Origin of the sequence: Stieleria marina (genome assembly GCA_007741555.1) — a bacterium.
In the GTDB taxonomy this organism is placed as follows: Bacteria; Planctomycetota; Planctomycetia; order Pirellulales; family Pirellulaceae; genus K23-9.
The window spans coordinates 3402617-3517959 of record CP036526.1; the positions used below are offsets into that span (position 1 = coordinate 3402617).

At 55.0% G+C, this 115343-nt stretch carries 71 protein-coding genes and 1 pseudogene (2 of these 72 running past the window's edge); 41 read left to right on the forward strand and 31 right to left on the reverse strand.

From position 1 onward, the window contains the following. Nucleotides 1-138, forward strand: the 3' portion of a protein-coding gene (locus K239x_RS28500) for a hypothetical protein (RefSeq protein ID WP_419190084.1). Its footprint begins 39 nt before the window's first position; 138 of the gene's 177 nt are visible here — the last part of the coding sequence; its start codon lies off the left edge, out of view; the stop codon is at nt 136-138. A gap of 643 nt (nt 139-781) precedes the next feature. On the opposite strand, the gene K239x_RS11895 is transcribed toward K239x_RS28500, so the two are convergent. Continuing rightward, entirely contained in the window at nt 782-2230 is a 1449-nt protein-coding gene (locus K239x_RS11895; RefSeq protein WP_145418187.1) for an FAD/NAD(P)-binding protein, read from the reverse strand. A gap of 516 nt (nt 2231-2746) precedes the next feature. On the opposite strand from K239x_RS11895, the gene K239x_RS11900 reads away from it, so the two are divergent. The 3 genes from K239x_RS11900 to K239x_RS11910 all read left to right on the forward strand — a co-directional run bounded on the left by K239x_RS11900 (nt 2747) and on the right by K239x_RS11910 (nt 8051). Then, the gene (locus tag K239x_RS11900; protein ID WP_145418189.1) at nt 2747-4435 is read left to right on the forward strand and encodes an alpha/beta hydrolase; all 1689 of its coding nucleotides are present in this window, start codon (nt 2747-2749) and stop codon (nt 4433-4435) included. Nucleotides 4436-4596: 161 nt separating this feature from the next. After that, nucleotides 4597-6039 carry a DUF1552 domain-containing protein gene (locus K239x_RS11905; RefSeq protein WP_419189958.1) on the forward strand — a complete coding sequence of 481 codons (1443 nt, stop codon included), beginning with the start codon at nt 4597-4599 and terminating at the stop codon, nt 6037-6039. 143 nt (nt 6040-6182) lie between these two features. Continuing rightward, nucleotides 6183-8051, forward strand: coding sequence for a DUF1592 domain-containing protein (locus K239x_RS11910; protein WP_419189959.1), 1869 nt, complete (start codon nt 6183-6185; stop codon nt 8049-8051). Between the two features lie 13 nt (nt 8052-8064). On the opposite strand, the gene K239x_RS11915 is transcribed toward K239x_RS11910, so the two are convergent. The 3 genes from K239x_RS11915 to K239x_RS11925 all read right to left on the reverse strand — a co-directional run bounded on the left by K239x_RS11915 (nt 8065) and on the right by K239x_RS11925 (nt 13114). Then, a complete protein-coding gene (locus tag K239x_RS11915) occupies nt 8065-10401 on the reverse strand; it encodes a cytochrome c3 family protein (RefSeq protein WP_145418194.1) in 2337 nt (778 codons plus the stop codon). Nucleotides 10402-10485: 84 nt separating this feature from the next. Continuing rightward, nucleotides 10486-11307, reverse strand: a complete 822-nt coding sequence (locus K239x_RS11920; RefSeq protein ID WP_145418196.1) for a hypothetical protein — start codon at nt 11305-11307, stop codon at nt 10486-10488. Between the two features lie 4 nt (nt 11308-11311). Beyond that, entirely contained in the window at nt 11312-13114 is a 1803-nt protein-coding gene (locus tag K239x_RS11925; RefSeq protein WP_145418198.1) for a cyclic nucleotide-binding domain-containing protein, read from the reverse strand. A 212-nt stretch (nt 13115-13326) separates the two neighbouring features. On the opposite strand from K239x_RS11925, the gene K239x_RS11930 reads away from it, so the two are divergent. Together K239x_RS11930 and K239x_RS11935 are read left to right on the forward strand one after the other, a co-directional pair. Further along, a complete protein-coding gene (locus K239x_RS11930; protein WP_145418200.1) occupies nt 13327-14100 on the forward strand; it encodes a class I SAM-dependent methyltransferase in 774 nt (257 codons plus the stop codon). Between the two features lie 22 nt (nt 14101-14122). Beyond that, nucleotides 14123-14527, forward strand: coding sequence for a PaaI family thioesterase (locus K239x_RS11935; protein WP_145418202.1), 405 nt, complete (start codon nt 14123-14125; stop codon nt 14525-14527). Between the two features lie 6 nt (nt 14528-14533). Here K239x_RS11935 and K239x_RS11940 read toward each other — a convergent pair whose 3' ends face one another. Both K239x_RS11940 and K239x_RS11945 read right to left on the reverse strand, forming a co-directional pair. Continuing rightward, a complete protein-coding gene (locus tag K239x_RS11940) occupies nt 14534-15307 on the reverse strand; it encodes an SDR family NAD(P)-dependent oxidoreductase (protein WP_145418204.1) in 774 nt (257 codons plus the stop codon). 230 nt (nt 15308-15537) lie between these two features. After that, nucleotides 15538-16737, reverse strand: a complete 1200-nt coding sequence (locus K239x_RS11945; protein WP_145418206.1) for a winged helix-turn-helix domain-containing protein — start codon at nt 16735-16737, stop codon at nt 15538-15540. Between the two features lie 254 nt (nt 16738-16991). On the opposite strand from K239x_RS11945, the gene K239x_RS11950 reads away from it, so the two are divergent. From K239x_RS11950 to K239x_RS11965, 4 genes are all read left to right on the forward strand, one after another. Continuing rightward, a complete protein-coding gene (locus K239x_RS11950; protein ID WP_419189960.1) occupies nt 16992-17897 on the forward strand; it encodes an alpha/beta hydrolase fold domain-containing protein in 906 nt (301 codons plus the stop codon). 211 nt (nt 17898-18108) lie between these two features. Further along, nucleotides 18109-18858 carry a (Fe-S)-binding protein gene (locus K239x_RS11955; RefSeq protein WP_145418210.1) on the forward strand — a complete coding sequence of 250 codons (750 nt, stop codon included), beginning with the start codon at nt 18109-18111 and terminating at the stop codon, nt 18856-18858. 95 nt (nt 18859-18953) lie between these two features. Further along, nucleotides 18954-20339: a LutB/LldF family L-lactate oxidation iron-sulfur protein gene (locus K239x_RS11960; protein ID WP_145418212.1), complete on the forward strand. Its 1386-nt coding sequence runs from the start codon at nt 18954-18956 to the stop codon at nt 20337-20339. A 10-nt stretch (nt 20340-20349) separates the two neighbouring features. Beyond that, entirely contained in the window at nt 20350-20955 is a 606-nt protein-coding gene (locus tag K239x_RS11965; protein WP_145418214.1) for a LutC/YkgG family protein, read from the forward strand. Nucleotides 20956-21056: 101 nt separating this feature from the next. On the opposite strand, the gene K239x_RS11970 is transcribed toward K239x_RS11965, so the two are convergent. Next, nucleotides 21057-21800 carry a hypothetical protein gene (locus K239x_RS11970; RefSeq protein ID WP_145418216.1) on the reverse strand — a complete coding sequence of 248 codons (744 nt, stop codon included), beginning with the start codon at nt 21798-21800 and terminating at the stop codon, nt 21057-21059. A 591-nt stretch (nt 21801-22391) separates the two neighbouring features. Here K239x_RS11970 and K239x_RS11975 point away from each other — a divergent pair. Then, the gene (locus K239x_RS11975; protein WP_145418218.1) at nt 22392-23942 is read left to right on the forward strand and encodes a sulfatase family protein; all 1551 of its coding nucleotides are present in this window, start codon (nt 22392-22394) and stop codon (nt 23940-23942) included. Between the two features lie 166 nt (nt 23943-24108). On the opposite strand, the gene K239x_RS11980 is transcribed toward K239x_RS11975, so the two are convergent. From K239x_RS11980 to K239x_RS11990, 3 genes are all read right to left on the reverse strand, one after another. Further along, entirely contained in the window at nt 24109-24873 is a 765-nt protein-coding gene (locus K239x_RS11980; protein ID WP_419189961.1) for a polysaccharide lyase, read from the reverse strand. Between the two features lie 11 nt (nt 24874-24884). Next, nucleotides 24885-26399 (reverse strand): glycosyltransferase, encoded by a 1515-nt coding sequence (locus K239x_RS11985; protein ID WP_419189962.1) that lies wholly within the window; start codon nt 26397-26399, stop codon nt 24885-24887. A gap of 64 nt (nt 26400-26463) precedes the next feature. Further along, complete coding sequence (locus K239x_RS11990; RefSeq protein WP_145418224.1) at nt 26464-28083, reverse strand: HlyD family secretion protein; 1620 nt, start codon at nt 28081-28083, stop codon at nt 26464-26466. A gap of 456 nt (nt 28084-28539) precedes the next feature. Between K239x_RS11990 and K239x_RS11995 the strand changes: the two genes are divergently transcribed. Further along, nucleotides 28540-30690: an efflux transporter outer membrane subunit gene (locus K239x_RS11995; RefSeq protein ID WP_145418226.1), complete on the forward strand. Its 2151-nt coding sequence runs from the start codon at nt 28540-28542 to the stop codon at nt 30688-30690. 36 nt (nt 30691-30726) lie between these two features. Here the strand turns inward: K239x_RS11995 and K239x_RS12000 are convergent, their stop codons facing one another. From K239x_RS12000 to K239x_RS12010, 3 genes are all read right to left on the reverse strand, one after another. Continuing rightward, a complete protein-coding gene (locus K239x_RS12000) occupies nt 30727-32928 on the reverse strand; it encodes an efflux RND transporter permease subunit (RefSeq protein ID WP_419189963.1) in 2202 nt (733 codons plus the stop codon). A gap of 72 nt (nt 32929-33000) precedes the next feature. Next, nucleotides 33001-44562: a non-ribosomal peptide synthetase/type I polyketide synthase gene (locus tag K239x_RS12005; protein ID WP_145418230.1), complete on the reverse strand. Its 11562-nt coding sequence runs from the start codon at nt 44560-44562 to the stop codon at nt 33001-33003. A 197-nt stretch (nt 44563-44759) separates the two neighbouring features. Continuing rightward, nucleotides 44760-47030: an AMP-binding protein gene (locus K239x_RS12010; protein WP_145418232.1), complete on the reverse strand. Its 2271-nt coding sequence runs from the start codon at nt 47028-47030 to the stop codon at nt 44760-44762. A 350-nt stretch (nt 47031-47380) separates the two neighbouring features. Here K239x_RS12010 and K239x_RS12015 point away from each other — a divergent pair, with 350 nt between their 5' ends. Then, complete coding sequence (locus tag K239x_RS12015) at nt 47381-48337, forward strand: SPFH domain-containing protein (RefSeq protein WP_145418234.1); 957 nt, start codon at nt 47381-47383, stop codon at nt 48335-48337. A gap of 35 nt (nt 48338-48372) precedes the next feature. Here the strand turns inward: K239x_RS12015 and K239x_RS12020 are convergent, their stop codons facing one another. Further along, on the reverse strand, nt 48373-49092 hold the full coding sequence (locus tag K239x_RS12020) for a pyridoxine 5'-phosphate synthase (protein WP_145418236.1): 720 nt from the start codon (nt 49090-49092) through the stop codon (nt 48373-48375). Nucleotides 49093-49102: 10 nt separating this feature from the next. Then, nucleotides 49103-50374: a metabolite traffic protein EboE gene (gene eboE, locus K239x_RS12025; RefSeq protein WP_419189964.1), complete on the reverse strand. Its 1272-nt coding sequence runs from the start codon at nt 50372-50374 to the stop codon at nt 49103-49105. Between the two features lie 137 nt (nt 50375-50511). Between eboE and K239x_RS12030 the strand changes: the two genes are divergently transcribed. Genes K239x_RS12030 through K239x_RS12045 form a run of 4 tightly spaced genes read left to right on the forward strand, consistent with a single transcriptional unit; the run spans nt 50512 to nt 55385 of the window. Beyond that, nucleotides 50512-52941, forward strand: coding sequence for a M1 family metallopeptidase (locus tag K239x_RS12030; protein WP_419189965.1), 2430 nt, complete (start codon nt 50512-50514; stop codon nt 52939-52941). Then, complete coding sequence (locus K239x_RS12035) at nt 52941-53531, forward strand: DUF6702 family protein (protein WP_145418238.1); 591 nt, start codon at nt 52941-52943, stop codon at nt 53529-53531. Before K239x_RS12030 ends, K239x_RS12035 begins: the two co-directional genes overlap by 1 nt. Then, complete coding sequence (locus tag K239x_RS12040) at nt 53503-54786, forward strand: competence/damage-inducible protein A (RefSeq protein WP_145418240.1); 1284 nt, start codon at nt 53503-53505, stop codon at nt 54784-54786. The genes K239x_RS12035 and K239x_RS12040 overlap by 29 nt, the downstream gene beginning before the upstream one ends. A 59-nt stretch (nt 54787-54845) precedes the next feature. Beyond that, nucleotides 54846-55385 (forward strand): hypothetical protein, encoded by a 540-nt coding sequence (locus tag K239x_RS12045; RefSeq protein WP_419189966.1) that lies wholly within the window; start codon nt 54846-54848, stop codon nt 55383-55385. A gap of 5 nt (nt 55386-55390) precedes the next feature. Here the strand turns inward: K239x_RS12045 and K239x_RS12050 are convergent, their stop codons facing one another. Together K239x_RS12050 and K239x_RS12055 are read right to left on the reverse strand one after the other, a co-directional pair. Continuing rightward, on the reverse strand, nt 55391-56359 hold the full coding sequence (locus K239x_RS12050; protein ID WP_145418242.1) for a glycosyltransferase family 2 protein: 969 nt from the start codon (nt 56357-56359) through the stop codon (nt 55391-55393). A gap of 1115 nt (nt 56360-57474) precedes the next feature. Continuing rightward, complete coding sequence (locus K239x_RS12055) at nt 57475-59226, reverse strand: SMP-30/gluconolactonase/LRE family protein (RefSeq protein ID WP_145418244.1); 1752 nt, start codon at nt 59224-59226, stop codon at nt 57475-57477. Nucleotides 59227-59380: 154 nt separating this feature from the next. Here K239x_RS12055 and K239x_RS12060 point away from each other — a divergent pair, with 154 nt between their 5' ends. After that, on the forward strand, nt 59381-60142 hold the full coding sequence (locus tag K239x_RS12060) for a rhomboid family intramembrane serine protease (RefSeq protein ID WP_145418246.1): 762 nt from the start codon (nt 59381-59383) through the stop codon (nt 60140-60142). A gap of 115 nt (nt 60143-60257) precedes the next feature. Here the strand turns inward: K239x_RS12060 and K239x_RS12065 are convergent, their stop codons facing one another. Together K239x_RS12065 and K239x_RS12070 are read right to left on the reverse strand one after the other, a co-directional pair. After that, a complete protein-coding gene (locus tag K239x_RS12065; protein ID WP_419189967.1) occupies nt 60258-61304 on the reverse strand; it encodes an Lnb N-terminal periplasmic domain-containing protein in 1047 nt (348 codons plus the stop codon). Nucleotides 61305-61327: 23 nt separating this feature from the next. Beyond that, complete coding sequence (locus K239x_RS12070; RefSeq protein ID WP_145418250.1) at nt 61328-62434, reverse strand: pyridoxal phosphate-dependent aminotransferase; 1107 nt, start codon at nt 62432-62434, stop codon at nt 61328-61330. A gap of 127 nt (nt 62435-62561) precedes the next feature. Here K239x_RS12070 and K239x_RS12075 point away from each other — a divergent pair, with 127 nt between their 5' ends. Next, nucleotides 62562-63146 (forward strand): DUF4416 family protein, encoded by a 585-nt coding sequence (locus tag K239x_RS12075; protein ID WP_145418252.1) that lies wholly within the window; start codon nt 62562-62564, stop codon nt 63144-63146. 45 nt (nt 63147-63191) lie between these two features. Here the strand turns inward: K239x_RS12075 and K239x_RS12080 are convergent, their stop codons facing one another. The 3 genes from K239x_RS12080 to K239x_RS12090 form a co-directional block, all read right to left on the reverse strand. Further along, complete coding sequence (locus tag K239x_RS12080; protein ID WP_145418254.1) at nt 63192-63875, reverse strand: Fe-S oxidoreductase; 684 nt, start codon at nt 63873-63875, stop codon at nt 63192-63194. Nucleotides 63876-64261: 386 nt separating this feature from the next. After that, nucleotides 64262-64594 carry an acyl carrier protein gene (locus K239x_RS12085; protein WP_145418256.1) on the reverse strand — a complete coding sequence of 111 codons (333 nt, stop codon included), beginning with the start codon at nt 64592-64594 and terminating at the stop codon, nt 64262-64264. Between the two features lie 74 nt (nt 64595-64668). Continuing rightward, nucleotides 64669-65961, reverse strand: coding sequence for an asparagine synthase-related protein (locus tag K239x_RS12090; protein WP_419190085.1), 1293 nt, complete (start codon nt 65959-65961; stop codon nt 64669-64671). A 544-nt stretch (nt 65962-66505) separates the two neighbouring features. Here K239x_RS12090 and K239x_RS12095 point away from each other — a divergent pair. The 4 genes from K239x_RS12095 (at nt 66506) to K239x_RS12110 (ending at nt 76178) form a co-directional block, all read left to right on the forward strand. Beyond that, entirely contained in the window at nt 66506-69949 is a 3444-nt protein-coding gene (locus K239x_RS12095; protein ID WP_419190086.1) for an aminotransferase class I/II-fold pyridoxal phosphate-dependent enzyme, read from the forward strand. Nucleotides 69950-69993: 44 nt separating this feature from the next. Next, a complete protein-coding gene (gene yidD, locus K239x_RS12100; protein ID WP_419189968.1) occupies nt 69994-70179 on the forward strand; it encodes a membrane protein insertion efficiency factor YidD in 186 nt (61 codons plus the stop codon). Between the two features lie 500 nt (nt 70180-70679). Next, complete coding sequence (locus K239x_RS12105; RefSeq protein ID WP_419189969.1) at nt 70680-75494, forward strand: Ig-like domain-containing protein; 4815 nt, start codon at nt 70680-70682, stop codon at nt 75492-75494. Between the two features lie 366 nt (nt 75495-75860). After that, complete coding sequence (locus tag K239x_RS12110; RefSeq protein WP_145418266.1) at nt 75861-76178, forward strand: HU family DNA-binding protein; 318 nt, start codon at nt 75861-75863, stop codon at nt 76176-76178. A gap of 424 nt (nt 76179-76602) precedes the next feature. Here K239x_RS12110 and K239x_RS12115 read toward each other — a convergent pair whose 3' ends face one another. Both K239x_RS12115 and K239x_RS12120 read right to left on the reverse strand, forming a co-directional pair. Next, nucleotides 76603-77691: a flagellar motor switch protein FliM gene (locus K239x_RS12115; RefSeq protein WP_145418268.1), complete on the reverse strand. Its 1089-nt coding sequence runs from the start codon at nt 77689-77691 to the stop codon at nt 76603-76605. A gap of 33 nt (nt 77692-77724) precedes the next feature. Beyond that, nucleotides 77725-79014: a glutamate-5-semialdehyde dehydrogenase gene (locus K239x_RS12120; RefSeq protein ID WP_145418270.1), complete on the reverse strand. Its 1290-nt coding sequence runs from the start codon at nt 79012-79014 to the stop codon at nt 77725-77727. A 335-nt stretch (nt 79015-79349) separates the two neighbouring features. On the opposite strand from K239x_RS12120, the gene K239x_RS12125 reads away from it, so the two are divergent. The 8 genes from K239x_RS12125 to K239x_RS12160 all read left to right on the forward strand — a co-directional run bounded on the left by K239x_RS12125 (nt 79350) and on the right by K239x_RS12160 (nt 92570). Continuing rightward, nucleotides 79350-80885 carry a sulfatase gene (locus K239x_RS12125; protein WP_419189970.1) on the forward strand — a complete coding sequence of 512 codons (1536 nt, stop codon included), beginning with the start codon at nt 79350-79352 and terminating at the stop codon, nt 80883-80885. A gap of 591 nt (nt 80886-81476) precedes the next feature. Further along, nucleotides 81477-84293, forward strand: a complete 2817-nt coding sequence (locus K239x_RS12130; protein WP_145418272.1) for a TolC family protein — start codon at nt 81477-81479, stop codon at nt 84291-84293. A gap of 264 nt (nt 84294-84557) precedes the next feature. Continuing rightward, nucleotides 84558-85955, forward strand: coding sequence for an efflux RND transporter periplasmic adaptor subunit (locus K239x_RS12135; RefSeq protein ID WP_145418274.1), 1398 nt, complete (start codon nt 84558-84560; stop codon nt 85953-85955). Then, nucleotides 85952-87319, forward strand: a complete 1368-nt coding sequence (locus K239x_RS12140; protein ID WP_145418276.1) for an efflux RND transporter periplasmic adaptor subunit — start codon at nt 85952-85954, stop codon at nt 87317-87319. Before K239x_RS12135 ends, K239x_RS12140 begins: the two co-directional genes overlap by 4 nt. Nucleotides 87320-87457: 138 nt before the next feature. Then, a complete protein-coding gene (locus K239x_RS12145; protein ID WP_145418277.1) occupies nt 87458-88837 on the forward strand; it encodes an efflux RND transporter periplasmic adaptor subunit in 1380 nt (459 codons plus the stop codon). After that, on the forward strand, nt 88834-90159 hold the full coding sequence (locus tag K239x_RS12150; protein ID WP_145418279.1) for an ABC transporter permease: 1326 nt from the start codon (nt 88834-88836) through the stop codon (nt 90157-90159). Before K239x_RS12145 ends, K239x_RS12150 begins: the two co-directional genes overlap by 4 nt. 170 nt (nt 90160-90329) lie before the next feature. Then, nucleotides 90330-91073, forward strand: coding sequence for an ABC transporter ATP-binding protein (locus K239x_RS12155; protein WP_145418281.1), 744 nt, complete (start codon nt 90330-90332; stop codon nt 91071-91073). A 144-nt stretch (nt 91074-91217) separates the two neighbouring features. Next, nucleotides 91218-92570, forward strand: a complete 1353-nt coding sequence (locus K239x_RS12160) for a PQQ-binding-like beta-propeller repeat protein (protein WP_145418283.1) — start codon at nt 91218-91220, stop codon at nt 92568-92570. 196 nt (nt 92571-92766) lie between these two features. Here the strand turns inward: K239x_RS12160 and K239x_RS28505 are convergent, their stop codons facing one another. Further along, a complete protein-coding gene (locus K239x_RS28505) occupies nt 92767-92901 on the reverse strand; it encodes a hypothetical protein (protein WP_419189971.1) in 135 nt (44 codons plus the stop codon). Nucleotides 92902-92982: 81 nt separating this feature from the next. On the opposite strand from K239x_RS28505, the pseudogene K239x_RS28510 reads away from it, so the two are divergent. Together K239x_RS28510 and K239x_RS12170 are read left to right on the forward strand one after the other, a co-directional pair. Further along, nucleotides 92983-93150 (forward strand): annotated as a pseudogene (locus K239x_RS28510) (transposase); the annotation flags it as partial. Between the two features lie 177 nt (nt 93151-93327). Beyond that, nucleotides 93328-93717 (forward strand): VOC family protein, encoded by a 390-nt coding sequence (locus K239x_RS12170; RefSeq protein ID WP_145418284.1) that lies wholly within the window; start codon nt 93328-93330, stop codon nt 93715-93717. Here the strand turns inward: K239x_RS12170 and K239x_RS12175 are convergent. After that, the gene (locus tag K239x_RS12175; protein ID WP_145418286.1) at nt 93708-94346 is read right to left on the reverse strand and encodes a helix-turn-helix domain-containing protein; all 639 of its coding nucleotides are present in this window, start codon (nt 94344-94346) and stop codon (nt 93708-93710) included. The genes K239x_RS12170 and K239x_RS12175 overlap by 10 nt on opposite strands. 213 nt (nt 94347-94559) lie before the next feature. On the opposite strand from K239x_RS12175, the gene K239x_RS12180 reads away from it, so the two are divergent. Further along, a complete protein-coding gene (locus tag K239x_RS12180; RefSeq protein WP_145418289.1) occupies nt 94560-94880 on the forward strand; it encodes a hypothetical protein in 321 nt (106 codons plus the stop codon). Nucleotides 94881-95237: 357 nt separating this feature from the next. Here K239x_RS12180 and K239x_RS12185 read toward each other — a convergent pair whose 3' ends face one another. The 3 genes from K239x_RS12185 to K239x_RS12205 form a co-directional block, all read right to left on the reverse strand. Next, entirely contained in the window at nt 95238-95801 is a 564-nt protein-coding gene (locus K239x_RS12185) for a hypothetical protein (RefSeq protein WP_145418291.1), read from the reverse strand. 223 nt (nt 95802-96024) lie between these two features. Beyond that, a complete protein-coding gene (locus K239x_RS12190; RefSeq protein ID WP_419189972.1) occupies nt 96025-97575 on the reverse strand; it encodes a sulfatase-like hydrolase/transferase in 1551 nt (516 codons plus the stop codon). A gap of 1160 nt (nt 97576-98735) precedes the next feature. Then, nucleotides 98736-99071, reverse strand: coding sequence for a hypothetical protein (locus tag K239x_RS12205; RefSeq protein ID WP_145418299.1), 336 nt, complete (start codon nt 99069-99071; stop codon nt 98736-98738). A gap of 421 nt (nt 99072-99492) precedes the next feature. Here K239x_RS12205 and K239x_RS12210 point away from each other — a divergent pair, with 421 nt between their 5' ends. From K239x_RS12210 to K239x_RS12220, 3 genes are all read left to right on the forward strand, one after another. After that, nucleotides 99493-103197 carry a mechanosensitive ion channel domain-containing protein gene (locus tag K239x_RS12210; RefSeq protein WP_145418301.1) on the forward strand — a complete coding sequence of 1235 codons (3705 nt, stop codon included), beginning with the start codon at nt 99493-99495 and terminating at the stop codon, nt 103195-103197. Nucleotides 103198-103328: 131 nt separating this feature from the next. Continuing rightward, on the forward strand, nt 103329-103775 hold the full coding sequence (locus K239x_RS12215; protein ID WP_145418303.1) for a hypothetical protein: 447 nt from the start codon (nt 103329-103331) through the stop codon (nt 103773-103775). Between the two features lie 187 nt (nt 103776-103962). Beyond that, on the forward strand, nt 103963-104451 hold the full coding sequence (locus tag K239x_RS12220) for a hypothetical protein (protein WP_419189973.1): 489 nt from the start codon (nt 103963-103965) through the stop codon (nt 104449-104451). Nucleotides 104452-104489: 38 nt separating this feature from the next. On the opposite strand, the gene K239x_RS12225 is transcribed toward K239x_RS12220, so the two are convergent. Then, entirely contained in the window at nt 104490-105929 is a 1440-nt protein-coding gene (locus K239x_RS12225) for an FAD-dependent oxidoreductase (RefSeq protein ID WP_145418305.1), read from the reverse strand. A gap of 100 nt (nt 105930-106029) precedes the next feature. Next, complete coding sequence (locus tag K239x_RS12230; RefSeq protein ID WP_145418307.1) at nt 106030-108057, reverse strand: tetratricopeptide repeat protein; 2028 nt, start codon at nt 108055-108057, stop codon at nt 106030-106032. A 98-nt stretch (nt 108058-108155) separates the two neighbouring features. Between K239x_RS12230 and K239x_RS12235 the strand changes: the two genes are divergently transcribed. The 4 genes from K239x_RS12235 to K239x_RS12250 all read left to right on the forward strand — a co-directional run. Further along, nucleotides 108156-108893 (forward strand): class I SAM-dependent methyltransferase, encoded by a 738-nt coding sequence (locus K239x_RS12235; RefSeq protein ID WP_145418309.1) that lies wholly within the window; start codon nt 108156-108158, stop codon nt 108891-108893. A gap of 15 nt (nt 108894-108908) precedes the next feature. Beyond that, the gene (locus tag K239x_RS12240; protein ID WP_145418311.1) at nt 108909-110408 is read left to right on the forward strand and encodes a sulfatase family protein; all 1500 of its coding nucleotides are present in this window, start codon (nt 108909-108911) and stop codon (nt 110406-110408) included. 413 nt (nt 110409-110821) lie between these two features. Beyond that, nucleotides 110822-114694, forward strand: a complete 3873-nt coding sequence (locus K239x_RS12245) for a PQQ-like beta-propeller repeat protein (RefSeq protein ID WP_145418313.1) — start codon at nt 110822-110824, stop codon at nt 114692-114694. Nucleotides 114695-114825: 131 nt separating this feature from the next. Then, nucleotides 114826-115343: the beginning of an outer membrane protein assembly factor BamB family protein gene (locus K239x_RS12250; RefSeq protein ID WP_419189974.1), read on the forward strand. It continues 3799 nt past the right edge of the window; 518 of the gene's 4317 nt are visible here — the first part of the coding sequence; it begins with the start codon at nt 114826-114828; the stop codon falls past the right edge of the window.

Below are 115343 nucleotides of genomic sequence, written 5' to 3' on the forward strand. Positions count from 1 at the left end.
TGGCGAAGCAGCTCCGCGGGGGCGATTGAGCATCTGATTTCAGGCGGCACTAAGCTTGGTGAGACCAAGCCAGGGTTTGGCTACCGGCTTGCTGCGCACTATTGTCATTCGTGCCGTCTGTTGAAAGTGCAGGCGTGATCAGCAGAAAATAGAAAACAAGCAGTAGTTTGTTCGTTGCGGCGAAACTCTGAGGCTCATACGTATCAAGATTGAAAACTACCATGGTCCATCGCTCCCTGTTGTTGTCCATCATTACGATCTGCCTGTTGTTGCCGGGGTGCGGAAATCCGCGCGATCAGGATGAAACAGATGGAAATCCTCCGGTTTTGCAGAGGAGCTTGGTGAGCTGAATGGGAACTTGAGAACGCTGAGCCAGCAGGCGTCTGATTTGATCGCGAGTATGCCGGAGGCACACTTCTACCAGTAATGAGAATTACTCGCTTTGGGAGAAGAAGCTGACTGACACGCGAAGCTTGGTTCGCTGCGAGCGGTTCAATGCCAATGTGACCGTCCGGGTTGGCAACATGGTGGACGACGTTGCCGAGCTTGCGCAGGAGCGCGGGTTTGCGCACTTTCAACTGAAAACATTTAACAGCGATGACGACTGGGTAATGACGTTCTTGCAATCAACGGAAGGTAGAAGAGGCGCGGTTTTTGATGTAAAGAAAGTTTTGCAAACGCAGTAGACCCCGTAGCACTACTTCGTTGCAGTTTTGCGCCGTTGGAATCTGAGATGGGCGGCAACGAAATGCTCTGACGTTATCGACTGTCGCGGCAACAGCTAGATGCAGTACTCGACTGTTTCGCGTGGTGCGACGGGCATTGGTTCGAGTTCTAGCATGGCCTGCGCGACTTGCATGGCTTGGCCGCGAAGTTCAGGTACGGCGACGGTTTCCCAGAGCGTTCCCTTTAGGATGGGGCCGATTGCATACAGGAACGATGACCGATTGCCGGTTCCGTCGAGAACGACGAAGTCATCGTCGATTGCGATGCCCATGTCCATTTCATCGACTTGGGCCAATCCTCGCTGGAATAGGTTGTGGTAGAGCGGCAAACCACTGTCGGAAAAACGAGATTTGGGGCCGGTGCAATTGATGACGTAATCACCGCCGATGATTCGCGATTCGCCGTCGGTCGTCGTCAGCAGCGCGTCGATGGTGGTCGCTCCGGAGGTGAGCGATTCAATCATGGCGGGAACGATTTTGAGTTGTCCGCAGTCGAGCGAGTCGGTGACGGCGTCGTGGATCGGCCCTGCAATCCGGTGCCGAATGACGTTCCACTGCGGAGCGTATTGTTTCAGGAAGGTTTGTTTTTCTTTGACGGACAAGCGTTTCCATAGTTGCTGTGTGCGGCCGCGCAGTTTGTCGACGGCGATGGCGGGATTTTGACTGACGCCTCGGAGACGTTCGCAGTCGGCACGCACCAGTTTGGAGAGTTCATTTAAGCTAAGAGACTGGTCGTTTTCGGGGATCACGGAAGGCCATTCGATTCCGCGAAAATGTCGTTGCGGCAACATGCCGTTTCGCGAGATTGCGGTGATGCGTCCGTTCCAGCCTTTTTCGCGCAGCGTCACGATGACATCAACTGCCGTCAAACCCGTGCCGAGCAGAACGATGTGTCCGTCATTGTCAGGCAAGTGCTGATGCCAGTCTTGCCAAGGGTTTCCACAGTAGCGGCGATCATTTGCCAGCCGGTCCGCGCCGGGGAGTCCGGCGGGAGGTTGGTTGCCGGTGGCCAGCAAGATGGAGTCGGCCTGCAACGCCTTTCCGCTGCTGAGATGGACGATGCCGCCCGTTTGGGAGCTGCCAGTTTCCGAGCCATTGTTAGTCGCTTCAATATCGATGGCCGAATCGTCGATGACGTTGCATTGCACTTGCGAGCGAGGATCAGCTGGTCCCATGAAGTGCGTGGCGAGACTGCGAACATAGTCGCCATAGATCTGGCGCGGGATAAAGGTCTCGTTGAGCTCATTGTCCGTCATTGCATCGAATTCGCACCGTGACCGAAGCCAGTCGAAAAAGTGGCTGGGATGGTCCGGAAACGCAGACATGTTGCGTGCAGCAACGTTGAGCAGATGTTCGCGGCGTGTTGTTCCGTAGGCTGTTCCGCGACCGAAGGGGCGGCCGGAATTGATGACGACGACCCGTTGAGGAGTTTGCGCCAAGCGGATCAAGTTAACGGCTGCCAGAGTACCACTGAATCCTCCACCGATGATGGCTGTTGTCTTCATAGAGTTCGTTCGAAGGTGAAGGAGAGGGAGGGCGAGTTGTAAGTCGGCGATCACAGATGAAAACTTTTGAGCAGAAGGACGACAGAAAACGGCGTGACGCATCCTGACACGTTTATCTGTCCCGCATTGAACTCAAGCAAGCCCACGTTCGGCGGTCGAAACAGAAACTACGTGGGTTCGCCCGTAGAGCAATGCTTTGTGTTTTGCCCGGCCCTTGCCATGGATTTTGCCGACAGTTGGCACTGGGGATTTTCCTGCCCGTTTGCCTTGGCGTCGTGGCGAGTCGTTTGATGTGTCAGCGCTGTTTCTGCCGATCGGTTGCGGCGATTGTGCTTGAGCGGGCACGCCTGATTGAGATGCGTTATGACTTAGGGCCGCTGTTCGACATCCAAGAGTAGAATGCGATGCTGTTGTGGTTGCCAATGAAGAACTGCTGGCATGATCAAATCAGCGGTCGGGCCGGTCACAGACCTGATGATCTGATGCATAAGACAACTGAAGGACCTTATTGAGAGTATGAAATCTAGCAAGATCCGATCTGCTCTGACTCGTTGGGCTTCAAGGTTAGTCGCTTCGTTTTCGGTGGTATCCAGCGCGCTGGGGCTGCAGTTTTTTTCCGCTTCGTTGACCCCGTCGCTTTTGCCGCGCCCTCCCGTTTTGCAGGGCATCCTTGGCGGCGTATCGTTAATCGTGGGCTATGCGATTGCGAAGACATTGATCGCGTTATGGCGATTTATGCAATTGCGTGAATTTGGCCAAGTGACAGCGAGACGAATATCGCTTGCGCTGTTGGTTGGGATGGGACTGGCCACCGCGTTGACGTTGTCGCGCATGACGGTTTGGCAAAATTCGATCCGCGAGCGGATGCAGATGCCCGACGTCGATTCTTCGTACCCGTTAAGCGTGCTAGCGACGTCGATCGTTGTTGGCATCGTCCTGCTACTGTTGGGACGCGCAATCTGGATGATGATTCATGCGTTTTCGGTTCGGCTGCGTTCGATCATGCCGCCAAGAGTCGCTTTGGTCGTATCGGCAGTTGTTCTGGGGTTTGCTCTGCTTAGCTTGGTCAATGGTTTGGTCGTGAAGACAGCTTTGCGCGGGATGGATGAAGCGTTTGCCGCGATCGACCAAGCGACATACGACGAACTTTTGCAGCCCGTGGATTCGTTGGAATCGGGAAGTGAAGAGTCACTTATCCGTTGGAGTGACATTGGTAAGAACGGCAAGGTGTTTGTGAGCGATGGCCCGTCACGCGTCGAAATAGAAGAGCTGACCGCGCGACCGGCGATGAAACCGATTCGCGTTTACGCAGGTTACAACACGAGTGATTCGCTGGATCAACGCGCCGAGACGGCTTTGGAAGAATTGATTCGCGTTCGTGGTTTTGAACGTAAGGTGCTGGTGATTGCTACACCGACGGGAACGGGATGGCTGGACCCGTCGTCGGTGGACCCGCTGGAATATTTGCACAACGGAAACATCGCGACTGTTTCGATGCAGTATTCGTACCTGCCGAGTTGGCTGACGATCATGGTGGATCCGGATCGGTCACGTCATGCCGCCAAAGCACTCTTTCGACACGTGTATTCGCATTGGAGTTCCTTGGATCAGAAGACGCGTCCCAAGCTGTACCTGTTCGGGCTGAGCCTGGGGTCGCTTGGTAGCGAAGCGGCTCTTGATTTTTACAATCTGATTGGCGACCCGATTGACGGGGCTGTGTTGAGCGGTCCTCCTTTCCCCAGCACGATGTGGCCCGAATTGGTTCGTGATCGCGAGCCGGGAACACCCGCGTGGCTACCGCGTTTTCGCGACGGCGAATTGATTCGATTTATGGATGGGAAAGAGTCGTCGGCAGAAGAGCCCCATGCTGATTGGGGAGTCATGCGGATTGTTTACTTGCAGCACGGCAGTGATCCGATGGTTTGGTTTTCACCGTCGTTGGCATGGCACCAGCCAGCTTGGCTCCTTGGGGAGCGGGCACCGGATGTGTCGCCGTACTTTCGATGGTTTCCGGTCGTCACCTTCTTGCAAGTCGGATTTGACGTCCCTTTGGCGACGAGCGCACCTCTGGGATATGCTCATAACTATTCACCCTCTGAATACATTGACGCTTGGGTCGAAGTGACTTCTCCGGCGAAATGGACGGTTGAGGACACAGATAAGTTAAAAGCCAAGTACGCCGATTTTGATCCGTCGCCAATTTGAGTCGACCTCGGTAAGGGCCTAGTCAGTTAGTCGCACGGCTGAACTAGCGGACGCGGAAGAACGATTGTTGCAGTACAATGATTCTCTGGCCGGCAATTCGACGACTTGTCGCGTCGTCCCACCCAGAACGCTTTCTTCCTCCCTTGCCTAGTTCGTTTGCCATGCAGAAAACCGCACGCCCATCGAAACGTCTGTCGCGCCGTACGCTGATGCGTGGTGTCGGTGCCGCGGTCGCTTTGCCTTGGCTGGAAGCCATGACGGCCACGAATGCGATTGCGATGACACCCGCCAAACCGCCCGTGCGTCTTGGCTTTTTTTATGTTCCCAACGGCGTCAATATGGAACAATGGCGTTGCGGTGACGCGGGGGAGATCAGTGAACCATCCAAGATCCTGCAGCCGTTGGTTGACCACGGCGTGATGAATCGCACGGTGGTTCTGTCGAATCTTGAAGCGAAACACTGCAAGGGCCCGGGAGCGGGACACGAGCCTGCGGGCGGTGGTTTCTTGGTTGGCAAGAAGTGCAAACACAGCGAAGAGCCCGAAGTGGGGGGCGTGAGTGTCGATCAGCTGGCGGCGCGAGAGATTGGGTTTGGCACGCCGATTGATTCGCTTGCCCTTGGTGTTGATCCCGGGCATCGTGGCGATCATGGATTTAGTGGAAGCTATCTGTCGCACATTTCATGGCGAAACAAGACGACGCCGGCTGCTTTGGAACTGAATCCGCGGAAACTTTATGATCGGCTGTTTCGGGGGCGAAAACCACGTCAACCCAATTGGGGCGAGTCACCGTCGCTTACGAAGTCGGCTGAGCTGGATCCGATCGAAGCAAGTTTGCTGGATCTGGTTCGCGACGATACTCGATCGCTACAGCGGCAACTTGGCTTTGCCGACCGCCGTCGCTTGGAAGAATACCTAGATGGTCTGCGCAGTATTGAGCGACGGATCGAGTTGTCGGAACAAGATTCTGGTTCGCATCACAGCGAGTCCTTCGACAAAGATCCGGCCAATGTGGCGCTCCATGCCGGCGAATCGTTGTCCGATTTGCCCAACTTGATTTTTCCAGATGGTCGCGGGATTCCGAAAGTCTACGGCGATCACGTGAATTTGATGCTTGATATTTTGACGTTGGCGTTTCAAACCGATACGACGCGAGTCGGGTCGTTCATGTTTAGCTACGAAAAATCAGGTCGGTCGTATCGCGAAATTGGCGCGCCGGGTTCGCATCATTCGACTTCGCATCACCAAAGCAAAGCGGACAAACTTGCTGAACTGACCAAGATCAATACTCACCACATGGAATTGTTTGCGAGGATGTTGGATCGAATGTCAAAAATCAAGGAAGGCGATTCAACCCTGTTGGACAATGTCGCGTTGCTGTATGGCAGCGGCATCAGCGACGGGAATGAACACAATCACGATGATTTGCCTGTGATGGTATGCGGTGGCGGCGGTGGAGCAATCCAGGGGGGACGGCACGTGGTGTTTGAAAAGCCCACTCCACTCTGCAATGTCTACGTCGACCTGTTGCAAACGGTCGGCGTCGAGAAGAACGAATTTGGAGACAGCACGGGGCCGACGGAAAAGTTGTCGGGCTCGGCATGATGCGCAGCAGGATGGATGACCTAAATTGCGTACGGCGTAGATTTAGCGGGGACCGTGCGAAGTTGGTTTTCGGTATGCGTCGTTTTGTGCTAGTTCGTGGTTGCGTTGTCGTTTTCTTAGCTTGGTGTATTACGTGTGCCGGCGTGCGATCGGGATGGGCGCAGCCCGGGATGGAGAAGGATCCGCTGTCGTTTGATGCGCAAATTCGGTCGATTGTGCGATACAATTGCTACGGTTGCCACAATGACGACGAGGCCAGCGGCGAGGTCAATTTGGCCCGCGACGAGAATCCTGGTTTGCTTAGGAAGCACCGCAAGACTTGGATCAAAGTCAGAGAAGTGGTTGAGTCGCGCGAGATGCCACCTGATGACGAGCTGTCTGACGATAAACGCGAAAAGCTGATTGCGTACCTAGACAAAACACTGGATCAGATTGACTGCGAATCATTCGCGAACCCTTACACGACGACGGCGCGGCGATTGACACGAATCGAGTACGAGCAAACGGTGCGTCGACTTACCGGTTTGGACTTGATGCTGACGGAAGATTTTTCCCCGGATCCCGTCAGCTTTGGGTTTGCCGGTTTGGGAGCGACGGTGGGGATCTCGGAGGTTCAAGTCGAACAGTACGCTGACGCGGCAAAACGAATCACGACGGCGTTGCAGGAGAGCCGCGAAACCGAGTCGCGGGCGTTTGACAATTGGTTCGGTCAAAGATTGCGGCATCATTCAAAGACCGATCTTGAGGCCAAGCAGCAGACGCAGCATGCCGAACGAGTGTTGAGGAAGTTTGCGAGTGAAGCGTTTCGACGACCCGTTGATGAGTCTTATCTGCAGTCGCTGATGCGCGTCTATGACGTCGCGCGGCGACAAGAGCAGGATGAAGTGGCTGCGATTGCAGCAGCGATGCGAGGCGTGCTGATGTCCCCGCGATTCTTTATGCGGATTGAACAGAGCCGTGTCGATGCACCTGAGGCTTACCCGGTCGATGATTTCGATTTGGCAACGCGGCTGAGTTTTTTTTTGTGGTCGGGACCGCCCGATTCGGTTTTGTTGAAGCTGGCCGGCGAAGGCAGAATCAATGATGAACGTGTGCTGCGGAAACAAGTAAGGCGAATGCTCCGCGATGAGCGCGTTGTTGAGGGACTGGTGGCGAATTTCTTTGGCCAATGGCTGCAGCTGAATCATATCGATCAGCACACCGTCAACGTCGATCGGTATCCCGGATTTGATCAAGCATTGCGTACTGCGATCTCGGGCGAGCCGAGAAGAGTCTTGACAGAAATGGTCCGCAAGGATTTGCCAGTCATCACGCTCATCGATGCGAAGTTTACGTACGTCAACCAGCGATTGGCGAAGCACTATGGTTATCCATTTTCGGAAGAGTCCGACTCGGAGGGTTTCGTTCGCATTGCAACGCCTGATCGCCGGCGAGGAGGTTTGCTGACGACAGCGGCACTGCTGATGCTGACTTCGGATCCCGGTCGTACGAATGTTCCCCGCCGCGGTAATTTTGTTGCAGGCACTTACTTTGGCGATCCCCCACCGCCTCCGCCGCCGGGGGTACCAGAGCTTGGCGAGCAAGCCGATTCAGGTGATCGGCCACTGCGTGAGTTGTTAGAAGAGCATCGCAAAAATCCGGCTTGTGCATCGTGTCACGCCAAGATGGACCCGTTGGGATTTGCACTTGAGAATTTTGACGCGACGGGCCGATGGCGTACTGAAGACGCGGGGGCAAATATCGACGCTAGCGGCGAACTGTCGAGTGGTGAGACCTTTGCAGGCGTGATTGAACTGAAGGATGTATTGTTGCGAAACAAATCCAAGCTGATCAGGCACATGACAGAACGCATGTTGGTATACGCTTTGGGCCGATCGCTGCAAACGCAAGACGAGTGTGTCGTCCGCGATGCTGTCAGCGCCGCAGATTCCCACGGCGATAGATTGTCGGCGATTGTGGAAACGATTGTGCTAAGCTTTGCCTTTCGCAATCGCTTCGAGACGTCTTGGTAAACGATGGTCGCGGCTATTGCGTGATGTGGTAGCGGTGACACTTTACGCATGATTCGCCAGCGGCTTTGGCGGTGTGGCAAGTAGCACACGCGTGTTTTTCCAGCGGCAGGAATTCGTGTGCCTTACGGAACTCATCGTTGTCTGTCTCTTGGCGACGAAAGTTAGCCAGGCGAACGGGACTGTTGCTGTCGGCGGGCAAGCGGTTGTTTGTGTTGACTTGATGGCAGTGTTGGCAATCCGAAAGCTGGGACACATTGAGATGCGGTCCGTGAGTGAACTTGGTGAATTGTGTTTTGGAACCCACCAAAGCACGGCTGTGCCAACTGGCAGGGATATTCGTGGCGGCTGTGTGGCAAGACATGCAAGCCGTGACGGCACGAGTCGCCAGGAGCTGTTTTCGGACTGGGTCACTTGGTGGTAGTCGGCGAACCAATTCAATGGAGGCCCGGAGCACCGGGTCCGAATGGCCACTTCCACGGTATGCGACGGCAAGTCGCAGTGAATCACGGTACCAGCCACCCTCGGGCATCATTTCGGAGGGGTTGAACCGAGTGGCGGGACGGCGATCGCGATTTGGGGCGGAGCTGAGCGGATCGTTGGATAGGGGATCTTGCGCAAGTGGATCCTGCGAAAGTGGATCCACAGCTAGCGGGTCCATCGCTAACGGGTCGGTAGCGAGTGGATCAGTTGCGAGTGGATCGACGGCCAACGGGTCGGTTTGGAGTGGATCCTGTGCCAGTGGATCTTCCCCTATTAGGTCGGATCCATCCAAGTTGTCGGCAGGCAAATTGGATAGTAGTTCGTCCGCCGCAGCACTGGCTGGAGACAACTGTGCGATTCGGGGGCCGGAAAAGAAAATGTCTTCGTCCGAATCGAGTGGCAGCAGGAGTGAGCCTTCGCGTCGCTCGGTGGATGAGGTGGTCGATTCGTCGGTGAACCCGACCTGTTGAATTTCCGGATTCGGTCCCGAGTTGATCAAACCGGCTTGCTGCTGATCCTTTGCTTGAAACCACTTTGAGTACGCATCTGACAAAATTTGTGCTGGGAGATTGCGAACAATTGGCTCCATCGCTCGACGAGATATGCCCAAGTCAGCGATACGATCAATGATCGCCACTTGTCCGCGATCTGCCAAATCTTGGAGCAGGCGTTCGTGTGCTGCCGCGACATTGCGTAGGTCTTGAGCGGTTTGCGGATCGCGTTGATTGAGAGTTCCTAGATCCGCGTTTCCGATTCGATGAATGCTTTCGGCGGCCTGTTTGTCGGAACGGATCAACAGAGCTGCGAGCGGCGAAATGCGTCCATCCAGCGGGCCCGTTGCGTTTGGCGGCCATGCCAGCGGCGTGGTCAATTCCATTGGGAACGTTGGCAATGCAAAGAGTTCAACTCCCTTGGCGGATTCAATTTGAAGCGAATCGTTGTGACAGGATTGGCATCCGCTTTCGTAGCTGACGGTTCGGGTGATCTCCCCTTGGTCCGTCTTTTGATGGCAGCGATTGCAATCGAATTTCTCCGCACCTGCTTCTGACTTGGTCGCTGGGAAGTGCTTGTTGGCGTGCGACTGGTGGTTAAATGCGATGTCACCGCCGCGACCGTATGGCCACTGGCCCCAAGTCGGGTGTGACTGCGCAAATTTGCCAAAGCGGTCGGAGTGGCAGGTTTGGCACTGAGCGTCGGAGACCGCAAGCAGATCTGCCGTGGAACCTTGGTGTTCGCGATGGCAGGTAGAGCATTCGATGTTGTTTTGATCGACCGCGGGGGCGGGCAAACGATCGTGCCACGAGTTTGTGGTGTTTTTGTTGGGGATTCGGGCGGATGCCAAACGAATGCGTGCGCGAATTTGCTTGCGAGCTTCCGCAGGCAAGTTGTGCGCGAACTTTGCGACGTCGCGGTTGATGGTCTGGTGATGACAATCCAAGCAGCGGTCGGTCTGGCTGACATCGTTGTGTCCGGCTGCATCCGGATTGAACCACTCGGTCGGCGAGATGGACGCCGAACGATGGCAGGCCGCGCACCGAGCAGACGTCAATGTGCTGGAGAGGATTTGCGAGTGAGGCGAAGACAGTTCGCCTGGTTTGAAAACGTCGGGCGAATTTTGCGGCCGAAGCGCGTAGCCAAGTCCTAGTACAAATACAACGAGCGTACCAATCACGAATCGTAGGCGTTTGCCGTTCCAGGACTGATTCGGGTGGCAAGCATCCGCCATGGGGCAACGGCCCGATCGACTGGGGCCGTTAGGGCAGGCATTCTGGGCACCGGCGCGACCACATGTCCACGAGTCGCCCGGACGATCATAGACCGGTCGGGAACTGTCGGGCGGTTCAGGAAGTTTAGCTTCGTCGCTTCGCATTGTAGTAAGCGGTAAATCAGTTGCAGAGAAGTGGTAGGCAGTGACAGTTTGCTGAAGACGCGGGTTCTACGGGCGGTTGCTGGTTTACCAAGTAAATCGGATAGCGATCACGGCGTGGACGATGGCAGCGGCGGTTAGCACGATGGAAAAGGTGGCATGTACCGCAATCCATGCGCGAAGTCGAAACTGCAGAGCGTATTGGTAATCCAAATCATCGCGGCGCCGGATCAGTGCCGCGAAACGTCCCGCTGTTTCGCGGCTGTCTGGTTCCAAGTAGCGATCGAGATCTTTGATGTCACCCAGCAGTCGCCGACGTCGATTGCCGGTGGGCACCAGCACGTAGGCAAGCGAAGGCGGTTTGGCGAAAAAGCTTTGCAGGTAATCGTCGTAAAACGCTTCGAGGACTTTTCCGGCGGCTGAGTCTTTGGTTTCGTGCAGGACGGCTTCGGCTGTTTGGCCAATTCGATGGCGTGTGTTGGATACCTGGTCGAATCGATGTTGGCCTGCCACGGCAGTCAATCGGCGCGGGACCGTGCGGCTGACATAGACTCCGTAAAACCCACTGAGCGAGACCACCCAAAACAGCAGCGACAATGCAAATTCAAAGGTTCCGCCTCCAATGACAGCGGGCACATGCATCAGAAAAACGCCGCTGGAAAAGATGCCAGTGTAAAGATGGACTTGAGTCCATGATGACATGCTGCCAAGCGGTAGCACGGGTAAACGCCGGCGCATGCCAAGCATGATCAGCAGGAACAGAGCCGCTAATAATGTGAATCCCGTGAAATGTGATGCACTGCCAAGCCTGGCATCTTGGAGCCACGCGCAGGCCCAGACGATTAGCAATGCGCACGCGGTTGCGATCAGTGACACGACGCGACGATTACGAAACGATAGAGATTGCATCTGATTAGGCTCTTCTTTCAAGCCACTGAGAAAGAGGCTTGGATTCGGTCAAATCAATTCGGACCAAGGCATCATGAGGGCAAGCCGATGCACAGGCAGGTCCGGTCGGCAAGCTACTGCACATGTCACATTTGGTGGCTTTGCTGATCGGTTTTCCGGACGTCGCATCGCAGTAAGCGCGGCCGCGTGCGTCGTAGATTTCGGCCATGCGAATGTTTTCGTAAGGACAAGCATTGGCACAGGTCCCGCAGCCGACGCAGATGGATTCGTGAATGTCGACGACGCTGGATTCGTCGGCTCGGGAAATCGCCCCCGTCGGACAGCCGATCATGCAAACCGGGTCGGCGCATTGCATGCACGCCTGGACGAACTGCAGCCGATCGAAGGTGGCGCCTTCGCGGACGAATTTTGGATTGCCGTCATGAGCGCTGGCACACGCTTTGACACAGTCATCGCACCGAGTGCAGCGATGCAAATCGATCACCATGGCTTGCTGACCGTTATTCATCCGGTTCTGGACGATGAATTCCAGCATGCTGGTTGAATCAAACTGGGTGCCGTTTTTGGTTTGCTGGTCATCAGCCACTTCGCCATCAGCTGCCGTGCGTCGACTGGTGCGTCGGCGTTCGCTGCGGCGTTCGTTGGAGTCGTACATCACCGCGGCGGCTTGCTCGGGCAATTCCGTGCGGCGAACGTGGGGCAAGATTTCGTGAGCAAACGTTTCCACCGGGATCGCCAGGACATCCAGGAATCCAACGGCTCGCAGTGAATTGACCAGCGTGTGCGGCGATTCGTCTTCGGGACGCAGCGCGTTGCAGGCAATTTCGTCGAGCCCAAACACGTGGCCTTTGCCGATGTAGGCGGTCGTGCGATGGCCATCGCCATGCCGACGGCTAAGTCGTCCAAAGCCGCTGCGCACAATCAGTAGTTCCGTCGGCATCCGGCCTTCGGGGGCAACCAATGGTTCGCCTTCGATTTGTTCGGCCGGCGGCAGTTTACGAGTCTTTTTATAGTCGGTGTTCCATTCCATGCGCCCGTAAGACTGAACCTGAGTGGCTTCGGCAATTTTGGCCAAGCTTGAATCGGGAACGTGTCGCAGCAGCGGAACTTCGCGAAGGTGAACCGGTAGCCAATGTTTGCGATAGTGGTTTTCTAATGTGTCGGCAAACTTCTTGTCTCGTCGCAGAATTCGCAGGCCTTGCCAACGAATCTCCAGCAATGTGGCTTCGGTTTGTGCCACGACGGTTGCCGTCCGAGGCGAGCGGTACATCGCAGCGACTTCGCCGAACAGTTCGCCGGGGCCAAGTGAAACCGATTCGCGGCCGTGCAAGACGGCGTCAAAGTCTTGCAGGAAAACGGCCTGCCGATCATCGACTTGTCGCACCAGATTGCGATGGGCCAAGTTCGCTGACACGTCGGTCGCCCGGCGAGATTCGGGAATGTTGGATCGTGTCAGGAATCGCCGCAGTGATTCGGACCAACCAATTTTCTGAGGCGGAGTTCGACCCAGTTGTTCCGCAGAGAGCGATTCAACGACGACTTCCACGCTGCCGGCGATCAGCAAAAATGCGCTGTTGCCGTAGTCACCTTCGCGAACAATGATTTCGCCCGGTTCGCAGCGGTGCATGCGACAGTCGTAACGCAGGATCCCGTCCAGCGGCATGGTTCGTGGAAACGATTTGGGATCCATCGACGCAAACGGATCGCGGCTACGTAGCCAGGCCACGTCCGAATCCGTCATCGCTTTGTCCAAAGGCTCATCCCAACGTTGGGGACGACGCACAGCTACTGCAGGGGTTCCTTTCATACCGAATCAATACAAATTGCAGGTCCTCACGGTCAAGGCAGTTATTGGTAGCAAAGGTCGAGTCTTCTCAGCGGATTCTGGACGGCCGTTGTTAGACGGCCGTTGCTAGACGTTGGCAACTGGCGTGCGCGAGCGATCGGCTGGACGATTGCTGTTTGCCTGCTAGGCTTTCGGCTCAATTCATAGCATTACGACCTTCCGAAAGCCGCTTGATGACTGACTGGTACGATCACCCCGAGTACTTCGACCTGATATTTGCGGACGAAACCGATGCCGAGGTGGCCTTTTTCGAGGCGGCGTTTGAAAAATTTGCGGGCAGAACGATTCAATCCGTGTTTGAACCTGGGTGCGGCAGTGGGCGATTGATTGCAGCGATGGTCGACTTGGATTATGAAGCGACCGGTTTGGATCTGAATCAAAAGATGCTGGACTTTCTGGCGGCCCGCTTGGAAAAAACAGGGCACTCAGCGGAACTGATTCGCGGCGACATGTCGGCGATGAAGTTGCCGAAGACCTACGATGCTGCGTTCTGCACATTCAACACATTTCGTCATTTGTTGACCGAAGAAGATGTGGTGGGGCATCTGCGGTCGCTAGCGGATCATATCGAGCCCGGCGGGTTGTACATTTTGGGTTTCCACATCATTCCGTTAGACGCGGACGAAGAAGAAGTCGAGCAGTGGGAAGCGTCCAACGATGACTTTACCGTGGATGCGACGTTGGCCGTGATCGAGTTTGATCGAGACAACCGTCGTGAGAAATTGAAGGTCACGATCGACGTGACGCACAAAGATGGATCGACCGATCAGATTGAAACGGTCTTTCCGCTTCGGTTGTACACGTGTGACGAAGCGAGCGAAATGTTGCAAAGTGTCAACGATGTGTGGGAGATCGCCGGCATCTATGACTTTGACTACGACATCGACGAAGAACGTGACATGGACGACGATCTATGCGATGCCGTGTTTGTGCTGCGTCGCAAGTAGACTCTTTTGTTAAGGTAACTCATTGGAAAACCAGCACGATCGCTTTTCGCAAGCGCCCATTTCTCAGCTCGTCGGTTTTGAAGTCCAGCCGGCAAGCAACCCGGGCGATTATTTGGGCGAAGCCGTCGTTCGGCTTCGGTGCGGGCAAACGCATCACAACCCGATGGGACGCGTCCACGGTGGTGTGGTGTCTGCGTTGGCCGATGCGGCGATGGGGATAGCGTTTGGTCGGACGCTGTTGGACAGCGAGGATTTTTCGACGATCGAGATGAAGGTCAGTTTTATTCGCCCGATCAAGGACGGATGGTTGACGGCGAAAGCGACGGTCGTGGAACGCGGCTTGCGAATCGGTTTCGTTCAATGTGACATTACGAACGAACGGGGAAAGCGAATCGCGACTGGTTCGTGCACATGCACCGTGGTGTAGGCCCGGCTATTTTCGCAAGATGCGGTTCATCAGCGGCGGTGACAGGCGATCGGCATACACAAGAGCTTTGCCCCCCACCGAGCAGATGACTTCGCTGCGGCGTGCTTTGATCGCGGCCAGCGTGGCTTTGGCTACTCGTTCGGGGGGCCAGCTGCCGATGCTCTTGGATGAATTGTTGGCGTCAGTGTCGACGAGCGAATCAAAAAACTCACTTTTCGTTGTGCTCGGGCTGACCAGCGTCACTTGGATCCCATCACCAGCCAGTTCGACGCGCAGCGCGTCGCTGAAACCGTGCATCGCAAACTTGCTGGCACAGTATTCCGATTTGTCGGGTACGGCGCAGTGCCCCAGTACGCTGCCGATGTTGCAGATCACACTTGCGTTGCCCTGTCGCAAATTTGGCAACAAACTACGCGTCAGTTCTGCGGGGGCAAAAAAGTTAACTTCCATGATCTGGCGTAATCGTTCGGGAGTGGCTTCGGCGAACGGCCCGATCGCACCAATTCCGGCGTTGTTGACCAGTAAATCCAAGGCGCCACCACGTAGGCTAGCGGCTTTTGTGCCGATGTTTTCACGTACCGCCGGATCAGTGATGTCACCAGCGACGGGATGAATGACTGTCGGCGAAAATTCGCTAACCAGTTGGTCCAGGCGTTCACGGCGGCGAGCAACTGCAATCACAATCGCCTCCTGCTGTGCCAGCAGGCGGCACAGCGCGCGTCCAATTCCGCTACTGGCTCCCGTGACGATGCAGACGGATTGAGCGGGTTTCCAACGCATAAAAAAATGGAGTTTTGGGAGCGACGAGCGGGCTTAGGTGCGGTAATGACCGAGTGTGACGGGGACGGAGTATAGCGGATTCACGTTCAAGCCAACGATCAGCATTCAGCCGGGACGATTGGCCAGTGAACCAGATGGGGGCAGCGAAACAGAGTGGGCTGCGAAACAGAGTGGCGTTGCGGTGGACGCGGAGCTCATTTTCAAAGCCCTTGGATCTGGCCGCGTGTTGATTAGTCTGCCAGATGGTTCAGAGCTTTTTTCAAAGCAGGTTTCAGCTTGGCGGGCGACGTTTTTTTGAGGTGCAAAGCACGGCAGTCATTGAATCGCAGGAATGACTTCAGTTCCTTGCGCAGCGCATCGAAGAACGCGTCGTTCTTTTCAATGCCGGGTTCCATCGAAAGGTGGTGAATATCTAACCGGCATGTGTCGCGGTTGGCTTTGCAATCCATGCGGGCGACCAGCCGACCGTCCCAAAGAATGGGCAACGAAAAGTAACCGTATTTGCGTTTCGCCGCCGGAACGTAGCATTCGATTAAGTAGTCGAAATCGAATAGCTTCTGCATTCGTTTTCGCTGAATCAACAAATTATCGAACGGCGAGAGAATTTTTAGTTTGCTGCGCAGGAGCGGTTTGCTGAGTTGCTCGATCGAATCGGGGAGCGTGTAATACAATTCATCGGCAACGCGGACCTCGCGGAGTTCACCGCTGGAGCTCATTTGTTTCAGGGCATCCGCGACTATTGGTTTTGTGTTTTTGAGCAGGTAAGCGATTTCCGAACACTGGCCCAATCCGTTCGCTTGCAAGTAGCGGGTGATCAAAAAGCGAGCGTATTCATGCGGCGTCGGCACGGTGGTGTCGGTGTGATTGGGGAGCACCCGTTCGGTCAGGTCGTAGACTTTGTGAAAGTTCACGCGGCGGGGAATCATCAGATCGCCTTGCATGAATAGACTCTCCAGGGCACGCTTTGCAGGTTTGCTTTGCCAGTCTTTGGTTCTTTTGCCGGTGTGATCAAAGTCCTTGGCCATCAACGGTCCTTCGTCCGTGATCCGCTGGAGCACTTGTTTCATCAACCGCTTGTCGGGTTGGTAGAAATGTTTCTGCTTGCCCGATTTAAACGCCTGCTTTCTGGGCAGGGAGAATCGGTAGTCGCGCATCGGCAAATAGGCCGCCGCATGCGACCAGTACTCATAGACCGATCGGTCGGCCAAGAGTTGATCCAGCTGGTCGGCTTGATAACGCGGATTGCGGTTCCAGAGTGTGTGGTGGTGCGCGCGCTGGATTACCGAGATCGTGTCGATTTGGATGTAACCAATTTGTTCGATCGCCGATCGCGTCGCATCGACGGAGTTTCCGGTTTGTTTTGACGGAGGAAGCTGCTGCGACAGTAGGACCAGTTTTCTGGCTTGTTGGATCGAAAGTGAATCTGTCATGAATGCGGCGGTCGATCGATTTTGGCGGACGTCAGTTGATCGGTGAGGCGTCAGTTGACCTGTGGATGGACCAGCGAGTGGAAGTGCTTCTCGCCCTCATTGCTACACGGCCCCCTTCACGGAACAGTCTGCTCGCGGATGTGCGTGCGGCGTTATACTCTTGCGTTCCATCGCGAAGGCGATCCATTCGAGCGAATTTGAGCCGGGAGTTCCAGATGACGCGTGTATTGTTGGTTTTGACATTAGGGTGTTTCGTGTGCTCAGTTGCCTTGGCCGACGAACGCGGCGAGGGTTCCGGCAGTCAGCGCGACTCGGACTCCGGTAAGCAATCGGCGGCGGCCAAAGCGACGGTCCAGGAAACGGCGGATCTGGTGTACGCAGAGATTGACGGCCAGCAGTTGAAGCTCGATTTGTACGTGCCCCAGACGCAGCGTCCTTGTCCGTTGCTGGTTTGGATTCACGGCGGTGGATGGCGTGCTGGATCCCGAAAGCGTGTTCCCGTCCTACCGATGACGGAACAGGGTTTTGCGGTGGCTAGCATCAGTTATCGCTTCACCGACAAGGCCGTTTTTCCGGCTCAAATCTACGATTGCAAAGCCGCCATCCGTTGGCTTCGCGGAAATGCCAAGGCGTATGGTTACGATGCCGATTGGATTGCGGTTTCGGGTGGTTCAGCGGGGGGGCACTTGGCGTTGCTGATGGGAGTGTCCGGCGAAGTAAACGCATTGGAAGGGACGGGGGGCGGATTCGCCGATCAGAGTTCCGCGGTCCAAGCCATCGTCGACTACTTTGGTCCAAGCGATTTTGTTTTAAGAGGACGAACGCAGCCAGAGCGAGCTTATACGCAGGAGTCTGGCAGTTTTGCTTTGTTGGGTGGTGTTCGCGACGGAAAACTGAGCGGCGTGATGGAAAAGTTTGCCAGTCCAACGCACTATGTTTCCGCGGAGGATCCGCCGTTGTTGATTTTTCACGGAACCGAGGACAAGGTGGTGTTACACGATCAGAGCGAGCGGATCGCGAATGCGTACGCTGCTGCCGGTCTGGATGCAAAACTTGTATCGGTTAAGAAGGCCGGGCATGGCGGGAAGGTGTTTTTTCGAGAACCGTATCTGGAGATGCTGACGGATTTCTTGCAGCGACACCGGCCGGCTCCGGAGTAATGGAAGTTTTCTTTCACGCCTGGTTTTCATGATGCGCAAGCGGTGGGGTGGCTGACCGCTGATAGACTGGCACTATTAAGTCGGCCGTACTTTGCTCGAGAGGCGAGTCCATGCGTGTCATTTAAAGCAGCCGAACTGCTTACCGCGGTCACGACTTTCGGATTACAATAGCGGTCTCTTTGGTTCTGCACCCGTACTTTTCTATTCGCGAATGTCTGTTGCCCTATTTGTTCCCTGCTACATCGACCAGTTCTATCCCGATGTGGCCGTCGCGACGCTAGAGTTGCTCGAAAGCCTGGGCGTCGATGTCGAATTTCCGTCGGGGCAAACTTGCTGTGGGCAGCCGATGGCAAACACGGGGTGCAATGCAGAAACAGCACCGGTTGCGAGACGATTCGTCGAGATTTTTGCGGACTATGATGCCGTCGTTTGTCCGTCGGGTTCGTGCACAGCAATGGTGCGGCACCATTACGCGGAGTACTTTGCGGCCGACGACGCCGCGTTTCAGCATGTTTCGACGCGGACGTTTGAGCTGTGCGAATATCTGCACGACGAGTTGAAAGTCGAGCAGATGCACACGAGTTTTCCGCACAAAGTTTCGCTGCACCAGAGTTGCCACGGTTTGCGTGAGCTGCGTCTGGGGCAGTCAAGTGAATCGCGAGTGGTCCGCGAAAACAAAGTGAAGAACGTGGTTTCGCTGGTCAACGACATTCAGTGGATCACGCCGGAACGAAGCGATGAGTGCTGTGGCTTTGGTGGTACGTTTGCGGTTAACGAACCGGAAGTGTCGACGGAAATGGGACGCGCCCGAATTGCAGATCACATCAATGTCGGCAGCGAAGTGCTAGCGTCGGCGGACATGAGTTGCCTAATGCACTTGCAAGGATTGATCCGGCGAGAGAAGTCACCGATCAAGGTCATGCACGTTGCCCAGATCATGATGGGACGTCCCATTCACTAAATTGCGAGTCGCTTTGGCGTGACGAGAGTTTCGCTTGACCGCTTCACTATTCTTGCCACAGACATCCTTTTCACGACGAATCATTCCCAACTGTAATGTCCATTCCATTACCCATTGTCGATCACCCCACGGCGGCACGCAAATTTGTGACCGACGATCAACGGTCTCCGTGGCATGATCAAGCGCTTTGGTTTGTTCGCAGTAAACGAGACAAACAGGCCGACACGTTGCCCGAGTGGGAGTATCTGCGTTCGATGGCATCGGCTATCAAAACGCATACGATCGCAAATCTGGGCAACTACCTGCAGGAGTTCGAGAAAAACGCAACGGCGCAGGGCGCGGTGGTTCACTGGGCAGCCGACGCAGCTGAGCATAATCGTATCGTGCTGCAAATATTGAAGGAGCATCAAACGCTACGGATCGTCAAAAGTAAGTCGATGCTGACCGAAGAGTGCGGGCTGAACCATTTCTTGGAGGACAGCGGTATCGAAGTTGTCGACACCGATTTGGGAGAGCGAATTGTTCAGCTTCGTGGCGAAACACCTAGCCACATTGTGTTGCCCGCGATCCACATCAAAAAGGAAGAAGTCGGCGAGACGTTTCACGAGCATTTAGGGACGGACAAAGGAGCTTCGGATCCCAAGTATTTGACCGAAGCGGCTCGTGGGCATTTGCGAGGAAAGTTTTTGTCGGGTGAAGTCGGCGTCACGGGAGTGAACTTTGCCATCGCCGAAACCGGGGGGTTGGTCGTTTGCACCAATGAAGGAAACGCTGACTTGGGTGTTTCATTGCCGCGAGTACACATCGCTTGCATGGGCATCGAAAAATTGGTGCCTCGGTTTCGCGATCTGGCTGTCTTTACGCGGCTGTTGGCGCGATCGGCAACCGGCCAGCCGATCACTTCTTATACGTCGCATTTCCATGGGCCTCGCGATCCTGAAAGTGAATTACACATTGTTTTGGTCGACAATGGACGCACTCGTTTGCGAGATTCACCGGAGTTTCGGCATGCCCTGCACTGCATTCGCTGCGGTGCTTGTATGAATACTTGCCCTGTGTACCGCCGCAGTGGTGGTCACAGTTATGGGGCGACCGTACCAGGTCCGATTGGTTCGGTGCTGTCACCGACTCGTGACCCGAAGAGTTACAAGAGTCTCCCGTACGCGTGCAGTCTGTGTGGTTCTTGCACGGACGTGTGCCCCGTTAAGATTCCGCTTCATCATCAGTTGTTGGCTTGGCGAAAGGAATTAGTCGGCAAGGGGCTGTTGCCTTGGAGCAAGACGTTCAGCATGAAGGCGGCGTCGTTCATGTTTCAGCGTCCGCGGTTATTCACGTTCGTGGGCAAAGTGGGACGCACTAGTTTGCGATTGCTGCCACATTGGTTGACGCACAATCCGATGAACACTTGGGCAAAAACGCGAGAATTGCCGGAGCCGCCCAAAGAGACATTCACTCAGTGGCACAAACGAAATCGAACTTAGCCAATAAACTATGAAACCAAGTACCTCCAGTCGTCGTGGTGTTCTGGATCGATTGAATAGCCAGTCGGTGGACGTTCCCCCGTTGCCGGATCCCGATGCGTCCAAGCTGATTCAGTTTGATGATCCCTTCGAGCGTTTTAAAGAATCGCTCGCGTTGGTAGGGGGAGAAGTCCATGAGATCGAACATCCCTCGCAGGCGACCTCGATACTGAATCGGATCGAAGCGTTCTCGAGTGCCCAGCGAGTGGCATCGGTTTTGCCCGCTGCGGTCAAATCCACAGTGGATTTGGCGATGGTTGATGATCCGCATTCGCTAGCCAGTTTGGACTGGATGGTCGCAAGCGGCGAATTTATGATCGCAGAAAACGGAGCGATATGGGTCGATGGATCCACGTTGCCGCATCGCGTTTTGATCTTCATCGCTCAGTTCTTGGCCATCGTTGTGCCACGCGATGCAATCGTCCACAACATGCACGAAGCCTACGACCGAATCGGTGCACCCAAGCCCGGCTTTGGTGTCTTCGTCTCGGGACCTAGTAAGACCGCCGACATCGAACAGTCGCTTGTTCTGGGGGCACACGGATGCCGCAAGCTACAAGTTTTTGTGACTTCGTAGGACGCATTAGAAACAATGCGCGAATAGCATTGATGGTGATCGTCTGCGTATGTCACTCGCAGCCCATGAAGCGGATGCCTAGCAGATCGAATTAACGGCTGCTATTTGATGGCGATTGCTTGCTGGAGCGGTTGCAGCACGTTGGATACTAGGTACTCATCGATCAGATCACGGCAGAGGCCACTGAGCCGCTTGAATTCATCGACGTAGGATTCGTTGGGCCCCAAGCTGTCGTATCGTCGGACGGTCATGTAGACGCTGATTTGTTCTTCGCCGAACTCGCCTGACCGAACGTGGTAGGCCGTCGTGCGTGATTCAAATGAAACGCGACATTGTGTGCGACATTCTTCATCCAGTGCAAACTGGATTGCGGGTTCGACGGAGAGTAGTTTTCCGTAGGGGACGTTTTGGAAGCGTTCCAAACCGGGCGCGATGCCGATTGCTTCGGCCAAGATTTCGTTGTGGTTGCCGCGATAGTTGTAGTCGAAGCCAACCATCATGCTCAGTGCTTCGCAGTCCAGCGGGTGGGCGTAGAGTTCAAACGGGACCAGTTCCAGAACTTGGACGTGTTGCTTGACGGCATCGTCAAAAGTCGTTGGATTAACGCTGCCGCTGTTGATGCGTTTGGGTTCGACCGAGACCCATTTGTACGCGCCGGATCGCTTTTCTTCTTCCAGTACAAATTCGCTTTTGTCGCGTGAATAGAAGTTTTCGATTTCAGGATAACGACGACGGACTTGATCGAAAAAGTGCAGGATCGATTCGCGCCCCTGGGGAAGATCCATTTCGGTGGTGAGATTCATGTTGACGTAAAAATCGTCGCTCAAGGCGCCGTATTCGCTCATTCAAAATCTCCGTTTGTCGATTGAAAAGTGTGAGTTCCAGGCGCCTTCAGAAAAGTCCTTCGCCCGCCGCTCCGGTCACGATTATAGGCTGCGACCGCTTGGAATTGAACGGGCGTAAACCAAAGATCGAACACTGTTTTGACGGCCTTTTGCAGAATTTGCCAATCCAAAGTGGTCCAACGAAGGCGAGTATCCGGTGGCAATTGCTCACGAAAGCAGGGCCCAGTTCCTGTGATCTGGCGGCGGGCCCTAGTTTACAGGTCTTCAAACTTCAAGTGATCAAACCCCAGCGAGCATTCTAGAGAGAGTGCACGGGGAGCGGGGGCGAGACCCTGAGCCGTCGGAATTGTCGCGTTCTGGTACCAGCGGGATCTCGCCAAGAAAGTAGTAGCACTAGTTTGCACCGAGTTGAAGAAAGAGCGATTGGTGTGTGCGATGTGCCTGTCCGAATTTTGCCTATATCCGCTACTTGAAGATCCGGTGCATGATGACTGCGCCGCCAATTCGGCCCCGACGCAGCAAGCCGAACGAAATGCAGATAAGATAGTTTTCCGATTCCATTCTCGAGCACCTCACCTGGAGCCACCAATAATGCCACTTCGTTCTGTTGCGTTCACTGCGACATTTCTTCTTGGACTCTTAGCGTCAAATCTTGTTGCCGCCGATTTGCCTGCGACCGCAAAACGCGAAGGCGTGAAGCCACGCAACATTGTGTTCATTTTGACCGATGATCACCGTTATGACGCGATGGGATTCATGGGGCATCCGTTTCTTGAAACTCCGCATCTGGATTCGTTGGCCAGCAATGGCGTGCATTTGAAGAATGCGTTCGTGACGACTTCGCTTTGCTCGCCCAGTCGCGCTTCGATTTTGACCGGACTGTACACGCACCGACATCGCGTCATCGACAACAACCGTCTGGTACCCGAGGGCACGATCTTTTTTCCGCAGTACTTGCAGCAGAACGGATACACGACCGCTTACTTTGGGAAATGGCACATGGGTGGCCACCATGACGATCCGCGGCCGGGATTCGATCATTGGATGAGCTTCAAGGGGCAAGGCAACTATCTGTCACCAGGTCCTAAGTACACGATGAACTTGAATGGCAAACGCATTCCACAGAAAGGCTACATCACCGATGAGCTGACCGATCACGCGGTGGAGTGGATGCAAGATCAGAAGGAATCCGACAAACCGTTCTTTATGTATTTGTCACACAAAGCAGTGCACTCGAACTTTACGCCGGCGGAGCGACATCTCAATCGATACGAAGAAAAGGACTTGAGCTTTTTGCCTCGCGGTGAACACGAACTGGCCGAAGCTGATTCCCCGCGCTGGGTGCGTGATCAGCGAAATAGCTGGCACGGAATCGATTTCAGCTACCACAGCGACAAAGGCTTGGACTACTTGTATCGCCGCTACTGCGAATCGCTCTTGGCCGTTGATGACAGTGTCGGACGTGTGCTTGATCAACTGAAAAAGATGGGACTGCACGACGACACGTTGGTCGTTTACATGGGCGACAATGGTTTTATGTGGGGCGAACATGGCTTGATCGACAAGCGTGTTTCGTACGAAGAATCGATTCGTGTCCCGATGATGATGCAGTGCCCGAGTTTGTTTCAGGGCGGCACCGTGGTTGAGAAAGTTATCGGTAATATCGACATTGGTCCCACGATTCTGCATGCCGCTGGAATGACAACGCCAGATTACATGGACGGGAAAAGCTTTTTGGAACTGCCGAACAATCCGGACATGTCATGGCGTGAGTATTTTCTGTACGTGTACTACTGGGAAAAGAATTTTCCGCAGTCACCGACGCAGTTTGCATTGCGAGGTGATCGATTCAAGTACATCACTTACTACGGCTTGTGGGATGTTGATGAACTGTATGACATTACCACCGACCCTGGCGAAACCAAGAACTTGATCAATGACCCTGACTACAAGTCGGTCGCCAAGGATTTGGAGAATAAGCTGTACGCGATGCTGGGCGAAAAGGGGGGGATGGACATTCCCATGAACCAGCCCAAAGGCAATTCGCAGAATAAGCGGTGGGACGATAAGAAAGGCGACGAAGGGGCTGATTTCCCCAAGGCGCTGGTGGTCGACGAACCGATCAACCGCCGAGCCAAGTAGGACATCGTCGACGCGGTGCTTTGCGGCGCGGCAGGCAGCCTGACCAACCGGTAACCTGACAGTCGGTTAAGTTTGACCGGCGGCATGGGCACCAAGTTCGATGTGCAGATTGCGTTGATGCAGCGGTTGTCACAGGACCGCTCGCACGCAAACGCCTGCGTGGAACTTATTGAACTGAAAAGTCAGCGAAGTCGATGTGCTGATCTGACTTGGGTGCCCACTGTGGGCCTTTGCCGCCGAAGAACGTGCTGAAATAGAAACGATCGACAAGGGCTTGCGACCCGCTGCGAAGTCGGAGCCCTTTGCGATCGAGCACTTTTTTTCCATCGATCCAAATCTGGATTCGCCCGTTGCTTTTGCCAGGATCGTTGGCGGTCACAACTTGGGTGAGCTGGAACCACTTTTCCGGCGTGATGCGAAACGATAAAGGGATATCGTCTCCTTGCCGTTCAGCTTGATCCATGTGGTAGAGGTACAAAACCAGTTCGCCCCGATCACGCCACATGTATCGCGCCGACCAGCCGTCTCCGTTGGGTCTCTCCAAACCGGTTGTCGCAGTGCCTCCGGCTAGTCCTGGAAGTTTGCCGCCTTTCGTAAACTGAAAATTCTCGGAGAAACGGATGCGATAGCTGGAGCGATATTCTTTTTTGGGTGGTAGGTCGACCAAGAAGCTCGCTCCGCTTTCTGTCGGGCCCCATTTTCCCGCGGGATAGCGAACGCGAACGGTGCGCGACGACGAAGCAGAACCAGGAGTCAGCGAAAGGATCGACATTCGATCCGTGCCCTTGGCCCAGAGCACGCCGGGAACTTTCTTCAGTTCCCGTTTGTCAACAACGCCGCTGGAGATCTCTGGCGTGGGAAACGTCCAGCCGCAACTTATCGCCACCGTCAGTGCCATTGCGATACAGCTTGTGCATTGGCTTTGACGCATTTCACTGCGAATCACTTGACGCCGACCATTGCCGCGACGAACAGTAGTAGCAAAGTGAATGAAAACACCATTTGCATTTTGGGGATCAGGCCGTCCAGGAAAGATTCGCCGGAACCCGCTTGTCCGTTTGATCCGGCGACTCGGTGCGAATCCCATTTGGCTTTGTGCAGATGAAACATCGTGTAAATCTTTACGATGCTGCCGACCCACTGCGTGTACAGCAGCAGTGGCACATCGGTCAGTGCCATCCGGTGGCCTTCGATCGTCAGCACCAGGGCGTAGGCCAGTCTGGCCAGGATGACCAGCATCGCGTAGGCGACCAAGTAGTACGGCGAAACCCAAAACGCAGCCCAGATCGCAGCGACTGGTCCCAGCAAACTGGTGAACATCGAAATTCGTTGGTCGACATGGCACCACCAAATGAACGGTTTTTGGCAACCCATGCCAAGCCGAATCGCGCGGCCATTGTTTCGCAGCATGTTGCCAAACCAACGGTGCATCTTTTTGATGCTCATCGTGAACGGTTTGGGGCCGGAGTCTTCCATGCAAAAAATATGGGCGTCAGGCACGTACAGCATTTCGCAGCCACGTTTAAGCAAGCAGTACCAAGTACTTTTGTCGTCACCGGTGACGAATTTAATTTCACCGTGTAGCCAGTGCTTGATACGGTCGTTCTCCAGGTACGACACAAATTCGTCCGTCAAACATTCCTTTGCGCGCAAAATGCTGAAGCGACCTGTCAGTACCAGCAGCTGTTGCGACAAGCTTTGTGATTTCATCATGCGATGCCGCATCGAAAAACGCAGTGTGTACCATTTGCGATAAAACCAGTTGCCCTTCGTAACCGAAATGTTGTCGGTCGTGATCGCGCCGAGTTTGGGTTTCAGTGCAAACAGCGGAAGACACTTCTTCAGAATCCCGGCACCCAGCACCGTGTCACCGTCCATCAGAACGATCGCGTCATTCTGGTCGACTTTTTCGCTCATGAGGCGACCGACACAATCAGCCATGCCGCCGCGTTTGCCGCCGACTTGACGCACGAAACGAACTTCAACATTCGGCAATTTCGGGCGTTCGGATAGCAGCATGTGAAAAATCTCGTCATCCTTTTCGCTGCCCGCGTTGACGATGATGATGATCTTGCTGGACACCGTAGCGGCTTCATCCAGAACGCTTCCGAGCATCTGCCGCGATACGTCAGGCTTTTCACCGGCCGTTGGAATGATGACGTACAGCTTGCCGGGCATCTTTTGGTCTTCGGGCAAATTGTCCGCTGCGAATCGTAGCTTGGGGTACATGTAGTATTCGTACAACGCGGCTCGGACGCAGTGCGTAATCACGCAGCCGTAACGAAACAAACCGATCAGGCCCAATACGACAATCGATTCCAGTGGAATGCGCTGTGCTTTCTCTGGCAGCATCAAGAAAACGACAACGATGATCGCCAGATAAAAAAGGACGACGGGGACCGCGCGTATGAGTCGCATTGGGAGCGACATGTCATAACGAATGCTAGTAGCTGTCATGTCAATCGAGCACAGAGTGTAAGCAAGGTGGGGGTGCGAAAACCAATTCATCAGACGCGACGCGCTACATCGCGTTGGCGGGTGCTGCGGTGACGGCGGTGGTCGCACTGTCGCCGGAGCGGAACGAACCGATCCATTTTTTCATGGTTGCTAAGTGGTCATGAACACGAACGGTCATGTTCAAACGCAATCCCGAAGGAATCTTTTCGTTACTGGGATCCAGTTCCACGCGAATGGGAACTTCTAATGGTCCGCCGCGAAATTCTGCGTTGTAGCCGCCGCGACCGTAAACCGAACGGTGTCCGATGCCAGCGACTTTTCCGTTGGTTGTAATTCCCATCGAAGGAATATCGATTTCGACAGGTTGTCCGGGGCGAACTTGCGCGGCCAGACCGGGCGAGACATGACCGGTCGCCCAGCCAGTTTGATCCAAGCTAACAGCGATGGCCTCGTCAGCGATCTTCAGGTACTCGCCCTTGCGACGATAGATCGCATACACCGTGCCGTCTTGGGGAGCAAATAATTCGATTGGTTTGTTTTTGACTGCCAACGAGTTGCGAATCGAACTGGCTTCGTTGATCGCTGCTTTTGCTAATTCAATTTTCGTTAGCACTTCGGACAAAGGATCTGAAACGCCATTGACGCCGACCAGAACACTTTTCTGGGCTGCGGATTTTGAAAGTTGAAAGGTTTCGATCAACGCATTTTGACGGGCGATCGCGGCCTTGGCACGCGCGGCCAATGCCTTTGCTTCTTCGACTTCAAACACACCGATGTTGCCACGCGCGACCAAGGGTGCCAAACGATCGACCTGGGCTTTCGCAGCGTCATATTCGGCTTGTCCGCCCGTGAGTTCTGCCTTGGCGACCGTCAGGTCACGGTCGGCTTTCTCCATTGCAAATTTCATCAGCCCGGCGATGCGATCCGCTTGTTGCTGGTACGCCGACAGTTCGCTGCGAGTACGAACCAATTGTGCGTCGAGCATGTGGAGTTCATGTTCCAAGTCTTCTTTGCCGACGAGCGCGACGACTTGACCTTCAGTGACTCGGTCGCCTACCGACACAAGCACATCGAGCAGCTTGCCTTGAAACGGTGTGTTGACCGGTTGGTAGTTTCCTACCAAGACGCTGTTGGAAACTGACACGGTCGATCGCGTCTGTACGACGATGAATATCCACCCGACGATGGCTGCCATCGCCAAGACCATAAGCGACATGGCTATCGCTTTCTTTAGTGTCGAAGCGGATTTGGAACCGTCGGCCGTTTTCGTCTTCTGTGCTTTCGTTGCCTTGGTCGTGTTACCTCCGGCTAGTTCGTCGTACGAAAGCGAATGAAGCTCGTCGCTGCCTTCGGATTGAATCCGGTCGCGGAGAGCTAGAATAGATTCACGTTGCTTGATTGGCAGATCAAAAAAGCCGCAGCGAAGTGAATCGCCATCTTGGGAGCGAACACGAAATTGAATCGGGAACGACTGGCCATCGCCCTGAATGGTCCCGTCATAGGTCTCCGGTGTGCCATCGGGCTGGTAGCGATCTCGCAAGCGAGCCGACTGCGTGACGAAAGTGAATTCGTTTAGATCCGTGACTTGGGACTGTTCGGAGTCAAAGATCAGGACAAGGCGATCGGATTCCGCAGCCGCATCAGAATTTGCTGCAGGGGGGGCGAGGGTCGCGTTTTCAGGCATGGTGCTCTTCTCAAAATGGGGTGTCTGGGGCCTATGAGACTGAACAAGCACCCGAATCACAAGCAAAAAAAACGGAGCGGACCACTCTGGCGGGTGGTAAGTGAGGGTGAGCCTCAAGCAGTGGCTTGCTAGCGGGGGCTTTCCAGCCAGAAGGCTACTGTTTGCAGTAAATAAGACATCCGTACACTATTTAGCTGGTTGGCAAGTTTTCTTGAGAAAATTTCTGGTAAATCCGGTTATCGGGGAGCAAGCGATTGGCTCAATGGATCGTTGCATTCGGATCGATCACCAGGACTACGCCCATCCGTTACTTAGCAACCTTTTGGAGTAAGCCGAACAGCCCGTTCCCCCCATCCGATCCGATTCAGCGGCCGCTACCGCTTAACGGACCCTCTTGGCGACGTTGGTTCGAGGAACACCGATCGGCTTCCGGCTTGCGAACTACCAGATTTCGATATGCCCTCAACTTCCAAATTCGCGATCGAACGATTCGTATCCGATCTATGTGCTCGCGCTACCGCGCCATGTGCTCGGGTGACCGCGACTGAGAGTGTTCGGGTGAACGCGACTGAGAAACGGCGACTCGATTTGCAACTGGTCCTCTGCCTGTTGGTGCTGCTTACGTGCGGGTGCAAAGTGGGGCCGGATTACCGCGGCGCGCCGCTCGGGTCGCTTCCCAGTTCATTCGTCAATTCGGCACAGAGTGACAGCTGGACGGCTCCGAACTTGCCGACCATGCCCGCTGATTTTCGTTTCAATGATCCAACGCTTGCAGCACTCATCGATACAGCGCTGGTCGACAGTCCATCGGTGCGTGAACTGCAATGGCGCGTGTGCGAGATGCGTGCACTGGTGGGTTTGGCGAGCGGGCAGGGGCTGCCGTTTGCTGACGCAGGTGCAAACTACGAGCGTCGTAAACGAAGTTCAAAGTCACAGCCCTTTGTCGGCCCCAACGGCGATGCGTTTGATTTCTTTTCGATCGGAGCGTTGTCGCGATGGGAGTTTGATTTAGTCGGTCGCATTGCACGAGAGACCGAAGCGGCGACAGCTGACTACCAAGCGTCAATAGAAGATGTCAACGATGTTCGTCGTTTGCTGATCGGTGAAATCGCGCGAGCCTACGTGCAAGTGCGTCTGTACCAGGAACTGCAAAAGCAGAATGAAATCAACCTCAAGATTCAATACTCGGCTTTGGAAAAAGTCAAAGGGCGAATCGATGCGGGTAAAGTCGGACGGTTGGATTTGGTGCAGTTGCAGAGCCGCCTACGTCTGACGGAGTCAGATCGCCCGCTTTTTGACGAGCAACTTAAATTGGCGTTGACCAACTTATCCATTCTGACCGGGCAGCCACCCACGCATCAGCTGATCGCGATGATCGGTCGCGGCCCGCAGTTGCAAACGCCGATGATTGGTCACGGGATACCCGCGGACTTGATTCGACATCGGCCTGACATGCGGCGCGCCGAACGAGAGGTGGCGGCAGCGTCGGCGAGAATCGGTGTCGCGGAAGCCGAACTGTATCCTAAGCTGAGCCTGCTGGGAACGATTTCGGTCGATTCCCGCAACGTCAGTTCATTGATCACGTCGGATGCTTTGGCCTATACGATTGGTCCATCTGTGTCATGGAACATCCTTTCGCTGGGGCGAATTCAAAAGGCCATTGAAATACAAAAGGCACAGCTTCAACAAGCGATCCAACGCTACCAACAGACAATGTTGACCGCAGTCGCTGACGTGGAAAACAGCTTGGCGTCGTCGAGCGAAAATTCGCGTCGAATTGCGATCTTGCAACAGGCCGTTCGCGAAGCGGGGGAAGCCGTGGAATTGGCCAGCGATCAGTATGACGCGGACAAAGCGTCGCTTGAACGAGTCGTATCGAACCAACGACGTTTGCTTCGAGCATCGCTGGATCTAGCAAATGCAAGAGCGGCAAAGGCGGCAGCGACAGTCGATTTGGTTCAATCAATTGGGGTGGACTGGAGCCAAACGCCGACGACCAGCGCGCCAGGCTACTCCAACTTCATCGCACCTCAGCCGACGACCAATCAACCTTACGTAGAAGCCGAATCCAATTCATCCGAGACCGAGTCGACATCGCCTAAGTCTGGACGGTTGCCAAAACCGACTACATCAACGCCCGTTGACGACGATCAGCAGTCGCTTCCTAATCGCATGCCGGACGTTTCGAGCTCGTCGTCTGACCAGAAAACTGGTGGCAATGAGTCAGCGGAGAAACCGAACGATCCGACAGAGACGGACGATGACAATCAGTTGCCCGTGCAGTTGCCATCCCCCATGCCCGCGACGAAACCAGCCGCCGAACCCGAGTTGATTCCCACGCCGCAGGGCAAACCGGATGTAACCAAAGCCGACTTGGGCGGCGACCCGGACTTTGAAGCCATGTTCGAAGCGGTTGATTCAATGGAGGCTAAGGCGGGCAATTCCGATCCAACGGATCTGCATTCCGCACAAACCCAACTTTGGGAACCGTCTGCGAACTGGGAGCCAGCCCAAAAATGGGAACGCGTCAAAAACTGGGAACCAGCCAAAACCGAAACTCAGTCGGCTAGTCGCGGGTGGAACAATTTCAACCAGCAAACGCGATGATCGATTGGTGGCAGCCCAGTCGTATGATCAGTCGTTTCATTCGCCAGGCTGCGAAGTTTGCCGCTGTCCCCAGATCGTCAGCATCGCCGGCAATACAAAAAGGTCACCCAGCAACGCCCACAGTAGTGACGCGATGAATAGAGATCCAAACTGGTGCATCGCGGGGATCTGGCTGAGTAACACGACGCTCAGGCCCGCGACCAGGATGACAGTCGTTAAGCAGATCGGACGCCCAACATGCACAAGAGCGTCAACAACTCGGTCCGCGTTAACGGGTTTGGTTGACAGCCGATAACGCTGCAAGACATGAATCGTATCATCCACGGCAACGCCCAATGCGATGGCAAACACGGTCACGCTTGTCAGCTGCAACGGAATGCCGACGAGTGCCATCAGGCAAGCGGTTGCTACCAGCGGCAGGCAGTTTGGCAGCAACGCGATCAACCCCAGCCGTAAAGAGCGAAAACCGATCGCGATCACTAGCGTGCAAAGCAGAGCGGCGGTGAGCAGACTAAACGCTAAATCGCGGATCAGGGTGCCACCCAAATGAATCGGCTCGAAATCACGGCGGTTGTAAGTGAAGTCCATGCTGGGGTAGCGCGCAGCAAGTTGTCTTAGCTGTTCGTCTAGCCAAGTCAGCCGTGGAGCAAGTTGGTCGGAGCCGGCGTCAGGCACCCAAGTGGAAATGTAACTTTGCCCGCGACCTGCATCGATGAACTGATTGCGAAATCGATCGGGCACGAATTTCAGTTCGCTCGTTCGTTGCTTGGGCAGTGATGCAATCAAATCCTGATACGAAAGGGGAGCTGAAAACAGCGGCTCGCTCTGGATGATTTTTGCAACACTGACGGTCGCATCTTTAATCGTCTCACCAGAAGGCGGATCCTCAGTCGACCAGCTTGCCGTCAGCACCATCGGCAAGGTCCCGCCGAAGTGACGGTCAGCCACTGTGACTGCCAGCTGCGCGTCCGATTGGATCGGCAGCCCTTCGGACATCGAAATTCGCGGTTTCAACGACGATGCGATCAAAAGCATGGCTGCGATTGCGATGACGCAGACGGACGTGATCCGCTTTCGGCGATGCACTGCGAATTGGCCGATTCGATCAAACACGACATCGATGCGATGTTCGGTACGTCGTTTGGTTTTTGGCGGTTGAACTTTGCCCAAAACAATGGCCAGCGCTGGCACTAGAACCAAAACCGCTAGCAGCGAAAACGCTACGCTAACGCCGCAGACGATTCCGAATCGTTGGATCGTTAGCAGTTTGGCGGTCGTCAGCGATCCAAACCCAATCATCGTCGTCAACGATGTCAAAACGCACGCCGGACCTACTTCGCGCATCGAACGCAGCACGGCATCCGTCACGGCCACTCCGGATTGACGCAGACGCTGGATCTGTAGCTGCAAATGAACCGAATCGGTCAACGCAATGGTCAGTGCCATCGGGATCACGACGACGTTTAGCGGGTTGATTGCTTCGCCCCACACGGCCATAAAACCGAACGTGCTGACGGCTCCGACGACCGGGCCGGCCATGACGATCAGCACCGATCGCCACGATCGAAAGATCAAGAACGAAAGTAAAAAACCAGCCAAGATTCCGCCGGTGATAAACAGTTGCTGGTCACGCACCAGACTCTGCTTGATCTCCCACTGAACGGCGGGCAATCCGGTAACCAAGACCTTCATATCACCGGATTCAAAAACGCGTTTGGCATCGGATTTGATTTTAGAAACAATCGCGTGCAGGTCCGCCGTTTCGATCTCCGAATCGATTTGTACGACGACTCGGGTCCATTTGTGATCCGCTGAAATCAAATGCCCGTCTAGCAGTGGATGCGCTGCCACGCGTTCCATAAGTTTTGCCGGATCTTCCTGTTCGATGTCTTTGGGGAAAACGCGAAGCAGTAACTTGCCGATTCGAAGGGGGCGGCGTGCATCGTCCAACGAAAGAACGCTTTGAACATGCTCCGTCTGGCTCGTCTCGGAAACGAAAGATCGGATTGCTTTGACGACGTTGGGGGCAAGGCAATCATCTGCACCGACCAGCACAACCACAGTGTTTTCGTCTGCGAAAGTCTGGCTGTCGACCGTTTCGGCGGTTCTGAACAAATACAGCGTGTCTTGTTCGAAACGAAGGCTTGGCATCACGCAAAGCGATGCCACCACCAAGCAGGCTGCGGTGAGCAACGCAATCCAGGGTCGATCGACAATCTTTCGCGAGATCCAATCCATTGTGATCATTGTCGAGGTACCAGTTCACTGCCGATAGCTGCAGCGAGAGTCTTTTTACAGGGAAGAATAAGGTTACTGCACGCGAAACGTAAACTGAAGCAGGTCCAAGTGGCCAGTTCTAAAATAGTGAGCCGAACTGGTCAGGTAGCGAACGTAAAGTTCGTAGTTGGCCAACGAGGTCAGTTCGATGGCTTCGTCACGATGCGATTGCAGTGATTCGGCCCATTTGTCCAAAGTCCGCGCGTAATGCGAACGCAGCGATTCGATGTGGTGCACGACAAAGCCGGCTTCTTCGGCACGATGCACAACAACTTCTCGCGGCGGTAGTTGGCCGCCAGGAAAAATTTCCGTGCCCAGCATCTTCGCATACTCGACCAAACCTGGTTCGACGGGGGACTGTCCTGGCTGCAAGCTCTCATGACTGCCGCGAATGATCGAGTGGATCATCATCCAGCCGTCGTCGGGAAGCAATTCGCGGCAGCGCCCGAAAAAGGCGGCGTAGCGTTCCATTCGGAAATGCTCGAGCGCTCCGATACTGACAATCCGGTCGACCGGCTCATTGAACTCTTCCCAGCCGTTCAGGCGAAAATCAACTTGGTCGCGGTTAGCGCCCAGGGCCGACGCGTATGCGTGCTGATTCTTGCTAAGAGTCAGGCCCGTCGCTTTGACGTCCAAAGTGTCGACAGCACGCAGAGCCGTCGCGCCCCAGCCACAGCCAACGTCTAGCAGTCGCATGCCCGGTTTCAACCGGCATTTACCGAGCGACAGATCAATCTTAGCTAACTGTGCTTCTTCCAACGTGGCGTCATCTTCTTTGAAATAGCCGCAGCTGTACGTCATCGTTCGGTCGAGAAATAGTTCGTAAAACGCATTCGAGCGATCGTAGTGAGCTTGCACATCTTCGTAAAAAGGCCGCAGTTCTGCCGTTTGGTATGACGCGGCGTTCTTGACATCCGCGTCCTTTTCAGCAAGCGTTTGGGAAATCAAATTGGCTAACTCGGTGACGTTGTCGCCGGTCATCATGCTGATGTGATCACCGGCCGATTCGGTGACCAACAAGTTTTCGCCAACGATCTGACGCCAGCCTAGATCGTCGCGAAGATCGTCGTCTTGTTCACCCAGCTTTTCAGCGGCGCGGTAGAGGCGAACCGCCAGTTGACTGCGAGGGGGAATGTAGTCACGCATCGCACGCAAATTCGCACGAGCGACCGAGACAAATCTCCGCAAGTAGTCGATGTCAAATTCCAGCAGTGATTGTCCAGCAATGGAAGATCGCTGCATCATCAATTCCAATCGTTGTTCGCTCGGAAGCGATTGCAATTCCTCGTAGCTGACGTCGATCTTGATGCCGTAGAACCGTTCGAGTGTTTCGCCGAGTGTCGAAAGGATTTTGCTTTCGTCGTCGGGGTCGATCAAGTCGATCGCTGACATGACGCGCGAGTCGATCAGATGCACCCCGTCGACTTGGTCGCCCTGCTCTTGCAAGATTCTCGCGATTTCGTAAGCCACCACGCCTCCCGAAGACCAGCCAGCCAAATGGTAGGGGCCCATCGGCTGCTGCTTTCGGATGGCTTGGATGTACTGGTCGACCATGGCAGCCATTGATGAAGGCGGCACTTGGCCCGCGTCGACTCCGTAGGATTGCAATGCAAAAACGGGTCGGTCATCGCCCAGAGCGTGGGCGAATTCGTAATAACACAGGACGTTTCCGCCGGCCGGGTGAACACAAAAGACAGGTGGCAAACTGCCCTCAGGGCGAATGGGGACGATCGGCGACCACTCTTGATCGGCTTCGTATTGTTTCACCAAGACAGCCATTCGCTCAATCGTCGCGTCACGCAATAGTGACGAAAGAGGCAAGTTGACGCCGAAGTGACGATTGACGCGGCTGATCAGTTGCACTGCTAAAAGTGAGTGTCCGCCGAGGTCAAAAAAGTTGTCGCGAACACCCACGACTTCAGTTTCCAAGGTGTCGATCCATATTCCCGCCATCTGCATTTCGACCGGGCTGCGCGGGGCGACGTAATCACTCTGCGCAGCGTGTTCCTGTGGCGAGATTTTGGCCAGCGCTGCACGGTCGACTTTGTCACTCTTGTTCCGAGGAAACTCGTCCAGCAGGCTAAACGTCGACGGGATCATGTACTCCGGCAGCGTCCCGAGTAGTGCTTCGGTCAGGATTGCTGCGGAAACACTCTGAGTGGTGGGCACGACGTAGGCACGCAGATTCGAGAGCCCGCTTTTGTCAGTCGTCGCCATCACGACGGCATCCTTGACGCCGTCTAATTCGCTTAGCGCGGATTCGATCTCGCCGAGTTCGACACGGAAACCACGAACTTTGATTTGTTGATCGACGCGGCCCAGGAATTCCAAGTTTTCGTCGGCACGCCAACGCACCAGATCACCCGTTCGGTACAGCCGATCTCCATCCCCCCATTCGCTCGGCGTGAACAGGCGATTGTTCAACTCGGGCTGGTTCAAATAGCCGCGAGCCACGCCGATTCCGCCCACATGCAGTTCGCCCGCAACGCCGACAGGTACCAGTTTTCCATGTTGATCCAAGACTCGGGCTGTGGCTCCCGGGATAGGCTTGCCGATCGGGATTTCCGAGTCGCCGTCAATTTGGCCGTTTGCTTCCCAAGCAGTCGCGACGACCGACGTTTCGGTGGGACCATAATTATTGATGAATCGAACTTGATCGCCCGTCAGCTTTCGCCAAGCGGCAACCTGTCCAGCGGTTGCCCGTTCGCCGCCAGTGACAAGCAGTCGGATGCGTTTGGGGATTTGCAAATTTCCCGCAGCGACTTCGTGGGTCAACTGTCGCCAAAACGCCGTCGGTAAATCAAACACCGTCACGCCACGTTGATCGCAGGACTGCAAAAAGTCTTCGGTCAAAAGACTGATTGATTCGTCGCGAACGACGATCGCCGCCCCAGATGACAGCGTCGGGAAGATTTCTTCGACGCTGTGATCAAAGCTGATGGACGCAAACTGAAGCACGCGATCGTCGCTGGTCAAACCAAACTGACGGGCGGCGACTTGGACGTAGTTGGCTACCGAGCGGTGCTCAACCTGGACGGCCTTAGGTGCTCCGGTCGATCCAGAGGTGTAGATCAAGTAGGCAAGTGTCGAAGCATCTGCGATCGGCGTCAAATTCGCTTTCGCGTGTGATGTGATTTTGGCGGCATCTGCCGCGACATGTACGACTTCTGTCTTGATGGATGCCCAGTCATCGCAAGCTGTTTGTTGGTCAAGCAGGACGCAGCACAGGTCAGCGTCCTTGGCGATCAGTTGTTTGCGATTGGCAGGCAAATCGGCGTCGATCGGGACGTAGGTACCACCGGCTTTGAGCACCGCCAAAATAGCGACGATCATTTTGGATCCGCGTGAAAGCGAAATGCCGACGGTTGATTCGCGCTGAACGCCCATCGATCGCAAGTAGGACGCAAGCTGATTGGCTTGCTCATTCAGTTCGCCATAAGTCAGCGTCGTATCGCCGGCAATAACGGCTATCGCAGAGCTGGCTTTGGCAACCTGGGTTTCAAAAAGTTCGTGTAAGCAGACGTTCATGGAAGCTGCTGGACCGCCGTCGCCCCATTTCAGAACTAGATTCTGTTGGTGCTTGCTGAGCATCGACAGATCGGCGACGCGAGCATCGTCGTCTTGGACCATCGCGGTCATCAGATTTTCGTAGTGCAGTAGCATTTGTTGCACCGTTTCGGCGTCGAACAAATTGACGTTGTACTGCATCGCCAGCGTGACACCGGTTTCGTCCGCATCGGACGCGGTGAGTGACAGATCGAACATGGAGTTCTTTTGTTCCAGTCCAGCTGGTTCAAATTGGATGCCGAATGCCTCCAGTGACACGTCGCGTTCTCCGGCCATAAACGGCGCAAACCCCTGTTGGCTGGCTTTGTGAAACCGCCACATCGCGAACATCGTTTGGAAAACTGGCGAACGCGACGCCTCTCGTTCAGGAGCAAGTTTTTCGACCAGCAACGGAAATGGATACGTTTGGTGCTCAAGAGCTCCGATCATCTTGCCGCGAATTTGATTCAGAAAACTTGCTACCGTCGGATTGTCGGATAAGTCCGCGCGAACCACCACTGGATTGACGAAGTAGCCGACGACGGAAGCCACATCGCTACGCGTCCGGCCCGACGCTGGCATTCCCACCAGAATGTCGTCTTGCCCGCTGTAGCGCGACATCAACAATTCGTAGCCAGCAAGCAGAACCATGTTCAGGGTTGCCTGATGCCGTTGACCAAACGCAAGCAGTTTTTCGGTCAGGTCGCTGCTGAGCGAATGGTACAGCAGTGCGCCTTCAAACGTTTGGACGGGCGGGCGCGGTCGATCCGTAGCGATCTCCAAGACAGGCAGTTCGCCGCCGAGTTGTTCTTGCCAATACTGCAGATGCTGCTCTCCTCTGTCGCTAGAAAGCATGTCGCGTTCGTCGTTTGCGAAGTCCACAAATTCAATCTTGGGACGTGGCAGGTCCAGCGGCTGCCCGACAAGTGCAGCGGCATAGAGTTGTTTCAGTTCAATCGTGCTGGTCACCAACGAAAGCAGGTCAGCGACGATGTGATGAACGACCCAAACAAGCAGATGGCGTTCGTCTGACTGTCGGTACACGACTAACCGAATCAATGGTCCGCTTTCTAAGTCAAATGGCTCGTTGGCTGCTGCCACCGCGCGGCGCTGAGTTTCGCTTTCGCTCCAGTCGGTCGCATCTACTGTTTCTAACGGAGCATCGATCGCTGAGTGCACGACTTGAAATGGCGTACCGTCGTCTTGATGAAACGTGGTCCGAAACGCAGCGTGACGATCGACCAGACTTTGAAGGGCCGTGCGCACGTGATCCATGCTGAAATCGCCATTCACTCGCATCGCATCACTGACGTGGTACGCGGAACTCTCCGGCGCCAATTGCTGGATAAACCAGAGTGCTTGCTGGCCATGCGTCAGAGGATGGCGGCTGCCATCGGCGGTGTCGGGACGAACCGATTTGTCGCCCGATGCCGGTACTGCTGTCGACGATTGTGTTGATGACAAGGACTGCTCGTCACTGACCAATTCCGCTGCGACTTCGCACAGCGTGACGATGCTGGGACCGTCCATGAAACGAGCCATCGGCACAGTGATCGCCAGTCGCGTCTCCATATTGTTCTTCAGTTCGATCGCCATTAGCGAATCCAACCCCATCTCGCTCAGTGGTCGATGGATCTCTAGTTCGTCGACCTCCAGTCCCATGATCGCAGCGAGTTCGCCGGTCAAGTAGTGCTGCAGTCGGGCAACGCGCGGTTGCAATTCCATCGCTTTCAATTCTCGTCGAAACGCATCGTCCACGGATTTGGTTTCGTTCGTTGAATCGTCCGCGGGTACGACTTCAGTCAACAGCGCGGGAATTCCCGAATGGAACTGCTTCTTCATCGCCGCCCAACGTGCGTCGATGACTGCGATCTGAGACACTTGATCGTCGCTTTCGCCTGGCGGCACGATTTTGGATTGGGCAATCAAACGCTCCAGCAGTTCGAAGCAATCGTCGCTGGGCAAGGTTCCCATGCCGCGTTGGGCCATTTGCTTGACCAACACCGCGTCGGCCGCCATTCCTGCATCGGCCCAGGGGCCCCAGTTAACTGACAAAGCAGGCAAATTCATCGACCGTCGGTGGGCGGCAAGTCCATCCAAGAATGCATTTCCCGCCGCATAATTGGCTTGCCCCGGTGACCCAAGCACTCCCGCGATGGACGAAAACATGACGAAGTACTCCACCGGCAGGTCCTTGGTCACCCAGTGCAGATTCCAGGCTCCTTGGACTTTTGGCGCCATCACTGATTGCAACCGTTGGTGATTCATTTCAAGCATCAGGCCATCGTCCAGCACTCCTGCTGCGTGGACCACGCCGGTGATTGGTGGGAACTGACGGGGGATATCTGCGATCGCTTCGTTGAGCGATTGCTTGTCCGTCACGCTGCCCTGCAAGACGACGACGTTGGCGCCACCTGCTTCGAGTTGTTCGATTTGCTTTTTCACTTTCGGCGACGGTGGGCGTCGTGAAAGCAGTGCGATGTGCGGATGATGGTCTGTTCTTGCAACCCACTGCGCGACTTGCATTCCCAACGCGCCCAAACCGCCCGTGATCAGCCGAGTCCCGGCAATCGTATCGGTGGTCGCTTCCGACGCTTTGTTTTCATCGCGGTCGTCGCCGCCGATTTCCACAACGACTTTGCCGATATTACGGCGTTGTGCCATGTAGCGAAACGATCCAACGACTTCGTTGATCGGAAACACCGTGCTCGCGATCGGCTGGAAATCCCCGTCGGCGAAGTGTTTGACCAGATCTTGAAACATATCCTGCATAAAATCAGGACGCTGACGTAGCATGCGATCCAGGTCGATCGCGTGATAGGATAGATTGTCTTGGAAGGGAGCTAACCCGATCATACGATTCTGGTAAATGTCAGTCTTGCCGATCTCCAAGAAGCGACCGTAGGACGCCAGTACTCGCAAGCTTTCGGTGATCGCATCGCCGGGCAGAGAATTCAAAACGACATCAACGCCGCGCCGATTGGTCAGCGACAGGATTTCTTCGCCAAAGTCCAAGGTGCGGGAATTGGACACGTGCCGAACGCCAAGTGACCGTAGGTAGTCGCGTTTTTCGTCACTGCCGGCTGTCGCGAAAACTTCCGCACCGACATGCTGCGAAATTTGAATAGCAGCCAAACCCACGCCGCCAGCGCCCGCGTGAATCAGGACCTTTTCGCCTCGTGACAGATGCGCCAGGCGCAGCAGCGCGTAGTAGGCGGTCAAAAAGGTGATCGGAACCGTCGCCGCGTCGACATCATCCATGGTGTCCGGTTTGTGAACGATCGCATACTCGGCCGTCCGCGCGTGGGTGGCAAAGCTATGGGGAGCGACTCCCATCACCGCGTCGCCAATTTTGAATCGCGTCACGCCGTCACCGATCGCTGACACCACTCCGGCGCACTCGATGCCCAGCGGCACGACTTTGTCCTTGATGCCGGGGTACAACCCCATCGCTTTGAGCACATCGCTGAAATTCAATCCCGTCGCACCGACGCGGATCTCGACTTGACCTGGTTCCGGTTCGACACGATGAAACGATTCGAAACGCAATCCATCGATGCTTCCGGCGTCACCCAAACGAACTCGGTAGGGGCCGGATTCGGGAAGCGACTGTTTGGAATCGCCCGATGCAACGCACTGTGATGCTGCCCGAAGCCGAGCGACAAATCGATTGTCGTCGCGATAGGCGATTTGGTTTTCGGATGATTTGTTGGCGATTTCGTTGATCAGATACGAAGCTACGGCGGCAGTGCTGTTGCTTGTATCTATGTCAATCAACCGGCAATCTAGTTCGGGGTGTTCGTTCATTGCGACACGAATCATCCCCCACAGCGATGATTGGGCGACGCAGTGGTGTCGTTGTGATTTTGGCACGTGCTGGGCGTTCCCCGTCACAGTCCAAAGCTGCGGCGGACGGGCACCGTGGAATCGCGCCAATTGCTGAATGAGTTGCAAGGTTTCATCGCAGCAGCGTGAATGTGCTTCGGTCCATTCACTGTCGTCCGCAGGATCTTTCGCGTCGGTCGTCCAAAGTTGGATGACTCCGCGGCACTCGAGTTTGTCGCCTAGACATTCGTCAAAAAGTCGCCGGTAGTGTTCGCCAACGATCGGATCGATTCGGAAACAACCTGTCTGGCTATCGTGATCAAAATCATCCGACGGCTCCACCAAAATGCAACGTCCGCCTCGCTGTTTGATCAGGTCTGCCAGTTCATCGGCTACTCCGCCGCGGTCGGCCAGCAGGATCCAGTTTCCTTGCATCTGATCGGCAGGTTGCGAATCCATTTCCGGCAAGGCAGTGGATTGCCAATCGACTTGGTACAACCAATCCTGCGGTTGGGTTGCGACTTCTCCTGGACGGCCAAGGCGCTGGACGCAGACGCCTTCGAGCAGAGCGATCACGTTTCCGTGCGAATCGGCGAGCTGGATGTCCGTTTCCAAGGTTTGTGGAGCCGGATCATCGGATTCGTCGCCAACACGTTTCACGATCGCAAATAGTTGCCCCTTCATCGCGGCTGTAGAATCGCCAAACGTTGTAATCGAGCCCAGCGAAGTGGGAAGATAAGTGTGCGAACTCAGTGTGGCAGCATCCGGCGATAGCACGCCCGCAATCGCTTGAAGGCAACCGTCGACCAAGGTTGGGTGCAGGAAGTACTCGTCGCACTTTCCGGCAACGCGCTCGGATGTTTCCAGCGTTGCCACCGACGTTTCGTCGATGCGTTTGAGTTCACGTACGACTTGAAAGTCGCGGCCGTATTCCAAGCCACGCGACGACATCGCCCGATAAAATTCTTCCGCCGCGATCGATGGTTCCGCTTTCGAGAATACTTGCGTCGAAACGGGTGCCGGCAACGCTCCATTGGACGTCACTGCCCGACAGAGTTGACCCCACGCGTGAAGCGTCCAGGAATTGCGAGAGTCGGATGCATTGGGAGTTGTCGCGGGCGTCGTGTCGCTTGGAACGCTGTAGACTTGGAATGTGCACTGCCCATTCATCTCTGGCGAAACAATGATTTGGACCGTTCGACTGGAGTCGTCCATCAAGAACATGGCTTGTTGGATCGACAGGTTTTCGATGCGGTGATGGCCAGCACCAAAGACTTGTCTGGCCGCGGCGAGGCCCTGTTCGATGTAAGCGGCAGCGGGCAAGATCGCCGATCCCTGCACGACGTGATCTGCCAAGTAACGCGGCGAAAGGCTGTTCAAACGCACTTCAAATTGCGTCATGTCCAACGCTGATTCAATTCGACGTCCCAGCAAAGGATGAACTTTTACACCGCCGGTGACGTGGACTGCACCGGAGCCATCGTTGGTTTTCAACCAATGTCGCGAGCGTTGGAAAGGGTAGGTCGGCAAGGAAACTTTGCGGCGAGCCCAATCGCGATCAAAGCCTTGCCAGTTGATATCAGCACCGGTCAGATACAAGCTGGAAACAGCGTCCAGGTACGTTTTCCAATCGCATTGGCCTTTCCGTAAACTTGGCACCCACTGCGTGTCGAATTTTGGCACACAGCGTCGGGCCATGCCTAGCAATGCCGGCGTCGGGCCCATTTCAACGACGGCGTCGCTGTCGTGAACGACCAAAGTGTCAACGGCGTTTTGGAACTGCACCGTCTGACGGACATGATCACGCCAATAGCGAGCGTCAAAAGTACTGTCTTCGGCCAACCGGCCAGTCAAGTTGGAAACGATCGGACATTGCGGCGCGCGATATTCGATCTGGCCGGCGAGGCGTTCAAATTCGTCCAGCATGGGTTCCATCAGTGGCGAATGAAACGCATGCGACACTTCCAACTGCGTCGCCTTGACGCCGGCCGATTCGAGCGACGTAACAATATCGGCGACAGCGTCGCAATCGCCGGAAATGACAGTGTTTTCGGGGCCATTGGCGGCGGCGATCGATACCTTGTTCGACTGTCGCCCGATTGCACTTTCGACTCGATTACGATCCGCGAAAATCACGGCCATCGAACCACCCGGTGGCAGCTGATTCATCAAGCGGGCACGTTGTGAAATCAACCAGAGCGCGTCTTCTAGCGTCATGACGCCCGCGATACAGGCTGCCGCGTATTCGCCTACGCTATGGCCCATCACCAAATCGGGCGTCACTCCGCAAGCACGCCACATCATTGCAAGCGAATACTCGATCGCAAATAAGGCGGGCTGTGTGTACCGAGTTTCGTGAATGCGAACATCGTCGTCATCGCCATAGATTACCGACAGCAACGATTCTCCCAATTGAGCCTGAAGGATTTCGTCGCAGCGCTGCATCGTTCGACGGAACGTGGGATGCGACTGATAAAGACTTTGCCCCATTCCGACAAACTGCGATCCCTGTCCCGTAAACAAGAAAGCGATCTGAAGTCGCTGGGCCGCTTTGACAACGGATTGCTTCATTCCGGTTGCTGATTCGGAATTGGCTAGCCGTGTCAACTGTTTTATCAGCTGATCTTTTGACGAAGTCGTCAGTGCAACGCGATTGCTAAAATGCGTTCGTCCGATCGCAGCGCTATGACAGATGTCTGCCAATGCATCATCGGATGCGTTTTCGATCCAGACGCGATAACGTTGTGCTAGCTCTGCCAACGCTGTTTCGCTGCGTGCTGACAGAGGCAGGAGATGCAGCGGTCGATCGGAGCGATCGTCGGCAGCACCGGTTGTTACGGACTGGTGGCCTTCAACGCCTTGTAGCACGATGTGAGAATTGGTTCCGCCAAAACCAAACGAGCTGACTCCAGCGATTTGGGGAACTTCCGCGGGCCACTGCGTTGCTTCGGTAACAACCGAAAGCCGCGTCCCTGCCAGTGAGATATGTTCGTTTAGATTTTTCAAATGAACCTGGGGCGGCAACATATTATTTTGCAACATCAGCACCGTTTTGATGATACCGGCGACTCCCGAAACCGTTTCGGTGTGTCCGATATTGGCCTTGACGCTGCTGAAGTAACAGGTGGTGTCGCTGTCGTTGTTGCGAGCAAAAATTTCGCCCAGGGATTGCAGTTCAATCGGGTCACCCAGCGGAGTCGCTGTCCCGTGTGCTTCGATGTAACCGACATCGTCGGGCGTTAAGCCTGCTTCGGCCAAAGCGGTTCGGATGACGGCTTGTTGGTATCGACTATTAGGAGCCGTGATCCCGGAAGTACGACCGTCCTGATTGACAGCGGTTCCGCGAATCACCGAAAGGACTTGGTCGCCGTCGCGCACCGCGTCGGTAAGTCGTTTTAGAACTAGCATTCCGCAGCCTTCGCCGCGAACGTAACCATTGGCATCTGCGTCAAAGGGACGGCATTTTCCATCGGCCGACAGCATGCGGGCTTTGGAGAACGCGATCGTGACTTCGGGCGATAAAATCAAATTCACGCCGCCAGCCAGTGCATGATCACACTCCCAGTTTCGCAGCGCCTGGACGGCCATGTGAACACCGACCAAAGCGGACGAACAAGCGGTGTCGACGGCCAAACTGGGGCCGTGGAAATCGAACAAGTACGAAATGCGATTTGCCGCGATACTGAGCGCGTTGCCGGTGCCAACGTGAGCGTCAATCAGGTTGATGTAGTCGTGTGACTGGGCGGCGACTTTGGCATAGTCGGTGCCGCCGATCCCAATGAAAACGCCCGTCGAACTGCCGCGCATGCGTTCGGGCGAGATGCCCGCGTTTTCGAGCGACTCCCAAGCGACTTCCAACAACAATCGTTGCTGTGGGTCGATTCCCAGGGCTTCGCGAGGTGTGATGCCGAAGAACTGTGGATCAAATTCATCGACGCGATCGACGAATCCGCCCCAGCGTGTCGCCATTTTTCCGGGTGCGTCAAAGTCTTCGTCGTAATACTGGTCGGCGTCCCAGCGCGATTTGGGGATCTCGCCGGTGGCATCCACTCCGTCGCGAATGATTTGCCAAAACTGTTCCAAGTCGTTCGCTCCGGCGAATCGACATCCCATCCCCACGATCGCAATCGGTTCGGCCGCTTCGGGCTGTTCGGAAAGTCGCTTGGCGAGCAGTTCACGCTGGGCAGGAGTGAGGTCGGCGACTTGCCTAGCGAGGTCAATCATAAGTCAGCAGCATCAATCGAATAGTGCATATCAGTGTTGTCTATCAGCTCAGCGTTATCGTACCAGCGATGTTACGTTCGGAATGCGCATGAACATCGGATGCCGAAAACGAATCGAATAAACTTCGCATCGGCGGTGCGTGCGCTGTTTAAGAGTGAAGATGCGTGGAAAGTCGACTGAAACAGCGGTGATCAAGATCACCGTCGCAGCTGTCGCGTGGCGTCTTCGTCGCTCGTCGCTTGGACTTCTGCCAAAATGCGACTGAAATTGTCAATCGTTCTTCGCCGTGGTACCGCCGTTGCTTCCACGGTTCGCTCTCCCCCGCAGACTTCTTGCGCTAGAAACTGTGAAAGCGTTTCGGGGGTCGGGTATCTCCACGCAATGACGGCAGAGATTTGTACACCAAGCCAGTCTTCTAACTCCTGAGTCAGTTCCACTGCGGCAAGTGAATCGATGCCAAAGTCAGCGAACGGACGATTGCGTAGGGAATCGCTTGGGCTGACGCCTCCGCGTGCGACAAGCCAATCGATCAACCAGGCCTGGATTTGATCGGCAAATCGCTGCACGTCGCCTTCATCCATGGATTTTCCGGCTCGATTTGGCAAAGGCGGCGGACGCCGAAGCGTTTTGGCCGGTCGCTCCCGGTCGGTTTCGATGGCCGATGGTGTCGTTGCGTTCACGTCGGCCGTGTCTTGTGCCTCGCTGCTGTCGGTTACGCCGCCGGGTGTGTTCTGGGATACAGTTTGGGGAGCGTTTTCAGACGCGATAGGTAACAGCCACTGCTGGACGGATTTTAGGTCACCGCTCTCGAACATTTGTCGACAAAGATTGCGTTGCTGTTTGCCGCTGGTGGTTCGTGGCAAACTAGCTTGTCGAATCAACACGACTGCTCCGACTTTCAAGTCATGGGCCTGCGTCACCGATGTTCGCACGCATGCAATGACTTCGTCCAGATCTGCGTTTTTGTGATGCCGATCAATCTCATTGACGACAACAAGACGTTCGCCAAAAGCAGAATCGACGGCGAACGCAGCTCCCGCGCCAAACATCAACGCTTCGTGAGAATTCTCCACCGTCGCTTCGATATCTTGCGGGTAATGATTCTGGCCGCGGATGATGACCACGTCTTTGATGCGGCCGGTGACAAACAGGCGACCGTCAGTCAAGAAACCCAGGTCACCCGTACGCAAGAACGGCCCGCGACCGTCCGCCGTCGTTGCCTGAAAAATCTCGGCGGTGTCTTCAGGCCGCCGCCAGTAGCCTTTCGCGACACTTTCGCCTTGAATCCAGATTTCTCCGACGCAATTATCCGCCAGTGCGGTATGTGACTCGGGATCAACGACAACGATCTCTTGCCCCAGTAAAGCCTGGCCGCAGTCGACCAAGGATTGCGATGCTTGGGACTCCGCGATTTCTTCGACGCGATGTTCGACCAGGGCGTTGCGCGAAACATGCTTGGGAGTTGGAATCGATGGGCCAACGTTGCCAGCTGCCATCAAAGTCGCTTCGGCCAATCCGTAACAGGGATAGAATGCACTGGCATCGAAATGGGCGGGAGCAAATGCATCGCCAAACTGCGTCAAGGTTTCGCTGCGAACAGGTTCGCCCGAGCAAAACGCAACCTTCCAGCAACTCAGATCCAAGCCTTCGCGATCGCGCGGAGTCGTTTTTCGCACGCAGTAATCGTAGGCAAAGTTTGGGGCACCGCTAACAGCGGCGCGATATTTGGAAATCATTTGCAACCAGCGAATCGGCCGCTGCAAAAATGACGTTGGCGACATCAGCACGCTGTGCCCGCCTTCGGAGACGACGCCCAAAATGCCGCAAATCAATCCCATGTCATGATACGCAGGCAACCAGAACGCGCCCGTTCGGTTCGTGATTTCGCCCACGTCGTTTCCATGCCGAATCATCGCGATGTTGTGGATCAAATTCCGATGTGAAACCATGACCCCCTTGGGCTGACTGGTCGAACCGGAGGTGTACTGCAAGAATGCAAGATCGTCAGCCTTAGTAGCTGGCCGCAACCAAGTCTTGCTTGATTCTTCTAATTTATCGGTGGCTAGCCACCGTAATTTTGCCAGTTCGGGCGCGACTGATTTTACGTCCAACAGTTGCAGCGAAGCATTGGTCGTCAGTACGACCGAAGGGTGGCAATCATTGGCAATCGACGACAGCCGAGGCATCGGTCGCCGGGGACGCGGATAGGTTGCGGGCACCGGCAATACGCCAGCGTAGATGCAGCCGAAGAACGCGGCGACAAAATCTAGCCCGGTTGGATAGACCAACAACGCTCGATCGCCTGGCTGAGCGAATGATGACAGTTCAGTGGCGATTCGCACGGCTGCGGAGTGCAAGTGGTGGTATGTCATCACCGACTCTTCGCCGCTTTCACTCAAGAACGTAAACGCGCGCCGATCGGAATTTGCGGCCGCGTTGACTTCCAGCATCTCGATCAGGGTGTCCAAGTCGGTTCTCCGTTATGCATTCGTTTTGGCCAAGCCCCAGTCGTTAGTCATTCAATTGCGAATCATACAGCGCGTCGTGGGTCGGTATCACTGCTGCCGCACGTGGTTGAGCAGGAAGTGGGTGAATAGTCGGCGCGGCATCGTGACAAGGACAGCGATGAGAACAACTGTGCGCTAGCTGCGGCGCGTTGGAGCCCGTTTATTGAAGCCGTGTGTCGGAAAACACATCAACACGTTTACTTAGGTTGTTGACTTTTATGCGCCCCGTGTGTCGCCCGCTTGAGCCGTATTGATTAGGCGATCGATTCTGTTGATCGCGTTTCAATTCCTTTGCCGAAAGAGAAACCGTTATGTCACCGCATCCATCATCCACGGCAGTGGAGACGATCGTTCCAGCACAGTCGGGCTGGGGACCACTCCTGGTCGCTTTGGGGTGCCTCTTGGCAGGGATCTTGTTGATTATCACCGGCGCGGTAATTGGGGGCTTTGCGGTGCTGCTGATTCTCTTTGGCATCGCTTCGATTCTGACAGGAATCATTGGATTGTGCGGGATGATGGCAGTTCAGCCCAACCAGTCTCGCGTCTTGCTGCTTTTCGGAGAGTATCGCGGAACGATCAAGGAGTCCGGTTTCTTCTGGGTCAATCCATTTTACTCGAAGAAGAAAGTCAGCCTTCGAGTTCGTAACTTTGAAACAGGATCGTCCACGACTCCCGAACAACGCAACGCGCAAGGTGTTGTGACGCAGCAAAAATCACGCAGCAACAGTCGGCCTTCCAAAGTGAACGATCGCGATGGTAATCCGATCGAGATTTCGGCGGTGGTGGTGTGGAAGGTGATTGATACGGCCGAGGCACTCTTTGAAGTTGATGACTTCGAGAATTTTGTGGAAGTTCAAAGCGAGGCCGCTTTGCGTAGCCTGGCCACGCGTTATCCGTACGATAGTGACGACCATGAAGAATCACTGCGTGGAAGCACCGAATCAATTTGCGACAAGCTTCGCGACGACATCCACGAACGGTTGGAGAAAGCGGGCGTGCAAGTGTTGGAAGCTCGCATCAGTCACTTGGCTTACGCCCCCGAGATCGCCGCCGCGATGTTGCAGCGACAGCAGGCTGGCGCGGTCGTCGCAGCTCGGACTCGCATCGTCGATGGTGCCGTTGGAATGGTTGACATGGCTCTGGATCATCTCAAACGGGACAACATTGTGGAACTCAATGACGATCAACGCGCCACGCTGGTGTCCAACTTGCTGGTTGTGTTGTGCAGCGATCGACACACCCAGCCGGTCGTGCAGACCGGCGCGTAGATCTGGTTGCGAGCCAATTGGGTTGTAGGATCGTGCTAAGCGACCAAATCCAAAATACGTCGCATTTCTGCCACCGCTTCACGCATGCCGACCATGACAGCGCGACTGACGATGGAGTGACCGATGTTAAGTTCCACCATTGCGGGAATCATTGCGACATCGCGAACGTTGGTGTAGTTCAATCCATGGCCAGCGTGCAGTCGCATGTTGGCCGACTGGGTTGCTTGGCCGCAGGCAACTAATCGCGAAAGTTCGACTTGGCGTGCGTCGTGTTTTGCCAACGCGTAGGGGCCGGTATGAAGTTCGACTGCGTCGACACCCAGCTTGGCGGCTGCTTCGACTTGGGCCGGTTCGGGATCAATGAATAGGCTGGTCAGAATACCCGCGTCTTTGAGCCGGGCGATCGCTTTGGCAATGCGTCCCTTGTCGTTGATCACATCCAAGCCGCCCTCGGTGGTGACTTCTTCGCGGCTTTCGGGGACAAGCAGACCCCAGTCGGGTTTTGCGTGGCAAGCGATCGCGACCACGTCGTCGGCGCATGCGAGTTCGAAATTTGTTTTCACGGTGACCGTTTGCATTAACACATCCACGTCACGATCTTGGATATGGCGGCGGTCTTCGCGTAAGTGAAATGTGATGCCGTCGGCGCCGCCTTGTTCGGCCAGCGCAGCTGCAACGACCGGGTCGGGTTCGTACGTCCGGCGTGCTTGTCGCACCGTTGCGACATGGTCAATGTTGACACCTAATTCGATCATCGTAGTTCCTTTAGCCAGCCATCACGATTGCTTTTCGCAGCCAATCGATCTCATCGGCAATGTCGTCAGCAAGTCCACGTTTACGCATTGATTCGGGCAGCACCGTCCAGGCATACGTTTCGACTTCTAAGTGCCCTGTGAAATCGATGGACGAATTTTTGTTCAACAAGGTTCGCAGCACCTCCAATACATCTTGGTGACTGGTGCTCAAGTGCCCGAAGCGTTCCAAGAAAACCGGGACATGAAAATGAACAACCCAGTTCAGGTCATCCACGATCGATTGACCGTCGGCTCGGTTTTCCTTGACCGACTGGATCAGTGCGGGCAAATCTTCGGCCAACGAAAATGCACCGGTACTGTCTCGCCGTCCCGTTTGATGCAGATAGCGGTCTTCTGCAAAATCGGACAACTGATCGATCGCTTCGATGCGTCGGGCGTTGGCCATGGATTCCCAGTCGACAACAATCGCGCTGCTGACTTGGACTTTGCCGATACCGATTTCCGCTCGGGCCAATCGTCCGATCACTTCGGCTTGCGGTTCCATCATCACCGCGCTGTGGCAAACGTCGTGACACACGGTGATGTATCGACGGTGACTTGGTTCGGGTAGCTGGCTTTCAAAGAAAGCCAAAACGTCGTCCGTGGTGTCCAAGACGCAGCCGGGTTCTGGTTCGATCGCGACGACAATCCGCTTGCCGGTCCGTGATTCGATGTCGGCCAGATAGTCGGCCATGGATCGAAAGTTTGCACCAGCGCCGTCGATCAGCTTGGGGCCGTTGGCGTTTTCGCTGGAGCCCTTGGGATTGTTGGGCCAACCAATTGGGACCGTGCTGATCGATCCGACCGGAGCGTTGGAGGGGGGTTGGTTTGCCTGATCTTCGCCTGGCATGATCACCGTCAGAATGTCGGCGAGTCGCTTGGTGTATTCCAGGCGTTCGGAATCGCACCAAGTGGGTAAATAGACTTGGTGTTTGACAACGTCCTGATGAAAATTGTCGAACGGAAACCCGTTGATCGTAAACGCACTTAAGCGTCTTTCATTTAGGAACGCCGCGAAGTCTTGCAGATTGCTGCTCTGCGTCAGATCTCGAGACGCGGTTTCTGGAATCCACAGTCCTACGCCGAGGTCGTCAGACGCACCGTAAGTGCCGCGGTCGATCAGGTTGTTTCGCACTGAAACGGCAAATCGATCCAAATTGTCGCAGATCGATGGAAAATCAACTCCGGCGTGCACGTTCGTGCAATAGCCGACAGTTAATTCTGGGGGGCCTATATTCGTCACAGCTCGACGTCCTTGAAAAAAGTTCACTGGCTTGTTCTACCACAAACTGGGCCAGTCACACACTTGTCGTAATAGCAGACTAAACTGCGATGCTGGCTCACGCTATTGGCTCGCTTTCCTCATCAAGAATCCCACCCGTGAATCGCTACTTTCTAACCCTGGTTTTGACTGTCCTAGCAGCCCTGCCTGCTTCGGCACAATTACTGTCCAACGGCAAACATTCCGATTCGACCGATCGCTTTTTTCAGATCGAATCGTGGTTGCCGACTCCCACCGAATCTCGTTTGGCATCGGGGGCGCCCGGTCCTCGCTACTGGCAGCAGCGTGCCGACTACCAAATCGATGTGACGCTAGATGATCAAAATCAGCGACTCTCGGGGACTTCGCGGATCACCTACCGCAACCAGTCGCCGCATACGTTGCGATACATCTGGGTCCAGTTGGATCAAAACATCTTCCGCAGCGATTCGGATTCTGCGACCACGCGGACCGCGCCTTCGTTTAACTCGCGTGTGCCGTTCAACACGATGAAATCGATTTTGGCACGCGAATCGTTTGATGGCGGTTACAAGATCAAAAGCGTCAGCGATGCCAACGGGACGGCGATGGACCACACCATTGTCAAAACGATGATGCGAGTCGATCTGAAGTCCGCGTTGCCTCCCGGTGAGTCGACTCAATTTGCGATCGATTACGAATTCAACATTGTCGATGCCAAATTGATCCGTGCGCGGAGCGGCAGCGAGTATTTCAAGGAAGACGAAAACTACATCTATGAGATAGCGCAGTTCTTTCCCCGTGTCGCTGCCTACACGGACTACGCCGGTTGGCAGCACAAGCAGTTTTTGGGGCGCGGAGAGTTTACTCTTGAATTCGGTGACTACACCGTCAGCATCACGGCACCCAAAAACATGGTCGTGTCTGCTACGGGCGAACTTCGTAACGCCGACGAAGTGCTAAAGCCAGAGTGGGCAGAGAGGTTGAATCAGGCAAAGCAGAGTGAGAAAGCGATCTTTGTCATTACGCCAGAAGAAGCCAAAGAGAACGAATCGAACAAAAGCCGCCAGACGAAAACGTGGGTCTTTGAAGCAAAGAATGTTCGGGACTTTGCCTTTGCTGCCAGTCGCAAATTCATTTGGGATGCCGTGGGCGTCGATGTCGACGGACAAACGGTGATGGCGATGTCGTACTATCCCAACGAAGCGGAACCGCTGTGGAGCAAGTACTCGACCGAGTCGATCGCCCATACGCTGCAGATTTATGGCCGCTATTCGTTTGCGTACCCGTACCCTGTCGCGATCAGTGTTAATGGTCCCGTCTATGGGATGGAGTACCCCATGATTTGTTTCAATGGGCCGCGACCCGAGGAGGACGGGACGTATAGCAAAGGAACAAAGTACGGATTGATCTCGGTAGTGATTCACGAAGTCGGCCACAACTTTTTTCCGATGATTGTCAACAGTGACGAACGCCAGTGGACCTGGATGGATGAGGGGCTGAACACGTTTTTGCAGTACTTGGCAGAACAAGAATGGGAAGACGATTATCCGTCACGTCGCGGTGATCCTGAGAAAATTGTTCCCTACATGCGTGGCGGTAATCAGCGGCCCATCATGACGGGCAGCGAAGAAATCCTGCAGTTTGGCGACAATGCGTACGGCAAACCGGCCACGGCATTGAACGTGCTGCGCGAAACCATTCTTGGACGCGAGTTGTTTGACTTTGCGTTTGCCGAGTACGCACGTCGTTGGAAATTCAAGCGTCCGACACCGTCGGATTTCTTTCGCACGATGGAAGACGCCTCGGGCGTGGATTTAGATTGGTTCTGGCGCGGTTGGTTTTACAGTACCGATCACGTCGACATCGGCATCGATCAATTGCGATGGTACAAGATCGATAGCGGCGATCCAGACGAATCGGCCGAACGAAAGCGTCAGGAACGCGACAAGAAGGAACCGACGCTTAGCAAGAAACTGAACGCTGATTTGCCCAAGCGGATTACTTGGCAGCCCGGGTTGAAGGATTTCTACAACAGCCCCGAGTACGATCCGTTGAAAGCCGAAGAGGACGACCGCAAGGCATTTCAGAAATTCTTGGACGGATTGGACAGCGACGAAAGAGGTTTGCTGCGACGCAAAACCAATTTTTACGTTGTCAAGTTTCGTAACCATGGTGGATTGGTGATGCCGATCATCATCCGTGTCCATTACAACGACAACACTACGGAGATGATCACGCTGCCAGCCCAGATTTGGCGATCCAACAGTCGGCAAGTCGACAAGCTACTCGTTAGCGACAAGGAGATCGTGCGACTGGAGCTTGATCCGCGAAGGCAGACGGCTGACGTCGAGTACGGAAACAATTTCTGGCCACCGAAATTGGTGCCAAGCCGTTTCAAGCTTTTCAAGGATGCCAAAACAAAGAACCCGATGCAAAAGGCGGAGGCGAAGAAAAAGAGCAAGTCCAAGAAAGACAAGGCGGACGACGAAGACGCTGATGAGTCGGACAAGAGCGACAAGGCTGAGTCAAAAAACGACGATGAGGACGACAAGGAATCCGACGAATAATGTGCTTGCTATTTGTTCTAACGGCTTTGCTGCACCCCGTTCACGAAACCGTGTCGGAGCTGCAATGGAATGCCCAAACGCGCCGCGTCGAAGTGGCGCTGCGAATGAGTGTGTTGGACGAAGAATGGGTCAAACGCAATCAAGGTCCGGGCATTCGCAAGGAAAACACCCGGACGTGGGCGGTCTCTTACCTTTCCGAAACGTTCCGGATCGATCCAGGCAGCGTGTTGGAGTCTGAAAAGCCGAACGCCAAGAAGTCGGTTTATCATTGGGTCGGACGAAAAGAGGAAGGCGCGCATGTGTGGTGGTTTTTTGAAATCGAGCCGGTGGACAAAAAGAAGCCGCGAATCATTTCGCAGGAAATGTTTTTCAGCCGCGAACAGGGATACAGTAATCGCGTGCTGATCCTGGGATCGCCGCCGGCATCGGCGAATGGGACCAAATTGGCTGATCCGGATAAGAAAACCCAACCGGCACGCGGCGGCAAACAACCCACCGTGTCACGCCGCAGTGTCACGCTTACAATCCAGCGACCGACCGCGAAACTGGATGCAAGTGTTGATGACAAACAAGAAAACAGCAAACTCTGATACTGCGACAAAGCTGACCGCCGAAGTTGTTTCGATTGGTGACGAAATGACCAGCGGGGCTCGCCTGGATACCAATGCTCAGTGGCTGAGCCGGCGATTGGGTGATTTGGGTGTGGAAGTGATTTTTCATTCCACGGTTGGCGATACGCTGGCCCACAACATTGACGTTTTTCGTACCGCAGCGTCGCGAGCCGATGTGGTGGTGGCGACTGGCGGTCTCGGACCCACTCGCGACGATTTGACTCGCGAAGCGCTCGCGGCAGCCGTGGATCAGCCTCTGGAGCTGAGAGAATCGGCACTGCAGCACATCCAGTCGATGTTTGCAAAACGCGATCGCGAGATGCCCCAGCGCAATCAGTTGCAGGCGATGTTCCCCGCCGGTAGCCAAGAGATATTTAATCCTCAAGGCACTGCCCCAGGCGTCGATGTTGCGTTTTCGCGGCCGGGAAATTTCGACAGTCGCGTCTTTGCTTTGCCTGGCGTGCCGGCCGAAATGAAACGAATGTTTGACGAAACCGTTGCGCCGCGAATTTTGCAAATGGCTGGATCGTCCGAAACGATTACCCACGCTGTGATGAAGTTCTTTGGTACCGGTGAAAGTGACATGGAGCAGCGGTTGGGCGATATGATCTCGCGTGATCGCCAACCGCGGGTAGGGATCACCGTCAGCACGGCTACGATCTCGCTGCGGGTCAGTGCGACGGCTGCAAATCGAACTGCTGGGGACGAAATGATCGCGGCGACGCGAACGGAAATTCTGCAGCGAGTCGGCGACCTTCATTTCGGTGATGGCGAACATTTCGAGCAGTATCATGCCGTCGACCGCATCTTGCGTGATCGAAACGAGAGTCTGGTCATCGTTGAGCTGGGGAACGCGGCACCGCTGGGAGATTGGTTTGCGTCGCTGGGACGGACGTCGGCGTACCGAGGCGGGGTGTCTTTGGCCGATCAAGCGGATTTGGTGGAAATGGCCGAAGGAGTCGATTTGGACGCATCGGTGCGGATGTTGCGTAATCGTTTTAAGGCCGACTGGTTGCTGCTAGTGTCGGGGTATCCCGAACTGGATCATGCCGGTGACACTCCATTGCCGGCAGCCGAGGTTGTTTTTACGGTCGTCACACCGAATGATCAGGCGTTGAATCACACGATTTCGATGGGAGGTCATCCTTCGATTTTGCAACAGCGGATCGGCAAATCGGCGCTGCATTGGCTACGTACACTGCTGGCAGAGAAGAATTCTAACGACAATAATTAGCTGAGTTCTGCTTTCTAGGTTTGGCCTCAGTTCCCCTTTTTTTGACCGGAGACATGGCGATGATTCGAACAGCTTTGTGCCTTCTTGCGTTGGCGATTAGTTTTTCAACGCGTACGTTGTCCGCTCAAGAGGATAAGCGGAGTGCAGGTGATTCCGAAACACGGCAGCCCGGCGAACAGGCTGGTGAGCAAGCCGTTTCGGGAGTGGCAGCTGATGCGGAAGCGAAAGAGACCAAGTTGGCGAACTATCTTTCGGGTGCCAAATTTGTGGGCAAGTTTACGATCGACGGACGCGAAGACAAAACGCCGAAAACGGAAACTTACACGATCAGTAAGTGTCAGAAATTGCCCGAGGCGGATATGTACCGATTGACAGCCCGCATTAAATACGGCGACGTCGACCAAGAAGTGCCCCTGGACCTGAAAATTCTTTGGTCTGGACGCACTCCGGTCATCACAATGGATCAATTTTGGATCCCTGGGATGGGGACGTTTGGGGCGAGAGTCCTGATTCATTCGAATCGCTATGCCGGGACTTGGCAGCACGATGCGGTTGGCGGTCACATGTTTGGCAAGATAGTAACCGGCGAATCGAAGTAATTTTCTTAGCGACGAAAGAGACCGTACTTTGCGATGCACCAGATCGCACTGACGCCGTCACGCCATCCGATCTTCTTTCCTTCGTCGTACCAACGATGCTGGTAGCGAATCGGACGCTCGGTAAACCGCAATCCACTTCGTACCCAACGCGCCGTCAGTTCGATTTCGATACCAAATCGGTCTTCGTCCAGCGCTGGCAGGATGGCTTTCCAGTGCTCGGTTCGCGCCATCTTGTAGCACGTTTCTACGTCGCTCAAACGAATGCCGATCGCAAGGCTGGCAAGCGTCGACAAGAAACCGTTGACTGCTTGGTGCCACCAGGGTGAAAGCTGACGGTCACAGTGCCCGTAGCGAGTGCCGTAAGCCACGTCGGCTTCCTGTGCCAAGATCGGTTGCAACAAGTGGCGAAAGTCGCTGGGGTCGTACTCGCGATCTGCGTCTTGAATCACGATCACATCGCCCGTTGCCGATGCGATGGCCGTACGAATCGCAGCGCCTTTGCCGCGATTGATTTCGTGTTTAAGAACGACGATCTGGAGCTTGCGGTCGTCCGCAATTTGTTTCGCTAACAGTGGTGATGCGTTGACAGATTGCGAACCGGTTTCTCGAGTGTGTGTATCGGCGATGTTTGGAGTGTGTCGATACGATTCTGCAATCGCATCCATGGCATCGCCTGTTCCATCGACGCTGCCATCGTCGACCAGAATGATTTGCATCGGCATGCCCGTGTCGACCAGACGTTCGACAACGCTTTGCAGCGTTCCACTTTCGTTGAATACGGGAACGATCACTGACAAAGTGAACCCATCTGGTAATTCGTAGATGCCCAGTTGGCGGCACACAGGGGCACCCAGCAGGCTCCGCATTTGGTTGACGTACTCAGGCGTCCAAAGTCGCGACGAGTCGCGTGTAGCGGCGTCTGGAAACTCACTGGCATCGGTTGTCGTCGACGATCGATTGGAAGCGAAATTCATTGAAAACCGTTGTCCAATCGTTGATGCAAAATGAAAGAAGAGAAGCTGTGGGAATTGCGAATCAAACGCACTGTTGGTGATGAAATGTCACATTGTGCTGCTCATGTCTGGGGGCGGCCCACGTTGCGCGTTGCCAAGCTGATGTGTCGGCGATGCGAGGCGGCTAGCAGTTGATTGTAGCAAACGTTGCAGAGGCTTTTGGCGATGGTTGCGTTGCTCGTTCGACAGCGAGTTGGTTTGTCACGAGCGTCTAAACTTTGACGCGTAAAAGCACCTTCGAACACGCACGTCAAGTGAATTCCAACGAGAAAAAAACGATTGGCGTACGACAAGTTGCGTTCGTCAATTGATGGTTCGGAAAATGAGATTCAAAAAAGTTTTTGAAGACACTTCATTCGCGTTTTTAAACCTTTGAGAACAAAAGAAAAAGTAAATTGAAAAGTCGCTCTGGTTTGTTGTTGACACAACGGGTTCAGATCGCCAAAGTTTGCACCATACCAATCAAGACACGTCCGCGACCCAACGCCGTTTACGACGACTCGCTGTGACCTGTTGATCTATTTTATTGGAGTTTGTTCAAATGCGATTTCCCAGTGACACAAGCACGCTTGTTTCCCTCGGCTCGCCCCCAGCGAATCATCTTGACGACTCGATCAAGAGTTCACTCGCAACTAGTTTGAACAACCTCGCTCGACCAGATCTTCGAGACCCCCTGCGGTCCTAGATTGTTTGCCCGCCTTGCTGGCGGGCCGTTCCCCCGACCACGAGATTGCCGAATGATTCGGTTGCTCTAGGTTTGCTGCATAGGATGCAGTGCAACGTTTTCGGGAGTTGGTAACAGTCGGACGCCAGCCAGTGGTTCTCCTCGGAGTCCACGTACACGGATGTCACTCCCTATTTTTGCTGCTTCATCAGAGGGCAAGAGAGTTTACTCACAGGAAGCTCTCCTTCTTTCCCAGTGACAGGAATGAATTGCGTAAACGAAGGATCGTTGCAATCCAAATCTGAATGTAGTGAAACAATTGAGCCAGTTGGACATGATGTCCAACTGGCTCATTTTGTTGAATCAGCGTGAAGAATCAATCGCTTGTCCGTGTTGGCCAGGCAGCCGAAAATTACAGTCGGGGCTTGGCTGGTTTGACCGGCGGTTGCCAAGGCGCGATACCTTTGATGTTGGTTTTGCGTCGGTAGACACTGGTTCCACTGGTCGCGTAAAGCGTTTTCATATCGTCACCGGCAAAGACCAGGTTTGACAAACGTCCGGTTCGCTTCGGCCGTTCTAAAATGACGTGCGTTCGGCCTGGTTGATCAAAAATCTGCACGCCCAGTTTGGTAGCCACCAGTAATTCACCATTGGCGGCCATCGTGCACCCATCGCCGCCCGTGTTCATTTCGTCCTGGGGCGCGTGAACATAGAAATAAGGTTGCCCGTGACTTAGCCCGCCGTCATCACCAATTCGGTAGGACCACACGTAGCGACCCATCGCATCCACCACTTGTAGGAATCGGCGGTCGGGCGTCACGATCAGTCCGTTGGGTTTCTCCGGACCGGTGCCAACTTTTCGTGGTTCTGATTCACCGTGCGGCAGAAACCAAATGGCTTTTTCGTCGGGGCCTGTGAAATAAATCCCGTTTGCGACCACGACCAAATCGTTGCACGACATGCCGGTTGCCAAGTCGGTTCGTTTTCCGTCGGATGCAACTCGAGTGACTGTTTTGGCTTTGTTGCGTGCACAGTACAGGTTCCCGTCACCATCAAACATCAACGCGCTAACGCCCGGCATGTCGTCGATGAAAACGGTGGCGCCCTTGCCGTCCGGATTCACTTTCCAAATCTCGCCGCGCGGACCATCGACAAAGTAGACGTCACCCTGCGGAGAAACGGCCGGGCCTTCGGTGTACTTGTGGCCGTCGCTGACCAATTCCCAGCTGGCGTCGATCCGCATCCGATTCTTTAGCTCGGGGTGTTCGGCGGTGTCATTGGCGATCGGTTGGTCGAAATCTTTCCAAAGCCAACGCATGGCGTCGGGCATGATAGCGGCACCATGTTTGCCATTGTGTCCTCCGTCGCCCCATTGGTTTTGGACTTCGTAGCCGGCCCACTGAAGTGCTGAGAGCATGGTTTGATTCGCATTCCACCAGCTTCCGCCGTAGATGTTCAGATCGTTGCGGCCGTCTTGCAGGAATACACGCAGCGGTTTTGGTTCGGACTTTCGCACCAAGGTTGGATACTCGTTGCCGCCGCGCAGACCAACGAATGTTCCGACGGTGCTGAATACGCGTCGAAATTGGTCGGGCCGGTGCCAAGCGACACCAAATGCTGCGATCGCGCCGCTACTGCTGCCACCAATGCCGCGTAGGTTGGGATCGTCCGTGATGTTATAGGTTTTTCGCAAAAGCGGAATCATTTCGTCAACGATGAAACTGGCGTAACGATCGCTGACGGTGTCGTATTCAAAACTGCGATTGAATCGATCTTGTGCGCCGTCGCCGCCCGGGACGACACCGGGATTGATGCACAACGCAATCGTAACGGGCATCTTTTCTTGGTGAATCAAGTTGTCAAACACGGTCGGTAGACGCCACGCACCGTTTTCCTTGACGTACTTTGCACCATCTTGGAGCACCATTAGGGCCGCGGGCTGATCGGCGCGATATTGCGCAGGAACGTAGACGAAATAGTCTCTCTCGGTTCCGGGGAAAATTTTGCTTTCGGTTAGACGATGCGAAATCACTTTGCCGCGTGGAACGTCATCGACACGTTGAGTATCGACATGGGCGGGGTAGCTTTCTTGCGAATAAGCGACCGTGTGCGACAGGGCGACCATCAAGCAGATGGTAATTGGCAAGAATTTGGGCCTAGGCATTGGGTACTGGTGGGATGGAGGCAGGAGGATGTCGCTTGATGAAATGCGACAGGGGATAGGATACGAGTCGACGTCTGGTAACATCTGCGTCTGGTTAAATTTGTCCAGCCAGTCATTTTCGAGACGCGTCCAGTGATACTTTAATCGATCTGCTATGATCCCGCTTCGCGACAGCATCCCCAGCCACACGACGCCGTTTGTAAATTACGCGGTTATCGCGATCTGTGCGCTGGCGTTTTTGGCGCAGCTTACTTCGGCTGATCAGGGAAGTACGATCGTCGAACAATACGGAATGGTGCCGATGCGATTGGGCGATGCAACTGCGACGCCATTGATCGAGCAAAACGTTCCGGTGCAGACAGCGTCTGGGATACGGGTCCAGACTGTCACGCACGAGCTGGCACCGGCGGCGATCGCGCCGTGGATGACTTTGATCACCTGCATGTTCTTGCACGGAGGCTGGATGCACTTTCTAGGAAATATGTGGTTCCTTTACGTCTTTGGCGACAATGTCGAAGATCGACTGGGGCACATTGGATATGTGTTGCTGTATGTCGGCACGGGCGTTGCCGCATCGATGGCCCACTATTTTTCATCGCCCGAAAGCCCGGTACCGACGATCGGTGCCAGTGGCGCGATAGCCGGTGTGATGGGGGCGTACGCGTGGTTGTATCCGCATGCAAAAGTCCAAGCGATTTTGCCGATCCCGATTTTGTTGACGACGTTTGTATTGCCTGCCCCCGCGTTTCTTGGCATTTGGTTTGCCATGCAGATGTACAACGGCGTAGCGAGTGGCGCTTCGACGGGAGTTGCTTGGTGGGCACACATCGGCGGATTTGTAGCCGGCGCCGCGATCGCGTTGGTGATCGGACGATCGCCGCTAGGCCACAAAGCCGTCGTGGAACGCCGCTTCTGATGACGCGAGCGACGGGCGTAAGCCATCTATTTGCGATCCTTGCTGGTTGGACCTTTCTTCACCGCTCTTGTATCTAATTGCAGTGCGATTGCATTGACGGCGGCAAGGAAAGAAACTACCAGTCGCGATTACGAATGCGCATCGAAAAATCAGGTACCAATCCTGCTTCCCGTGCGCGGGCGTCGATTCGAGATTCTGTTTGCAGATCGGCCCAGGATTGGTCTTCTTTTCCGACCAATCCTTGAGAGTACGCGAATCGCCCGGAGAAACCTGGGAGCACAATTCGTGGGTCCAGCCAATTGATCGGGGCAGGTGTCAATTCATAAGTGTGCGAAACGATCTCGTTGGTGCAGTTCCTCAGCAGCGTGTGATAAAACTCGGGCCGGCGATTGAGTTGGTTAATCTGTTTGGCGATATCTGAAAACAACAGTTGAACTTCGCCGGGCGTTGCGTTGACGCGATACATCCAAACTCGATCATCCGGCCGCATCACGGTGCGAGATCCAATCAAATCTCGCTCGTCGCCGAGAATATAGATGACTTCAAAGTTTCGATACAAACCGCGGATGGGCGAATACGTTTCGCCCCGCTCGCGGCGAATTTCGACCGAGACACCAAGGAACTGGGGGCCGACTTCTGAAGCTCGCTCGAAGCTAAGAAACGTATGGGCGAGTCCTTCGAGTGCCGAAAACTTCTGGACAACGAACCAAACGTCTGTCAGTTCACTGAGCCGAAACGATTCGTCGCGATAGTGCACGTCAAAGTCGGCTTCGGATCGATACGTATTGTTGCGGACATTGCGGACACTGACGTGATCGTCATCGATTTCGACCAACGGAGTGCGGGTTTGTTCGATCGCCCAATTTCGATCGTTGCTAGGTTGCTGAGCCAGCGTGATCAAGTAGACCAATAGGACGGATCCGGCGATGCAGGCCAACCAACGAGATCTATCTTGGAGATGACGCAGCAGCCAGATCGCACCGACGAAGTAACCCACCGCCAGTAGTAGGCCCACTGGAGCCGGCACGAATTGCAAGTGGTACAGAGCGCCGACGGACCACACAAAGTACGTCAGCACAGAAGTCCAAGCGAAAAGTACCAACGCGCGGTAGGCAAGTTTTCCGGTTCGTGATTTTGCAGACAACAACGACAATGGAAACAAGGGATTGCTGGGGAAGGTTACGGTTAGGATTTGGCCAACTGCTTGAGGACTTCGATGCCTTTGTGCAGCGTTTCGTTGGGGGCGGCAAAGCTGATTCGGAAGTGGCTGTCTTTGTCGCTAAAGATCTTTCCCGGGATGATGAGCAGTCCCTTTTCGATGGCTTGTTCCACGAAACGTTCACCGCTGTCGATGGGAGCTTTCGCAAACAGGTAGAAAGCGCCGCCGGGACGAGTGAATTCATAGTAGTCGGCCAACTCGCCTGCGATCAGATCTCGTTTTTGGCGGTAGTCATCGATATGCCCTGACAGATTGACTTCCATCGCCCTCAGTGCGCCCCACTGCGCCGGCTGTGGCGAACAGACAAAGGAGTACTGTTGGATTTTAAGCATCGTTGCGATGATTTCGCTTGGTCCGTGAACATAGCCGACTCGCCAGCCAGTCATCGCGTGGCTTTTGCTAAACCCATCGATGACGATCGTTTGGTCGTTGTGTTTGGCGGGCGACGCGTAGGGACCGTCGTAGCAAAACTGACTGTAAATTTCGTCCGACAGCAGCGCGATGTTGTGCTTGGCGGCAATTTTGGCAACCGCTTCGAGTTGTTCTTCGGTCGCCGTCACGCCCGTCGGATTCCCCGGACTGTTGACCAGAATCATTTTGGTCCGTGGTGTAATCGCGGTTTCGATTTTATCGGGATCCAATTGAAAATCGGGGTACGAATCAATCGGCACTGGAACGCCGCCGCACATTTTTAAGAGCGCGGGGTACATCACAAAATACGGATCCAGATAGATGACTTCATCGCCTGGATTGACCATCGCCATCATGGCCAACATCAGTCCGCCACTGGTGCCGCTGCTGACAAACACATCGCGGTCTTCATGTGGATACTTCGCTGCGATTTCGGCTTTGAGCGCGGCCCGCAGCGGCGCGATGCCCTGTGTCGGCGAATACGCGTTCTTGCCAGACCGAATCGCTTCGATGGCAGCATCCTGGACTTCGGTGGGGACATCAAAATCAGGCTGTCCGATTGATAAATTGATCGGGTCCTTCAGTTTGGCGGCCAAATCAAAAACGCGGCGAATTCCGCTGGCGTCAAAAGTCGTTGTGCGGTCAGCGATCCAAGGGTGCATCAAATATGATCTCTTGTAGTGGCAAAAATGATCCGATGGTCGGTAGAGTGTAGCATTGCATCGGGCATGCTACATTCCGCCCTCCCAACCGGATCTATCTCATTTCCTTCCAGACATTCTGACGGCCGTGGCTGCAATCGAATACATCGAACCCGTCGTGCGCATGTGCGCGGTCATATCGCGACATCCAGCGGCGATCGCGTGGGGCGTCGAAAAGCTAACTGGCGAGTGGGGGGAGGTCGCTCATCAATCCGAACCGCTACCGTTTGTGGCGAACGGCTACTACGACGAACAGATGGGACCGGAGCTGAAGAAGGTTTTGGTTGCGTTTGCTGATTTGCAAGAGCCAGGCGGGTTGGCGGACTGGAAACACCAAACGATTGGCTGGGAAAAAGAATACGCGTCCACTGCGAAAGAACCGGAAAAGCGACCGCTTAATCTCGATAGCGGCTACGTGACACAGGCCAAGTTAGTCTTGGCGACGACCAAAGACCGTGACCATCGACTTTACCTTCGTGACGGTATGTTTGCCGAAGTGACGTTGAACTACGTCGCGAAAAAATGGATTCACCATCGCTGGACGTATCCCGACTATCGCACCGACAAAGTCTCGCAGTTTGTGCAGCGTTGTCGCGAACAAGTTCGCCAGCATGTTCAGGAAAGCGGTCGGTTTCGTCAGCGAGTGCAGCGAAATGAAGGTTTGTCGGACTGATAGAGTTTGTGAAGGTTGGCGACCTGCTGCTTTCCGCCTGCTGTCTCACGGCTCTGCTTTGGTAGGAGTCGGTGACAAACCCCAGTGGTCGATGGTGATCGTACAGGTTTCGGTTTGGGTTGCTCGTTGGATCGTCTGCAAGTCGGCCAGTTCGATGGCTGGCAATTCGTTTGCTTGGCCCGACCAACCATGCCCGGCGCGCGCAGGGATCAAGCTGATGTGTCTGGCGGATTGGCGAATGGCGTGGCGAACTGACAACTGTGCCCACCGCAGGGATTCGGCAACGGTGATGCCCGGTACACCAACAATCAGGAATACTCGCAAGTCGACGCCTGTCTGATTTAAAGTATGCGCGTAGCGATCGAATTGGTCACGCGTCATTTGTTTGCCCATCCGCTCAAGCCAACGGGGTTGGACAGTTTCCAGGCCGACGGCGATTTCTAATTGACCGTCGATCAGATTTTGAAATCGGTTTAACCGTGACGCTCCGAAACGCGGATGGTTTTCGATGATCACCCGAGAAAACGGCTGGCACAGTTTGGCGATGGCTGCGTATTCGTCTTGGGGAATGCTGGCGGGATCGAAAAAGTTTCCGCTGTTGTAAAGCTTAATCCAGCGTGGTGCTGGCGACGCCAATGGTGGATGCAAGGAAAGTGATTCAGTGATTTGCTCCGTGATGTATCCCACCGGTGTCGGGCCAAGCAGCGTGTTTTGATGCAGATCGCACATTGTGCAGCCGATCGGACAGCGGCTGGCTTTTAGAAAAAGCGTCGTGACGTTTGCAAAGCCACCGTTGCCGTCGGGTTCTTTTTCGATGATCGTTGCGGGCAGGACGATGACTTGACGCAGGGGCTAAAGAGAAAAAGCGGAGACAAGCTTGAGCGACCTATCAGCATTCTGATCAACCGCTAGGCGTTGGCTTGGAGCAGAAAGCCAAAGTACACGCCGGTTGCGGATACCAATATTAGCAAGGCCAGCAGGCTCAGTTGAACTCGCCGTTTGCTGGTGGCAATCGGTTCACGATGGTTGCCGCACCAGGGACACTGCGTTGACGCATTGTTGATAGCTGATCGGCAATGGCGACAGACGATCAACATGAGTGGCCGTTTACTTTTTTATACGAGACCAAGTTCGTCTTCGAGGTCCATGATTAATTCCAAGGCTTCCAGCGAATCCGTATCGACATCATTGATCAGCTGAGGATTGCCGGCCAGTTTTTGCGGATCCAGTTCAAATTTCTCCGCGATCATCTGAATCGCTTGTTGCTGCAAATCGCCGGACGTTGCCTGTTCAAAGAACCGGGCAGAATCGGCTGCCGCCAAAAACCACAGGCGTTTGTTGCAGTCGGGGCAGTCAATTTCTCCGAAAAAATCCGTCGTCTCCACACTCACACTGGATTCGCAGAGAGGGCATCGGTTGGGCGTCACCTGGTGCGATTGCGAAGTCATGCGTCTAAGAAGCGTCGATGAAGAAGGAAGCTAAGTTGCGGTATTATTAACGAAATGCTGATCGGCACCACCTATCAGGTGGGAAATAATTCAGCAAATTTTTCGCGGTACGCCCGATCACCTACCGGAAACAGTTCCGCCGTGATGTCTTCGCTGGCGGCACCCTGTTGAAAACGTCGCTTTTCGAAGACCGGCATGTCCACCCCGGTAATCTTGCGTACGCCGGCCGCAACAACGCTGCCTTTTAGGTCGTACAGCTTGGTATGGTCCCAGTTGGTCAGTTCGACAAAGGGGACGGCCTCGGCGACTTCGATCACATCGGTCACGGCATAGGGGCTGAAACCCAGGAAACCAAGCGCCGTTGCCGGGGCGCTGGTGCGAACGTGTCCTCGACTTTGACCGCCGCTGTACGTCAGCGAATGTTTGACCGCATCGACGCCCCAGCCTTCCTGGTACAGCATTCGATTGCCCAAGACGCTCCGCACGGTCAGTTCTGGGTTGTCTTCGATCGGATAGTCCTTCAGGTTTTCGTCGCCGCCATCGCCGTCGATCAAGTACTTCCACTCAGGATACCGCCGGCGAACTTCGCTCAGCAGTGCCAAACCCATCGTGGCCGCTTGAACATCCAGCGGTTTGTAGTCTTCGATCACTCGAATCGCGTCGACCCAACTAAGGCTTTCACGCGGCAGGTCGATGATTTCCAGAATCATTTCCAAATTGACGCGGCGAAGAAAGTCGCGAGCCTGCTGGCCGTCCTTCGACTCGCCTTCGACCGTCAACGTGAACGCTTTCAGCCGCGAGGTGGATTGGCCCCGTCGTCGCAGCAGATAGTCCAAAACGATGACGATGCTGCCGCTGTCGATGCCGCCGCTGAACAGCACGCCGATCGGTTGGTCGTCAGGAACTTGCTCCAGCCACGCATCGCAAACTTCGGCCAATCGACCAATGTAGGCTTCACCGATCTGGTCAACGTCGGCAGCCAGGCGATTGCGGGAAGGGGCAAAAAAACGAGTCAATTGCGGATTCGGATCCGGGCAACCAACCAGTTGCAATTCCAAGACATGGTGCGCGGGCACCATTCGCGTGTAGGCGGGGTTGAATTGGTCGTCGAGTCCTTCGACTCGGAGCTGTTCGCGGATTTCGTCGATTCGTTCTGCGATGATCAGCGCAGGTCCTTCGGCTCGTTTGGCCAAAAAGTACCGCATCGGGCGGCCAATCGATCGGGCCATGCGAATCGTTTTGCCGGATTGTTGGCAGATGGCGAACTGCCCACGAATTTGACCGACCGCTTCGCTATCCCCTCTGCGGACGGCTTGGCAAGCCGATTCAAACGACGTGCCCAGCAGAATATTGCCCGCTGGGTCCATCAAGTTGACCACTCGATCGATCAGCGCAGGAGCTTGTCCCTCGAAATCGCTGGTTTTGGCGGTATTGTCGCCACCGATGGCGCCCGCACGTTGCTCAGTTACATTCGTACGGGTGGTTCGGTTAGCAGGCGAACGGTCGGCGGCTGGCATGGACGGCTACCCCGAAAAGGCAGGAAATTGGGATGCTAATGAGACGTGACGCGATCAGGCAATCTTTTTCGCCCACGTAGACTTCGCTGGCGGCGTGACTCTGCTGTAAATCACGTTATCCTAGGAGGTTCCAAGTATCCTATGTCCGTGGTCCTCCTAGCAAAAGGCAGGGGCCGCTGACGACTCAAGGGGCCGCTGACAAATCAAACGGCGTCAACAAGGCGGCGACAGCAAATAACTCAAGCGGTGCCAATTGACGCGGTGCCAACCGAAACGTGCCAATCGAAAGGTGCTGGCGGGCAGACAAGACGACAACATCATTGACTGATCAATTCGGCGACAGTCTATCACGCAGCCAACGCGGGCGTGGTAACTGTGACAGCCGCGAACTTACATCCCAAGTGCAGTTGCCTCCGTGGACTTGCAGCAGTTTTTCTTCGACAATCACCTTCCTCCGGAAGATCATTACGTTTCGATCTTGCAGCATTGGGCTGAACATCGACCCGACGATCTAGCGTTCTGTTTTACGGATGTCGAATCCGTTGAAGAACGGTACACCTACGCCGAACTTTGGAACGAAGTGCGCGCGCTGGCGGGTTACTTGCAAGGTCGATGCCGGATTCGCACGGGCGACCGAGTGCTGTTGTTGTATCCGCCCGGACTGGAATTCGTCGTCGGGTTCTTTGCCTGTCACGCGGCTGGCGCGATCGCCGTTCCGGCATATCCACCACGGCGAAATCGCAAAGCATCGCGAATTCGATCGATCGTGGTCGACGCGAACGCCCGATGGGCGCTGACGACTCGCACCGTTGTCGAACAGTTGACCGGCGACCGTTGGCACGAAGATTTGGTCGGCGTCCAGATTTTGGGAACCGACGACCCTGCTTGTCGCGACGCCGCCCGCTGGCAAATGCCCAAGATCGATACGGAGTCGCTTGGCGTGTTGCAGTACACGTCGGGCAGTACCGGTTCACCCAAAGGCGTGATGTTGACGCAGGGCAATTTGGTCGCGAATAGCAAATTGATTTTGCAAGCGTTTCAGCCCGAAAAACCAATCGTCGGAATGACTTGGTTACCGACGTATCACGACATGGGATTGGTCGGCGGGATTTTAATGCCGCTGTTCATGGGACGCGTCAATGTGATGATGAGTCCGATGACATTTTTGCAACGGCCTGCCCGTTGGTTGCAAGGCATTTCCAATTACGACGTCACGATTAGCGGTGGTCCAAATTTCTCGTTTCAACTTTGTGTCGACAAGATCGACGAAGAAGAAATGGCTGGCGTCGATCTGTCGTCGCTGGAGATCGCGTTCAACGGTGCCGAACCGATTCGATACAACACGTTGAACGATTTTGCTAATCGGTTTGAATCGTACGGTTTCAAACGCAACGCTTTCTTGCCGTGCTACGGGATGGCCGAAACGACTTTGCTGGTCACCGGTGGCCCGAAAGAAACACGCCCGGTCACACAGACATTCAGTGGTCCCAAACTGGATCAAAAGTTCGTTTTGCCGGTTGACGAAAACGACGATTCCGCCCGGCGATTGGTCGGTTGTGGGCGAGTTTTGCCTGACGAAAAAGTGATCATCGTTGACGCGGATTCGCGGAAAGTTTTGGCGGACGATCGCATCGGCGAAATCTGGGTGCAAAGCCCGTCGGTTGGTGGTGGCTACTACCAACGGATGCAGGCGACGCAGCGGACGTTTGATGCACGAACCATTGATGGCGACGGGCCGTATCTGCGAACCGGCGACCTAGGGTTTTTGTACGACGACCAACTGTATATTTCGGGGCGGCTGAAGGACATGATTATTGTCCGAGGCGTCAATCGTTATCCCCAGGACATCGAAGAAACGGTCGAACGGGCAAGTGATATTGTGCAAGCCGGAGCTGTCGGCGCGTTTGCGATGGAACACGATGGTCGGGAGCAGCTGGCGATCGTCGCCGAAACGGTACGATTGCGAAACGTCGACTGGGACTCGCATCTGCAAGCGATTCGCCGCGCGGTAACCGCTGAACATGAATTGCCGCCTGACGCGTTGTATTTGGTGCGTAACAGTAGCGTGCCGAAAACAAGTAGCGGAAAAATTCAGCGTCACGCGTGTTTGCACGCAGTCCGTGATGGTGATCTAAAACTGGTCGCAAAATGGGTTCGGTGGGAAGAGGCCGCCGGCGCGCGAGTTGGTGGCGATGCAGCGCCGATGATGCAAGCCGCGGCAGCAGGCGGTCGTACCGGACAAATTCAATCTTCTGATGTCAACGCTTCGGTCGTCGCGGCGATTATCCACCACGTCAAAAACATCGCCGGCGAACGGGCTGTCGGCGGCCTGACATTGGACACAAATATTGTGTTGGATTTGGGGCTGGATAGTTTGGAGCGGTTGGAGATCGCGCGGAATTTGGAACGAACCTTTGGTGGTCGTTTTCCCGAACAAGTGTTGGACGAGATCGAAACGATTGGTCAGACGGCCGTCGCGATCGGTCGTTATCTACCGCCTGGTGGTGAAGCACGCGCCGAAGCGTTGCTGGGCGGAGTGGCTTCGGAAAACGATTCGTCAAGCGGCACCAACGGAGTCGTCAAGCCAGTCACGCCTGTGTTGGAAGTCGAGCCGGAAGACAGCGTCGAGCAATTTGCGGAGTACCGTCGTTTGAAAGAAACGATGCAGCAAATGGCCATCACCGGAGTGCCCAATCCGTACTTTACGATCCATGATTCGGTCGTGCGTGACACAACCATGGTCGATGGCAAAGAACTGATTAGTTTTGCCAGTTACAACTACCTGGGTTTGAGCGGGCATCCGGACGTGACGAAAGCCGCTGCGGATGCGGTCGCGAAATATGGCACCAGTGTTTCGGCCAGCCGGTTGGTGTCGGGCGAAAAACCGATCCACGGCGAATTGGAACGCAAAATCGCAAAATGGATCGGGGTGGATAGTTCGATCTTGATGGTCGGCGGACACGCCACGAACGAGACCACGATCGGTCACTTGGTCGGCGCGGGCGATTTGATTTTGCACGACGCTCTATCGCACAACAGTATTGTCCAAGGCGCGCTGCTCTCAGGGGCTCGGCGACGACCGTTTCCGCACAACGATTACGAAGCACTGGATCGAATGCTAAGCGAAATTCGTTCGCAGTATCGGCGTGTGCTGATTGTGGTCGAAGGCGTCTACAGCATGGACGGTGATTTTGCGGATGTGCCCGAATTTGCGCGAGTCAAGAAGAAACATCGCGCGATGCTGATGGTCGACGAGGCGCATAGTTTTGGAACGATGGGGAAAACCGGACGAGGAATTGCCGAGCACTTCGGCATGGACGCGCGAGACGTTGACATCTGGATGGGAACACTCAGTAAATCGGCTGCGTCGTGCGGTGGTTACATCGCAGGGAGTGACGCGTTGGTCGAATTGATGCGGTACACAGCTCCTGGGTTTGTGTTCAGTGTCGGCATGCCGCCCGCGCAAGTTGCAGCGGCTTTGGCGGCGATCAACACGTTGGAAGCGGAACCGCAGCGAGTCGATCGCTTGAGGCAACTGAGCGAGTTGTTTCTGACGCTCTGTCGCGAAGCGGGATTGGATACCGGCGATAGCGAAGGCACGCCCGTGATTCCGGTGATCACCGGTAATTCGATGGTTGCGTTGCGATTGTCCAATCGATTGAAGAGCGACGGGATCAACGTCCAGCCGATTCTGTATCCCGCCGTTGACGAGACGGCCGCGCGATTGCGGTTCTTTTTGACCAGCGAACACAGCGAAGAGCAGATTCGATTTACGGTCGAGCGGACCGCGGCTCATTTGGCGGAGCTGGGTTTTGAATCGGCTCCGGCAGTCGGCTAGAGTAAAAAATGATCCGGCGATTTCTCCAAGCAATCCTGGTCACCATGATCCGCTTTTATCAAATGGGGATCAGCCCGCTAATCGGACCCAGCTGTCGTTTTACGCCGACGTGCAGTCAGTACGCGATCGAGGTGATCCGAAAGGACGGTCCGATCAAAGGTTGCTGGCGGACCGTCAAACGAATTCTTCGTTGCCACCCGTGGAATCCAGGCGGCTATGACCCGCCGTAAGGCATGCCGGTATACGCATGTGCATATCGCGAAGGTTCCCCTCTCTTTCGGCCACGTAAGCCGCTGACGGACTGTCAGAGACTCTGCTGCGCGGTGTCTGCGACAGACCGCTTAGAACGTGCTGGGTAAATCGCTCCGCGTAAATCTCACGGCGTGTTTCGTTTCGCAGATGCGAGTGCGCTCACGTCAGCTGCTGTTTTGCTACTGAGATCGCCGGTGCAACGCTGGTTGGCTTGCTTTCAAAGGGGAACAAATTCTGGTAGCTGGCGTCTAAATGGGTGATCGGGGACCCTCGGGGGCTTTTCGCTTTGACGACCAGTTAAACGGTAGCGGTTGTGACGGATTTTTTCGTCATACGGGATAGATCGTGCCGACGATTGGTGGAGGCTACTAGTTGCTAACCGTTTATTGGGTTGTCCAAATTAACATGGGCTAGATCGACCCTGGGCCGAATTGAGTTTCTAGGTATGCGCACACCATCCGACACGAACCAAAACGACATGAATCTATCTGAAAAACGACACACTGGTCGCCAAGGATTACTACGCCAGCTGATGAGTCGTTTTACCGGTTCGGATGCGCCCGATGCGCGACGCGGACGGTTGTTGTTGGAATCGCTCGAGTCACGACAACTGCTAGCTGGTGATGTCGACCTGTTCGCCACCGACGCGCAGCCTGCGGTTGACAATACGCTGCCGATCCAGACCGACGACCTGGGCCCGTCCCGCGAAGCGCAGGGAGAATCGGCTCCGGACTTGGTGCAGTTCGCGATCGATCTACGTGACGCAGGCGTGCAGTTTTTCGGCGCTGAATGGTGTGCTGCATGTACTCAGCAGAAAGAACTTTTCCAAGACGGTGCCAAAGAGTTGCCGTTCATCGAAGTCACCAATCCCGATCGCAGTCCCAGTGACTTGGCGATTGCAGAAGGCGTCACCAACTACCCGACTTGGGAGTTCAGTGATGGTTCTCGTTTGATCGGCGTGCAATCGTTGCAGACGCTGAGTGATCGCAGCGGAGTCGCGATTCCGCAAAGCGAACAGCCTACATTTGCAGCGATTGGCAATCAAACTGTCGGAATCGGTTCGCCGCTTCATATCCCGGTCGATGTCTACGATCCCGATGGCGGCGTGCAATCGGTCACGGTGACGGTCGACAACCCGGCTCTATTGGAAGCGGTTGTTTTGACAGGCAATCGATCGATCCGGATCGACATGGAGACCTACGGTGACATGGTGTTTGAGTTGTTCGAACAGCGAGCACCCACCGCGTCCGGCCGAGTCGCTGAGTTGGCCGAAGCCGACTTTTACGATGGAATTATCTTTCACCGTGTCGTGGACAACTTTGTTATCCAGGCCGGCGACCCCACCGGTACCGGCACAAGTGGTTCCGACTTGGGGACTTTCGACGACGATTTTCATCCTGATTTGCAACACAATCGTCCCGGCGTTTTGTCGTTTGCCAAAACCAGCGATGACACCAACAACTCGCAGTTTTTCATCACCGAAACACCGACTCGGCACCTGGACTTTAATCATTCAATTTTTGGCCAGTTGGTCGAAGGCGAAAAGGTTCGCGAAGCCATCAGCGAGCATCAGACGAATAGCTCGGGCACACCGACCACGCCGATTCGCATCGAATCGATTGACGTGTTCGACGATTCCGAAAACTCGGTGGTAATGCTCAAAGCGGCCAGCAATTCGACTGGTACCACGAACGTGACTTTTACGGTGACGGACGCGGACGGCAATGCACACAGCGAGACCATTCAAGTCACCGTGGCGGCTGACACGTCCAATAGCCAACCATTTTTAAATGAAGTGACGGTGCCAACTGAATTCGCATCGGACTCCCCGGCGTCGCTGCAATTATCAAGCGTCGATGTCGAAGGCGACGCCGTTTCGTACTTTGCCAGTGCGCAATCCAGCACGTCAAACGCCACGGTCAATGTCAACGAGACTTCGGGGCTAGTGACCGTGACGCCCGCGAGCGGATTTACGGGCGCGATTGACGTTCAAGTAGGCGTTCGGCCTGGATCAGGTGTGACCGGAAACTCCAGCAGCGATTTTGATTCGCAGTTGGTCACTTTTAATTTCGCCAGCGGCACGTTGTCACCGCCCGCCGGTGTCGATTTGTTGTCGGGGACCGATTCGGGAGCCAGCAATTCGGACAATTTGACGAACGTCGGCACATTGACATTCCAAGTCACCGGGGTCGTCAGCGGAGCCCAAGTCGAAATCGTGGATGTCGCGACGGGAACTAGCTTGGGACTGGCGATCGCAAATGGCAACACCGCCACGATCACCACCAATAACATTTCGGCGCTCGGTGACGGCACGTATTCGATTGCGGCACGGCAAGCGTCCGGCGGCATCACCAGCGAACTGTCTGGCCCGATCTCGCTAGTCTACGACTCGACGCTCCCCGCTTCGGTGCTCGGCTCAGCTGTGACGTCCGGCAACGTGGGGCGAGCTTACGTTTCGGATTTGATCAGTCCCGAAGAAGGGAGCGGATTGGTATACGTCCTTTCGTCGGCGCCCACTGGCGCGACGATCGATGCGGCCACCGGTGAAATCAACTGGACGCCGACGGCGGATCAAGTGGGCGCGAATTCGTTTGCGATCTCGCTGACCGATGCAGCTGGCAATACTCGCAACGAAACCTTCAGTGTTCAGGTCGCTGACGAAGCACTCGTGGAGATCGGTTTCGAGTTGATCGATTCGTCGGGTAACGCAGTCACGGCGTTGGAAGTTGGCCAGCAAGTGACGTTGAACATCAACGCGACCGATGCTCGATCTGCTTTGTCTCGAGGAGGCCTTTTTGCCACCTATCTGGACGTGTTGTTTGACAATTCAATCATTCGCCCCGTGGCAGGTTCGACGATCACTTTCGGAAACGATTTGTCGCGTTTTACGACCGGCAGCATCTCCAATGGATTGATCAACGAAGTCGGCGGAACATCCAACGCGACCGAAGCGACTCAGATCGAAACCAGCTTGGTCGCGTCGATTCCTTTCGAGGCGATTGCTGCGGGCACGACCAACATCCGCAGCGAAACCGCCGAAGATTCTGGCAGTGAGATTTTGTTGTTCGGAATCAACGGCGAAATACCGACCGACGCGATTGCATTTGGCAATTTGAATGTCACCGTCGGCGTGACGTTTGCAGCCAACGACGACACCTTCACGTTCACCGAAGGCGACGCGTCGCGAACCATCGACGTGCTTGCCAACGACACCATCAATTCCGGCTCCGGATCGCTATCGGTTGTTTCGGTGACTCAGCCCAATACCGGCGGAAGTGTAACGCTCAGTAACGGCGTGGTCGCGTACGCACCTAACGCCAACTTTAGCGGCCAATCGGTGTTTACCTACCGCGTCAGTGACAGCGGCGGCATTCAGCAGACCGCGACGGTCACGGTGAATGTCAACGCGATCAATGACCCGCCTGTCGCCGTGGCGGACACATTTACGGTCGATCAGAATTCCGTCAACAACACTTTGCTGGTGTTGGCCAACGACACCACCGAAGCAGGCGAAACGCTTAACATCGTGGTGACATCGACGCCCAACAACAACGGGACTGTCACGATCGCCCAAGACGGTCAGAGCCTGGTCTACACGCCGCAGAGCGGGTTCATCGGAACGGAAACGCTATCGTACGAAATCAGTGACGGAACGTTCAATGCGACCGGACAAGTGTCCGTCACCGTGCTCTCCGCCGACGCTCCTCCGACGGCTGTCGATGACGCTTTCACGGTCTCCGAAGACTCTGTCTTGGCGTCGCATGATGTAACCGACAATGACGCGGCCGATACCGATGGGCAGAGCTTCTTGATCGATTCGGTCGGGACTCCATCGCAGGGAGGCGAGGTTGCGATCAGTAGCGATGCGACAGAAATTTTGTATCGCCCAGCAGCGAACTTTTTCGGGACTGAAACGGTCACGTACACGATTCGTGACACCGGAGGAGGATTGGCCATCGGAACTGCGACGTTTACGGTGACCGGTGTCAACGACGCGCCGCCTGTGTCCAATCCGACGGTCAATGTGAACCGAGCCAGTGGCGAGACTTCGGTGCTGACCATCGCTGCGTTGCCAGACAACATCGACGGTGCCGGCGAAACGCTCACCTTCACCAACTCTGGCACGCCAACTGCGGGCGGAACGGTGCGGATTGACTCTCCGACCGGAACGATTTTTTACACGCCTCCATCGGGCACCTTCACCGGAACGGATACATTCACCTACAGCGTCAATGATGGCAGCCTGACCAGCAATGGAACGGTGACGGTCATCGTCAACGATTTTATCCCACGCAACATTGTCATTGATTTGCACGGGTATTCGATTCCATCCATTCGATTGACGGGCAATAGTGCGACGGGCGATTCGGTGGATTTGCCGGCCAGTTTGTTGGTTGGCAGTAGTACCACCCAAGACAGCTTTGCGTTTAATAGCGTGCTGCCTGGGTCGTATCAGGTTGAAGTTCCTGCGGTTCCATTCTTGATCAATGGCGAAACCGCGCAACAGATTTCGATCACCAGCGCCCCCGAAGACGGTGACACGACCGTCGACACGAACTTGGGCCGCATTCGTCCGGAATTCTTGTCGATCCGCGACTGGCTGGGATCGGCCGCGCGTGAAAGTGTGCTCGTCGCGGTAGCGCCCGGTGCGACCAGTATTCTGTCGTCAACGACGTCAGGTACCACGACGATCCAGAACGCATCAGCGATCTTGAATGACGCTGGGAATAGTCTGACGCTCTCGGGCATCAATGACAGTGACGAATCGATCGAAGCGACGTTGAACGCGACCAACACGTCTGACGTTCAAATGCGAGGCCAGGTCGGCGATTTACGTTTGTTCAAGATCAATGTCGGCGCCGACGCGGTGACGTTTGCTAATAGCTCTGCTGCTAGCGCGTCTGCTGCGACTGGCGATGGTGCACAGGGCGAACTGATCGAATCACCACTGCTGGCCATTGGCGATACGTCGCCCCAAGGCGAGCTGATTGCGGCTGCGGCTACGACACTCGCTGACGTGTTCGTTCCTGCTGCAGCGGCGGACAGTGAATCGATCGTGTTGCCGTTGAGCGAAGGCGATGTCTGGACCAAGGCTGACACGACTGCTGGAGTAGTAACGACGTCGTTGGCCACACCAGAGACAAACCGCACCACCGTCGTCGATGAAGCCATGACCGACGTGACACAGAGTTTGGAATTGCTTTCCTCGACGGGCGATCAGATCGCATCGGCAAATCACGGTGGATCATCACTGAGTGACGATGCAATCGACAGCGCTTTGACCGACCAGTAATCGTCCTTTAAGCGACCAATCAGCGTACATAGGTCTGGACAGGCCTGTTGCACTTCGAGCAGTTGAATCGCTTGATGACCAATCAGTGCAACGCGTCTGTCCGCAGACGCTTGTACGCCAAATCGAGGCTCACAGGCGTTCTGCTTGGTGAGCCAATTGTGCCCCCCCAATCGACGATTGGGAAACCATTTTGCCCGCCCAACGTCAAGCCCACTGCTGGAAACACTGAAAAACATGGGCTTTTTTGCTCAAAGCCGGGTTGCATCGTTGGTCCTGTGGACATAACACTTTGCCCGTACGAATGACGTGCATTGACCGATCACGTCAGATCACCCACTCACCATCAATCAGAAAAGGTTTCCGCAAATGGCTAAAGCTCCGGCGAAAGCTCCCACCAAGACTCAGATCCTTGCCAACATCGCAGAGCAGACTGAGCTGTCGAAAAAAGACGTCGCTGCTGTCTTCGATGCGTTGACTAGCGAAATCGCTGCTGCCATCGGCAAGGGCGGTCCAGGCCAATTCGCGATCCCAGGCCTTTGCAAGATCGTCAAGAAAGACGTTCCAGCAAAGCCAAAGCGCAAGGGACGCAACCCTGCGGACGGTAGCGAAATCTGGCTAAAACCCAAGCCAGCAAGCAAAAAGCTGACTATCCGCCCTCTGAAGGGCCTGAAGGAAATGATCTAGTTGGATTGGAGGAATCACCCGTGATTCTTCCACAACTCTCCATCCGGACCTGCTGACTGGTCGGCCCCAGTCACAGCTTCGGCGGCGTGTCCAGCCGATCTCGCTTGAACATCCGCGGCGGCTCATGATCGACCAACCACATTTCGATGTCATCAGTCTGATGACATCGATTTTTTTTGCGCCGACCAGAGTTCGTGCCCACAGAACCGTGCGTGTCTACTTCTGCACTGCTGAACACGTGCTTGCGTTGGGCGTCATCAAAGTGCCCGAATCGCGTGATGAAGCGACGAATCGTTGGATTGCGGACGAAAATGCAGAAAAAAAATTTTCTCTCCGGACGGCAGGATTTTGGTTCCAAGAGCCAATCGGGGCGTGATTTTTCGCAGCCTGTCGTTTTTAGCGTCGCCGAGCGCTGCGAAGGATACTAGTGTTTGACCACTGTCGATTCGATCTGAACGGCGACCTTCTTTTGAAAGGCACCTGCTCTGACATTGAATTTGGGGACGTTGGATATCGCTAGCTCCATCGGCTCGGCCACGGGTTTTTCCGTCGCGATCACATCGCCAACACTTAGCCCCAGCAAGTCGCGGGTACTGATCGTTGATTTGGCCAAATTGACGACCACATTGATCGGGGCATCCGCCAACTGCTGCGTAATCGTCTGCCGACTTGCTTCGGTCGACGCCTTGCTCATCTCGTTTTCCCAGCTCTCTGGATTCATTCGATCGCTCAGGTGATCGATTGTGCTGATCGGGATCGCGAGCCAGAATTCGCCCCGAACGCTGCTGATGGTTGCGGAGTACCTTACGCGTACAACGGATTCATTCGGCGATGCGCTGGCGACACAGTGAGGGTGGTTTTCGATGGACGCGACCACCGGGTGGATTGCGATGACTTGTTGCCAAGCCTCGCTGACGTTGTCCAAAAACTTATCGACGACGCGTCCGATCAACCGCTTTTCGATGTCGGTCATGGGTCGCTGCGGGCTGTCGTCTGGAAACGGCTCGCCACCGAGCATGCGATCAATCATCGCAAAAAGCAGCTTCGATGGGATGTCTAGCATCCACTGTCCCGACAGCGGTCTGGGTTCGATCACGCAGTAACAGCTTGGATCGTCCATCTGACAGACAAAATCCTGATGGCGACACTGGTCGACATCCATCAGCTGGCAATCGATCTCGCCCCGCATCAAGGTGGACACAGACCGCGAAAACTGCATCGCCACCACGTCGCTTAGAACGTGCAACGCTTGCACCTGATCACGGCGCAATTGCGGCGGGGCTCGAAAATCGTATGGCTGGACGGCTGGGCCCGAACTGGGGCGATCAGCCACGCTATCGACTGCTTCACGCGTTTTCAGATGCGGCGGCGATGTCGATTCAGACCCCGAATGCGACGGGTCAATCCGATGAGAAACAGGCCCCGAGTGGTCCTGGGTGGCTTTGTCTGGTGGCGGAGCATTGACTGCGCGCAGAAGACTCTCGGCTTGGTTTTGCGAAAGTGAATCGGACATTCCATTGTCCCCCTGGTAGTGACGAGCTAACTGCTACTGCCTGATCTGTCCATCGCCGCGGACGATGTACTTGTACGTTGTCAGTTCGCGTAAGCCACAGGGCCCGCGAGCGTGAAATTTGTCGGTCGAGATGCCAATTTCCGCACCCAATCCAAAAACGCCGCCGTCGTTGAAACGCGTGCTGGCATTGACCATCACAGCGGAACTATCGATCAGCGTGGTAAAGATCTGAGCGGCTTTTAAATCCGCCGTCACGATGGCGTCCGTGTGATGCGAACCGTGCTGGTTGATGTGTGCAGCGGCCGCTTCCAACGAATCGACAATCGCGATGCTAATCTTGGGGCCCAGGTATTCGGTGCCCCAGTCAGCGTCGGTCGCTGGCACAGATTCCAAGCCCGCTTCGCGAATGATTTTGGATGCCTGTTCGTCAGCGCGAAGTTCGATGTTGTTGTCGGCCAATCGTTTTGCGATCACTGGCAATGCCTTTGCCGCGATTGATTCGTGGATCAAAAGCGACTCGCAAGCATTGCAGACACCCATGCGTTGGCACTTGGCGTTTTCGATGATGTTAGCGGCCATCGCGACGTCAGCGGTGGCGTCGACATACACGTGACAGTTGCCGTCGTAATGTTTGATCACCGGCATGGTTGCTTCGGCGACGACTCGGCGGATCAACCCTTCGCCACCGCGAGGGATGGTGACATCGATTGCATCGCCCATCGACAGAAATTCTCCGACGGCTTTGCGGTCGGTTGTCGCGACCAGCTGAACGGCGTTTTCGGGAATGCCTTCTTTGGCGGCACACTCGGACAAGACGTCGACGATAGCGCGGCTGCTGTGCATCGCTTCTTTGCCGCCACGCAAAATCACCGCGTTGCCACTTTTGACACAGATGCCCGCTGCATCGGCCGTGACGTTGGGGCGGCTTTCGTAGATAAAAAAGACGACGCCAAGCGGAGCACGTTGTTTGGTGATCTGCAATCCTCCGGGGCGAGTGAATCCGTCCATGATTTCGCCGATGGGATCCGGCAGCATCGCGATCTCTCGCAGCCCGCCGGCGATCGCAGCGATGCGTGTTTCGTCCAACCGGAGCCGATCGACCGTCGCATCGGTCAAGCCATATCCTGGGGCAGCCTTAAGATCCAAAGCGTTTGCCGCCAGCAAGCGGTCCGTGGCTGCGATCAGGGCATCCGCGGATGCGAGCAGCCAGCGGTTTTTGACTTCGGTATCCAGGCTCGCCAATTGGTAAGAGGCTGCCTTGGCCGCCAAAGCAGTTTCGCGGCAGTACTGGTTTAATTCCACAGGTTCAGCGGCGACAGACATTCAACGCGTTCAGACAAACAAGGCAAAAGGGGTAAGGATCATATCTAGGACGATTCTGGACAAACCCGGGTTCAGGGTCAACGGCAACCTTTTGCCGCCGTGGGAAAGACTTTGCTGTTTAGCCGCTACGAATTTGAAAATCTGCTCTGCTGGCGGTGCAATGCGAACCCGGGGTGTTTGGGTTAAGCTCTGTAGGTTCCATCAATTGGTAAAAGGATGCTCGAAACAGGATGCCCGAAACAATGTGCAACCGAAGAACGCTAGGCCGCCGCATAACAATCTGCGGCCGAAAATTTCGCGTCTCCCTCACCGGATCGTCCCTGTACGGAATCGTCTTGTACCCAATCGTCCTGTCTCTGGCGGCGTTAATGTGCTGGCAGGAGCCCGTCGCTGGGCAATCGGGCCCGCAATCCGGCCCGCAAGCCCCGCCTAGCTCCCAGGCCGATTCAGCGTCGCTCGTTTCGCGTCAGCAGCCCAACGTGCTGTTCATCTTTCTGGATGACTATGGCTGGCGTGATTGCGGGTTCATGGGGTCGGATTTCTACGAAACCCCGCATCTGGACAAACTGGCTCGCGGTGGCATGGTTTTTACGGACGCTTACGCAGGCGCCGCCAATTGTGCTCCTTCACGCGCATGTCTGCTTTCGGGCCAATACACTCCACGTCACGAAATCTACAACGTCGGTACCGAAGCTCGAGGTAACCCCAAGTATCGCAAACTACAGCACATTCCCGGCACTGACACGCTGTCGACCGACGTCATCACCTGGGCCCAGGTCGCTCAAGACGCCGGGTACGAAACTGCCACGATCGGCAAATGGCATCTTAGCGATGATCCGCTTCCGTACGGTTTCGACTTCAACTTTGCAGGAACTCACAGCGGAAGCCCTCCCAAAGGCTACTTTCCGCCTCATCCCAAAGCTCCCGGTCTTGGCGACGCGCCTGCCGACGAATACTTGACCGACCGTCTGACCGATGAATCGATTGCGTTCATTGATCGAAACCAATCCAAGCCCTGGTTGCTGTACCTGACGCACTTCGCCGTGCACACGCCGCTGCAAGCGAAAGCATCTTTGACACAAAAGTACGAACAGAAAACCAAAGGGGAACTTCATGATCACGCCGTGATGGCAGCAATGATCCAAAGCGTCGACGATGGTGTCGGTAAGATTGTCGCTGCTCTACGGGAACGCAATTTGACCCACAAGACTGCGATCGTGTTCACGTCCGACAACGGAGGCTACGGCCCGGCAACATCGATGGCTCCGTTGAAAGGCTACAAAGGGACGTACTACGAAGGCGGCATTCGCGAACCATTCTTTGTCAACTGGCCCGGAGTCGTTCAACCCGGTACGAAGTGCGCCGCGCCGATATCGAATGTCGATTTGTATCCCACCTTTTGTGACATCATCGGAGCCGATTTGCCGACCGGTCAACCTTGTGACGGCGTCAGTCTGATGCCGCTACTGCGAGGAGAGCTCGCATCGATGGAAAATGGTTTGGCAGATCGAGCCTTGTTTTGGCACTTTCCCGCGTACCTACAAAGCTATGCGAGAACCGACCAGCAGCGTGACGTCCTTTTTCGTTCGCGACCGTGCACGATCATGCGCGTGGGCAACTGGAAATTGCATGAGTATTTCGAGGACGGAGGTCTGGAACTTTACAACTTAAAAAACGATCCAGGCGAACAGACCAATCTCGCCGAATCTCATCCAGCAAGACGGGATGAACTTCATGCTCGCATGCAACAATGGCGTTCTGACATCGATGCTCCCGTCCCGACTGAGCCCAATTTGAAGTACGACGCAAACGCGGACGCCAAAGCACGGTTGAGCAAGTCGCGAAAAAACAAACGGCGAAAAGCCGGCTAGCGACAGTGCTCGTGACGCGAACACGAGCGATCACAACGTCTGCTGATTGTTGCAACATTGATCATAGTGTCTGCCACCGCATTCTCTCACCGCTGGTTCGAATCTTGCCAGAGTTGGTTGTGCACGCGTTCCCGTTTCGCCGCGAACAACGTGTCGCAGCAAGCGTGTCCCAACAAGAACGTACAGCAGTCGGTTTTCCTTCGGATCAAAAACGGCGGCTCGGCACTCTCTGAATGCCCGGCGTTTGGGTGTGGAAGTCTACCGGTTGTGCGGCCTGGCGCTGGAGGGCGCACGAACGTTGAAGTCGATACGACCATAACAACGATAACAACCCATGGAGAGCGAGTATTCAGATCCATCTACAGCCGCCAGTTCACACAACTTCGCTTTTGAAGGCGACTGAGGGAGGTGTCTGTGCAATTTTCAATTCCCAAACGACGCCTCGGCCTCGCGTTGCTTGCAATTGCAGGCCCGATCATAGCCGGGTGCTCACAAAGCCAGCATCGGCTTAATGCTGACAAAGACGCATACTGCGCAATCGCTCAGCGAAACGGCGACCCCCGGTGGGCGGCGTCGGATGTCGGTATCGACATGGATTCACGAAGTCGATATTTCGACCCCTTCGATCCCGATTGCTCGCCGATGCCAGTCGACGATCCGGCATCGCATCAGTACATGCACTGCGTCGACGGTAAAAAAGGCTGGGAGCACTGGGGCGACAATGGCGTTCGCTCCGATTTGGAAAATCCACAGTGGCGTGTGCGACTGACCGAGTACGCGGAAATCACCGATGACAATGCGGTCCGACTGGACGTCGATTCGGCAGTCCAACTTGCGTATGTTCATTCTCCGCTGCACCAAAGAAATCTCGAAACACTCTACCTGACGTCGTTGGATGTCACGGGCGAGCGGTTCCGTTTGGACACCCAGTTCTTTGGCGGTAACAGCTTGGATTACAACCACCAGGGAAGATCAGCACCGGCAACGATTGCGTTCAATCCCGTCCTGAATCAGTACGACGTCATCGGGCCGTTTGGTATTAACGAAAGCAATCGACTTAACGTTACCAGTGATATCGAAGCGAAACGGCGTTTCGCAACCGCAGGCGAAGTACTGGTCGGTTTTGCAAACTCGTTTGCGTTTGAATTCACGGGCAACGACGTTAGTCTGGCAAGTTCGATCGCCAATTTCTCTTTTATCCAACCACTGCTCCGAGGCGCTGGCCGCGACGTCGCTCTGGAACAACTGACGCTGAGCGAACGCAGATTGCTGGCGAACCTACGTGCGTACAGTCAGTTTCGGCAAGGATTCTTTACTCAGATCGTGATCGGTGAACTGGGCGTCACGGGGCCGCAGCGCGGCGGACTGAGCACCAGTCTGCAGTCGTTTTCAGGTGTCGGCGGAGTCAATGGATACCTCGGTCTGTTGCAACAATCGCAGCAGATTCGTAACACCGAAGGCAATCTGCGGCTGCAGTTGCGAACGCTCGAACGATTGGAAGCTCTGTACGACAACGAATTGATCGACATCGTGCAAGTGGATCAGTTCCGACAGAACATCGAAGTCACTCGAGCCAACCTGCTGGACCAGACGAACAGCTTGGAGCTGGCGATCGACAATTACAAGACACAAATCCTGGGACTGCCTGCGGACTTGCCAGTCGATCTGGACGAAGAACTTGTTCAGCAGTTTCAGCTCTTTCCCATCGAATCCACGTCGCTGCTGGTGTCGCTGTTGAAATTGCAGGATCGTATCGGTGAAATTGGTGAACTCTCTGATCTCGCGACGCGAGTCGAAATCCTTGACGAAAAACTGTCGACCTTGTCGAAACAGAATTTCTCCGACGTCGATCGCACGCTACGACGACTGCAAACCCTGGTGGAAAACGCTGCCAAACGTGCTCGTTTGGTCGACGCTTTGCAGGACGAAGAACCTGGCCAGCTGTCACAGCAACTTAGCGACGCGACAAAGCGGTTGGAGACCATCATTGACTCGCTGACGGAATCCAATTTTGCTGACACGATTGTGAAGGAGTCGCGAGGGTTTTCCGAGATGCTTTCGGGGTGCCAAACCGTGCTTGAGCAATCCGATGCAAATGATTTGTCAAGGGAACCCGAGCAATTCCTTCATGATGTTCAGCAGCTAGTCGACCCCGTGCGTGAATTGTTTTCTAGTGCGCGAAGTGATCTGCAACGTTTGGAAGAAGTCGCCCCAGAACGACAACGCAGTATGAACGCCGACGAAAAGGCTCGGTTCAAGCGTGATCGAGAAAGGCTGAACGAGCGGCTTGATGAACTGGAAAACGGCGAATCGGGATTCGATGTTGCGGTCCAACAGCTCAAAGAACTCCGTGAATCGTACTCGGCAAAGAATCGCCTTCAAACGATTCGCGGTCTAACCGCTTGGGTCCAGTCCTACCTGCAATTGGTGGAACGTCTCTCCCTTATCCCAGCGCAAGCACGGTTGGAAGTCATCGGCGTTGACGAAGTTGATCTGGAACCCGAAGCGGCGTTCCAAATCGCGCTGGACAATCGATTGGACTTCATGAATGGTCGCGCAGCCTTGGTGGATAGTTGGCGGGCGATTCAGGTTGCTGCCGACGCGTTGCAGTCCGACTTGACCATCACGGCCAACGGAGACGTTCGTACTGCAAGAAACAATCCGGTTGATTTTCGTGGTTCGACAAGCCGACTGCGGCTAGGCATTGAATTTGACGCACCGTTGGCGCGATTGCTGGAACGAAATGGGTACCGGGAATCTCTGATTCAATACCAACGCAATCGGCGAAACCTGATTCAGTCTCAAGATTCACTGCAGAAAGGAATTCGAGCCCTGTTGCGAACCCTTCAGCAGCGACGACTGCAGTTGGAAATCCAACGACGTGCTGTCACCATTTCGCTTCGCCGCGTCGATCAAACGCAGTTGTCGTTACTGACTCCGCCGCCCCAGGTTCAGCCTGGTGCACGTCCGCAAATCAACCCGACGACTGCGATCAATTTGCTGAGCGCCCAGGGCGCGCTCCAGACTTCGCAGAATAGTTTCTTGGCCGCTTGGCTGAACTACTACGCGACACGTCTTCGTTTGTACCGCGAACTGGGCGTCATGCAGCTGGATACGTCCGGACGCTGGATCGAAACTGCGGTCGACTTCGCAGTGGCAAACGATTCCGAAACGACGGATTCTCTTGCACCGCCAATTCCTGTCGATCCTGTTCCGGGCGATGACCTGGAACTTGATTTTCCGCGCCAGGTCAATGAACTAGAGTTCGGGCAGCGTCTCCCGCCAAGCCAGGACACCGGGAGAGCTGCGTTAGCGGATCAGCCTGCCGCATTGGACGGTTGGTCAACTGATCGCATTGGGCATCCTCCCGTTCACGTGGCCGAAAATCGGCATGCAACGACAAAATAGGCCAGGTCGGCATTTTCGGTTGGTCCAAAACGTTGGTCCCACTGGGGGGCAGGTGCTCGTCCAGGCTCGTTCCCGCGACGGCCTGCTTGCCAGGCTCGCCTTTGCAAACCCAGGAGTCAGAGCTGGACTACAATACGTACCCAATAGCCGCCATGATTATCGGTTCGACCAACTTCGACTACCGCCGAATTAGAGTCCGATACTATCTCTTCCTCCTCTGAAGCCAATCGCCAGCCTGACGGCAATTCCAAAGATCGCGTGTTCGTGCGCGTTCCGGTCGTCATCGGACTGATTGCGATCGTCGGGAGTGCCGCCGCTGTCTCGCTGGCTCCGAGTCAGGCATCGGATCAGGATGCTTACTTGACTCACACGATCGGTCGCGGAAAGCTGACGGTATCGGTCACCGAACAGGGCACGGTCGAAAGCTCGAACAATACCGAGATCAAGTGCAAAGTCCGCGGGTTCAGTTTGGTGACTTACGTTGTCCCAGCGGGATCGGTCGTAAAGGTGGGGCAAGAGTTGGTGCGGCTTGATACGAAAGTCATCGAAGAGCAGCACAGTCTTACGAAAACCAATACGTTCATCGCCGAAGCCACGTTGGCGCAAACACAAGCGAATGTCGAAACGGCAAAGATCGCCATCGACGCTTACGAAAAGGGCAGGTTTCGCTCTCAGCTCCAAGGTTTGGAAAAGGAGCTTGCCGCGCACAAGCGGAATCTTCGGACTGCCCGCAAGATGTACCAGCGATCTGAGTCGCTTTTTCGCCAAGGATACGCCACCGATCTAGAAGTCGAGGGCAATGCCTTTACGGTGACACAGGCCGAATTGGAATTGAAGGTCAAAGAGACTGAGATCAAAGTTCTCAAAGACTTCACCCGACAGATGCAAATGGAATCGCTCAATGGCAACAAGATCGCAAGCGAATCCAAGCTTGCAGCCGACCAAGCGGGTTTGGCCATGGAAGTCAAACGTCGCGATCGCGCAGCGGAAGAGCTCAACGATTGCGTGATCCGCGCGGAAAAGCCTGGGCTCGTCATCTACCCTTCTGCCGCGTCATGGAAAACGACGCCCGACATTACCGAGGGCGCGTCGGTCCGCAAGGATCAAGTGCTGCTACTGATGCCGGACCTTACGCAGATGCAAGTCAAACTGGGAATCCATGAATCGGTGATCGACCGCGTTCGTCCCGGACTCAAAGCAATCGTGACGCTGCCCGATCGGACACTCGAAGCGACCGTGTCCGAAGTCGCTTCGGTGACCAAGCCAGCCGGATGGTGGACGGGCAATGTTGTCAAATACGACACCGTGATCGATCTGCCCTCTGACGAAGGGCTTAAGCCAGGCATGAGTGCGGAAGTCGACGTCATTCTGGCGGTCCATGAAAATGTCGTGACCATTCCGGTAGCCGCCGTCGTTGAAACGGAAGAGGGTGAGTTTTGTTGGGTGCAATCCACCGGCGGACCTCAGAAACGAATCTTGCAACTTGGTGACAGCAACGATGTTTTCATCGAGGTCATCGCAGGGCTCAACGAGGGAGAAGAGGTGATCTTGAATCCGACGGCCTTGATCGAAGAGGCGGAAGAAGAGGCGAGATCGACTCTCTCTCAAAGTCGGCCATCAGGCGATAGCCAGGATGTTCCCGAAGCGATCGAGGCGGAATGATGAAGATCGCTGCGTTCTTTGTTGTAGTCGCCACGTTGGCCGTGACCGCTGTTTCGCTGTTGCCTGGCAATGACGCTGCGTCGACCGCCAACCACGGGGCGACTCACACCGTGACGCGAGGCGAACTTGTCGTTGCGCTGACCGAGCAAGGCACCCTGGAAAGTTCTAACAATACCGAAGTCAAATGTCGGGTGCGCGGTGACAGCACGATTACGTTTGTGATTGAAAGCGGCACACAGGTTCAACCAGGCGACGTGTTGGTGCGATTGGAAACGCTTGCGATTGAAGAAGAAATCAGCGAGCGGACCAAGTTCTATCACCTGGCAGAAGCTCAGGTGGCTCGGTCTGCGGCGGATGTTGCTCGTGCGAAGCTTGCGATTTCGGAATACGAGCAGGGGCGCTTTGTTTCGGAATTGGCCACGCTGCAAAAGAATCTTGCGATCGCCGAATCATCGCTGCTAAATGCCAAGAATCGGCTGGAGCATTCCGAGATGTTGTCGCGAAGCGAATACGCAAACGAGTTGGAGCTGGAAGAAAAGGAGTTTGCTGTCTCGCAGGCCAAACTTACCGTCGGTCTCACGAAAACGCAGATCGACGTGTTACAGAACTTCACAAAGAAAGAAGAACTGGTGCGGCTGCAAGGAGACTTGAAAGCCGCCAAGGCCACGCACGAAGCAAACGTCGAACGATCACTTGCCGACAAGAATCGTCTGCAACGCGCTAAAGAAGAACTTGGGTATTGCACGATCGTGGCCGAACGAGCGGGCTTGGTAATCTATCCAACGGGCGAAGCATGGAAAAATGCGCCCGAGATCGAAGAGGGCGCGACGGTACGCAAGGATCAGACGTTGTTATTGATGCCGGATCTGACGCAAATGCAGGTCAAGGTCGGCATCCATGAATCGGTGGTGGACCGAATGCGAACAGGCATGGAAGCAAACGTCATTCTTAATCGTGCGTTGATCAATGCAGAAGTCACGTACGTCGCAGCCGTCGCCAAACCCGCGTCCTGGTGGACAGGGAACATCGTCAAATACGACGCAACGGTTTCGCTTCCCTCGGCGATCGGCATGCGACCTGGCATGAGTGCAGAAGTGGAAATTGTCATCGCGCGTCATGACGACGTTGTGACAATCCCTGCCGCCGCCTGTATCGAAACTCAAGCGGGATTTGCATGCTGGGTCCAAGGCGAATCAGGCGTGGAGCGCCGATCTCTGAAAGTAGGCGACAGCAATGACATGTTCCTGGTCGTTCACGATGGGATCCAAGAGGGCGACGTTGCCATTTTGGATCCTTTGGCGAACGTCAAGGAAGCTCAGGTCGAAGCAGCAAATTCGTTGAAGGATTATAGGTCAATCTTGTAGCGACATTCGTTCAAGATTTTGGCTCACGAGACTGGTGGCAAATTTGCCATCTCCATACGACGGACACAAACCACAGGAACCTCTTACGCCGTGAACGCGATTGATCGTCAATCCGAACCGAGCCGCCCATTCGCAGCGATGTCTTCCCTAGGGAAGCTGGCTGTCGGACTCGCGGTCGTTGGCGTGGGCGCCTGGGCGGCAGTTGCTCTTGCCGGACATTTCGGACAGTCCGAGCAACGCGTCGGCATGACGTACCGAGTGTCACGCGGCGATCTCGTCGTCACCGTCAGTGAACAGGGCGTGTTGGAAAGTTCCGAGAACATCGAAATCAAATCCAAGGTTCGTGGATACAACGCGGTCCTGTGGATTGTCGACAGCGGCACGTTTGTGGAGGAAGGCGACGAATTGGTTCGCTTGGACGCTTTGTTCATTCAAGAGCAGGTCGACGAACGCACCAAGTACGCGAATTGGTCCCAGTCGGCTGCCGATCGTTCTGCAGCAAATTTCGCGAGATCCAAAATTGCAGTTGATGAATATGATCAAGGTCGGTTCCAGACCGATTTGATGAGGCTTAAGAAAGATGTTGTCGTGGCAGAAGCCGCGGTGCAGAGCGCCAAAGATCGCGCCAGGCATGTCCGCCTGATGGCCGGCAGCGGTTACCTGAGCGAGCTGGAAGTTGAGGAACGCTATTTCGCGTTCAAACAGGCAGAGCTGAACGTGCAGCTCAAAAAGACGCAGCTGGAAGTGCTGGAAAACTACACGTACAAGGAACAAATGCAGACACTCCGAGGCAACCTGACGTCGATTGAAGCGACACACCGAGCAAACGTGGAAAGAGCCGCAGCCGACAATTCACGCAGAGATCGGGCAGTGGAGGAATTGCAATACTGCGTGATTCGGGCAGAAAGTAGCGGGCTGGTGATCCATCCCGATGCCGCGAAATGGGAAACCGCTCCAATTGCCGAAGGCACCAATGTTCACAAGAATCAGGTACTGCTGCTGATGCCGAACTTGCAAAAAATGCAGGTAAAAGTGGGCGTGCATGAATCCGACGTGAAACGAGTCGCCATGGGGCAGCCTGTAGCGGTCACACTTCCCGAAAAAACTCTCGATGGTGTGGTCTCCGACGTCGCTTCCATTACCAAACCAGCGGGTTGGTGGACCGGAAACCAAGTGCGTTACGACACCCTGGTCTCGCTGCCACCGATCGACGGCCTGCGGCCAGGGACGAGCGCGGAAGTCGAGATTCAAGTGGCTCTGCACCAAGACGCTTTGCTGATTCCCGTCGCGTCCATCGTTGATCGCAACGATCAACATTTTTGCTGGGTGCAAACCTTAGCGGGCCCGCAACGACGGCAGATCGAAACCGGCGACAGCAACGACGTCTTCACCATCGTTGAAAAGGGCTTAGATGAAGGCGACGCTGTGCTTTTGAATCCGACGGCTTACGAATCCCCCGTGGTCGACGAGAACAACGCCGCAGTCGCGGAAGACTCCGAAAAGACTGAATCACTTTGATTGCTCAATTTTTCCAAACCGTCGACCTTGGCATCAAAAGCCTGCTTGTACAGAAACTACGGGCCGGGCTAGCTGCGTTGGGAATCTTCATTGGAACATCGACCGTGATCTGGCTGGTAGCGATGGGCGAAGGTGTCAGCTACCGGGCGCAGCAACAGATTCTGGAGTTGGGTGCCAAGAACGTTATCGTACGCACCAAGGAACCCAACGAAGGTAGCGAAGAGGACGCGAACGCCCGAGTCAAAACTTACGGCTTGTTGCGTGCAGACTATCGGCGAATCGTCGAGAATATACCGAACATTCGTCGCGCCATCCCGATGCGTGAACTGAAGTTTGAATTGCGACTTGATGATCGGACCGCCGACGCCAAACTGGTGGGGTGTGCCGAAGAGTACCTGGAACTCAATCGACTTCAAATCGCTCGAGGGCGCTGGCTCTCGCCGCGCGACCGTGGCAAAAAAGTCATCGTGCTTGCAAACGAGACGGCCAAACGTTTGTTTCCTTATGAAAATCCGATTGGGCGTGCGATCTGGGTTGGCAGCGAATTCTATACCGTCGTCGGACAGACCAAAGACAGGACCGCATCGGCCGCGATTGGAGGCAGCCTCGATTCTCGCGACTACAACTTGGACGCCTACATTCCGCTGAAAACGCTGCGGCAGCGCGTGGGCGATCTGGTCATGAAACGCGTCGGCGGCGGGCAGGGGATGAACTTCACCGGCGAGGACGTGGAGCTCAGTCAAATCACGGTCGAAGTCAACAACATCGACGAAGTGGATGAAACGGCCCAGATTATCGAAACCCTTTTGAGGAAGTACCACGAGAAAGAGGACTATGCCGTCGTCGTTCCTCGTGAACTGCTGCGGCAGGCCGAACGGACGCGCACGATGTTCAATGTTCTGTTGGTGGTGATCGCTGGGATTTCGCTGCTGGTCGGTGGCATTGGAATCATGAACATCATGTTGGCGACGGTCACCGAACGAACGCGTGAGATCGGCGTTCGTCGTGCCCTCGGTGCAACTCGTAGCGACATTATCGGACAATTCTTAATCGAAACCGTGGTGCTTACCGCTGGCGGCGGACTGACCGGAGTTTTGTTTGGACTCGCCGTCGGGCCTATTTTTCGATTTCTAAAAAAGGTTGTCACGATGGTTTCGCCGGACGCGTTGCCACCCATCGTGCACACCTTGGAGCCGCGCATCGCACTTTGGTCGGTCCTGCTTTCGCTAGGCATCTCATTGGGCGTCGGAATCGTTTTCGGTGTCTATCCGGCCAGAAAAGCCGCTTACCTCGATCCGATCGAGGCTCTGCGACATGAATAGTTCACTTTCTGGCCGTTCAGTGGAACTCCATGTCCGCGATCGAACCCGTTCCGCGGTTCATCCTGGGGCCTGCGTTCGCGAGCCGGCTGATCTGTCCCTGTTTTCTCTCGACAAGAAACGGACAACGGCATGGGGCCGCTTTTCCAACATCATCACCTTCGATCGCGCTCATGCCTAGCGAAAGTTTTCAATCGCAACCGGAACCGCAGTCCAATCCGACGAGCAAGGAGTTTGCTTTTCGCGTTCAGGATTTGCATCGAACGTACTTTTTGAAAGGTGAAACCGTCCATGCACTACGTGGCGTCACCTTCGACGTTTTGGCTGGTGAGTATATCGCCATCATGGGGCCGTCCGGTTCTGGCAAGAGCACGCTGCTAAATGTCCTTGGATGTCTGGATCGACCGACAAGTGGCAGTTACCTTTTGGCCGGTGATGATGTTGCCCAGATCAATGACTTTCAGCTTTCCCGCATTCGCGGACGACGTATCGGATTTGTCTTTCAATCCTACAATTTGCTTCAGCAACTCAATGTGCTGGAAAACATCAAGGTTCCGCTCCAATATCAAGGTCTAATTGGCAAAGACGCCATTGCAAAGTGCAGCGATCTTGCCAAGCAAGTTGGTCTTGGAGATCGTCTCTATCACCGCCCCACAGAATTGTCTGGTGGCCAGCAACAGCGGGTCGCGATCGCGCGTAGCCTTGCCAACGATCCCTATTTCATTCTCGCCGACGAGGCCACCGGAAACCTTGACTCAAAGACGACGCATGAAGTGCTGGACCTTTTTCAAGCGTTAAACGATGATGGAAAGACCATCGTCATGATTACTCACGAAGACGAAGTGGCCGAACGAGCGAAACGTGTCATTCGGCTGCGAGACGGTCTGATTGAATCGGATGAGGTCAATCAAAAATAGCGTTTTACAAAGTCGCGCTCCGACTCTTTGGGCAGTCATTTTGCACTTCGAACGCTTTGTTGCCATGAGCGTCGACATGGCTGGCCAACCTCCCGTGTCATAACCGCGAGACTCGTGACGTGTTTCGCTCCTGGAAAACAACCCATGAATCTAAAATCATCGCTACTAAGTGGACTGGTCTTGGTCGCGCTGGCGTGTCCCGCGCCCGGCCAAGAGCTTGCAGACAACTGGCATCAGTGGCGTGGGCCGAACGCCAACGGAGTTTCCGACACAGCGGATCCTCCGATTTCTTGGAGTGAAGACGGCAACATCAAATGGAAGGTCAGCATTGACGGCCAGGGGACATCGACGCCAATCGTCTGGGGAAACAACGTTTTCGTTTTGACGGCGATTAAAACGGGCGACAAGGATTCATCGATCCCAGACGCCAATGATCAGCCCAAAACGAACTTCTTCGACATCAAACGACCTAATGAGACTCGTGCGTTTGTGGTGATCTGCCTTGATCGCACGACCGGAAAAGAAATCTGGCGCGACACGGCGACCACCAAAATTCCTCACGAAGGCGCCCACAAAGACAACGACTTTGCCTCCGCTTCGCCGACTACCGACGGTCAGCGACTGTACTGCTGGTTTGGATCGGCAGGCCTGTTTTGTTACTCACTGGACGGACAGAAAATCTGGCAACGAGATCTCGGCGAAATTCGCGTTGGTTCCAGTCTCGGCGAAGGTTGTTCGCCGGTGTTGCATGACGGCAAATTGGTGATCCTTCGCGATCATAGCGGTAACGGTGCGATCGAAGTGTTCGACGCCAAGTCAGGGCAGACGTTGTGGCGAAAGGAACGCGACGAAGACAACGCATGGGCAACCCCGCTGATTGTCAAACACAGCGGCAAGACTCAGGTCATCACTGCCGCGTCCGATTTTGTCCGCAGTTATGATCTCAACACGGGCCAGATCATCTGGCAATGCAGCGGACTGACAGGCAACGTAACGCCTTGTCCTGTTGTCGATGGCGACCAAGTGATTTGTATGAGCGGCTATCAGGGCTACTCTGCCATTTCGATTCCGCTGACCGAAACAGGTGACATTACCGCGTCCAGCCAGATCCGCTGGAAGATCGCAAAAGGAACTCCCTACATCCCTTCCCCGCTGCTTTACGACGGGTTGCTGTACTTCAATCAATCCAACCAATCCATTCTCCGTTGCCTGGATTCCAAAACGGGGGAAACTGTTTTTGGACCCCAGCGGATCGGAGACCTGTCCAACATTTACGCGTCCCCCGTGGGCGCGGCCGGACGGATCTACATCACGGGGCGCGGAGGCACAACGTTAGTGCTGAATCGGTCAAAGCAATTCGTGTCGCTTGCAACCAATCAACTGAAGGAACGATTCGACGCCTCACCCGCCATCGCTGGCAAGCAACTGTTTCTGCGTGGAGCCAAGTACCTGTACTGCATTCAGGAATCCTCTGGCAGCGAAAGACAACAAGAGTGACGGAATAAGCAATCGCTACGAATTTCCAAATGCGCGCCCGTTCAAATGCAGAACACGTTGGAATAGTAAGTGGCGTCGCCAACGAAGGTTTTTGCAAATACTCGCCACCCTTTATCAGCACGTCCGCCGCGCGGCCAACAAGACAGCGGGCGTCGTCTATCCAGGCATTGCCGAACTTGAGATTGCCACAACCAACCTAGCCGCCGACGCCGCACAGAGATTCTCGGCTATGCCATTGATAATTGATTCCTCGCACCCGAAGTGCATTGTCAGCAGTCACCAAACCAACGGGAAAAACGTTGTCCTGCACCGAAAGAACTGAACCGCGCATAGTGAGAAAACCGGTCTAAAATCTGATCGGCATTTCCCAGGAGAAACCGCCGGTGAAGAAGTCAAATTTGCTGACCACCAGATTGCCTTCGCGTTGAAGCAGGCAGAGAGCGGAATGCCGATTGATGAAGTGTGTCGGAAACTTGGGATCAGTCAGCAGACGTTCTATCGCTGGAAGAAGAAGTTTGCTGGTCGGGGCACCGAAGAGCTTTGTCACTTGAAGTCCTTGGAAGAAGAGAACAAGCGATTGGCCCCAAAGATCTCGCTTCATCTGGCCGGGCTCGCTCGGCCAGATGAAGCCCTGGTTTTCTCTATGTTGGTGGTCCAGAGCCGGGGAACAGGTCAATGGCGTGTCGCATTTATTCAAGACAGACTTTTTAAGTCCCGTTAAAATTCCGCCAGTACACCAATCAAATCAGGAGAACACATGCGGTTTCGCTACACAATTCTATATGTCGACGACGTTACCAATACGATCGAATTTTACGAACGCGCATTCGGATTGGATCGCAAGATGATTCATGACAGTGGAGACTACGGTGAGCTTGCGACGGGCGACACAATCCTGTCGTTCTCTTCAAAAGTGCTAATGAAGCAGATCGGCAAGTCACCAGGGGACGTCAACCCATCAGCACCAACGTTTGAGATCGCGTTTGAAACCGAGAACGTTGCCGAGCAATTAAAGTGCGCCGTCGAGGCAGGAGCTACCTTGGTCCAAGAAGCCGAAGAAATGCCGTGGGGGCAGACAACAGCATACATTCGCGACATCAATGGATTTCTTGTCGAACTTTGCACTGCAGTCCGGCCTCAGCCATAGCCGGATTGGTGGATCGACGATTGCAAATCGGCACTCGATGCGAACTGCGTGGGCGTCACGGCCAGCCAACGGCGAAATTGCCGCGTCATGTGGGCCTGGTCGGAAAACCCACTGTCATAAGCCAAATCAGCAAAGGAATGCGCCGTCGCGATGCCTCTTGCAGCACGGCGTATCCGCGCCAGTTGCAGCCAGAACTGCGGTGGTCGGCCAGTTTCGTGCAGCACAAGTCGTTGCAGCGTGCGCGGGCCGACGCCGCATTGATTCGCGGCGTGCTTTACGGTGCGAGATGATGCTAACGAAGTCATGGCCACAGCTACGTTCAACGAAATTGAGCACGTTTCGCGAATCCGCGTTGCAATGGTATCAATGTCGTAAGCGAACGCGTCGCTCTCTTTCAGTAGTCGCGGGCAGTCAACCGAAGTGCCAGGCTTGAGTCGAAAACCAAGGAATGAGTCGCCTGCGTTGGTGGCAATTCTACGAGCGCAATCGTCCACCGAAGAGACAAACCAAGATGGGGGCTGACCACGTGATGATCGGCCAATCAAGTCGCGGCAGCCGTCCGGAACCACCATCGTGGACGACGTGTCGGTTTCCACCGATTCCCAAATCTCAAGCAGCGGATCAATCATTTTCGCAGCGTTCGTTGAATTATTCCGAGCAAATCCGTGTGCTGTCGACGACCTGAAGATCTGGTGGCAACTAGCGGAAGGGAGTTACCACGCCGCCCCATCCAGAGCGAGCGATGCATGAACGACTGAAGTTGTACCAAAGCCAACTCGCGTTGACAAAGTTGGAAGGTGTGTCGAAGCACTCGTGTAACCCCGATTTTTACGAACGCTGAAGTGCCCAAACGTTCAAAGTCGCGAGTGTGCCTGAAAGTCGTCGTCAAACCAGTACCCATCGCCCCGATCGAGAGTCCGCTTTCGGAGTTCAGCGAGGCTGAGTGCGACCACGTCATGTTCATCGTCAAAGCCCACCGTTTCGTAAAGCACATCGACAATGCGAACATTGCCATCAGTCGTGCCATCAAACGCGAGCCAATTGGCGTTGCCGTAGTCGATAATTTGTCACCATCGAGCCGTGTTTGCGAAATACTGTGCGTCATCAAAAACGTGTCCGTCGTCCTGGGGTGTATGCAGGTCAGCAAGACGCGGAAAGGGTAGACGGTAACGTTTGCCGTCCGAGGCGTGGAAATCATCTCCATCGCCAAGCAAGGCGCCGTCGGCCAAGCGGTAAAACGGGAGAAGCTCCTCCGAATCGCACCTTGCAACCGCTGAAGCGATGTCAGTATGTGACGCAGGATCATACGCGAAGTGCATGTCGCGTAGGCGATCAAAGTGCCCCGAACGGCTAAGTTCGATCGATGGTTAGTTCGTGCAACTGAAGAAATTTTGGTCACCGCCCTGAACGAAATAAGCGATGTCTGACCAACCAGAAAGTTTGCCAGGAGCGTGGCTCGAAACCAAAGAGGCAAGGTGTGCCGAATGCCTTGCGTAAACACCATGTTGTCGGGCGATGCGCTACGTTTGATGTTCCAATGCCAACACGGCGTAAACAAGATCGCGAAATGTGTTGAATACCGTTGAAACGTCGCCAATCTTGTCGCGCATCAAGATGGGTTCGTGGCTTAGGCGAACAATGGGGCAGTCGTCGTTTGCGACGCGATTGAGGTCAAAACAGATTGGATCGTAACAGTCGGGGGCCAGTGCAAACCGAACGTAGCCCTTTGGCCCCAAGGTGTTCTGAATGACGGGGTCAGACGTCATTTGGTTTGCCAAGGGCTCAAGCCCGTCGCCAGGCGGATTACCGAGAAGCCGAACGATGTGGAGATCGACGGATAGCCACCGGAATGACAGTACCAACTGTCGATACAACGCGGGCAGTGATTCGTTGCTCGGAAGGTCACCTAGAGATTCTGGCGGCGATTCGATGGCTGCAGGTGCCCACCGAATCGTGTTCCAGTCGTCTGGGTCTTGGCCGAGGCTAAGTGTTGCCGGAGGCGGGGCGTCGGCAGTGTAGCTGGAATCATCGAGGCGAAGAAAGCAATCGACAAAGCGTCGGATCAGTGCCGCATCATCACCCATCTTGTAAGTTTAGTCCCGATAACGGAAGAGTTTGAAGAAACCGCTCGGAACGAATCCAGCGATATCCGAACTACGGTGATTCTATCAAGGCCAGCCCGCGTCGGCGAACGGAAGGTGTACCGATGGCTTAGCGGGAAAACCATGTTACGCGATACGGACAGCAAGGGCTGAGTATTGCGAAATTGCCTTCAAATTCGTTGGCACTGATTTCCTGGACGGGCAGTCAGTTCTGTGTATTCTTCACGCGGTAGTGTGGTGTGCCTTTGAGCCACTCGTGGTCGCCGTATTGATAATCATCTTCACTGCGGCCCGTCTCCTTTTTCCACAGCGGCCGACGGTTGGATTCGTTCCAGGTTTTCCAAAGTGCCAACATCGTCTCTGCGCGTTGTGGTTGAGCACCGGCCAGATTATGGGATTCAGCCGGATCGTCTTTGATGTGGAATAGTTCGACATCGCCGCGAGTGACAATCATTTTGAAATCGCCTTCGCGAAACACTCCGGTGATGTCTTGAGGACTGCGGCCGGTGTGCCAGTACAGCGATTTGTGGGGAGGGACGCTTGAATTTCCCTTCATATAGTCGGTGATGTCAATTCCGTGCAGGCCCGATTGCTTGACGCTACCACCCGCAAGAGCCAGCGCTGTTGCGCCGATGTCGAGAGAAGTCACTGGATGATCCAGCACGGTTCCCGGTCGCACTTGCGACGGCCAGCGGACCACAAAGGGGACGCGTAATCCGCCTTCGTAGGCATTGCCTTTCGCGCCACGCAGCGGTCGGTTGTCACTGGTGCGTTTAAGTCCGCCGTGGTCACTCAAGAACCAAACCACCGTGTCATCAGTTAGGTCCAGATTGTCTAGAGCTTTTGTCAAACGCCCGATGCCCTGGTCCATCTCGTCAACCATGGCGCCGTAGACCGACCGACTTTTCGCTGGTACACCGGGCACTTTTGTCATCAATTCCACCGGATACTTGGCGATCGTTTCTTCCGGCGCTTCGAGGTATTCATGGGGAGCGTTGTAAGACACGAAGAGAAAGAAAGGTTTCGTGTGGTTCTTTTCGATGAATCGAATGGCGCCATCGGTCAGTTCACGCGTCAGGTACTGATCCCACTGAACTTGCGAACCGTTATGAAGCAGCGGCAGCGTGTGATGCATGTCGCGCACACCCCAAGGGTTTTTCTTTGTGAGATATCGGCCGTTATATGATGAATGATCAAGCGGAAAGTACATCAGCCCGCCACCATAAAAGCCAAACCAATCGGAGTATCCCATTGCGCGAGGAACTTGATGATCGGCCGTTCCCATATGCCACTTGCCAACACCGCCAGTGACATATCCGTGGTCCTGCATGTAGTGAGCAACCGTTTTGATACCTGCTGGCAAGCCCTCTTTGGGATTGAGAGGCTGCCTGGGATTCACGTAATAGCCAAACGTAGACTGCACACGACCGGTAATAAAGCCAGCTCGCGAAGGACCGCACATGCATCCAGTCACGTAGCCCTGTGAAAACCGGGCACCGCTGGTCGCAAGTTCGTCGATGTTCGGCGTTGGAATATCCTTGCAGCCCTGAAAGCCAACGTCCGCATAACCGAGGTCGTCGGCCATGATAACCACGATATTGGGTTTCCGCTCGCCAATTCCCAATGCAGGAGTCGCGAGCAAGCACGCTAGTGCAAACAACATCACCGTCAATAATCTTTGATTCGCTTCGCTACCCAATACTCCAGATTGACTGTTCGCGACATGTGTGAATTCGCGGGTGGTGGCGTCTGACATAGTTTATTAAGAGTTGCACAATGGAAGGTGTTTAGGCCACCGCCAAAACGAAGCGAGCGAGTCTGAATTGCGAGACATTGTACCAAGGCCAACCCGTGTGGCCAAACATGGAAGGTGTGCCGAAGGCCTAGCGTAAAAACCATGTTGGCAGACACCTCACTGTCTAAGCTGGAAGCCAAGCTGACGCTGCTCTGGCTCTGGGTTGAAAATGATTCGAGGTTGAACGGTGATGATAGTGGGGTTCGGTTCTGGGTATGCAGATTTGAATGGCAAGGATAGAACGCAGCCAAATGCCCAAACGTGGAACGTGTCATGAGCCGTTACGTTGTCGGAGAAATGAGTGCGGAGGAGAAACGGTGCGACCACTTCTGGCGACCAACCATTCGCATGGTTGGAGACGTCGCTGATCGCGCGGGTTCGACATGCAGCCCAAGTTGCAAGGGCTAGGCATATGAGTGTAGAGGAGAGCAACAGAGTGCGAACGGAATAACGGAGCCGGCGTCGAGCAATCATCCATGGTCTCCTCGTGTCTGCCAACGGAAGGTTTTAACGACGCCGTCCAGAGCGAAGCCTAACAGAGTCTAGCAGAGAAAGAGCGTATCCAGAGGGGCAATGAACAAAGCTCGTTAGGAGGCGTGCCGGGAGGCCTCAGCGTTAAAACCATGTTGTGCTAATCTAGGCAAAACACTGGAGCTGGCGAAGCTGCCGCCGCGTCAGCCCATTCCCGCAAGCGTCGGTGCCTGAGCTGACACCGGCCCGTAGCGGCTTGAGCGGAGGGACGTGGCAGCTCAGGGGACGCTAGGGCAAGCTGGCGGCAATGAAATCGCAGCTCAGGTACACCACTCTATTGCACCTGTTTGATGCCCGGCTCTGACCGGGCTTTATTTTACATCCTCTGGAAAAGTTGTGATTCTGAAGGAGTTAGAAAGCAAACAAGAAAGCAAGCAAACCAAAACCAAAAAAACAAGCCAACAATCGAGGTGATCTCGGGCCGCACAACGGAAGGTTTTTACGTCACCGCCGTGAACGAAGCGGCTGACTCTGAGTTACGAGAGAGTTTACCAATGCCAGCAAGCGTTGCCAAACGACGAAGGTGATCCCGAAGGGACTAGCGTAAAAACCATGTTGTCGGACCGTCGATCGGCCATTGCGGCTGGCCGTTAGTACTCGGCCTCAAGCTGAAAGTGCAGCGTGGGCGTGCCGGATATCCCATGTTTCGCGAGAAGCTCGTCAACCTCGGTCGCGATCACCGACAGGTCAGCAGGATCAATGCACGCGTCGTGTTGATTCTCCACCCCGAAAAGACCAACCCGTTTACCGAGCAGAATGTGGTAATCCGAATCATCGGTAAGGCGGCCAGTCCACGTATCCAGACCGCATGTGCGTGGGAGCGAAAGCAAAGGGTGGTCACCTTCTTCGAGTGCCTCGATTGCGGCGTCATCATCCGGGACTGTCGCGCGGACACCGTAGAAAACGAGAAAAGCGTCTGCGCCCATGATTAGCTGAGGTCCGACAACATGTTTTTATGCGACAACCCCACCGGATTGGTGGTGCTTGTTGCCGATTTTTATTTGTTTGTAGAGGTTTGCGATTGGCTTTGCAAGCTTTTGTTTGCTGCCATTTTGGGCGAGGGGATCGGCCGTGAGAGAGGGCATCCTGAGTCCAGCAATTGGATTCGTACTGGCGTTTCCTGCGGCATTCCCTGCCTGCCTAGCTTTGTTGTGTGCTTGCGTTGGCGGCCATCTTCATTCGCTGCCAAAGGGTTGTGAAGCCGAATTTTCGTGCGACGGTTCAGTGATTCAGCCAGTCTCGGCGGTTTACCTACGTTGACCCTGGTGATCGCAGGTTGGTACATCGAAAGGTGGATGCTGCCGCGATTGCTGCGGTGCCTCTCTTTCCGCCAAGGTGCTTGTGTTGATGCCGACTTATACAGGTTTTTGTGCCCCTCTGGATCATTGGCTTCCGCGGCTGCTGCCAGGGCTCCTGCTAGTTGGCTTGGCTTGGCTAAGCAATGCGTTTGCTGGCAAGGTTTCCGCACAGGATCTGGTTCTTCCGCCGCATTTCGCGGAGCAAGAAATCCGCCCCCCAACACGGCATCGATTGATCCCCGATTCCCAGCCGCTAAACACGGCCCGTGCCCAGGAACGTTCGGTGGACGCGATCGGTCCCACGACGCCGCGCATCGCACGAGGTTTGCCGCGCTCGAGATCAATGATTCGGCAGGTTTCGCATTTGCAGGTCGACGTCGACAGTGACCTGACCATTGAGATGGTGCAAGCGGAAATCGACGGGCTCGTTTCCCACACCGAACTCACCGAAGAACAGCTTGCTCGATCGCAGGCGTCGCTGGGACAGGCGATCAAATGGCTGACGGCGCGGCAAGACGCAATCAAGCACGTTACCAAATATACTGAACAGATCAAGAATGCTCCGGCCGAGATCAAGCGACTTCGCGCGCACTTGAATCAGCCCCCACCGGCTGACCAAGTTTACATTCCAGCGGGGGCTTCGTTGGCCCAGTTGGAATCGCAGATCACAGAACTGGATCTTCGGACGCAAGGTGACCAAAAGCGGCTTGACGAAATCAGCCAGCGGATTGATTCACGCACAAAGCGAGTGTCGGCGATCACAAAGGAAACCTCCGAGCTAGACAAACGCATCGCAGAAGCCAAAGAGGCGCCCGCGGATGCCACTCAGGACGAGTTTCAGAACTACGTTGGGTCCATCGAACGACGCGCGCGTTTGCACTCCATGGCGGCGCAGCGAGATCTGCTTCGCGTCGAGGCTAAACGGTTTGACGCGTTGGCAGAACAATGGCCCTTGGAACGCGATTTGGCCGACCGCCAGTTGTCGCACAGCAAACAAAAGCTGGACGGATGGAAGAAAACGGTCGAACGCTGGCGCCGCGACGAATCGACTCGCTACGCGTTCGAAACACGCCAGCTAGCCGAACGATCGCATCCTGCCCTGCGAGAACTAGCGACTCGTAACGCCGAAATCGCAGAGCTGCGTGTCACCACGGCAAAAGAGATTCAGACCACTTCGGCGTCCGTCACCAAGCTGAATCAAATGACGACGCGACTGGAAGAGAACCTCGATTCGCTGCAGCGAAAAGTCGAACATGCGCCACAAGCAACCAGCACCGGAATCTTGCTCCGCAAACAAAAGAACGAACTGCCTGATCAAGGCGAGTGTCATCATCGTGCAACCCAGCTGAGCCATCACACGCCGGCCGCGCACCTGTTGCTGATGGAACTGAAGGATGAGCGACGCGACATCAGCGATCCCGCTGCCAAGGGACAGCAATTGGTTGACGAAATGGGGGCGACGATCACCGAGATCGATCCGCAGCAGATTTTGCGAGCGGTGACGATCCTGCTTCAGACACGTCGTGATTTGCTGGACAAACTGATCGCCGATCAAGACACGCTGCTGCGTGATTTGAGCGAACTGGAGGTGGCCAATCATGATTTGTCGCAACAGATTGTCAGCTTCCGCGGTTTCTTGGACGAACATGTGCTGTGGGTGCGCAGTGATGACATGCTGTCGGCAAAAGACATTCGCCAAGCGACGGTCGCGACGGCAAGTCTGTTTAAGCCTTCGCGATGGACGGCTGCGGTGCGTGACGTCGTCGGCGAAACAATGCGAGGACCGGCGGCGCTGGCAGCGGCGCTGGCGTTGATACTGCTGGCTTATACTTTTCGCCAACACATGGTCCGTCGGCTCAAAGAACTCTGCAAACCGCCTACGTATTCGCTGGGGCATCCGCCCAAGCCGATGAAGTTTGGAATGTCGTTGTCCGGACTAGCGATTTCGATTTTGCTGTCCGCCGGCTGGCCGGCGGTATTGCTGGCGGTCGGCTACAAGCTCAGTACAGCGGACAGTGCCGACGAATTCACTCAGGGGCTTGGCACTGCTCTCCTGGCCGTCGCGGGTCTGGTTTGGGGCTGTCAGATCATTCGCGAAATCTGCATGGAAAACCAAGTCGGTCACCGCATGTTTGGTTGGCCTCCGCGCGTGCTGATCAGTGTGCGTCGGACGTTGGAATTGACCGTGTTGGTGGCCGCGCCGCTGGTCGGTGTTTTGGTGCTGTCGCAAAACGTAACGTTGACGGGAGGCGACAGTCTGCACCGGTTGACGCTGATGCTGACGCTATCGTTTGTTTCGCTGCAGAGCTATTCGTTGCTGCGACCCAGTGGCGAACTGATGCAAGCGGTCACGCGATTGAATCCCGAATCGATGGTGTCGCGATTGCAGCGGGCCATTTGTTTTGTCTCGGTGATGGTGCCGCTGATTTTGGCGGGCATCTCGGCCTATGGCTATCACTATTCGGCAACCAAACTGAGCAGCCGATTTGCCGAGAGCTTGGTAGGTATTTTGGGTATCATCGTCGTTCATGCCTTGGCGCTACGTTGGCTTCGGCTGAAAGGCTACAACCGATCGGTGATTGATCGGCAATCCAAATTGCAGGCCGCACGAGAGAAAACGGCGGAGCGAAGTGCGACCGAATCAAATAATGCGGATCCGTCAGACCTGCGCAGTGAGATCGCTGAAGTCGAAGAGATCAAGTGGCAAGAGACGGCGGACATCCACATTCGCGAACTGTTGCGATACGCGACGGTTGCGACGCTGCTGGTCGGAGGCTGGTTTATCTGGGCCGAAGTGCTGCCGGCGTTGCGAGTGCTGGACCGAGTCACGTTGTGGGACAACGTCGTGAAAGTTTCCGAGGTCGTGTCGAACCCGGGCGGTAAAACGACTTTGACGCAGTATGACACCAACATTCCCACCACGCTGAAAGACGCCATTGTTGCTTGCTTGATCGTGATTGGGACGTTGATGATTGGTCGCCGCATGAGCAGTTTGCTGGAGGTCACGGTGCTCCAGCGATTGCCGATCGACATGGGCGGTCGCAACGCGGTGTCGATCTTGATGCGTTACGCGCTCACGTTGGCAGGACTGTTGATAGCCTGCCACATGATCCGGCTGTCATGGAGCAGTGTGCAGTGGTTGGCTGCGGCGATGACGGTTGGTTTGGGGTTTGGGTTGCAGGAAATTTTTGCCAACTTGGTCAGCGGTCTGATCATCCTGTTCGAGCGTCCCATTCGAGCCGGTGACATCGTCACGATTGGCGAGGTGACCGGAACGGTGACTCGGATGCAAATTCGCGCCACAACGATCACCGATTTTGACCGTCGTGAATTGATTGTGCCTAACAAAAGTTTTATCACCGGCAACGTGATCAACTGGACGTTAAGCGATCCGGTTTGTCGAACGATCGTCAATGTGGGTGTCGCTTACGGCACGGACACAGCAAGAGTCGAATCGATCCTGATGTCAATTGCGAGGCGCAGTCCGATGGTATTGGACAATCCGGAACCCTGCGTCGTGTTTGGCGGATTTGGCGACAGCACGCTGGATTTTGAATTGCGCGTGTTTATCGGGCATCGCGAAAGCCGGCCGGGCGTGAACAGTGCGCTGTACATGGCCATCAATCGTGAGTTCAATCAGTCGGGAATCGAGATCGCATTCCCACAACAAGATCTGCACATCCGAACGGTTCAAGCAGCCAATCCGCTCGCAAATTTGACGGTGCCTGTCGCTACGGCAACCAAAGCAGCTTGATTTGGATTCATCCCGGCGAACTGGCAATCGGCGTGGTTGGCTGTGGCCGGGGCGCGAAGTGCTGGTAAGATGCGGAGAGACATTTTCGGGCGATTTGCTCGGCGTCAACCATCCATTTCAAAGGACCTAGCGTGCATCCTTTGCTCCTGATCGTACTGGGGACATTGTTAGTCGGGGCGGCGTTTGTGTCGTTCTGGTCGTTGGTCGTGTCGTTGCTTGCGCGCCTGAGCGGATGGTCCAGGTTGGCTCAGCACTATCGCGATGACGGTACACGCGATTCGGGCGAACCGGGCGAGTCATTTGGGATGCGGACGGGACGCGTTGGAATCGTCAACTACAACGGCTGTTTGATGCTTCGCATTTGTCCGTCGGGATTGCGGCTTGCGGTACTATTTCCATTTCGCATGGGGCACCCGCCGCTATTCATTCCTTGGGAAGAGTTTCGCAACGTTTCCGAGCAAAAAGGATTGTTTATAAGTTCAATGGTGGCAAGTATCGGCGATCCGGTGATCACAAAACTGACGCTGCCGGCAGTGATTATGGAACGCTTGGTATCGCAGTACGAACAGGATCGGTAGCGGTCGGAGATTCTGGTCGCGAATTGGTTTCGCTGAGCAGTCTGCGTGGCAAGGGCGGAAACGCCAAACGTGTATTCTGTGCATGATTTGTTTCGTTTTGACAGGCATTCGTATGCACTTGCTGGTGCCTGTATAATCGTTTGCTATCACGTTGAGGGCCGTATTTCGTTTCACCGTTTAAGTTTGAATGGTTTTGCAGCAATTTCCACAGTACGGATGCTTTCCTCGGTGGCCCGAAGATGGTCAGGGATTCATTCATCCCGATGATGTTGCATCGGCGGTGCGGTGTATCCCCAGCGAGCGAGTGTTTCGGCGGGATGCGTTTGACGGCGTCTACTATCACTATCGATACGGCAGCGTTCGCTTTCGGTTGCGTCCTTGTTTGTGGCTTAAAGTGGACGCGGAAGGAATTGACGTCGGTGATCGCATCGAAACCACGGGGATGGGCTTGCAACGTGAACTGTTCGTCGCGACCGTTTGGGGCATGCACTTCGTCCGTCGCAAGGGATGCATTCTTTATCGACTGCGAAAAGGTGATTCGTTGATTCCGAGTCTTTATGCACGGCACCAACTGCGTCTGTTGACGGACAAAGGGACGGTTCGCGCAGGTGGAGTCGAGCATCCGACGCCGCAGTGGACCGGAAAAGCAGAGACGATCAAGGACGTCGATCTGTAGGCGACCTGAGGTAACTGGTTGCCGCTAAACGGTCCCAGCTAAACCGATCGAACCAAGCCGGTGTCGGTGATCCTGGTGGGTTCGTGATAGCTGTCGCTGTCCGAATTGACGCTCCACAGATCGTGATCAGCTCCGTTGATCAAGTTGTCGGCGACCAACAGGCCCATCAAAATGCTGTGGTCTTGGTTGTTGTACTTGAATGCACCGTTGCGACCGATCGGCGTGATGCCTCCGATCGACGACAAGTACCGGGCGACCGATTCGATGTGTTGCCGGTAGCCCTTGCGATAGATGGGATAGGAGCGCCCAATCCGCAGCACGTGGCCATCGGTGACTCGTTGATTGGTCAGCAATCCAATCTCCTGCAACTCGTTTTTGCACTCTTGGATCAACGTCGCATCGTCGGACGTCCAGGCCGGAGAATTGTTGTCGCACCAGCGTTCGACAGCCAGCACAGTCGTGTCCAGTTCGCGATAGAGTTCGGGGACCCAATTGCGAAAGTTTGTTACGCGTCCCGCCGCGACATCGGGCGATTGAATGTAAACCCATTGATCATCGAAAACATCGTCGCTATCGACGTGCAAATAGGTCAGCAGTGTGTTGCGAAACTTTAACGCATCGATCGCCGAGTGCACGGCCGCGGGAACCGGATCGTTTTCGTCGTCCAGGGCGTTGATCAGCAGCGAAAGCGGCATGGTCGAAACCACGTGGTCCAGCTGGATCGAATCGTTCGACGATAGCTGAACGCCACTGACTTTGGAATCACGACGCAGGACTTTTGTCACCGGCGATTCCAGATGGATGCGTCCTCCCAAGGAAACGAATTTGGCCGCCATCGTTTCGTAGACAGCACCTGTTCCACCGACCGGGTAGGCAAATTGATCGACCAGTGTTTTATGACGCTTGGACCGCCCCGGCATCACCGCGCTGGCGATGGCTTCACCGAGCGAAAAATTGCGAATGCGCTGCGCAGCAAAGTCGTCGCTCAATTCGCTGCAGGGGATGCCCCAAAGCTTTTCGCTGTACGATTGAAAAAACATCTCGAACAGTCGTTTGCCAAATCGAGACGTCACCCATGATTGAAATGAACCTTCGTCGGCCGCGTAGGTTGGGCTGACTTTTTCTTTCAAGTAACTGGTCAGGCAACCGCAGGCATCTCGCCAACCCAGTTTTTGCATCGCACTGAGCGGGCGAATGGGATAGTCGATCAACTGCCCGAGAAAGTAGACGCGCGTCAAACGTTCGACCATCCGGTAGTCATCGCCGACAATGTCAAGCCAGAACTGGTTGATACGTTCGTCTGTGCTAAAGAAACGGTGGGGGCCGATGTCGACGCGGTGTCCCCAGAGATCCATGCTTCGCGATAGACCACCGACCTGCGCGCTCGATTCGAATAGATCCACCGACGCGCCGCCTCGCTGAAGCGACAGGGCGGCGGTTAGACCGGCTGGTCCCGCTCCGATTACTCCGACGCGCATGCGGTGTTCCCGACCCAGGAATTGCTGTCGACGATGCACCGCGTGACGAACCGATTTTTTGATTGAAACGACAATCGTTGCATTGGGGCGGAGATGGTGATCATCGCGATTTTGCTTTCAAAGCAACCAAGCTGCGCTCGATTCGATTTGCCACGTCATGCTTGCCTTCGGATCGAGCGGCGACCAGCAATTTTTCCGCAGCCACAGCGGCTTGTTCGCTTTGTCCGTTTTGCAAATAGGCGGTCATCAGGTTCATGCAGCTCGAAAAATCCGGTTCGATTTTGACAGCGGCCTCAAAATGCTCGATGGCTGCGGGCAACTGACCCATCTCAGCCAGCAGCGAACCAAGGTTGGTATGCGCTGCCGCGTCTTGGGGAGCATACTCCAGGCAGGCCTGGTAGGCTTCGATTGCTTGTCCCGTTTTTCCGCTTTGTTCCAGCCAAAACGCCAGGTTGTAACGCAACATCGGTTCAGTCGGACTGACCCGAATCGCTTCGCGGTAAACGTCGATGATTCGTTTGCGATAGCCCCTGTTTTCCAAAGCGGTCGCGTAGGAGATCACGCCCATTTTCATATCGGGTCGGGCCTCGAATGACCGCCTCATTTTGGCCAACCCTTGTTCGTGGTCGCCGTCGTTGAATTCCACGCATCCCTGGCACATCATGGCGTACATGTTGTCGGGTTCGTGTTTCAGGACTTCTTTCCACACGATCTGACGGCTGCTCAGTCGAGGCATGGTTCGTGCGGTGACCATCGAGCTGACGAAGATTGTGATCGCAAAAACGCCCACCGGGACCCAGTAGTTTGAAAGCAGTTTTCCCGCCGCTGCGATGGGACGACTGGGAAACGAATCTCGAGCGACGTCCGTGAATTTGCCCCACCAGCCAAACACGAGTGCGACCAGCAGCGGCGTCACGGCGGCCAAGGGAACATACAGTCGGCGGTCCGAGATTTCTTCCAGCGGCAGCGGTACGATCAAGGTCGGCGACAATACGGCAAAGAACCAGATCAACACGTATCCGCTGGCACGTCGTTTGATAAGCAACCAAGCGGTGACGGCGCCATAGATCACCAAGCCCAGAACACCCGGCCAGGCTTCTGACATACTGGTAAGCGTGGGGACTTGATGATGCAGCACCAGTGGGTACGGGACGAACGTCATCTTCCAGTAGACAAAGAACGCATTAGCCTGCGTCATCCACCAGTCGACCGCCGAAATCGTGTTGTTGAAACCTGCCAATGGCGTCGTGTAGCCCGACGTGTAAAGCCACGCGATGGGAATCCACGAAAGGGCCAGCCCTACATAGAGCGGCCATGATCGCTTGATGTGATCGCGAGTCGTGCCCGGCATGAACGTCCATTCGTACAACAGCACCATCGCGGGAACCGACGCCATCATTTCTTTGCACATCATCCCCGACGTGCAAGCGACGGTGGCGAGGATCAGCCAGATCGTCCGGCCGACCAGTGAGTTGCTCTGCCAATACAGCAGGCTGAGATAGATTGTCAGGAGATAGAAAAAACCCATCATCAGCTCGGTGCGCTGCGTAAGGTAGATTAGTGTTTCGCTATGACACGGGTGCACCATCCACAGCAGCGCCGCGACGAAAGCGATGGCGTGCCGAATCGATCCGAATCGTTCGACTAAACGCGGCTGCTTCAGCGTAAACGCAACAATCGCCCACAGCAGTGCAGCGGTTGCGACGTGCAACGCAATGTGGAACAACCGGTAGCCCCAAGGGTTTTCGCCGCCAAAATGATAGTTGACCGCAAACGCTAAGCTGACCAACGGGCGAGCGGTGACTGGGGTGCTTGGCTTGGGGTTCAGCGGTCCGAAACTTCCTTCGTCGCCAAACAAAGGAAACAGTTGATGAATGGATTCGTTGCCAACGATGGTTGGTAAGTCGTCAAAAATCAGATCGTAGTCCAGCGAGCGCGCATAAAGCCACCAAGCGACGGCGATCAAAAACAACAGCCCCAGCAGATACCAAGTCCACGATTGAGCTACACTGGCGGTCGGCTCGGCGGCGGAGCGTTCGCCGGTTCGCGCAGCCGAATCCGCAGCTTCGGGTGGATCGTTTGAAAGCAAGTTGCTAGACGGCAAACTGCTTGAAGATGATGTGGTCATACGACAGGGCGTTGGTGAGCCAATGTTGTTTCGTCGGTTAGCTAGCAGTACGGTACGTCACGACACTCCCAACCAACAAGACGAATCGAGCGAAGCCTGTGTTTCATGACGTCGATCAGAACCGCCAACACTACGACAACGTCACAACGGGCAAGAAACCGCTCTATTTTCAGCGGTTCGACACGGAGATCTTGGACAACAATCCGATCGTCGCTGACTTGGTGGCAAAGGCATTCCAGAAAATGTTTCCGACGCCGGCCGGGGATATGCTGGATTTGGGCTGCGGCACGGGTTTTTATTACCCGCTGCTCAGCCAGCACGCTCGGTCGATCGTCGGAGTTGATGTCAGCAGCGAAATGCTAGCCGAAGCCGATCGGCTGATTCAGGACCGTGGCTTGAGTAACTGCCGAGTCGAAGAGGGGTCGGCGATGAAGCTGCCTTTGGAGGACGCGTCGATGGACGTCGTTCATTGCTGGGATTTTTTGCACCACGTCGCCGATATCCCGCAAACCTTGTCCGAAGTCGAACGGGTGCTGAAACCGGGCGGTCGTTTTATCGCGATCGAACCTAATTTGATGAACCCGTCGATCACTTGGTACCACGCACGCCGGCGATCCGAATGGCGATTGTTTACTCAAAACCAGTTCACGCTGCCAAAACATTTGCGCGATCGATTCGTCTTGAGCACCAATTACGACAACACAATCATCAGTTTTCTGAATCCACGCACGCATTGGATCTGGAAAGCCGCCAACGCGATTACGTCCGTCAAGCCACTGCATCTACTGTCGTTTCGGTACACGATCGACGCGACCAAAAAAGTCGCTGTCAGCTAGTTCACGATTGACGGCATGGTTGCTTCTACTGTCTCTGGGATTCCAAGTGATATGAAACCTTATCGCACGAAATCGTTTTTGTTGTTCGGGTTCGCTCTGCTGCTAACGCCAGCGATGTGCGATACGGCGGACGCTGGCAAGAACGTGGTTCTGTTGATTTCGGACAATCAGAACAAAGACGATTGTGGTTGCTACGGCAACGCCGTGATCAAGACGCCGCACATTGATCGCCTGGCGCGCGAAGGTGTTCGTTTTTTGGATGCGTTTGCGACCACGGCTTCGTGCGGGCCAAGTCGAGCGGTGGTTTACACGGGGCTGCAAACGCATGCCAACGGTCAGTACGGTCATGGGCATGGCATTCATACTTATCAATTGGCGCCCAGGATCGAAACAGTTTTCGCATCTCTGCGACGACAAAAGTATCACACTGCTCTCCTGGGCAAACGTCACACGGTTCCTGATTCGGCTTATCCGTTTTCGTTTGACGTCAAAGTCAGCGGGCGGGATGTGATTCGACTGGGAAAAACCGCCAAGGAGTTTATCGAACAAGCGGACGACGAACCCTTTTTCTTGACCATTGGATTTGTTGATCCGCATCCGACGTCCATCGACCGTCCTGGCTGGGGAGTCAATCCGGAACAGTCCAAGGCACCGACTGTGACTTACGATCCTGCGGATGTCATTGTGCCCCCGTATTTGCCCGATCAACCGGAAGTTCGTGAGGGCCTGGCCGGCTACTACCAGCAGATCAGCCATTTGGATTACGGCGTCGGCGAGGTTCTTCGCGTGCTGAAAGAAACCGGCAAGGAAGATGACACGCTGGTGATTTTTACCAGCGACCATGGCACGTCCGAACCCGGAGCAATGGGCAATCACTATGAACCAGGAATTCAGGTTCCGTTCATCGTTCGCGCGCCCAAGGGTGACGGTGGTTTTGTAGCGGCAAACACAACCAACCAAGCTCTAGTCACGTTGGCCGACATCACTCCAACGATTTTGGACTGGACGAACAGCAAGGGGCCAAAGTACTCGCTGCACGGGCGCTCGGTCATCAGTGTGCTCGACGACAGTGATGCCGCCGGTTGGGACCAAGTCATGCTGTCGCACGTGGCCCACGAAGTCACGATGTATTACCCGATGCGAACGATCCGTGACCGTCGCTACAAACTGATTTGGAATATCAATTGGCAGAGCGAATATCCGCTTCCGATCGACACGCTCCGACGCGCGACTTGGACTGAGACGATTCGGCGCGGCGATGCCAAGATCGGTTTGCGATTGATCGATCGCTATCTGCATCGTGATGAAATTGAATTGTACGATTTGCAAAACGATCCGCAGGAATTGAACAATCTTGCGGGGCAACCCAGTCATATGCAAAAGCAACGCGAGCTTTCGCAATCGCTGAACCAGTGGATGACCGAAACGAGTGATCCCTGGTTGGTGCGTCATCGGCTGACGATGCCTGGAGAAGATGCCGCACGATCGAGTCGCCAGCAGTTTTTTGATGATTGAGTGAAAAATTGAACAGTATGCCGTTATGGCGATGGCAAGTGGAGTAGTTTTTTGCGCTGAGGGCACCGCTGGAGTGGCAGATAAAGCATCCACTGGGCGTGCCTGGCAGGTGGTTTTACTGGACGTATTCTGCTGAAATGATTCAATTGGCTTCCCAGGACGAATCACTTATTGACGAGCGAAGATTGGTTTTTAGCGGAATGGCGCACGCGATCGGGTCCTTGACGTACCGGACGGCTCGCGCCGTTCCGCTAACAACTGGACGGCTCGCGCCGCTCCGCTAAAAGTCGCCGCCGTCGCAAAACGCGATTTGCCATGTTGGCTGCCCGCCGAAGCTGCGCAGCCGCGTGGCGATATGGTTACAATAATCGTCCCTCCTACTTAGCCTCGCTTCATCCTCCCTAGGCTTTGACATGAAATTGTCTCTGAAGTGCTGTTTGTTTTTGGCGTGTTTGTTCGCCGTAGTAACGACTGCCAATGCTGACTGGCCGGCTTACCTGCACGGAAACACCCGCGCCGGCTTCTCGGATCAAACGCTCGATCCGTCCTTGAAGCTCGCCTGGACTTACACGGCACCCGCCAAACCCGAAAAAGCTTGGTCGGGACCGCGCGAGGCGGCGATCGAAGGTCACGAGATGAAACATCGCGTCGACTTTGACGACTGTTTCCAAGTGGTCGCGGCCGACGGACGGGTTTTCTTTGGGGACTCGGTGGACCATCAACTTCACTGTGTTGACGCCAAAACCGGCAAGCCCCTTTGGACGTTCTATACCGATGGGCCGATACGCTTGGCTCCCACTTTGGCGTTTGGCAATGTTTACTTTGGCAGCGATGACGGCAAAGTCTATTGCTTGAACGCAGCGGACGGAAAAGTCGTCTGGCAAATGCGAGTTTCCGGCAAAGACGATCGGCTGATTTCGCGAGGCGAGATGATTTCGCGTTGGCCGGTGCGCACCGGTGTTCTGATCGATGGTGACATCGCGTACTTCGGGGCCGGTGTTTTTCCCCACGAAACGATTTACCTCTGTGCAGTGAATGCGCGGGATGGAAAAGTCATTTGGAAAAACGACATGATCAGCCAGCAAGACGCCGGCCGGAATGATCTGTCGCCGCAAGGTTACTTACTCAGCAACAAAGACAATCTGTTTGTGCCCTCCGGCCGATCACTTCCTGTCGCCGTGTCAAAAAAAACTGGCAAGATCATTTTCCAGCGGACGCACTCGTGGCGGACTGATGCTGGTGGTGTGGTCGGCGGAACCAAAGCAGTGTTGGGCGACGGACAGGTTTATTCAGGCGGGGCGCACCACTTCTTGGCAATGGACGAAAACAGCGGCGACGTTGGTGAAGCCTGGATCAATGGTCGGCAGATGGTGTTGGCCGACGAGTTTGCGTATCTGTTGGATGGCGAGAAAATCTTTTGCGTCAATCGCGCCGAACATGCCAAAGCAAGTCAGGAAAAACAGAAATGGTTTTTGAAGGCGCGGGAGTGGCGAAAAGAGCCTAAGAAGGTCAAGCAGGCCAAGCAGAAGATGAAAGAGTACATGGGCGTAGGAATCCAGTGGCAACACGAAAGCAGTTTTGACGACGCTTTGATCGCGACCGCATCGACCGTGATTGCTGGCGGATTGAACGAATTTGTCGTGCTCGATCGCAAAACGGGCAAAGAGCTTTGGAAACATGACGTGGTTGGCAATGTGCGTGGTCTTGCGTTTGACGATGGGCTGCTCACCGTCAGCACGGACGCGGGCCGAATCTATGGATTCCGTCGTGATGCGGGGGAACCAGCAACGTGGCCGTCGCCCGCTGTCAATGCTTTTGCCGATGCTGACAAGTTCTACGCAAATGCAGCCCAAGAGATCATTCGCGAAAGTAATCAGTCCAAGGGATACGCGCTGTTGTTGGGTTGCGAATCGGGGGAACTGGCTTATCAGCTTGCGATTCAAAGTGAACTGAATGTCTTTGTCGTCGAACCAGACCGGGCCACGGCTGAGCGGGCGAGAGCGAATTTGCAAACGACAGGGCTTCACGCGACACGAGTGACCGTGGTTCAGGCGCCTTTGGATCTGATTCCCTTTTCAAACTACTTCGCTAACTTGATCGTCTCCGAATCGATGCTTCGGACGGGCCGTCTACCTTGCAAGGCGGACTCGATTTCGCGATTTCTGAAACCCTGCGGCGGTGTTGCGATCGTGGGGCAATCGTCCGACGCGACACCGGGCGAACAAGCCGCCAGCCAAACAGAGATGCAGTCCTGGCTGACCGCGCTGTATCAGACCGATGAAGGTGAAGTGACCAGCAAGTCGCCTTGGCATTTTGTGCGACGCGGAAAGCTGGCCGGTGCGGGCGATTGGTCGCATCAATATGGCAACGCAGCGAATACATCGTATGCCGATGATCATCGTATTCGCGATGGCTTGGGTGTTTTGTGGTACGGCGATCCCGGCCCCAGCGCGATGATTAATCGGCACGAAGCGTCGGGAGCACCGCTTTCGACCAATGGCAGGATGTTTATCCAAGGGACGGATCGATTGATGGCTTACGACGCCTACAACGGGACGTTTTTGTGGGACTACGCCAATCCTGGCGCGATTCGTACCGGTGTTTTCAACAACCGCGAAACGCACAATCTGGCGGCCAGTGATGACGCGTTATTCGTGGCCGTCGACAATCAATGCACGGCGCTCGATGCAGCGACCGGCAAGGCGATCGCAACGTATACAACACCTGAGTCACCCGATGGAATTGAGCGTGCCTGGGCTTACTTGGCCTATGATTCGGGGCAAGTGTTTGGAACCAGCACGATCCGCCAAGAGTTGGATCGACGTCTGCGACGACGTGGATTGACGGTCAAAAGTCAGACGGATGCAATCTTTGCGGTCGATGTCGCTTCGGGCAAACGAATCTGGACGTACCGCGGTGACAATATTCTGCACACAACGATCGCGATTGGACCCGAGCATGTGTATTTCATTGACAGTTCGATCACGCCTGAGGAACGCCAGCAGCTTTATCTGAAAGACAAAGGCGATCTGAAAGACTTGTCCGGCGAAGCAGCGAAGAAAGCCGAAGCGGAAATGAAGGCGTACGATGTGCGGCTCGCCGTTGCTCTGGACCGTCGAACGGGCGAAAAACTGTGGGAAAAACCCGTCAACGTGACCGACACGACCAACGTCAGTTCCGGCGGTGGATCGCTGACGTTGATGTATGCGGACGATCATGTGGTGCTTTGCGGCGCCAACGCCAACGGTCACTACTGGAAACAGTTTTTGTCCGGACAGTTCGAAAAACGCAAACTGCTGGTTTTAGATGCCCAAGACGGAGCCGAACTATGGTCGCGCAACGCCAACTATATGAACCGGCCTGCGATTGTCGGCAGTGACATTTATGCAGAACCATGGGCGTTTGATTTGCATACGGGACAACCCAAAACACGCCCTCACCCGCTGACGGGAGAAGACAGTCAGTGGCGGTTCAGTCGACCGGGCCACCACTGTGGTGTGATCACCGCGACTCCGAACATGATGTTCTTTCGCTCGGGTTTTATCGGCTACTACGATCTGTATCAGGACAGTGGGACGCGGCACTTTGCCGGACAGCGATTGGGATGTTGGGTCAATGCGATTCCGGGGAACGGGTTGGTGATGATTCCCGAAGCGACGGCCGGTTGTGTGTGTCAGTTTTCGATTGCGTCGACGGTCGTGATGGAACCCAAAACGCAAAACAAGTCTTGGGGAATTTTCAGCGCCGTCGGGCCAACGACTCCGGTTAAACGAATCGGAATCAATTTGGGCGCACCGGGTGACCGCAAAGACATTTCTGGTAACGAATGGTTGGGGTACCCTCGACCCAGCAGTCGAAAACGCCTTGAATTTGAATTGGATTTGGAACCAAAATTGGAAAGCGGTGGAGGCTGGTACAGTCGCAATCCGGACTCGGTAACGATCGACGGTACCGACAAGCCGTGGGTGTACGCCTCCGGTGCCAAGGGGCTTCAGTCCTTGGTGATCCCGCTGTTGGGCAGCAAAGATGACGCCTGCGATTACACGGTCAAACTGCACTTTGCCAATTTGGATGCGTCCGATACTGCTGCGTTTGACATTCGTGTTCAAGACGACGTGGTTGGCAAAGCGGTGGTGGTCGCTGGCAGCGACAAAGCATCCGTTGATCCTCAGGTGCTGACGTTTGAAAACGTGCCGGTCACCGATAACTTGGTCGTTACTCTGAATCCCAGTGACCCTGAGCGATTGCCCACGATTGCCGCGATCGAAGTAATCCGGCAAGACTAGCTGAATCAAACCGCGCGGTTGGCATGCTGCCAACCGCGTAGCTTTGCGATTCGGAAGTTTGTCTTGGACGGCAATTTCGACCAACAACTTTCTTATGATCCTGTGCGCAGGACATGACATCACGATTTCACATGACTGAACGTACTGCTTTGCTGAACCCCATGAAGTCTCTGTTTGTTTTTCTGGCAAGCGTTCTGTTAGTAGCGTGTGCTGTTCCCGCGGCGGCGCAGGACTGGCCCATGTGGCGTTATGATTCAGCGCGAGGTGCTGCGTCGCCCCATTCGTTGCCCGATGAATTGAATCCAATCTGGTCAAATGAATACTCGCGTCGAGTTCAGACTTGGGACGATCCTCTGAATCAAGACTTGATGACTTATGATCGCGTGTTTGAACCAATCGTGTTGGACGGTCGTCTGTTCATCGGTTTCAATGATCGCGACAAGCTCACTGCACTGGACGCGGACACGGGAGTCGAGCTGTGGAGTTTTTATGCCGAGGGTCCGGTTCGCTTGCCACCGGTCGGCTGGAAAGATCGCGTTTTCTTTTGTAGCGATGACGGTTTTTTGTACTGCGTCGATGCAAAAAACGGAAAGCTGCTTTGGAAATTCAGTGGTGCTCCCCATTCGCAGCACGCGATCGGAAATCTTCG

Coding starts and splice junctions, on each gene's coding strand:
- K239x_RS11895 (WP_145418187.1), bottom strand. CDS start 2,230: ATGAAGACAACAGCCATCATCGGTGGAGGATTCAGTGGTACTCTGGCA.
- K239x_RS11900 (WP_145418189.1), top strand. CDS start 2,747: ATGAAATCTAGCAAGATCCGATCTGCTCTGACTCGTTGGGCTTCAAGG.
- K239x_RS11905 (WP_419189958.1), top strand. CDS start 4,597: ATGCAGAAAACCGCACGCCCATCGAAACGTCTGTCGCGCCGTACGCTG.
- K239x_RS11915 (WP_145418194.1), bottom strand. CDS start 10,401: ATGCGAAGCGACGAAGCTAAACTTCCTGAACCGCCCGACAGTTCCCGA.
- K239x_RS11920 (WP_145418196.1), bottom strand. CDS start 11,307: ATGCAATCTCTATCGTTTCGTAATCGTCGCGTCGTGTCACTGATCGCA.
- K239x_RS11925 (WP_145418198.1), bottom strand. CDS start 13,114: ATGAAAGGAACCCCTGCAGTAGCTGTGCGTCGTCCCCAACGTTGGGAT.
- K239x_RS11930 (WP_145418200.1), top strand. CDS start 13,327: ATGACTGACTGGTACGATCACCCCGAGTACTTCGACCTGATATTTGCG.
- K239x_RS11940 (WP_145418204.1), bottom strand. CDS start 15,307: ATGCGTTGGAAACCCGCTCAATCCGTCTGCATCGTCACGGGAGCCAGT.
- K239x_RS11945 (WP_145418206.1), bottom strand. CDS start 16,737: ATGACAGATTCACTTTCGATCCAACAAGCCAGAAAACTGGTCCTACTG.
- K239x_RS11955 (WP_145418210.1), top strand. CDS start 18,109: ATGTCTGTTGCCCTATTTGTTCCCTGCTACATCGACCAGTTCTATCCC.
- K239x_RS11960 (WP_145418212.1), top strand. CDS start 18,954: ATGTCCATTCCATTACCCATTGTCGATCACCCCACGGCGGCACGCAAA.
- K239x_RS11965 (WP_145418214.1), top strand. CDS start 20,350: ATGAAACCAAGTACCTCCAGTCGTCGTGGTGTTCTGGATCGATTGAAT.
- K239x_RS11970 (WP_145418216.1), bottom strand. CDS start 21,800: ATGAGCGAATACGGCGCCTTGAGCGACGATTTTTACGTCAACATGAAT.
- K239x_RS11975 (WP_145418218.1), top strand. CDS start 22,392: ATGCCACTTCGTTCTGTTGCGTTCACTGCGACATTTCTTCTTGGACTC.
- K239x_RS11980 (WP_419189961.1), bottom strand. CDS start 24,873: ATGCGTCAAAGCCAATGCACAAGCTGTATCGCAATGGCACTGACGGTG.
- K239x_RS11985 (WP_419189962.1), bottom strand. CDS start 26,399: ATGACAGCTACTAGCATTCGTTATGACATGTCGCTCCCAATGCGACTC.
- K239x_RS11990 (WP_145418224.1), bottom strand. CDS start 28,083: ATGCCTGAAAACGCGACCCTCGCCCCCCCTGCAGCAAATTCTGATGCG.
- K239x_RS11995 (WP_145418226.1), top strand. CDS start 28,540: ATGCCCTCAACTTCCAAATTCGCGATCGAACGATTCGTATCCGATCTA.
- K239x_RS12000 (WP_419189963.1), bottom strand. CDS start 32,928: ATGGATTGGATCTCGCGAAAGATTGTCGATCGACCCTGGATTGCGTTG.
- K239x_RS12005 (WP_145418230.1), bottom strand. CDS start 44,562: ATGATTGACCTCGCTAGGCAAGTCGCCGACCTCACTCCTGCCCAGCGT.
- K239x_RS12015 (WP_145418234.1), top strand. CDS start 47,381: ATGTCACCGCATCCATCATCCACGGCAGTGGAGACGATCGTTCCAGCA.
- K239x_RS12020 (WP_145418236.1), bottom strand. CDS start 49,092: ATGATCGAATTAGGTGTCAACATTGACCATGTCGCAACGGTGCGACAA.
- K239x_RS12035 (WP_145418238.1), top strand. CDS start 52,941: ATGTGCTTGCTATTTGTTCTAACGGCTTTGCTGCACCCCGTTCACGAA.
- K239x_RS12040 (WP_145418240.1), top strand. CDS start 53,503: ATGACAAACAAGAAAACAGCAAACTCTGATACTGCGACAAAGCTGACC.
- K239x_RS12045 (WP_419189966.1), top strand. CDS start 54,846: ATGATTCGAACAGCTTTGTGCCTTCTTGCGTTGGCGATTAGTTTTTCA.
- K239x_RS12050 (WP_145418242.1), bottom strand. CDS start 56,359: ATGAATTTCGCTTCCAATCGATCGTCGACGACAACCGATGCCAGTGAG.
- K239x_RS12055 (WP_145418244.1), bottom strand. CDS start 59,226: ATGCCTAGGCCCAAATTCTTGCCAATTACCATCTGCTTGATGGTCGCC.
- K239x_RS12060 (WP_145418246.1), top strand. CDS start 59,381: ATGATCCCGCTTCGCGACAGCATCCCCAGCCACACGACGCCGTTTGTA.
- K239x_RS12070 (WP_145418250.1), bottom strand. CDS start 62,434: ATGCACCCTTGGATCGCTGACCGCACAACGACTTTTGACGCCAGCGGA.
- K239x_RS12080 (WP_145418254.1), bottom strand. CDS start 63,875: ATGTGCGATCTGCATCAAAACACGCTGCTTGGCCCGACACCGGTGGGA.
- K239x_RS12085 (WP_145418256.1), bottom strand. CDS start 64,594: ATGACTTCGCAATCGCACCAGGTGACGCCCAACCGATGCCCTCTCTGC.
- K239x_RS12090 (WP_419190085.1), bottom strand. CDS start 65,961: ATGGACCCAGCGGGCAATATTCTGCTGGGCACGTCGTTTGAATCGGCT.
- yidD (WP_419189968.1), top strand. CDS start 69,994: ATGATCCGCTTTTATCAAATGGGGATCAGCCCGCTAATCGGACCCAGC.
- K239x_RS12105 (WP_419189969.1), top strand. CDS start 70,680: ATGAATCTATCTGAAAAACGACACACTGGTCGCCAAGGATTACTACGC.
- K239x_RS12110 (WP_145418266.1), top strand. CDS start 75,861: ATGGCTAAAGCTCCGGCGAAAGCTCCCACCAAGACTCAGATCCTTGCC.
- K239x_RS12115 (WP_145418268.1), bottom strand. CDS start 77,691: ATGTCCGATTCACTTTCGCAAAACCAAGCCGAGAGTCTTCTGCGCGCA.
- K239x_RS12120 (WP_145418270.1), bottom strand. CDS start 79,014: ATGTCTGTCGCCGCTGAACCTGTGGAATTAAACCAGTACTGCCGCGAA.
- K239x_RS12130 (WP_145418272.1), top strand. CDS start 81,477: ATGGATTCACGAAGTCGATATTTCGACCCCTTCGATCCCGATTGCTCG.
- K239x_RS12140 (WP_145418276.1), top strand. CDS start 85,952: ATGATGAAGATCGCTGCGTTCTTTGTTGTAGTCGCCACGTTGGCCGTG.
- K239x_RS12145 (WP_145418277.1), top strand. CDS start 87,458: ATGTCTTCCCTAGGGAAGCTGGCTGTCGGACTCGCGGTCGTTGGCGTG.
- K239x_RS12155 (WP_145418281.1), top strand. CDS start 90,330: ATGCCTAGCGAAAGTTTTCAATCGCAACCGGAACCGCAGTCCAATCCG.
- K239x_RS12160 (WP_145418283.1), top strand. CDS start 91,218: ATGAATCTAAAATCATCGCTACTAAGTGGACTGGTCTTGGTCGCGCTG.
- K239x_RS28505 (WP_419189971.1), bottom strand. CDS start 92,901: ATGCGCGGTTCAGTTCTTTCGGTGCAGGACAACGTTTTTCCCGTTGGT.
- K239x_RS12170 (WP_145418284.1), top strand. CDS start 93,328: ATGCGGTTTCGCTACACAATTCTATATGTCGACGACGTTACCAATACG.
- K239x_RS12175 (WP_145418286.1), bottom strand. CDS start 94,346: ATGATTGATCCGCTGCTTGAGATTTGGGAATCGGTGGAAACCGACACG.
- K239x_RS12185 (WP_145418291.1), bottom strand. CDS start 95,801: ATGGGTGATGATGCGGCACTGATCCGACGCTTTGTCGATTGCTTTCTT.
- K239x_RS12190 (WP_419189972.1), bottom strand. CDS start 97,575: ATGTCAGACGCCACCACCCGCGAATTCACACATGTCGCGAACAGTCAA.
- K239x_RS12205 (WP_145418299.1), bottom strand. CDS start 99,071: ATGGGCGCAGACGCTTTTCTCGTTTTCTACGGTGTCCGCGCGACAGTC.
- K239x_RS12210 (WP_145418301.1), top strand. CDS start 99,493: ATGCCGACTTATACAGGTTTTTGTGCCCCTCTGGATCATTGGCTTCCG.
- K239x_RS12220 (WP_419189973.1), top strand. CDS start 103,963: ATGGTTTTGCAGCAATTTCCACAGTACGGATGCTTTCCTCGGTGGCCC.
- K239x_RS12225 (WP_145418305.1), bottom strand. CDS start 105,929: ATGCGCGTCGGAGTAATCGGAGCGGGACCAGCCGGTCTAACCGCCGCC.
- K239x_RS12230 (WP_145418307.1), bottom strand. CDS start 108,057: ATGACCACATCATCTTCAAGCAGTTTGCCGTCTAGCAACTTGCTTTCA.
- K239x_RS12240 (WP_145418311.1), top strand. CDS start 108,909: ATGGTTGCTTCTACTGTCTCTGGGATTCCAAGTGATATGAAACCTTAT.
- K239x_RS12245 (WP_145418313.1), top strand. CDS start 110,822: ATGAAATTGTCTCTGAAGTGCTGTTTGTTTTTGGCGTGTTTGTTCGCC.